This window comes from Nocardioides antri, from assembly GCF_008373765.1.
GTDB lineage: Bacteria > Actinomycetota > Actinomycetes > Propionibacteriales > Nocardioidaceae > Nocardioides > Nocardioides antri.
This window is the reverse complement of record NZ_VUJW01000003.1, coordinates 903,907-1,013,423: the sequence shown is the minus strand read 5'-3', so window position 1 is coordinate 1,013,423 and position 109,517 is coordinate 903,907. Positions and strand designations below refer to the sequence as shown.

Genomic DNA, 109,517 nt, shown 5'->3' with positions numbered 1-109,517 from the left:
CCGCGCAGCCCGTCGTGCCGCAGCGCCGGCGCGACCCGTCGGGTCTCGGCGGCGGTCAGCCGCCGCGGCTTCGGCAGCGTGTCGGCGCTGGTGCCCGCGGCCCGCCGCAGCAGGTCGCCGCCGAGCAGCCCCGCGCGGGTCAGGGCGCCCATCGGCCGGCTCACCCCGGGGGCGAGCGGGACGATCGTCGGGAGCGGGCGGGTGAGGTGCGGGGCGGTGGTCTCCATCAGGATGCCGCGCTCGACGGCGCTCTCGTGGGCGATGCCGACGTGGCCGCTGGCCAGGTAGCGCAGGCCGCCGTGCACGAGCTTGGAGGAGAACCGGGAGGTGCCCCAGGCGAGGTCGAAGGCGTCGACCGCGAGGACGCTGAGGCCACGGCTGGCGGCATCGAGGGCGACGCCGGCGCCGGTCACGCCAAGGCCGACCACGACGACGTCGACGGACTCGGGGACACCGGTGAGACCGGGGGTGATGCGGCGCTGGGTCATGGGAGGAGGGTCCTTTCGATGAGCACCCGCAGCTCGTCGTCGAGCTCTTCGGGAGTGACGTGGTCGTCGGCCATCGTGTGCGCCGAGAGGACGAAGCCGTGGGCCGCGAGCACCACGGCCCGGGCGAGCGCGACCGGGTTGCCGGCGCGGACGGAGCGGGCCGCCTGGCCGGCCTCGATCACCGCCGACAGCAGGCCGAGGATCAGCTCCTGCGAGCGGCCGCGGCGGGCGAGGAGGTAGGGCAGGATCAGCTCGGGGTCGAGCTCGACGATCCGCACGAAGAGCTCGTTGTCGCGCAGGACCGTCACCGCGCGGAGCACGCCGTCGGCGATCTGGTCGGGCGTGGGGCCGGTCTTCTCGTCGTACCCCATCGTCGGCTGGGTCGACGCCACCAGCTCGCCCCACTCGCGCGTCATCAGGTCGCCGAGCAGCTCCTGCATGTCCGACCAGGTGCGGTAGATCGTCATCCGCGAGACGCCGGCCCGGCGGGCCACCTCGGTCAGGGTCGTCCGCCGCCAGCCGACGTCGAGGATGCAGGCCCGCGCGGCGTCGAGGTACGCATCGCGCGGTTCGGGGTTGTGACGATGTGACGACATATGTCACACTGTAACACATGACCCAGCCCAGCCACGACCAGCTCCAGCCCGAGATGCCGCCGACGCGGTGGGGCGACCCGACGCACGCCGGGCCACTACCCGACGGCGTCCGCGACCTGGTGGGCCTGGTCCTCCCGCTGTCCGACACCCCGGCCGCGGCGGAGGTCGCCGTGCCGGCGCCGCACCTCCCGGCGGGGCTGATCGACGGCCTGCGCGCGGTCGTCGGTGAGGACGCGGTGGTGCTCGACGACGACCTCCGGCGCCGGCGGACCCGCGGCAAGTCGACGCCCGACCTGCTCCGCCAGCGCGCCGGCGACCTGAGCGACGCCCCCGACGTCGTCGTACGGCCCGGCAGCCACGAGGACGTGCAGGCGCTGCTCGCCTACGCGCAGGAGCACCGGATCGCGGTCGTCCCGTTCGGCGGGGGTACGGCGGTGACCGGTGGCCTGGCTCCCGACCGCGAGGGCTTCGCCGGCGTGGTCTCGCTGGACCTCGGCCGGATGCGCAGCCTGGTCGCGCTCGACCCGGTCTCCTCGACGGCCACGCTCGGCCCGGGCCTGCGCGGCCCCGAGGCCGAGGCGCTCCTGGCCGAGCACGGGCTGATGCTCGGCCACTACCCGCAGAGCTTCGAGTTCGCGTCCATCGGCGGCTTCGCGGCGACGCGGTCGAGCGGCCAGTCGAGCGCGGGCTACGGCCGCTTCGACGCCATGGTCGTCGGGCTGCGGGTCGCGACGCCGAGCGGCGAGGTCCGGCTCGGCGGCACCGCTCCGTCGAACGCGTGCGGCCCCGACCTGCGCGAGCTCTTCCTCGGCTCGGAGGGCGCGTTCGGCGTGATCACCGAGGTCACCGTCCGGGTGCGGCCGCTGCCGGAGGTCAAGGAGTACGAGGGCTGGCAGTGGCCGTCCTTCGCCGCCGGCGCCGACGCGATGCGGGCGCTCGCCCAAGGAGACCTGCTCCCGACCGTCCTCCGGCTCTCCGACGAGAACGAGACCGCCATCAACCTGGCGCGCCCTGACGCGATCGGCGGCGCGGCCGCGTCCGATCAGGGGGCGGGCGGATGCCTGATGATCGTGGGGTACGAGGGCACGCCCTCGGCAGTCGCGGCGAAGAAGGCCGCGGTCACCGATGCACTCACCCGACTCGGCGGCTCCCCCCTCGGCGCCGAGCCGGGTGAGGCGTGGGCGGCGGGCCGCTACAACGCGCCGTACCTCCGCGACTCGCTGCTCGACGTCGGCGTCCTCGTCGAGACCCTCGAGACGGTGACCTTCTGGTCGAACCGCGAGCGCCTCTACACCGCGGTGAAGGCCGCGCTCGAGGGGGCGCTGGGCGAGGGCACGATGGTGCTCTGTCACATCTCGCACGTCTACGCCACCGGGTGCTCGCTCTACTTCACGGTCGCGACGGCCGGCGGCGAGCAGCCGCTCGAGCGGTGGCTGAAGGCCAAGGCCGCCGCCAACGACGCGATCGTCGCCAGCGGTGCGTCGATCACCCACCACCACGCGGTCGGCACCGACCACCGTGGTTGGCTGACGCCGGAGATCGGGGACGTCGGCGTCGCCGTGCTCCGGGCCGTCAAGCGGGAGCTGGACCCGGTCGGGATCCTGAACCCCGGGGTGCTCATCCCATGAGCCGGTCGTTCACCTTCCTGGTCAACCCCAACTCCGGCGGGGGCGCGGCTCCCCGGGTCGTGGTCCCGCTGGCGCGGCGGCTCCGCGAGGCCGGAGCCGCGGTCGAGGTCAGCTACACGTCGTCGCCGGCCGTGGTGCCGGACCTCGTCAAGGCTGCGGTCGCGGACGGCCGGGTCGTGGTCTCCGTCGGGGGCGACGGGATGTTGTCGTCGGTCGCCGGTGCTGTCGTCGACGCCGGCGGCGAGCTCGCGGTGATCCCGGCCGGCCGGGGCAACGACTTCGCTCGCATGCTCGAGGTGCCGACGTCCGAGGCCGCCCAGGTCGAGCTGCTGCTCGGCGGCGCGCCGACGCCCGTCGACCTGCTGTCGGTCGTCCTGCCCGGCCGGCCGAGCGTGATGGTCGCCGGTTCGGTCTACGCGGGCGTGGACGCACGTGCGGGGGAGATCGTGGACCGGTCGCACTGGCTTCCGGGGAGGCTGCAGTACCCGGTCGCCGCGGTCCGCGCCCTCGCCACCTATCGTCCGGTCGCGCTGACGGTCGAGGTGGACGGTCGCCGGTCCGAGCACCGCGCCGCCAACGTCGTGGTCGCGAACTCGCGCTACTACGGCAAGGGCATGGCCATCGCGCCCGAGGCGTCCGTCGACGACGGCGAGCTCGACGTGATCGTCATCGAGGCCGCGGGCCGGCTCGACCTGATCCGCTCGCTCCCCAAGGTGTACGACGGCGCGCACGTCGCGCTCGACGAGGTCAAGGTCCTCCGCGGCTCGCGGGTGACCGTGTCGGGCAGCTACGCCAGGAGCCGGGCCGTCGTGCCGATCGGCGCCGACGGCGAGCGGCTGGGCGATCTCCCGGCGACCGGCGCCGACCCCCTGGTCGTCGAGGTCCGGCCCGGCGCGGTCAAGATCCTGCGCTGACGACGGGGCGCCCCGTCGGCAAGACTGACCGCGTGCGGGTCGAGGTCGAGAGCGTCGAACGGTTGCTCTTCGACGACGGGTCGCCGGTCCGGGCTGCGTCCGCGGTGGCGCCGCTGGGCGACGGGTTCCTGGTGGTGCAGGACGACGCCACCCACGCCGCGTGGCTCCGCGCCGGGTCCGCCACCGCCGTACGCCTTGTCCCGCCGGTCGACGGTCGCGAGCTGTTCGACGAGGCGTCGGGGACCAAGCACCTCAAGCCCGACCTCGAGGCGGCCTGCGAGATCGAGGTCGACGGGGCGTCGGCCGTCCTGGTGCTGGGCTCGGGGTCGTCGCCGGCGCGGATGCGAGGGGTCCTCGTTGAGCTGGTGGAAGGGCGGCCGCAGGTCGCGGTGGCCGACCTGGCGCCGCTCTACGCCGTGGTGGCGGAGGCGCTGGAGGTGTCACCGGACGTGCTCAACCTGGAGGGCGCCTGCCGGGTGGGGGACGTGCTGCGGTGGTACCACCGCGGCCTCCCGTCCGCCGGAGTGCCCTCCGGGAGCGTCGACCTGGACCCGGCAGCGGCCGCGGCCGTCGTGCTCGGGCGGGTCGCGCCGGGTGCGCTGACCGTGTCCAACCCCGTGAGCTACGACCTGGGGGAGGTGCACGGCGTCGGGCTCGCGGTCACCGACGCCGTCACCCTGCCCGACGGGTCGTCGATCCTGAGCGCCGCCGCCGAGGACACCCCGAACGTCCGGGACGACGGGCCGGTCGTCGCGTCCGCGCTGGTGCGGCTCGACGACCGGGTCGTCGCGGACGTCGGCCCGTTGCCGCTCGTCGACGGGCGGGTCAGCAAGGTCGAGGGCCTCATGCTGCTCGAGGCCGATCACGAGCACGCCCGCCTGCTGGCTGTCGTCGACGTCGACGACCCGGACGTGGCGTCAATCGCCCTGCGACTGCGCGTGGGGCTCTGACGCCGCGAACGACCAGACCAGCAGCTCGGTGGGCACTCCGGCAGTGACGTCGCGCGCGGGCTCGTCCACGAAGCAGAACGCATCGCCGGCGCTGAGCGGCTGGGCGAGCGAGGAGCGCAGCAGCGCGCCGGAGGCGACGTACGCGTGGACCCGGTAGGCGGCCGGCAGGGTCAGCGTCTCGTTGGCGGCCAGCCGGGCGACGGCGTACGACGCCCCGGCCACCCCGATCGGCAGGTCGGTTCCGTCGCCGGCGACCGGGACGAGACCGGCGCCGGGTCGGGCAGCGCCTGTCGACCCGCGTCGGTAGGACGGCGACATGCCGGGCTCGTCCGGCCGCAGCCACACCTGGACGAACCGCGTAGGACCGGTGCCTGCGGCGACCTCGCTGTGGCGGACACCCGCGCCCGCCGACAGCACCGCCAGCTCGCCCGCGCCCAGCTCGGCGGCGGTGCCGAGCGAGTCGGTGTGGACCAGCGCGCCCGACTGCACGAAGGTGACGATCTCGAGGTCGGCGTGGGGGTGCTCGTCGAAGCCGCGGCCGGAGCCGAGAAGGTGGTCGTCGTGACACACCATCGGACCGAACGAGAGCCAGTCGGGGTCGTAGTGCGCACCGAACGAGAGCCCGTGCTGGGTACGACGTCCCGGCTCACGCTCGACGAACCGGCTCGAACTCCTGCGGATGTCCACGCTCACACTGCACGATTGTGCCCGTGACGCCGCCGTCGCGGGATTCCCGCCTGCCCATGCTGCCGGCTGACTTCCGCTTCGGCACTGCGACGTCGGCGTACCAGATCGAGGGCGCGGTGACCGAGGACGGCCGCGGACGCAGCGTCTGGGACACGTTCTGCGCGGAGCCGGGGCGGATCGCCGACGGCAGCAGCGGTGCGGTCGCGGCCGACCACTACCACCGCGCCGACGAGGACCTGCGCCTGTTGAAGCGGCTGGGCGCGGGCGGCTACCGGTTCTCGGTCGCCTGGCCGCGCGTGCAGCCGAGCGGCAGCGGTCCGGTCAACCACCGGGGGCTCGACTTCTACGACCGCCTCGTCGACGACGTCCTCGGCGCAGGTGTGCAGCCGATGGTGACCCTCTTCCACTGGGACCTGCCGCAGGCGCTCGAGGACGACGGCGGCTGGCTCAACCGGGCGACGGTCGAGCGGTTCGCGGAGTACGCCGCCGTCGTCGGAGAGCGGCTCGCCGACCGCGTCGAGCACTGGATCCCGATCGCCTCGCCGAACGTCCTCACCATGCGCGGATACGGGAACGGCAGCTACGCGCCCGGCAAGGCATTGATGTTCGAGGCGCTCCCGGTGGCACACCACCTGCTGGTCGCGCACGGACGGGCGGCGATCGCACTGCGCGCGGCGGGCGCGACCAGCGTCGGTTGCGCCAACAACCACGCGCCGGTCTGGCCCGCGTCCGACGACGACGCCGACGTGGGCGCGTCCAAGCTGTTCGACGCCCTGTGGAACGGGATGTACCTCGAGCCGATGCTCCTCGGGCGCTACCCGATGGACCTCGCGCCGCTCCTCGAGTACATGGTCCAGGACGGCGACATGGCGACGATCCGGCAGCCGTTGGACTTCTACGGCGTCAACTACTACAGCCCTCTCCGCGTCGGGGCCGCTCCGGAGGACAGCGAGTCGCCGTTCGACCTCCGCGAGGTCATGGGCTACCCGACGACCGACCTGGACTGGCCGGTCGTGCCGGACGCGCTCCGTGAGTGGCTGATCATGTTCCGCGCGCGGCTGCGCGCCGCCGTACCTCCGATCTACATCACCGAGTCCGGCTGCGCCTACCGCGGGGAGCCCGACGAGAACGGCGTCGTCGACGACCAGGCGCAGATCGACTACCACGCTGCGCACCTGACGGCGGTCGCCGAGGCGGTGCGGCGGGGCGTCGACGTGCGCGGGTACTACGCGTGGTCGCTGCTCGACAACTTCGAGTGGGCCGCAGGCCTCAGTGCCCGGTTCGGCCTCGTGCACGTCGACTACGAGACGCAGGTGCGGACGCCGAAGCGGTCGTTCCAGTGGTACGCCGACCTGGCCGCTGCCATCCGGGCCGGGAACGACTGACTCCCGCTCAGGCCAGGGCTTTCGAGATCCGGCGCACGATCTCGGTCAGCCGCTCGGGGCTGGTCGCGATGTTGAGCCGCACGTGCCCGGGCAGCCCCGGGTGGTAGTCGTGGCCGGGGGAGAGCCGCACCCGGCCCCGCTCGAGCGCCACCGCGGCGGGGTCGTCGTGGCCGTAGCTGCGGAGGTCGAGCCAGGCGAGGTAGGTCGCCTCCAGCGGCCGCATCCGCGCCTCCGACAGGTGCTCGGCGAGGAGGTCGACGAGCAGGTCGCGCTGGGCGGACAGCCGGGCGCGGAGGGCGTCCAGCCAGTCGTCGCACTCGGTGTAGGCGGCCACGCTGGCGACGACGCCGAGCGGTGACCAGGAGTCGTTGCGCGCCATCGGCACCGCGCGGATCCGCTCGCGCGTTGCCGGGTCCGGCGCGACGATCTGCGCGCACTTCAGGCCCTGGGTGTTGAACGCCTTCGACGCCGCGACCACGGCGACCGCGTGGTCGGCGGTGCCGTCGAGCGACAGGTAGGACACATGGGGCGGAGAGCCCTCGAGGACCAGCGGCGCGTGGATCTCGTCGGAGACGACGCGCGCCCCGTGGCGACGTACGACGTCGCGGATGCCCTCCAGCTCGGCGCGGGTGAAGACCCGCCCCCAGGGGTTGTGCGGCTGGGTGAGCAGCAGGGTGCGGGCGCCGTCGGCGAACAGGCGGTCGAGCGCGTCGAGGTCGATCTCGGCCCGCTCCGCGTCGGGGTCGACGACGAGGTCGACCCGCTGCCGGCCGGTGATCTCGGCGATCGAGAGCTGCGGCGGGTAGCCGGGCAGCGGCATGACGACCGGCCCCGGCTCGGAGAGCACGTCGAGCGCGAGCCGGACGCCGGCGGTGACGTCGGCGGTGGGTACGACGTCGCCGGGGTCGACCTCGTGGCCGAACTGTCGGCGCGCGAACCCGGCGTACGCCTCGCCGAGCGGCCCGCCGACCTCGAAGTCGGGGTAGCCGGTCAGACCGCGCGCGACCGCGTCCGCGAGCGCGGCGGCGATCGGAGGCGCCCAGGCGTAGTCGCTCTCCGCCACCCACGCCGGGAGGACGTCGTCCTCGACCAGCCCCCACTTGCAGGGCAAGGCGTAGCGGAGCTCGTCGTCGGTGCGGTCAACGATCACACCCGCGAGCCTACGGGCGACGCGTGAGGGGAGACCGACGCGTCATCGGAGGGCGGCGTCGACGATGTGGTGGAGCTCGTCCATCGTGTCGCGGAGGGGCGCGATCGACTGCTCCGCCTGGCAGAGCGCCACGGCGCCCTCGATCGCCGCGACGAGGAACATCGCCAGCCGCGGCGCCCGAGCGGGGTCGATGCCGGAGTCGGTGAATACGCCGGCGAGCGAGGACTGCCAGGACTCGAGGACCTCGGTGGCGATGGCCCGCAGCTCGGGCTCGTCGCCGGTGGCGACGGCGAAGACGGGGCAGCCCGTGCGGAAGTCGCTGTCCTCGAGCATCGCCCGCCACTCGTCGCCGAACGCGTCGAGCGCCGCGACCGGGCCGCGCTCGCGGCCGACCTCGATCCGGCGGGTGACGGCGGCGCCGACCGTGCGGATCGCCTCCTCGATGAGCTGCTGCCGGCCGCCGGGGAAGTGGTGGTAGGTCGAGCCGATCGGGACCCCCGCCTCCTTGGCGAGGTCGCGCAGGCTCAGTCCGCCGACGCCGCGGGTGCCGACCATCAGCGCCGCGCCGTAGATCATCCGGCTCCGGGTGTCGCGTGCCACACCACACATCCTATTGCCTCGTCTATGACAACCGCCATAGACTCTCGCCATGAACTATGACACCCGTCATAACCCGAGGCAAGCGGTGACGGCCGACGACGGTCGCACCCTGCCGATCACTACCTTCGAGCCGGCCTCCGAGACCCGGGGAGTCGTGCTCGTCGTACCCGCCATGGCGACGCCGTCGTCCTACTACGCCCCGCTCGCCACCCACCTCGCCGCTCGCGGCTGGCGGACGGTGACCTTCGACTACCGGGGCATGGGGAGCCGGGCCGAGATGAAGGCCGAGCCGGCCGACGTCGACCGCTGGTTCGCCGACGTACGCACGATCCTCGACGCGGTCGCCGACGACGCCGACGGCCTTCCGGTCACCTGGATCGGGCACAGCCTCGGCGGCCAGATGGTCCCGTTCGTCGACCACACCCGGCTGGCGTCCGTGATCACGGTGTCCGCCGGCGACGGGTACTGGCGCCGCAACCAGCCCGGCGTGCGCTGGATCGCCCCGTTCCTCTGGCGCGTGGTCGCGCCGCTCGCGATCCGCGTCGCCGGCTACTACCCCGGCGACCGGCTGAACATGGTCGGCGACCTGCCGGCCGGTGCGATGCGGCAGTGGGGCCGGTGGTGCCTGCACCCGGAGTATCTCCAGGCCGACCACCCCGAGGCACCCGAGCTCTTCGCGGAGGTCAAGGCGCCGATGATGTCGCTGTCCTTCACCGACGACGAGCTGATGAGCGCCGACAGCATCCGCCACCTCCACGACTGGTACTCCAACGCCGCCCTCGTCCGCCAGCGCTTCAGCCCCGACCAGCTCGACGGCCGCCGACTCGGCCACCACGGCTTCTTCCGGTCCGCCAACGCCGACCTCTGGGAGGAGCTCCTCGAGCCCTGGCTGGCGTCCTGAGGCGTTGAATCCGGACCACGCGGGGCGATTCAACGAGGGGGTCAGAGGGCGGCGGCGACCTCGGTGCCCTGCTTGATCGCGCGCTTGGCGTCGAGCTCGGCGGCCACGTCGGCGCCGCCGATGACGGTCCGGCCGGGAGCGACGAGGTCCCGCACGGACTCCTGGCCGGCGCACAGCACCACGTGGTCGACCTCGACCACCTCGGGAACGCCGTCGACGGTGAGGTGGAGGCGGACCCGGTCGCCGGAGGCGGTCGGCTCGATCAGGTCGTACGACGCACCGCGGATCTGGCGCACCTCGGACTGCTTCAGCACGGCCCGGTGAGCCCAGCCCGAGGTCTTGCCGAGGCCGATGCCGATCGGGGTGGCCTTGCGCTGCACGAGGGTGACCTCGCGCTGAGGCGCGCGGGGCTTGGGCTCGGTGAGCCCGCCGCGGTGCAGGCTCGGGTCGCCCACGCCCCAGTGCGCCATCCACTCGTCCGGCGTCTCGCCGGGGTCGTGGGTCAGCCACACCGACATGTCGACCCCGATCCCGCCGGCGCCGATCACCGCCACCTGGCGGCCCGGGACGACAGCGCCGGACAGCACCTCGTCGTACCTCAGCACGCGCGGGTGGTCGACGCCCGGGATCGACGGGATCCGCGGGGTGACGCCGGTCGCCACGACGACGTCGTCGTACGACGAGAGCAGGGCCTCGGTCGCCTCGGTGCCCAACCGCACGTCGACGCCGAGCACCTCGAGCCGGCGCCGGTAATAGCGAAGCGTGTCGCGGAAGTCCTCCTTGCCGGGGACCTGCATCGCGAGCTTGAACTGCCCACCGATGTCGTCGGACTTCTCGAAGAGCGTGACGGCGAGCCCACGCTCCGCGGCCGAGACCGCGGCGGCCAGCCCGGCGGGCCCGGCCCCGACGACGGCGACCGACTTCTTCACCCGCGTCGGCCGGAGCACCAGCGTCGTCTCGTGGCAGGCACGCGGGTTCACCAGGCAGGAGGCGGATCGGTTCTTGAACACGTGGTCGAGGCACGCCTGGTTGCAGGCGATGCAGGTGTTGATCTCGTCGGCGCGACCCTCCGCGGCCTTGTTGACGAAGTGGGCGTCGGCCAGCAGTGGCCGGGCCATCGAGACCAGGTCGGCCTTGCCGGACGCGAGGATCTCCTCGGCGGCCTCGGGGGTGTTGATCCGGTTGGACGCGCAGACCGGCACGCTGACCTCGGCCTTGAGCCGGGCGGTGTGGTCGACCCACGCGTTCCGCGGGACCTGCGTGATGATCGTCGGCACCCGCGCCTCGTGCCAGCCGATGCCGGTGTTGAGCACGGTGACGCCGGCGTCCTCGAGCAGGTGCGCGAGCTCGACGACCTCCTCCCAGGTCTGGCCGTCCTCGACCAGGTCGAGGAGCGAGATCCGGTAGACGATCGGGAAGTCGCCCCCGACGAGCTCACGGGTACGCCGCACGATCTCGACCGGGAACCGCATCCGCTTCTCCGCCGTACCACCCCATGCGTCGGTGCGGTCGTTGGTGCGCGCGGCGAGGAACTGGTTGACGAGGTAGCCCTCGGACCCCATGATCTCGACCGCGTCGTAGCCCGCCTTCTCCGCGAGAGCGACCGCGCGGGCGAAGTCGGAGACCGTCTGGTCGACGCCCTTGGTGGAAAGCGCGCTCGGCCGGAATGGCGTGATCGGCGACTTCTTGCTCGACGCGCTCACGCTGAACGGGTGGTAGCCGTAGCGGCCGGCGTGCAGCACCTGCATCGCGATCGCGCCGCCCTCGGCGTGCACCGCACCGGTGACCTCGCGGTGCCGCATCGCCTGCAGCCGGCTGGTCATGTCGGACGCGAGCGGCTTGAGCCAGCCGCGCTTGTTGGGGGAGTAGCCGCCGGTGATGATCAGGCCGACGCCGCCGCGGGCGCGCTCGGCGAAGTAGGCACCCAGCTTGGGCAGGTTGAGCGCACTGTCCTCGAGCCCGGTGTGCATCGAGCCCATCACCACGCGGTTGCGCAGGGTCAGCCGGCCGAGCGAGAGCGGCTCGAGGAGGTGGGGGTACGGCGCGGTCGGGGTGCTCACTGGTGTGCCTCCAGGTATTCGGTGAGCCACGCGATCCACGTCTCCTCCATGAGGATGCCGCCGCGCAGCACGAGGTACTGGTCGAGCTCGAGCCCGGCCAGGCTGGTCGGTTCGGGGTAGTCCCGCTTCATCAGCTGCCGGTAGTGCTCGAGCCGGGCGTGGTGGTCCACGAGGCGCGCGCGTACGACGTCCAGCACCGCCGCCCGGTCCCCGAACGAAGCGCCGCGCAGCTTGACCGCGAGGTCGCTGCGCAGCGGGGAGTCGGGCGTCGGCTCGGCCAGCCAGTCCGCGAGCGCGGTCTCGCCCAGGGCGGTGACGTCGTACACCTTCTTGTCCGGTCGGCCCTGCTGGGCGACGGTCTCGACGCGGACCCACCCGTCGGCCTCCATCCGGCCCAGCACGCGGTAGATCTGTTGGTGCGTCGCGCTCCAGAAGAACCCGATCGAGCGGGAGAAGCGCTGGGCGAGCTCCAGGCCCGACGCAGGCTGCTCGCGCAGTGCGACGAGGAGGGCGTGCTCGAGGGCCATGACCGCAGTGTGCCGCACCTATGCAACGAGTTGCAAACTATCTCGTCCATCGGTCTGCCGCCCGCAGCCGCAGGCCCTACGATCGCGGCATGCGCCTGCTCCGTAGCCACCGCACGTTCGCTGCTCTCGCTGCCACCGGCCTCGTCCTGGCCGCTGTCGGGTGCGCGCCCGAGGAGGAGGCGGAGGACAAGACCGGAGAGGTCGCCGAGGCGGACGAGTGCGCGACCGAGGACCTCCCGGTGATGAAGGAGGGGGTGCTCACCATCGGCACCGACTCCCCGGCCTACGAGCCGTGGTTCTCCGACAACGACCCCAGCAACGGCAAGGGCTTCGAGTCTGCCGTCGCCTACGCGGTGGCCGAGGAGCTCGGTTTCTCCGAGGACCAGGTGACGTGGGTCAAGGTCGGCTTCAACAGCCTCTTCAAGCCGGGTGACAAGGAGTTCGACTTCGACATCAACCAGATCTCCATCACGCCGGAGCGCGACAAGGAGGTCGACTTCTCGGAGGGCTACTACTCCGCCGCGCAGGCCGTGATCGCGCTCGAAGGCAGCCCGGCCGCCGACGCCACCAGTCTCGACGACCTCAAGGGCCTGAAGCTCGGCGCGCAGACCGGCACCACCTCGCTCACCGCGATCCGAGAGGTCATCCAGCCCGACGAGGATCCTGCCGTGCTCGACGACACCAACGTCGCGAAGCAGCAGCTCCAGAACGGCCAGGTCGACGCGATCGTCGCCGACCTCCCGACCGCGTTCTACATCAGCGCCGTCGAGATCCCCGACTCCACGCTGGTCGGCCAGTTCCAGGTCGAGGGCGGCGAGACCGAGGAGTTCGGTCTGCTCTTCGAGCAGGGCAGCGAGCTGCTCCCGTGCGTCAACCGGGCGCTCGCGAACCTCGAGGAGGACGGCACCCTCGACGACCTCGAGCAGCAGTGGCTGTCCGACGTCGTGAGCGTGCCCGAGCTGCAGTGAGCGCCGACGAGGCGCCGGCCCGGGGCTGGACGCCCAGTCCCCGCGAGCTCGAGCGCCGGAGCGCCCGCGCCCGGCAGACCCGCCGCCGGGTCGCGGCGGCATCGGTCGCGACGGTGGCCGTGGTCGGCGGGCTGGCGGCCGTCGTACTCCTGTCGCCGGGCTGGCCCCGCGTCCGGGAGTCGTTCTTCGACGGCTTCCACGCCCGGGAGTCGCTGCCGGCGATCGTCGACGGCTTCTGGATCAACGTGAAGATGTTCCTGATCGCCGAGCCGCTGATCCTGGTGCTGGGCCTCGCGATCGCGCTGGTGCGGAGCTCGCGGTCGCCGTGGCTGGTGCCGTTGCGCGGCATCGGGGTCGTCTACACCGACGTGGTGCGCGGCGTGCCCACGCTGCTGCTGGTGTTCCTCTTCGCGTTCGGCATGCCGGCGCTGGACCTGCAGGGCATCCCCTCCAGCAGCTTCTTCTGGGCGACCGTCGCGCTCGTGGTCTCCTACTCGGCCTATGTCGCCGAGGTCTTCCGGGCTGGCATCGACTCGGTGCACCCCTCGCAGTGGCTCAGCTCCCAGGCGCTCGCGCTCTCCCGCGGCCAGACGCTGCGCCACGTCGTGGTGCCGCAGGCCGTGCGGCGCGTCGTACCCCCGCTCCTCAACGACTTCGTCTCGCTGCAGAAGGACACCGCCCTGGTCGCCTCCGTGTCGATCTTCGACGCGCTCTTCACCGCGCGCGACTACGCCAACTACAACTTCAACTACACGCCGTACGTGGTCGTCGCCTGCTTCTTCGTCGCGATGACGGTGCCGCTGGCGCGGCTGTGCGACTGGCTGGCGGCGCGGATCGCGCGGCGCGAGCGGGCAGGTGTGCTGTGACGGCGGCGGCGCCGGTCATCGAGGCGCGCAATGTGCGCAAGACGTACGGCGACCGGGTGGTGCTCGACGACGTCGCCCTGGCGGTCCACGCTGGTGACGTCGTCTGCCTGATCGGCGCCTCCGGGTCGGGGAAGTCCACCCTCCTGCGCTGTCTCGACCTGCTCGAGGACATCGACGACGGCGTGATCGAGCTGAACGGCCGCGAGGTGTCGGACCCGCTCGTCGACCCGCGGGAGGTCCGGCGGTCGATCGGGATGGTCTTCCAGGCCTACAACCTCTTCCCGCACCTGTCCGTCCTCGACAACTGCACACTGGCGCCCCGGAAGGTGCACGGCCGGTCCAGGGCCGAGGCGGAGGCCGGGGCGCGCGAGCTGCTGGTCCGGTTCGGCCTCGGCGACCGCGTCGACCAGCACCCCGACCGGCTGTCCGGCGGCCAGCAGCAGCGGGTGGCCCTGGTGCGGGCGCTGTGCACCGGTCCGCGGCTGCTGCTGCTCGACGAGATCACTGCCGCCCTCGATCCCGAGCTCGTCGGCGAGGTGCTCGACATCGTGCGCGACCTGGCCCGTGCCGGCACGACGATGGTGCTCGCGACCCACGAGATGGTCTTCGCGCGCGACGTCGCCACCCGGGTGTGCTTCCTCGACGGCGGGCGGATCCTGGAGTCTGGCCCTCCGGAGCAGGTGCTGGTCACCCCCGAGCAGCCGCGCACCCGTGAGTTCCTGCGGCGGGTGCTCCCGCGATGAGCACCGGCATCGAGGCAGCCCACGGGCAGGCGGCGTACGACGTCCGCCTCGACTGGGGTCCGAGCGGTGGCGCCGCGGTGGCCCGCGGGGCCGACGTCGCGGTGGTCGTCGACGTGCTGTCCTTCACCACGTCCCTGGGGATCGCCGTCGCGCGCGGGACCCGGGTCCACCCGTTCCGCTGGAAGGACGATCGCGCGGCCGCGTTCGCGGCGGAGCGCGACGCGGTGCTGGCCGTCGGCCGGTTCGAGGCGGCCGGCCTGGACGACCCGCCCCCCAGCCTGTCGCCGGCCCACCTGCTGGCGTCGGAACCGGTCGAGCGGCTGGTGCTCCCGTCACCCAACGGCTCGACGATCTGCGCCGCCCTCGACGGGGTGACGGTGGTCGGCGCGTCGCTGCGCAACCGCGGGGCCGTCGCGGCGTGGCTCGCGCCGAGACTGGCCGACGGTGCCGTGGTGGCGTTCGTCCCCGCCGGTGAGCGGTGGCCCGACGGCTCGCTCCGCCCCGGTCTCGAGGACCTGTGGGGCGCCGGCGCCGTCCTCCGGGCGCTCGACCTGTCGGCTCGCCGGATGAGCCCGGAGGCGCAGCACGCCGCGACGTCGTACGACGTCGTCGCCGGCCACCTGCCCGCAGCGCTCGCGGAGTGCGCCAGTGGTCGCGAGCTCGCGGCGGTCGGCTACGGCGCCGATGTCGAGGCGGCAGCCGCGGTCGATGCCGACGGGGCTGCCGGGGCTGGCGGGGTGGTGCCGGTGCTCACCGACGACGGGTTCGTCGCCGGCTGACGCTCACCGCTTGCCGAAGACCTGGGTCCAGTAGGGGGTGCCGTCCTCGGCGAGGGCGTAGCCGACGCCGATGTGCCGGAACGCGCAGTCGACGATGTTCGCCTTGTGGCTCGGGCTGTTCATCCACGCCACGACCGCCCCGCGCGGGGTGCCGACGTTGTTGAGGATGTTCTCGCCGTACTTGAGCCAGCGGTAGCCGGCGTTGTCCAGCCGGGTGGCAAGGGGGGCCTCCCCAGGCAGCTGATGGTCCAGCTGGCCGTCGTCGTCCCAGCTCGCCATCAACCGGGTGTGCTTCTGCGCGACGCGGTTGAGCACGCGGACCGAGCGGACCTTGCGGCAGCCGTGGGCCACGCGCCGCTTGTTCGTGAGGATCACGACCTTCTCCTTGCGCGTCGCTGCGGCGGCCCGCTCGGTCTGGTCGACCCCGACCGTCAGGCGGTCGGTCGGCACGGGGGCGGCGGTCGACGACGGGGCGAGGAGCAGGCCGAGGAGGAGTGCCGTCAGCAGCCCCATTGTCATGCGCATGACAAGAGAGTCTGGAGTAAAGGTAACGATTTGTCTGGCAGACGATCAGATGGGTTGAGCACCACCGACCCCGTACGCTCGGCTCCCGTGAGCATCCTCGACGACGCCCGCGAGGGCATGGACACCGACATCCGGCCGCAGGACGACCTCTTCGGCCACGTGAACGGTCGCTGGCTGGCGGAGACGGAGATCCCGTCGGACCGCTCGAGCTGGGGCCCGTTCGTGCAGCTGGCCGACGTCTGCGAGCAGCAGGTGCGCGACATCATCACCGACCTGGCGGCAACCAGCGGAAAGGCCGGCGCGAGCGAGGACGCCCGCAAGATCGCCGACCTGTTCAACTCGTTCATGGACACCGACCGGATCGCGACCCTCGGCCTCGGGCCGGTGCGGGCGCTCCTCGAGGCGGCCAGCGGGCTGCGCGACGTCCGCGACCTGGCGGCGTTCCTCGGCGAGTTCGAGCGGGTGGGCGGCTACGGCGTCTTCGGCTCCTACGTCGACACCGACGACCGCAACTCCGATCGCTACCTCTTCCACATCGTCCAGGGCGGGCTGGGGCTCCCCGACGAGAGCTACTACCGGGACGAGAAGTTCGCCGAGATCCGCGAGGCCTACGTCGCCTACCTCGCCCGGCTCCTCGCCCTCGGCGAGCACCCCGACCCCGAGGGCGCGGCCCAGCGGATCCTGGCACTCGACACCGAGCTGGCCAAGGGCCACTGGGAGCGGGCCGAGACCCGCGACGTCCAGAAGACCTACAACCTGCGGACCGCCGGCGAGCTCAAGGCGATGTGCCCCGCGTTCGACTGGGACGCCTACGTCACCAACCTCGGCGGGCACCTGACGGGTGAGAACGCGACGATCGCAGAGGTGTGCGTGCGGCAGCCGTCGTACCTCGAGCACCTCTCGACCGTCCTCGCCGCCACGCCGATCGAGAACTGGCGCGACTGGATGTACAGCCGGGTGCTGCGGTCCGCTGCGCCGTACCTCCCCGACGACTTCGTCGAGACCAACTTCGACTTCTACGGCCGCACCCTGTCCGGCACGCCGGAGCTGCGCGCCCGCTGGAAGCGCGGGGTCTCCTTCGTCGAGGGCGCCGTGGGCGAGGCCGTCGGCAAGGAGTACGTCGCCCGGCACTTCCCGCCGGAGTCGAAGGCGATGATGGACGACCTGGTCGCCAACCTGCTCGCCGCCTACCGGGTCTCGATCGAGGCGCTCGACTGGATGACGGAGGAGACCAAGAAGCGCGCCTACGAGAAGCTCGCGACGTTCCGCCCGAAGATCGGCTACCCGGACGAGTTCCGCGACTACTCCAAGCTGCGGGTCGTCCCGCACGACCTCGTCGGCAACGCGCAGGCCGCCGCGGCGTTCGAGACCGACCGGCACCTGGCGAAGATCGGCTCGCCGGTCGACCGCGACGAGTGGTTCATGCTGCCCCAGACGGTCAACGCCTACTACAACCCCGGCACCAACGAGATCTGCTTCCCGGCCGGGATCCTGCAGAAGCCGTTCTTCAGCCCGGACGCCCACCCGGCCGAGAACTACGGTGGCATTGGCGCCGTGATCGGGCACGAGATCGGCCACGGGTTCGACGACCAGGGCGCGCAGTACGACGGCGCCGGCAACCTCAACGACTGGTGGACGCCGGACGACAAGGCGGCGTTCGAGGTGAAGTCGAAGACCCTGATCGAGCAGTACGACGGGTACTCCCCGCGCAACCTGCCCGACGAGAAGGTCAACGGCGCGCTGACCGTCGGCGAGAACATCGGCGACCTCGGCGGGCTGACCATCGGGCACAAGGCGTTCGTGATCGCCGAGCAGGCCGCGGGCCGCGAGGCGTCGGTCGAGGACCGGCGGCGGCTCTTCATGAACTGGGCCTACGTGTGGCGCACCAAGCGCCGTACCGAGCAGGAGCGGCAGTACCTCACCATCGACCCGCACAGCCCGCCGGAGTTCCGCGCCAACATCGTCCGCAACCTCGACGAGTTCCACGAGGTCTTCGGGACGGAGCCGGGCGACGGGCTGTGGCTCGACCCGGGGGACCGGGTCCGGATCTGGTGATCCTGTCCCGGGCTGACCAGGATTTTCTCGCCCGGGGGAGTGCGCCGACCGGCCCGGCGGGTGTCTCATAGGGGCATGAGCCAGACGCCGGCGAGCTACGAGCCCTACACGCCCGGGCGGCCGGGTCCCGAGCACGAGGTGCAGCGGTCCGGATCGTGCCGGCCGTCGTACGGCGGTGCGCCCGACTGCCTGGTCGTCGCCTCCGTCATCTGCGTGGTGATCTGGGCGATGTCCGGCGGCGGCTACTTCTGGCCGATCTGGGTGCTCCTGCCCACGCTCATGCCGGTGGTGCTGGGGACGCTGGGGCGCCGGAAAAACTGAAGGCCGCCGCAGGCGTCTCGGGTCACCTGCGGCGGCGAGTTCGAAGTTAGTCGAGCCGGTCGTGCCACCGGAGCAGATTTCGCAAAATGGCTGAAATCTTTACCAAACGACCGGGCCGACAAGGGTCGGTGTGGTGCCCGCGCGCGTAGCGCGGGCACCAGCGAGCTCGGTGGTTGAGGTGCGAGGCGCGCCAGCGCCGAGCCTCGAAACCACCCCGGAGCTGTGGATGCGCTTGTCCGGCTCGATCAGATGTTCTATTATGAACTCAACGTCGATGGTTGTCTCGGGAGGTGCCGTGGTCGCGCAGCTGATGCCCCGGCCGCATCCGATCACGGCCTGCGCCGACCGGGTCTCCGCCGTGCTTGCGGAGGTCGCTGGGGTGCCGGCGGTGTACATGAGCCCCGTCGACAAGCGCGCCGCGCTGTTGGCGTTGACCGACGCTGAGCGGAGGTTGGCGGAGCTGAGGCTGCGGGTGATGGCCGCGTCGGCCGACGTCGCCGACGCCGACGGCGCCCGGGACGTGGAGGCGTGGCTGGCGTCGCGAACCCAGGCCGAGTCCGCCGTGGCCCGCGCCGAGCAAGAACTCGCGAACGCTCTGGACTGCCGGTGGTTGCGGGTGCGTTCCGGGATGGCCGCCGGGGTGGTATCGGCCGAGCAGGCGCGGGTGATCGTCGCCGGTCTGGAGGCGTTGCCCGCCCGGGTCGGTCCGGAGGTGGTGGCACGCGCGGAGGAGCAGCTGGTCGCTTATGCGCGGGAGTTCAGGCCCAGTGAGCTGCGCCGTTTGGCCCGGCACATCCTGGACGTGGTCGCTCCCGAGATCGCCGAGGCCGAGGAAGCCAAGCGGCTGGAGGACGAGGAACGCCACGCCCGGGAGAAGTGCCGGCTGTCCCTGCGGGCGCTCGGTGAGGGGTCCACCCGGCTCTCGGGGGTGATCCCGGACGCGGACGCGGCACGACTGCGGTCCTACCTGGAGGCGTTCACCTCACCCCGCAAGGCCGACGACGACGTGTCCGGGGAGGAGGACCGAATCCCCTACCCCCGCAGGCTCGGCCAAGCATTCTGCGCGCTCCTCGAGCACCTCGACCCGGACAAGCTTCCCGCCCACGGCGGAGACGCCACCAGCGTGATGGTCACCATCACCCTGGACTCACTGCGACAGGACCTGGCCACCGCCGGTCTGCTCGACGGCGACCTCTCCTGCGGTGACAACCTGTCGGCCACCCAAGCGCGGCGGATGGCGTGCAACGCGCAGATCATCCCGGTGGTCCTCGGCGGCCGGGGCGAGATCCTCGACCTGGGCCGCACCCGCCGCCTGTTCACCGCAGCCCAGCGCAAGGCGATGCGACTCCGCGACAAACGCTGTCGCGCCGAGGGCTGCTCGATCCCAGCGACCTGGTGCGAAGCCCACCACGAGACACCCTGGTCACGGGGCGGCCGGACCGACCTCGACGACGGCGTACTCCTCTGCTCCTGGCACCACCACCGCGCCCACGACCGAAGATTCGCCGCCGACAAGCTCCCCAACGGCGACATCCGCTTCCACCGCCGCACCTAGGCCGACCCGACTCGTCTGCCGCGGGCTCGCGACGTCCGGCCAGTCGGCGAGGTGCCCGACCCCGACGAGGACGTCGCGCTGCGTCGATGGGCCGAACACGGAGACCGGCTGGCCGATCGACATGCGGCGCCACCAGTGATCGACAGGCCATCGTGTGCCCCGACCGGTACGACACTCCTCGCCATGTGGTCGCCCGTCGAGCACTGATGCTGGACGCGGTCATCGACGGTGCTGCCGACGGGGTCGAGAACGCAGGCCCGGAGGTGCTGGTGCTGACGGGCACGTCGCTCGCACCAGTCGGCGCCGATTGTGGACAAGCCCGGCCAGACCTGTCATCGCGTCGGGGGGCGCTGGTAGACACGAGGGCATGACCGCGACCACCGAGCTGGAGAGCACGCGCGCCCGGGCCGAGGAGCATCTGCGGGCGTTGGTGGGCCCCAGAGATGGACAGAGCGACGCGGTGCTCTACGACGACCAGTGGGCGGCGATCGAGGCGCTGGTGGTCGACCGGCGGCGGGCGCTCGTCGTGCAGCGGACCGGCTGGGGCAAGTCGGCGGTCTACTTCGTGGCGACGCTGCTGCTGCGCGACCAGGGGAGCGGGCCGACGGTGATCATCTCTCCGCTGCTGGCCCTGATGCGCAACCAGATCGCGGCCGCCGAGCGCGCCGGCATCCGCGCGGTGACGATCAACTCCACCAACATGCAGCAGTGGGAGGAGACCCACGAGGCGATCAGCCGGGGCGAGGTCGACGTGCTCCTGGTCAGCCCCGAGCGGCTCAACAACCCGGGCTTCCGCGACGAGGTGCTCCCGCGGCTGGCGGCGACCTGCGGGTTGCTGGTGATCGACGAGGCCCACTGCATCTCCGACTGGGGCCACGACTTCCGTCCCGACTACCGCCGGATCCGCACCCTGCTCGCCGAGCTGCCCGACGGGATCCCGGTGCTCGCGACGACGGCCACCGCCAACCAGCGGGTGACCGACGACGTCGCGGAGCAGCTGGTCTCGACAGGCTCGACCGACGAGGGGCCGCTCGTGCTGCGCGGCAGCCTCGACCGGGAGACGCTGCAGCTCGGCGTGGTCCGGCTGCCCACGGCCGAGCAGCGGCTGGCCTGGCTCGCCGACCACCTCGCGGAGCAGCCCGGCAGCGGCATCGTCTACTGCCTGACCGTGGCGGCGACCCAGCAGGTCGCCGACTACCTGCGCTCGCGCGGCCACCAGGTGGCGGCCTACTCCGGCCAGACCGAGCAGACCGAGCGCCTCGCGCTGGAGCAGGCGCTGCTCGACGGGAAGGTCAAGGCCCTCGTCGCGACCAGCGCGCTCGGGATGGGCTTCGACGCGTCGCTCGGGTTCGTGGTCAACCTGGGCGCCCCGAGCTCGCCGGTGGCCTACTACCAGCAGGTGGGCCGGGCCGGGCGCGGCACGACGAGCGCGGCGTCCGTCGTGCTCCTCCCGGCGCTCGAGGACCGCGACATCTGGGCCTACTTCGCGTCGCTGGCGTTCCCGCGGGAGGCGCTGGTGCGCGAGACGTTGGCCGTCCTCGCCGAGGCCGGAGGGGCGATGAGCACGCCGGCGCTCGAGGCGCGGGTCGACCTCAGCCGCAACCGGCTGGAGACGATGCTCAAGGTGCTCGACGTGGATGGCGCCGTACGCCGGGTCAAGGGTGGCTGGGAGCTGGACCCGAAGGGCGGCCAGGAGTGGGCCTACGACGCCGAGCGCTACCGCCGGGTCGCCGAGGCCCGGGAGCGTGAGCAGCGGGCGATGCTCGACTACCTGACGACCGACCGCTGCCGGATGTGGTTCCTGCGGGACCAGCTCGACGACCCGGCCGCGGGTGAGGACTGGGTGTGCGGGCGGTGCGACAACTGCGGCGGGCTCGACCTGCCGGTCGACGTGTCGCCGAAGGCGGTGGCCGAGGCTGCCGACCGGCTCGCCCGTCCCGGCGTCCCCATCGAGCCGCGGAAGCTCTGGCCGACCGGCCTGTCCGCGCTCGGCGTCGACCGCAGCGGCCGGATCAAGCAGCCCGCCGAGGAGGGCCGGGCGATCGCCCGGCTGACCGACCTCGGCCACGGCACCGCGCTCCGCGAGCTCTTCCGGACCACCGGAGACGAGACACCGACGACGGTGCCCGTCCCCCTGGTCCGGGCTGTGGTCGCGATGCTCGCCGACTGGCAGCCCGCGCCGGACGCGATCGTCGTCGCCGAGTCGGCGACCCGACCAGGCCTGGTCGCCGACCTGGCCGCCGGCCTGTCCCGCTACCTCGAGCGGCCGATCGTGGGTCGCTGGGCGATCACCGACCCCGACGTGCTGCCCGGGCAGGGAGCGACGAACTCCGCCCAGCGGGTCGCGGCGGTCACCCGCCGCCACGCCCTCCTGCTCGACCACCCCGATGCCGTCCGGGACAGGCGGGTCCTGCTCGTTGACGACCTGGTCGTGACCGGGTGGTCGATCACCCTCGCATCGGACGGGCTGGCCGCTGCCGGTGCCGAGGCCGTCCTGCCGCTCACCCTCGCCGTGTCGGCCTGACCGCTCGGGTCCCGAGGTTCGGGGACCAGGCGCCGTACCGTCGACACATGACCGAGGACGCTCGCTCCACCGGATCCGGCGAACCCAAGGACACCCCCGTAGGGCCGCCGCCCACCGTCACCCCTGCCGACGCCGTCGGCGGCCCGCCGCCGACCGACGGGCCGACGCCCGCCCCACCCCCGCCACCCACCCAGACCGCGCCCGCCGGTGCGCCGCCGCCGCCGAGCGGGACGACGACCGCGGTCATGGACCCACCCCCGCCCCCGCCGCCCGCCGTCGTCGAGCGGCGGCGCGACCGACCGGGGATGAGCCTGCTGCCGATCTCCCTCGGGGTTGGGCTCCTGGCGGCCGCGATCGTGCTCTCGGCCGCCCGCACCCGCTCCGACGGCGACCTCGACTGGTCCAACTACACGGTCGGCCTCGGCGCCACCGCCGTGCTCGTCCTCGTCGCCCTGGTCTCGCTCCTGGGCGGAGTCGGCCGGACCCGCGAGGAGCTGGCGACCTGGCCGGGCGCGATCGGGGTGCTCGGCGTCGGCGCGATGCTCGGCGTCGGGCTCGAGGACGTCAGCGGTGCGGACGACTGGCTCCCCTACCTGGTGGGCGGTGTCGTCGTACTCCTCTCCGTGCTGGGGTACGTCGCGATCCGCCGCGGCGCCTTCGTCGTCACCGCGATCCTGGGCCTCGGCCTGGTCTACCTCCAGGCGTGCGACGACCTGCTGTCCGACATCGGCGACGACGACGGGGCAATCGTCGCGGCCGCCGCGGTCGCGGTCTTCGTGCTCGTCGTCACCGCGGTCGGCTGGATCCTGCCGACCCGCGCGCTCAGCGGTGTCGTCGCCGGCGTGGTCGGGGTGATCGGCTTCAACGGCGTGCTGCTCGTGCTGGTGATCTCGCAGGCGTTCGCACCTTTCTTCTCGCTCGACATGATCGGCGGCGAGGATGGCGCCGCGTCCGGCGCCGAGGGGCCGAAGGCGGACTTCGACACCGACGTCTACGTGATCCTGGCGCTCGCCGCGGTCCTCACCCTGGTGTGGGCGCTCGCGGCGGCCCTCAACGGGAACCCCGGCTTCACCGTGCTCGCGATCGCGATGCCGGCCTCCGTCGTACCGACCGCCACCTTCGTCCTCGTGGTCGACCACCCCACCTGGTGGGGCGCGGCCCTGGCGGTCGCCGGCACGCTGGTGCTCGCGCTGGTCGGCCTCCAGCAGCTCCTGGCGAGGAAGAGGAGGGCCTGACCGGGAACTCACCGTCGGCCCTGCCCGTTAGCCTCGCGCGGTGGTCGAGGAGGTCGCTCTGCGATCGTCTCGAGACCTAGGACCCGAACGCTGCAAGGAGGCCGCGTGAGCTTCGTGCCCGTCACCGGACCGGCCACCTTCCGGCCGGCCGACCCGCCCCGGGACGGCACGATCGAGTTCACCGACGAAGGACGGGCCGTCGCGCTGCCGATCCGGGCGGCGCTGCCGGTGCTCAGCCGAGCCCGCACCCAGTCCGACGTCCATCCGAGCGTCGCGCTGCTCGGCGGCGCGGCCCTCCTCGCGGGGCGGTTCGTCGCGGCCGGCAAGCTCGCGCGGAGCGCGGGATCCGCCCGACCGAGCTGGCAGATCGACGGGCTCGACGAGCGCGACCGCGACAGCGTCGCGCAGCTCGCCCGGGCCAGGGCGTACGACGACCTCGACCCCGACGCCGCGGCCGCGCTGGTGCAGCACGTGCTCGACGCGGTCGCCGACGCGCTGCCCCGGGCCGCGCCGGTGATGGCCGACGTCCCGGTTGCGTCGGACCGGCGGGCCACGTCCGACTTCGCCGACCGGGTGCGGCGCCGGGCGGCCGAGCGGGTCCGCGCGGAGCAGTCGCAGGCCGCGGCCGCGCTGCCCGAGCTGGTCCGGATCTCGCTGCGGGTCGAGGCCGACGAGGAGGAGCTGGTCGCGGGCTCTGTGCGCGTCGTGCTCCAGGTCCACGACGAGCGCGACCCGCTCCACGTCTGCGACGCCGCCCTGCTCTGGGCGGACGACGAGGACGCCCACGGCTTCGGGCCGCGGGCCCGCGTGCACGCCAGCATCGCACTGCGGGCAGCAGCCGAGGTGTGGCCGGTGCTCGACCGCCTGCTCGTCCTGTCGGTGCCCGACCAGCTCACCCTCGACGGCCCGGAGATCGGCAGCCTCCTCGAGCACGTCGGGGCGCTCCGTGAAGCCCGGGTCGACGTCCACTGGCCGCGGTCGCTCGGCCGCGACCTCACCACCCGTGCGGTCCTCGAGCGCCGGGCCGACCCGCGCGACCCGGAGCTGCCGCTCCAGGACAGCCCGTTCGCGGTCGACGGCCTGTTCGCGTTCTCCTGGCAGGTCGCCCTCCACGGCGACCCGCTCACCGACGAGGAGATGGAGCAGCTCGCGACGGCCGCCGCGCCGGTCCTCAAGCTCCGCGGCGCCTGGACCGTCGTCGACCCGTCGACGGCGCAGCGCGCTCGGAAGCGACTGATCCGCAAGGCCACCGGCGCGCAGGCCCTGGCCGCGGCCCTGAGCGGGGTCGCCGAGGTGCCCGACGACGCCGAGACGACCGGCGCGACCGAGCAGGTCATCGTCGGGGCCAGCCTGCTGAAGGTCCGCGAGCGGCTGCTCGCCGCACCCACCCGCGAGCCGCTGCCGACGCCGGCCGCGCTCCAGGCGGAGCTGCGCGACTACCAGCGCCACGGCCTGACCTGGCTCGCCGACCTCACCGGGCTCGGGCTCGGCGCCTGCCTGGCCGACGACATGGGGCTCGGCAAGACGATCACCCTGATCGCGCTCCACCTCCACCGCCTCGAGCAGGACCTCTCCGGTGGCGCGCCGACGCTGGTGGTCTGCCCGGCCAGCCTGCTCGGCAACTGGGAGGCCGAGATCCAGCGGTTCGCCCCCGGCCTGCCGGTGCGCCGTTTCCACGGGGTGGCCCGCGAGCTCGGGTCTCGAGACGGTCGCAGCGCAAGCTCCTCGACCAGCGGAGGGGGCGGGTTCGTGCTGACGACGTACGGCACCATGCGGCGCGACCACGCCACCCTCGCCGACGTGCCGTGGGACCTGGTCGTCGCCGACGAGGCGCAGCACATCAAGAACTCCCGCTCCTCCACCGCGCGCAACCTCCGGCTGATCCCGAGCCGCGCGCGGGTGGCCCTCACCGGCACGCCGGTCGAGAACGACCTCACCGAGCTGTGGTCGATCCTCGACTGGGCGATCCCCGGCCTGCTCGGCAGCCGACAGGCGTTTCGGCGGGTCTGGGGCGCGCCGATCGAGTCGGGCCTCGAGCCGACCAAGGCCCGGCAGTTCGCCGACCTGATCGGCCCGTTCCTGCTGCGCCGCCGCAAGTCCGACCCCGGCATCGCGCCGGAGCTCCCGCCGAAGACCGAGACCGACCACCTGCTCGGCCTCACCCGCGAGCAGGCCGTCCTCTACGAGGCGTTCGTGCGCGACACGATGGAGCGCATCGAGCGGCTGGCAGCCGACGATGCCCAGCGCCGCGGCCTGGTGCTGGCGCTGCTGACCGGGCTCAAGCAGATCTGCAACCACCCGGCCCAGTTCCTCAAGCAGTCGGGGGCGGTGCGGCTGGCCGGCCGCTCGGAGAAGCTGGAGCTCCTCGACGAGCTGGTCGGCACCGTGGTCGCGGAGGACGGCGCGGTCCTGGTCTTCACCCAGTACGTCGCCATGGCCCGCCTGATCGAGCAGCACCTCGACCGGACCGGCGTGCCCCACCAGCTCCTCCACGGCGGGACCCCGGTGCCCCAGCGGGAGGCGATGGTCGCGCGCTTCCAGTCCGGCGAGGTGCCGGTCTTCCTGCTCAGCCTCAAGGCAGGCGGCACCGGCCTCAACCTGACCCGCGCCGACCACGTCGTCCACGTCGACCGGTGGTGGAACCCTGCGGTCGAGGAGCAGGCCACCGACCGCGCCTACCGGATCGGGCAGACGAAGCCGGTACAGGTGCACCGGATGGTCACCCGAGGCACGATCGAGGAGCGGGTCGCGGCACTGCTCGACCGCAAGCGAGCGCTGGCGGACGCTGTGCTCGCTCGCGGCGAAGCCGCCCTCACCGAGCTCAGCAACGAAGACCTGCGCGACCTGGTGACCCTGCGCACGGAAGCCCGCCGCGAGGCGTACCTCGCCGAGCTCGAGCAGGACGAGTGAGCGCTGTGCAGCCGGGGCGCGTCACCCACGGCCGGATGGTCGCGCCCCGCACAGGCATCCGGTCCTGGTGGGGCAAGGCCTGGCACCGCGCGGTCGAGGAGGCGGCGTACGTCGACAGCGACCTTCGCGCCGGCCGCCACATCGCCCGGCGCGGCGAGGTCGGCGGCATCAGCATCGCTCCCGGGTCGCTGCTCGCAGCCGTGCGCGAGGGCGACGACGCCTGGACCGTCGAGGTGAAGGTGCCGGTGCTGACCGACGACGAACGGCGCACCCTGGTCGACGTCGTCGCCGCGGAGGCGGGCCGGGTGGCCGCGCTGCTCGCCGGCGAGCTCGCCCACGACCTGGTCGAGCACGCCGAGGAGACGGGGGTCGAGCTGCTGCCGTACGGCGGCGAGCTCGCTGCCTCCTGCACCTGCGACGCCTACCTCGACCCGTGCCGTCACGCGCTCGCCGTCCTGATCCAGACGGGGTGGCTGGTCGACGCCGACCCGCTGGTGCTGTTCGCGGTGCGCGGTCTCGACCGGGAGTCGCTGCTGGCGACCCTGCACGAGAGATCGGGTCTCGTCGACCAGCGAGCCGGTCACGTCACCGACCTGGCCGACGACGTGGAGGTCGCGGCCGACGCGGTGGTCCGCGCGCAACGCCTGGTCGAGCTGATGGAGGCAGGCGAGGAGCTGCCCGACGGCCTCCTGTGAGAGGTCAGACGACCGCGAGGTCGCGCAGCTCGGCCTGGTAGGCGGCGTACGCCGTACGCAGGTCGGCGCCCGGCCAGTCACTCGGCAGCAGGTCCGGCGGCAGCAGGGGGTCGGCGGTGAGGTGGCGGACGACATGGGCGGCGACGGCCAGCCGCAGCGCGGGGTCCCGGGTCCGCTCGAGGTGGCGCAGCAGGGTGCGGCCGTCGGTCGCCCATCCCCGCAGGTCCCACAGGTCTCTCGCCAGCCGTGCCGGGTCGTCGTCGGGGCGGGACCGGAAGGTGGTCAGCACCGGGTCGCCGGCGTACGACGGCGCGCGGCGCAGGTTCGCCGGTCGGGTCCACACTCCCTCGCGCAGCTCGGCGAGCCGGGCGGCGGTCAGCGTGTCCCGGAGCGCGGCGCGCTCGCTGCCGGGCCTTCCGGTCACGACGACGACCGCCATCTCCCAGGTCCCGTCCCAGGCGGTCTCGGCGTCCTCGACGCCCTCGTCCTGGCGTCGCTGGCGCGCGACGAGCCGCTCGCCCAGGACGTAGTCACCCCGGACGCGTCGCAGGTCGCCGGCCGCGACCGCCCGGGTCAGCGCGACCCGGAGAGTCGAGGCCGGGATGCCGAAGTGCTCGCCGGCGCGGGTCAGCTGCGCGGGGCTCATCCGGTCCGGGTGGGAGCCGAGCAGGAGGGACAGGACGACCGAGCGCGCGGGCAGCGGCTTCAGGTCGGCGACGGGCACGCAGTCATGCTACAGATCTAGACACAACTGTCGCTATATCTGTAACGTCGGGGCATGGCAGACGCAGCGCCGTGGAGGCGCCCGGCGCACGAGGGGCCCGACTCGCCGTACGCCGGCGTGCCGGCCGATGATCGAGCCGACTCGACGCCGGCCTTCCGGACCCTGACCTACGAGGTGGACGAGCGCGTCGCCCGGATCACCTTCAACCGGCCGGAGCACGGCAACGCGATCACCGTCGACACCCCGACCGAGCTCGCGGCGGCCGTCGAGCGCGCCGACCTCGACCCGCGGGTGCACGTGATCGTCGTGAGCGGACGGGGGAAGGGGTTCTGCGGCGGCTACGACCTGACGGCGTTCGCCGAGCAGGCGATCCCGAACCACGACCCGGGGAAGACCTGGGACCCGATGGTCGACTACGCGATGATGAGCCGCTTCACGAGGGGCTACGCGTCGTTGCTGCACGCCGACAAGCCCACGGTCGCGAAGGTCCACGGCTTCTGCGTCGCCGGCGGCACCGACATCGCCCTGCACTGCGACCAGATCGTGATCGCGGCGGACGCGAAGATCGGCTACCCACCCACCCGGGTCTGGGGAGTGCCGAGCGCGGGGCTGTGGGCGCACCGCCTCGGCGACCAGCGCGCGAAGCGGCTGCTGCTGACCGGCGACTGCCTGTCCGGGCGCGAGGCCGCCGAGTGGGGGCTGGCGATCGAGGCGCCCGAGCCCGCGGACCTCGACGACCGCACCGAGAACCTCGTCCAGCGGATCGCGGCGATGCCGCTCAACCAGCTGATGATGGTCAAGCTCGCGCTCAACTCCGCGCTGCTCGCCCAGGGGGTCGAGAACAGCCGGATGATCAGCACCGTCTTCGACGGGATCTCCCGCCACACCCGCGAGGGCTACGCGTTCGCGGCCCGCGCTGCCGAGGTGGGCTTCAAGCAGGCGGTGCAGGAGCGCGACGCGGCGCCGTACGACGACTTCGGACCTTCGACGAACAAGGGATGAGCTGACATGACCGGCACCCACACCACCCACGAGGTGTTCAACCAGGTCCCGCCGCTGGTGGGCCACAACACCGCCGCCGACCCCGCGCTGCGCGAGGGTCTCGAGCGTGAGGGCGCCGGCTGGGCGCTCGAGGAGATCGACGAGCTGGGCCGGCTGGCCGGCACCGCGGAGACGCAGGACTGGGGCCGGCTCGCCGAGCGGGTGCCGCCGCGGCTGCACACCCACGACCGCTACGGCCGCCGCGTCGACGAGGTCGAGTACGTCCCGGCGTACCACCAGCTCATGGAGACCGCCGTCAGCCACGGCCTGCACGCCGCGCCGTGGGCCGATGACCGCCCGGGCGCCCACGTCGCCCGCGCCGCGAAGTTCATGGTGTGGTCCGTCGATGCCGGGCACGGCTGCCCGATCTCGATGACCTACGCCGTCGTGCCCGCGCTGCGCGCCAACCCCGAGCTCGCCGCCCGGTTCGAGCCGCTGCTGACCAACCGTGAGTACGACTTCGGCCTGCGCGACCCCGCGACGAAGCGGGGACTCGTGGCCGGCATGTCGATGACCGAGAAGCAGGGCGGCTCCGACGTACGCGCCAACACGACGACCGCCACCCCGCAGAAGTCGGCAGTTTCCGACGGCACCTATGCTCTGGTGGGCCACAAGTGGTTCACGAGCGCGCCGATGTCCGACATGTTCCTGACGCTGGCCCAGGCGCCGGGCGGCCTCTCGTGCTTCCTGGTGCCGCGGGTGCTGCCGGGCGGCGAGCGCAACGCGATGCGGTTCCTGCGGCTCAAGGACAAGCTCGGCAACAGATCCAACGCGTCGTCCGAGATCGAGTACGACGGCGCCACCGGCTGGCTGGTGGGCGAGGAGGGCCGCGGCGTCCGGACCATCGTCGAGATGGTCAACATGACCCGGCTCGACTGCGTGATCGGCTCCTCGGCCGGCATGCGCACCGCGGTCGCCCTCGCCGCGCACCACGCGCGCCACCGCTCGGCGTTCGGCGAGCTTCTCGTCGACCAGCCCGCGATGCGCAACGTGCTCGCCGACCTGCAGGTCGAGTCCGAGGCCGCGACCACCGCGATGCTGCGGCTGGCGGGCGCCAACGACCGCGCGATCCGGGGCGACGAGGGAGAGGCAGCGCTCCGGCGGATCGCGCTCGCGGTGACGAAGTACTACGTCTGCAAGCGGGCGCCGATCGCGGTCGGCGAGGCGCTCGAGTGCCTGGGCGGCAACGGCTACATCGAGGACTTCGACCTCGCCCGGATCTACCGCGAGATGCCGCTCCTCTCGATCTGGGAGGGCTCCGGCAACGTCGCGGCGCTCGACGCGCTGCGCGCGATCGCCCGCGAGCCGCACACCCTTGACGCGTTCTTCGCCGAGGCCGACCTCGCCACCGGCGCCGACCCGCGGTACGACGACGCCGTCGACCGCCTCAAGAAGGAGTTCACGTCCGTCGACGACCTCCAGCTGCGCGCACGGCGGATCGTCGAGCAGATGGCGCTGGTGTTCCAGGGCTCCCAGCTGCTCCGGCACGCGCCGGCGGCGGTCGCGGACGCGTTCTGCGCGTCGCGGCTCGGCCGGGACTGGGGTGGCGCGTTCGGCACCCTCCCGACCGGCATCGACCTGGCACCGATCCTCGAGCGCACCGAGACCGGCTTCCCGGGATGAGCGTCGGCCCATGAGTGTGGAGGTTGTGCGCGAGGGCGCGATCACGGTCGTCACCATCAACCGGCCCGAGGTCCGCAACGCCGTCGACACCCAGCACGCCCAGGCGCTGTACGACGCGTTCCTGGCGTTCGACGCCGACCCCGACGCCAGCGTGGCCGTGCTCACCGGCGCCGGCGGCACGTTCTGCGCCGGGGCCGATCTCAAGGCGGTCAGCGCGGGGTCCATGAAGGTCGACCCACCCGACACCGACGGCCCGGCGCCGATGGGTCCCTCCCGCCTGCTGCTCTCGAAGCCGGTGATCGCGGCGGTCGAGGGCCACGCCGTCGCCGGCGGCCTGGAGCTCGCCGCGTGGTGCGACCTCCGCGTCGCCGACCCGGACGCCGTGTTCGGCGTCTTCTGCCGCCGCTGGGGAGTGCCGCTCATCGACGGCGGGACGGTCCGGCTGCCCCGCCTGATCGGGCACTCCCACGCCCTCGACCTGATCCTCACCGGCCGTCCGGTCGGCGCCGAGGAGGCGCTGCGGATGGGCCTCGTCAACCGGGTCAGCGCCCCGGGCCGGGCCTTGGAGGAGGCGGTGGTGCTGGCCGAGCAGATCGCCGCGTTCCCGCAGACCTGCCTGCAACAGGACCGGCTGTCGTCGTACGAGCAGCACGGCCTGCCGCTCGACCGCGCGCTCGACGTGGAGTGGGTCCACGGCGGCCGCTCGCTGCTCGAGGCGATGGCGGGCGCGGCGAGGTTCCGGGACGGGGCGGGGCGGGGTGGGGCGTTCTGAGCTGGAGGACAAATTCGTACTCCAAGAGACAGTTTCACCGGCCGGCCGGTGAAACTGTCTCCCGGCTCGACCCCAGCACCTACTCCAACGTTGCGAAGGAGTACGCCGGCCACGGCCCGTCACACGCGACCGACACGTCCGGGTGCGCAACCCCCAGCGCGGCCACCCGCTCGGCGAAGGCCCGGGCCCGGGCTGCGTCGACCAGGTAGGCGCCGTTGAGCAGCATCGCGCCGCCGCTGCGGCCCGACACCCGGCGGGCGGCGACGGCCACCTCGCGGAGCCCGGCGTCGAGGTCCTCGGCGGCGAGGGAGGACTGGTCCCGGGCGTCCTCGGTCCCGGCGGCCGGCGAGGGTCGGGGATGGGCGTAGACCTTCACGCTCCACTGCTCGCGGCCCGTGATCCGGCCGAGGGCGGCGGCCAGGTCGTCGTACCACTCCTCCAGGCTGCGCCGGACGCTCCCGTCGTCGGGGCAGACGGTCCCGAGCCGCATCGGCGCCGTCGGCGCCGACCGGGCGCAGGCCTGGACCACGGTGTCGTGCCCGCGGGCAGTGCGCTCGACCCACTCGGGCCGCTCGAGGTCGGCACGGAGGCCCTCCTCGCCGAGCCCGGGGAGGTCGACCGTGCTGACCGCGGCCTGGAGGTCGAGCACCCCGACCACCTCGACCGGACGACCGTCCAGCCCGGTCACGCCGTCGAGGGCAGCCTCGTCGAGGCCGCGGCAGACCGCGTAGAGATAGCGGGCACTCGGCATCGTGTTCCCTCCCCAGGTCACGGCTTCCCCTCCGGAGCGGCGGTAACCGGATCGTGTGACTCCAAACACGTCCGGACCCGCTAAGAGGGTCAGGTCGTGGCGCCCAGCGCGGCGACCGCCATGTTCGCGAGGAGGGTGCGGAGCTCGTCGTCGTCGATCGCGTGCCCGGCGCGGGGTGTGGAGTTGAGGAGGCCGAAGGCCGCCTGGGCCGCGGCGTGCGCGGTCGGCTTGGAGAGCTCGGGCCGCAGGGCGCGGAGCTGGGAGGCGAGCAGGTCGACGTACGACCGCTGCAGCCGGCGCACCTGCTCCCGGGCCTGCTCGGGGAGGGACTCCCAGTCGCGGTCCTGGACGACGATCAGCGGCCGGTGGCCGAGCGCGAACTCGACGTGCCAGTCCACGAGCGCGCGTACGGCGGCAGCCGGGCCGTCGGCGGTGACGACCCGCTCGCGGCCGACCGCGAGCAGCTGCTCGCTGATCGACACCAGCATCTCGGCCAGCATCGCCTGCTTGCCGGGGAAGTGCTTGTAGAGAGCCGGACCGGAGATGCCGCAGGCCGCTCCCAGCTCGGCGACTGAGACGCCGTGGAACCCACGCGCCGCGAACAGCTCCGCTGCGGTGGCGAGGATCTGCTCGCGCCGCGTGGGCTCGGCCTGCTCGGTGGTGGTCACCGCGTCAGGTTAATGCGCGTTCACCACCGAGCGTCGGCCTTGCTCGAAAGCGAGCTCGTCGCGGCGCTACTGCTCCTCGTCCTCGTGCGGGTCCTTGTCCGGGTCGGCGGCGCGGCTCATGGTCTCGCTCTCCGACCGGACGGCCTTCGCGACGGAGGGGTCGAGCAGCGGCCCGTCCTCGCTGGCCTGGTAGGTGTTCGGCAGGCCGGTGGCGGGGTTGATGCCGACGTCGGGCGCGTCGTCGAGCTCGTCGTGCCAGTCGTCGGTCGGGTCGGAACCGCGGCCGTGGTGGGCGCTCTCGCGCGAGGCGGCCTTGGGCTCGGTGGTGGACGGCTCCACCGACTGGGCGGGCTCCACCGGCTCCGCCGGCTCCACGTTGCGCTGCGGGCTCTCGTAGAGCGGCACCTCCGTGGCTGCGGCCGCGTCGTCGGTGGTGCTCGGTGCCTTCTGGTCGCCGCCGGTGACGGAGGCCGCCAGGTCCCGCGCGTGACCGGTGACGGCCGTGACGGTCTGCCGGGGATGGATGACCGCGTGGGCCGCCTTCCCGACTACCCCGGTGGCGAGCTTGGTGATGGTGCCGACGGTCGACATTGCCAGGTGTCTCCTTCTCGATCGCGTGTCTGGAGGTCCAGTACCCCTCCCTCGGCCGGACAGCCGATTGACCGACGAGGTTAACGATCGTTAACCTCGTGCCATGACGAGTCTCGAGGAGCTCACGGTCGAGCTGCGCGAGCGGCTGGCCCGGGTGCGGGAGGGCGGCAGCGAGGCCGCCCGGAAGAAGCACACCGACCGCGGCAAGCTCCTGCCCCGCGAGCGGGTGGACCGGCTGCTCGACCCCGGCAGCCCGTTCCTGGAGATCGCGCCGCTGGCGGCGTTCGGCATGTACGGCGCCCCGGACGACCCCCTCGACAACTACGCAGTGCCGGCGGCGGGCGTGGTGGCCGGGATCGGCCGCGTCGAGGGCCGGGAGTGCCTCGTGCTCGCCAACGACGCCACCGTGAAGGGCGGCACCTACTACCCGATCACGGTCAAGAAGCACCTGCGGGCGCAGGCCATCGCCGCCGAGAACGACCTGCCCTGCATCTACCTGGTGGACTCCGGCGGCGCGTTCCTCCCGATGCAGGACGAGGTGTTCCCCGACAGGGAGCACTTCGGCCGGATCTTCTTCAACCAGGCCAACATGTCCGCCCGCGGCATCCCGCAGCTGGCCGCGGTCATGGGGTCCTGCACGGCCGGCGGCGCCTACGTCCCTGCGATGTCCGACGAGACGGTCATCGTCCGCAACCAGGGCACGATCTTCCTCGGCGGCCCGCCGCTGGTGAAGGCGGCGACCGGCGAGGTCGTGACGGCCGAGGAGCTCGGCGGCGGCGACGTGCACGCGCGCACGTCCGGCGTGGTCGACCACCTCGCCGAGGACGACGCCCACGCGCTGCAGATCCTGCGGGGCATCGTCGCGACGCTGCCGGAGGTCTCGACAAGCTCGACCAGCGATGCCTCACTTGGTGGTCGAGCCTGTCGAGACCCCGAGGAGCCGCACGAGCCGCCGGAGTCGATCTACTCGGTGGTGCCGACCAGCACCCGGACGCCGTACGACGTCCGCGAGGTGATCCGGCGCCTCGTCGACGGCTCCCGGCTCCAGGAGTTCAAGCAGCTGTACGGCGAGACCCTGGTCTGCGGGTTCGCGCGGATCCACGGCCACCCGGTCGGGATCGTCGCCAACAACGGCATCCTGTTCAGCGAGTCGGCCCTGAAGGGCGCGCACTTCGTGGAGCTGTGCAACCAGCGCGGCATCCCGCTCCTCTTCCTCCAGAACATCAGTGGCTTCATGGTCGGCAAGGACTACGAGAACCGCGGCATCGCCCGGGACGGGGCCAAGCTCGTCACGGCGGTCGCGTGCAGCGTCGTGCCCAAGCTCACGGTGGTCATCGGCGGCTCGTTCGGCGCCGGCAACTACGGGATGTGCGGCCGCGCCTACGACCCGCGGTTCCTGTGGATGTGGCCCAACGCCCGGATCTCGGTGATGGGCGGCGACCAGGCGGCCAACGTGCTCGCCACCGTTGCCGGCCGCGAGGACGACTCCCCTGAGACCAACGAGTTCAAGGACCGGATCCGCGACCAGTACGAGACCCAGGGCTCGCCCTACTACGCCACCGCCCGCCTGTGGGACGACGGCGTGATCGACCCGGCCGACACCCGACGGGTGCTCGGGATGGCGCTGGCGGTGACGGCGCGGACGCCGGTGCCCGAGCCGTCGTACGGGATCTTCCGGATGTGATGGGGACACCGACATGAACATCCAGACCCTGCTCGTCGCCAACCGCGGCGAGATCGCGCTCCGTGTCTTCCGCACCTGCGAGGCCCACGGCATTCGCACCGCCGCCGTCTACACCGAGGCCGACGCCGGCGCGCCGCACGTGCGGGAGGCCGACGTCGCCGTCCTCGTGCCGTCCTACCTCGACGCCGCCGCCGTGATCGCAGCGGCCAAGGAGGTCGGCGCCGACGCGGTCCACCCCGGCTACGGCTTCCTCTCGGAGAACGCCGGCTTCGCCCGCGCCGTCGCCGACGCCGGCATCACCTGGGTGGGTCCGACGCCCGAGGTGATCGAGCGGATGGGCCGCAAGGACGCCGCCCGCGAGATCGCGGTGGAGGCGGGTGTGCCCGTCGTGCCGTCGCACCCGCTGGTCGAGGTGGGAGGTGCGCCCGCGCCGAGCCTCGAGACCAAGGACTTCCCGGTCCTGGTCAAGGCGGCCGCCGGCGGCGGTGGCAAGGGCATGCGCATCGTCCGCTCCGCCGCCGAGCTCGACAACGCGATCGCCGCGGCGAAGCGCGAGTCGGCGAGCGCGTTCGGCGACGACACCATGCTGCTGGAGAAGTACGTCGAGCGCGGCCGCCACATCGAGGTCCAGGTCCTCGGCGACACCCACGGCAACGTCATCCACCTGCTGACCCGCGAATGCTCGGTCCAGCGGCGGCACCAGAAGGTGGTCGAGGAGGCTCCCGCGCCGAACCTCGCCGACGACGTGCGCGAGCGGATCCACGAGGCGGCCGTCGAGCTCGCCCGCGCGGTCGGCTACACCAACGCCGGGACCGTCGAGTTCCTCCTCGACGCCGACACGGGCGAGTTCTACTTCCTCGAGATGAACACCCGGCTCCAGGTCGAGCACCCGGTCACCGAGGAGGTCACCGGCGTCGACCTGGTCGAGGCCCAGCTCCACGTCGCGGTCGGCGACCGGCTCCGCTACCAGCAGGACGACATCGTGCCGGCCGGCCACGCGATCGAGGCGCGCGTCTACGCCGAGGACGCGTACGCCGGGTTCCTCCCGCAGGCCGGCACGGCCACTGCTGTCCACTGGTCGTTCCGGGCGCGGGTCGACCACGCGCTGGAGCCGGGACAGGTGGTGAGCACCTCGTACGACCCGATGCTCGGCAAGGTGGTCGTCTTCGCGCCCGATCGCGAGCGCGCCCGGCGTACCCTCGTCCGCGCGCTCGACGACACCGCGATCCTGGGCCTCACCACCAACACCGGGTTCCTGCGCGGGCTGGTCGCGGGCGAGGCGTTCGGCAACGGGGAGATCGACACCGCCTGGCTCGACCGCAACGAGGTCCCGCGGCCCGACCCGGCACCGGCCCGCGAGCTCGCGGCCCACGCCTGGCAGCGCGCCCACGCGACCCGCAGCGGCCCGTTCGCGTCCGACGGCTTCCGGATCGGGGGCCCGCCGGCGCCGGTGCGGGTCGACTTCGAGGACGGCTCGGTCGTCCTCGGACCGCCCCCGGCAGCGTCGTCCGAGCACCCGGTCACGATCGTCACCGCGCACGGCGTCGAGCTCTCGCACCACGGCCAGCGCTACGTGTTCCTGCGTCCCGACGCGGCAGCCGACCACGGCGTCGACTCCGGCGACGGCACGGTGGTCGCGCCGATGCCCGGCACCGTGCTCGACGTCCGCGTCACCGAGGGGGACACCGTCGCTGCTGGCGACGTCCTCGGCGTCGTCGAGGCGATGAAGATGGAGCTCGCGCTGAAGGCGCCGTACGACGGCGTGGTCTCCGCCGTCACCGCCGCGACCGGCGACCAGGTCGCCCTCGGCGCGCCGCTGTTCACGGTGGAGGCGTCATGACCGGCCTCCCGATGGTCGTCCCCGAGGCGGGCCTTCCCGAGCGGGTGACGATCTACGAGGTCGGTCCGCGCGACGGGCTGCAGAACGAGCAGGCTCTGGTGCCGACCGAGGTCAAGGCGAGCTTCGTCCGGCAGCTGCTCGCCGCCGGGCTGCCGATCGTCGAGGCCACGAGCTTCGTCCACCCCAAGTGGGTGCCGCAGCTCGCCGATGCCGCCGAGCTGATGACCGGGCTCAGCGCCGACCTCGGGGACCGTGCCCGCGAGCTGCCGGTGCTGGTCCCCAACGACCGCGGTCTTGACCGGGCCCTCGACCTGGGCCTGCGCCACATCGCCGTCTTCGCCTCCGCCACCGAGACGTTCGCGGCCAAGAACCTCAACCGCACGCTGGACAGCCAGTTCGCGATGTTCGAGCCGACCGTCGCGCGGGCGCTCGCGGCCGGGCTCGACGTCCGCGGCTACGTCTCGATGTGCTTCGGCGACCCCTGGGAGGGCCCGGTGCCCGTCGAGCAGGTCGTCACCGTCGGCAAGCGGCTGCTCGACCTGGGCTGCCAGCAGCTCAGCCTCGGCGACACGATCGGGGTCGCGACGGCCGGCCACGTCAAGGCGCTGATCGCCGGGTTCGGCCGCGCCGGCGTCGGAGTCGACCGGCTCGCGCTGCACTTCCACGACACCTACGGGCAGGCGCTCACCAACGTGCACGCCGGGCTGCAGGCCGGCGTGACGACCTACGACGCCTCCGCCGGTGGGCTCGGCGGATGCCCCTATGCCCGCAGCGCGACGGGCAACCTGGCGACCGAGGACCTGGTGTGGTTCCTGACCGGCCTCGGCATCGAGCACGGGGTCGACCTGCAGGCCGTGGTCGACGCCAGCACCGGGATGGCGGCCCACCTGGGACGGCCCAGCCCGTCGGCCGTGGTGCGTGCGCTGGCACAATCTCCCGCATGACCAGGGTCGTCCACCTGCACATCGGTGCGCCGAAGACAGGGACGACCTACATCCAGACGCGGCTGGGCCGGAACGCCAAGACCCTGGCGGACCGCGGCGTCCACTTCCCGTCGACGTCGCGGCTGGCGCGCCCAGAGCTGTCGCAGTTCCGGGCCGCGCTCGACCTCACCGAGCAGGACTGGGGCGGCGCGCCCGGCCACGCCGACGGTGCGTGGGAGTCGCTGATGCGCCGCACGCGGAGGCTCGAGGGCAACGTCATCATCAGCCACGAGATCCTCGCGCCCGCGCCGCCGAAGGTGATCCAGCGCGCGATGAACGACCTCGCCGGCAGCGAGGTGCACATCGTCTACTCCGCCCGCGACCTCGCGCGGCAGCTGGCAGCCGCCTGGCAGGAGAGCGTCAAGCAGGGCCGGGCCTGGTCGTTCCGGAAGTTCCTCCGCCGCTCGCGGATGGGCAAGCCGTTCATGATGCAGGCCTTCGACATCCCGGACGTGCTGTCGACGTGGGGCATGGCGGTCCCGCCGGAGCGGATCCACCTGGTCGTCGTACCCTCCAAGCGCCGGAACGGCTCCGACCAGCAGGACACGCTCTGGACCCGGATGTGCCAGGCGTTCCAGATCGACCCCGCCTGGGCGCCGCTCGACAGCGAGGCGACCAACGAGTCGCTCGGTGTCGCTGAGACGCAGGTGCTCCGGCAGCTCAACCAGGCGCTCGGGCGGAAGGTCGCGCGCGAGGGGGACTACGACGAGCTCCTCCGCCGGATGGTCGCCGACGGCACGCTCTTCCCACACCGCTCGGCACCGGTCACGCTCAGGCCCGACAACTACGACTGGGTCGAGGAGCGGACCGAGCGGTCCCTGGAGTGGATCACCGCGAGCGGCATCGACGTGATCGGCGACCTCGACGAGCTGCGGCCCGTCCGTCCCGACCCGGATGCGCGGTGGCACAACCCCGACCGGGTGCGGAAGCAGGCCGCGATGCGCGCTGCGATCGGCGCCCTCAGCAGCATGACCGCCGAGGCCGCCCGCCGCCCCGACCCCCACGGTCTCGCCGCCCGTGCGACCCGTGAGCTGAAGCGCCGCCTCGAGCCCTAGCGCGACAGGTTGGCCCGGGGCAGGAACTCGCGGTCGGCGTACCGGCCGACCTTCCAGGTGCTGTAGCCGTCGACCCCCGCGCCGACGAGGCCGCCGACGACCGGCACCCGCTTGCCGACGGTGGTGGCCATCCGCCTGCCGATCACCCGGCCGACCAGGTCGGCAGCGACGGCGGAGGTGATCGTCATGTCGAGCGAGGGATCGTGCGACGGGGCGGTGGCGATCGCCATCGGCGGGGCGGGGAGCTGGAGCTTCTTCACCATCTTGCGGACCGAGTCCTCCCCGAGGATCGCCACCAGGACGGCGTTGTGCACGCGCGGGTCCTCGAGGTCGTAGCCGCGCAGGTGCGCGATTCCGGCGACCATCCGGCACTGGATGAGCGCCAGGCCGGCGATGTTGGCCGGCGCGATGATCGCTGCCGTCACCAGACCGCCGAGGTTCGTCACCAGGCCGCCGAGCCCGGCGTACCGGACGTGGTTCTCGATCACCTCGTGGATCGCCTTGTCCACGTCGCCGTGCTGCTCGCGCAGCTGCGCCTCGGCCGCCTGGGCGGCGGGCGGCAGCGGGCCGACGCCGGCGATCGCCCGGTGCAACGCCTCCCGGACGAAGGAGGTGGTGAGCCCCGGCGCGAGCTCGGTGATCTTGGGTACGACGACACGAGCCGCCTCGGCGGCGAGTCCGCGCTGCAACCTGCTGGCCATGTCACCAGCGTAGGTGTACGCCGTACCGTCACCTCCGATGGACCATCCGATCAACCAGCAGGGGCCGATCGAGCCGCCGCCGACGCCGTGGGAGCTGCCGTCGCGCGAGCAGCTCGCTGCGCTCGAGTCCGACGACGACCTGGTCGCGGTCGGCGCGGACCTCGCGCCCGGCACCCTGCTGGCGGCGTACCGGCGCGGGCTCTTCCCCATGCCCGAGCCCCCGCGGCTGCGCCTGCGGAGCCGCGTCGCGCCGTCGATCGGCTGGTGGTGCCCGGCCCGCCGCGGGGTGCTGCGTCTCGACGGCCTGCACGTGTCGCGGTCGCTCCGCCGGTCGGTGCGGGACTTCGAGATCCGGGTCGACACGTCGTTCGACGCGGTGGTGGCGGCCTGCGGCGACCCGCGCCGCCCCGGCGCGTGGATCGACCGCGGCATCCGGGACGCCTACGGCGAGCTGCACCGGCTCGGCTGGGCGCACTCGGTCGAGGCGTGGCAGGACGGCGACCTCGCCGGTGGTCTGTACGGCGTCGCGATCGGCGGGCTGTTCGCCGGTGAGTCGATGTTCCACCGCGTGCGGGACGCCTCGAAGGTGGCCCTCGTCGGGCTGGTCGACCTCCTCGCGGAGGACGGAGCCGAGGGCCGGCTGGTCGACGTGCAGTGGTCGACCCCCCACCTGGAGAGCCTGGGTGTGGAGGAGATCCCGCGCCGGGAGTACCTCGGGCTCCTGCCCGAGCTCCTCGCCACGCCCCTGCCTGCCGGGTTTCGCGGCCCGGCGCACCGGGGATAGCTCTTTCGCCCACCGGTGATCGTCAATAGTCTGCCGGTGGTTCTTCTTGACCCGGTGCGCGCGGTGCCGGTGTCATCCCGAAAGGAAGTCAGCATGATCCGGATCAAGCGCTCTGCCGCAGCTGTCGGCGCCGCCACGCTCCTCGCGTTCTCCCTGACCGCCTGCGGGGGTGCGCCGACGGACGCCTCCGAGGATGACTTCTGCGAGGTCGCGACCCAGGAGCCAGACGACGTCGACGCCATCCACGACTGGGCCGACGAGGCCGAGGAGGTGGGCACGCCCGAGGACATCCCCGACGACGCGCGCGCTGGGTTCGAAGCCATCGTCGAGCTCGCCAAGGACATCGAGGAGGAGGACCTCGAGGACGAGAACTTCCTGGACGACCTCTCCGAGGAGGAGCAGGACGAGTTCGAGGCCTACGCCACCTACGTCGGCGAGACCTGCGGGGGCCCGGAGGTCCCGGACCCCGAGGCCACCTGATCTAGTAGCACCGTCACGACGGCCGGTTCCGCTGGTGCGGGACCGGCCGTCGGCGTACGTGTGCAACCCAACGAAAGGTGATGGCATGAACCCGCTTGCTGGATGGAAGCGCGCTGCGAGCGTCGGCGTCGTACTCCTCGCCGTCGGCGTCCTCGGCGCGTGCGGCGACGACGAGGACTCCTCGGACGACGGCTCCGGAGGTGGCGGGGTCTCGGGTCCGCCCGCGGACGCGTCCGTCGAGGAGTTCTGCGAGATCGTGAACGACGCGTCCTGGGCCGAGGGCGTCGACACCTCGGACAACGAGGCCGTCGTGGCGGCGCTCCAGGGGTGGGGCGACGAGCTCGCCGAGGTCGGCACGCCCGAGGACATCCCGGACGACGCCCGCGAGGGCTACGAGATCTCGCTCGAGCAGATCGAGGCGCTGGAGGCCTCGGACCTCGACAAGGAGAACGCCTTCGAGGAGCTCGAGGGCAAGCTGTCCGAGGACGAGAACGAGAAGGTCGAGGCCTTCACCGAGTACGAGTCGGAGACCTGCGCCGACGCGGTGCCGGACGTCCCCGAGGTCGAGACCAGCTGATCCCCGCGCCAGGAACGGCCGGCCCCGCAGCTGCGGGACCGGCCGTCCTGCGTTGAACGGCGTGCGACGATGAAGGGGATGCGCCTCCTCCGCTCGCCCGCTCCGGGCGTCACGCCCGTGGTGCTGCTGGTCGTTCTCGCCGGGCTCGCCGGGCTGGTCGGCGCCTGCTCCACCGACGGCGACGACGCCGGCGACGACGCGGGCGCGACCGCCGGTGCCGAGGTCGCAGCGACGGACCCGACGGACGAGGCGGACCCGACGGACCCTTCCGACGACGCCTCGACGATGTCGGACTCGGTCGCCGCGGTCTGCGTCCCGTTCTCCCGGATGGTCACAGCCATCAAGGGCGCCGCCACGGAGCACTCCGATCCCGACCAGGTCGCCGCCGCGATCGCACCGGTGATGAAGGAGTTCGCGGCGCTGGTGCCCGACCTGGAGCGCCCGCAGGGCATGTCCGCATCGACCTGGCGCGGGATCCGCGCCCTCGCCGACCGGATCCTCGAGCTGCCGGAGCGGCCGACCAACGCCGAGGTCGCCGCGGTCGAGCGTCAGCTGACGCCGGAGCAGCGCGCTGCGATCGGAGTCGCGGCCGACTGGTTCAAGACCAGGTGCGACCTGTGACCGGCCTCAGGCGACGTACGGCGTCCCGCCCGACTCGCTGACCATGGCGCGGCCGGCCGCCTCCCAGTCAAGCATGCCGCCCGCCAGGTTGACCGCGTCGTGCCCCTGCTGGGCGAGGTAGGCGACGGCCTGCGCCGAGCGGCCGCCGACCTTGCAGACGACCAGCACCTGCCCCTCCGGCATCTCGCCGACCCGCGCCGGCAGGTCGGAGAGCGGGACGTGGAGGGCCCCGTCGATGTGGCCGGCCACGAACTCGTCGTCCTCACGGACGTCGAGGACGGTCAGGCCGTCCGGGAGCGGGTCCGGGACGTTGTCGATGTCGACGGTGGGGATGCGCATGGGTGTCGGGTGACCTTTCGGGGGTGCGGTGCTCGAACCTACTTCAGCAGCCGGCTCATCCGGCGGTCGGCGAGGGGCTTGCCGCCCGTCTGGCAGGTCGGGCAGTACTGCAGGCTGGAGTCGGCGAACGACACCTCGCGGACCGTGTCGCCGCACACCGGGCACGCCTGCCCCGTGCGACCGTGCACCGCGAGGTTGGACTTCTTCTCGGCCTTGAGCTCGCTCGCCGCGAGCCCGCGGGAGCGGGCGACCGCGTCGCCGAGGGTGTCCTTGACGGCGGCGAACAGGATGCTGAGCTCGTCGTCGGTGAGGCTGTTGGCCGGCTTGAACGGGCTCATCCGTGCGGCGTGCAGGATCTCGTCGGAGTAGGCGTTGCCGATGCCGGCGATCGTCCCCTGGTGGCGGAGCACGCCCTTGATCTGCTTGCGCCCCTCGGCCTCGAGGATCGCGGCCAGGGAATCGCGGGTGAAGGCGTCGTCGAGCGGGTCGGGGCCGAGCCGGGCGATGCCCTCGACGTCGGCGGGCGACCGGACCAGGTAGAGCGCGAGCGACTTCTTGGTGCCGGCCTCGGTCACGTCGAGGCCGGAGGTGAGGCCGTCGACCTCGTCGAGCACGACCCGGACGGCGAGGGTCGACTTCGGGCTCGGCCGCGGCGGGATCGTCGCCACCTCGTCGCGCCACCGCACCCAGCCGGCCCGCGCCAGGTGGAAGATCAGGTGGAGACCGCTGGCCTCGATGTCGAGGAACTTGCCGTGCCGTCGTACGTCGTCGACCAGGGCGCCCTCGACCGCCGCGAGCGGCGGGTCATAGGTCTTCAGGGCGCTGAACGCGGCGATGTGGACCTTCGTGATCGCACGACCCGCCAGCCGGCCCCGCAGGTCCAGGGCCAGCGCCTCGACCTCGGGCAGCTCAGGCACCTGATCAGGTTACGACGTTGGTGGAATCGCCGCCGCCCGCGACAGGCGGGGGTCTAGCCTTCGCGGACAACCATGGGGGTGCCCGATGAACCGATCGACGACCGCGCAGTGGTCGCTCGCCGTCCTGCTGCTCGCTGCCGCCCTCGCCGGGTGCGGCGGGGACTCCGGGCCCGACGAGTCAGACCAGTCAGGCGAGACCGGTGCTGACGGGCCGGGCGCCGCCGAGCCGCAGCCCAACGGGATCATGGACGTCACCGGCGCCCGCGCCGCGCGGCTGGCCGAGCAGGCGACGCGTGCGCTGGACGACGTGGTGTACGAGGGCCGGCACACGATCCTCCAGCCGGAGGGGGAGTTCGAGGGGCGCGGGCGGATCACGATCACCGACCAGCACACCTGCGAGTGGCGGCTGAGCCTCGACGACCTCGGCAGGGTGACCGCGAGGGTCGCCGAGGGGCGCACGTACCTCCGGGCCCGGCCGGAGGTCTGGCGCGAGCTCGTCGGGCTGCCCGACGACGTGGTGACGAGCATCAAGGGCAAGTGGCTCGCCCTGCCGGAAGAGGAGCGGCCGGTGTCCGACTGCTACGCCGAGATGTGGGGTACGTCGGCAAACGTCAGCACCTGCTTCGAGGGCGTCGAGACCGGCGAGGTCGACGGCGTCCCGGCGCGCATCGTCCAGTGCGCGGCCAGCGGGTCGGGCACCCACAAGCTCTACATCTCCGCCGTCGACGAGCCGGTCGTGCTGCGCCGGGTCGGGATCGACGACGACATGCCGTTCGACATGAGGCTGGTCGACAGCGAGACCGGTGTGACGATCGAGCCGCCGCCGGAGAAGGACATCGCGGAGGGCCCGAGCGTGCCGGCGTGACCGGCCGGCCCGCCTGCTTCCTAGTGACAGGTGAGGCCGGATCGGCGCATGATGGGCCGATGGTCGCCGTACGTCCTCTGCCTCGGACGGGCTCGGTCCTGTTCGACGCCCGCGGGGACGAGCGCGCGCTGCGGGTGAGCTGGCACGACGAGGCGGACGTGGTCGTGCTGTCGCTCTGGCGCGACAACGTGTGCACCGCGACCTTCCGGCTGGCCGGCGACCAGGTGGACGACCTGATCGAGACCCTGTTCCGGGTGCACCGCACCCGGGAGTCTCCGGCGATGCGACACGCTAGCGGGATCTAGGGATCCGGCTAGACGCGCCGATACGGTCCGATCGTGGACCCGATCCGGAACCCCTACGCGCCCGGCGCCGGCCAGCGGCCTCCCGAGCTCGCCGGCCGTGACGAGCAGCTCAGCGCGTTCGACGTGGTGCTCGAGCGGGTCGCCCGCGGGCGTCCGGAGCGCTCGCTCGTGCTGACCGGCCTCCGTGGCGTCGGCAAGACCGTCCTCCTCAACGCCCTGCGCTCGGCCGCCGTCCGCAAGGGCTGGGGCACCGGCAAGCTCGAGGCCCGCCCCGACCAGTCGCTGCGCCGGCCGTTGTCGAGCGCGCTCCACCAGGCGGTCCGCGAGCTCGGCCACCCCAGCCCGGAGGAGGTGGATCACGTCCTCGGCGTCATCCGCTCCTTCGCCGAGCGCCAGGCCGGGACGGACGCGAAGCTCAAGGACCGCTGGAGCCCCGGCATCGCCAGCCCGGCCGTGCGCGGACGGGCCGACTCCGGGGACATCGAGATCGACCTCGTCGAGCTGCTGTCCGACGTCGGCGGGCTCGCGGCCGACAAGGGACTCGGGGTGGCGGTGTTCATCGACGAGATGCAGGACCTCGGCCCCGACGACGTCTCCGCGCTGTGCGCGGCCTGCCACGAGCTCAGCCAGAGCGGCCTGCCCGTCATCGTCGTCGGCGCCGGGCTGCCGCACCTGCCGGCGGTGCTCTCGGCGTCGAAGTCCTACTCCGAGCGCCTGTTCTCCTACCAGCGGATCGACCGGCTGAGCCGCGAGGCCGCCGACCGGGCGCTGGCGGCCCCGGCGGCCGAGGAGGAGGCGGCGTACGACGACGCCGCGCTGGCCGCGATGTACGACGCCACCGGCGGCTACCCCTACTTCATCCAGGCCTACGGCAAGGCGGTCTGGGACCTCGCCCCCCGCTCACCCATCACGGCCGACGACGTCGCGGTCGCCGCCCCCGAGGCGGAGCGGGAGCTGGCCGTCGGCTTCTTCGGGTCCCGCTTCGAGCGGGCGACGCCGGGGGAGCGGGACTACCTGCGGGCGATGGCCGACGCCCCGTCCGGCGACGACCCGGTCGGGACGGTCGCCACCGCCGACGTCGCCGCCGTGCTCGGCAAGAAGCCGCAGTCGCTCTCCCCCGCGCGCGACAGCCTCCTCAAGAAGGGGCTGATCTACTCCGGGGAGCGGGGCCGGATCGCGTTCACCGTGCCCCACTTCGGGCGGTACCTCCGCACGCAGGGCTAGCCGTCCCCTTCGCCCGACTCGGGCAGCTCGGCGAGGACGTCCTGGGCCGCCTCGAAGATGCGGTCGGCCTGCTCGTCGCTGATGTCGCCCTCCACGCGGGCCTGTGCGGTGTCGGCGATGAGGGCCTCGACGGCGTTGCGGGCCTTCTCCAGCTCGCCCGCCTCGATCGCGGCGTCGACCTTCTCGAGCTGGGTCGCGAGCTCGGGCGCGGCCTCCCCCGGAGGCGTGTCCTCCGAGCATCCCGCCGCGAGCGCCAGCAGGAGGCAACCGGCCACCACACGCATGATCATTCGGCGTCCCCGTTCACGGCCTGGTGGAGCTCGACGAGCGGCTCGCGGAGGTCGGCCGGCGTGTTGTCGGGGATGTCCGGCTCGTCCTCCCCGCCGCCCACGACCGCCATCGTGATGAGCAGGACGACCAGGGCCGTCATCGCCGCGATCACACCGAGGGCGTCTCCCGAGAGGCCGCGTGCTCGTTCGGCCACGAGGCGAGTCTGGCGAGCGATGGCGTCCCCCGCGCGGTCGATCGCCGAGGTCTTCAGCGCCGTCGAGCCGGAGGGGCTCGGCACCGGCCCGCTCGGCGGCGTCTCACCCGGCATCGGGCGCGTGAAGCCCTCGGCGGAGACCACGTCGTACGCCGCGGTCGCGACGATCGGCGACGTGGCGACGTCGGGCTCCCGCACGACAGCCACCGGCGCCGGCTCGGGGAGGGTGGCGCGCAGCGTCGTCGCGACATCCGCAGCAGCCGGTCGGTCCTGCGGGTCGAGCGCGGTCATCGTGGTCAGCAGGGCGTGCCACGGGTCGGGGAGCTCGGGGATCTCCGGCGGCCGGCTGAGCCGGGCGAGCGCGGCCTCGGCGGGGGCGCCCTCGTACTCGCGCCTCCCCGTGATCGCCTCGAGGAGGACCAGGCCGAGGGCGTACACGTCGGCGGGGCCGGCCACGTCGCCTCCGCTGACCTGCTCGGGCGCGATGTAGGCAGCGGTGCCGACCGCGACGCCGCTGCCGGTGTGTCGGGCCGCCTGCTCGACCAGGCGGGCGATGCCGAAGTCGGCCAGCTTGACCCGGTCGTCCTTGCCGATGAGGACGTTGCCCGGCTTCACGTCCCGGTGGACCACGCCCCGCTCGTGGACGTAGTCGAGCGCATCGGCGATCTGGACCGCGATGTGGCCCAGGTCGTCGGGGGTCATCGGACCGGCGCCCATCAGCTGGGCCAGCGTGTGGCCCTCCACCAGCTCCATCACCAGGAACGGGCGGTCGGAGGCCGACGGGCCCACCGGTCCGTGGCCCGCGTCGCGGGTGCCGAAACCGGCGTCGAGGACCGTGACCAGCCCGCTGTGCGAGAGCATGGCCAGGGTCCTCGCCTCCGCGATGAACCGCTCGCGGTCGGTCTCGTCGCCGGCGCCGTCAAGCAGGAGCTTGACGGCGACCGGTCGACCGAGCTTGAGGTCCGCGGCGCGATACACCTCCGCCATCCCGCCGCGCCCGATCACCTCGGCCAGCCGGTAACGGCCGGCGAGCAGCTGGGGATCAGCGGACGGCGTCACGTGCGTCGCCGGACCAGGTGTGGTCACAGAGGTGGCCGGGCGTCGCGGCGCTCCTCGACGATCGTGCTACGGGTCCGCTGCTGGTTGACGACCAGCGAGATGATGATGGCCAGCGCACCCGCGACCAGGAGGATCCACCCCAGGGGTGCGGTGTCGATGACACTCGTGTCGACGTTCACGACGTCGAGGACGAGGATCAGTCCGATCACGATCAGGACAATTCCCAGGCCGATGGCCATGGCGTTCACTCCTTCGGTGTTCGGGCAGCCCGGTGACGGGAGCCGGGCGCTCCGAAGGACGCAGTACCCGAAGCGGGGCGTCGCATGCTCGCTCGCCGCCCCACGGGGCGGGGGTGTCTCAGCCGGGCTGGCCGGCGTAGAGCCCGTCGATCTCCGCGGCGTACTTCTCCGCGATCGGCCGCCGCTTGAGCTTCATCGTCGGCGTCAGCTCGTCACCGCCCGGCTCCCAGTCGACCGGCAGGAGCGTCCAGCTCTTGATCTGCTCGACGCGGGACAGGCGCTGGTTGGCCGCCTCGACGCCGGCGGCGACCGCCGCGACCACGCCCTCGTCCTTCGCCAGCGCGGCGGCGGACGGGTCCGGCAGGTCGTGCTCCTTCGCGTAGGCCGCGGCCGCGTCCGGGTCCAGCACGAGCAGCGCGACGTTGTAGGGCCGGCCGTCGCCGATGGTGACCGCCTGCCCGATCAGCGGGCTCGACGACTTGAGGGCCTGCTCGATGTTGGCCGGCGACATGTTCTTGCCGGCGGAGTTGATGATCAGCTCCTTCTTCCGGTCCACGATCGTGACGTAGCCGTCGTCGTCGATGGTCGCGATGTCGCCGGTGTGCAGCCAGCCGTCGGCGTCGATGGTGTCCGCCGTCTTCTGCGGCTCCTTGCGGTAGCCCTTCATGATCGTCGGCGCCTTGACCAGCAGCTCACCGTCGTCGGCCAGCCGCAGCTCGACGCCGGTCAGCGGCGTGCCGACCGTGCCGATCCGGATGTCGTCGATCGGGTTGATGGTGGCGCAGCAGGAGAGCTCGGACATGCCCCACAGCTCGCAGATCGGCAGGCCGAGCGCACCGAAGTACTCCAGCACGTCCGCCGGGATCGGCGCAGCGCCCGACACCGACCACCGCACCTGGTCGAGCCCGATGAACTGCAGCACGCCGGCCCGTTCCTCGGCGGACATCGACGCCGGGTCCTTCACGCCGGCGACCTCGAGCCCGGCCTTGAGCTTCTCCCAGACCCGGGGCACCGCGCCCCAGACCGTGGGCTTGACGTCGCCCAGGGCGCCGATGACGGCCTTCGGGTCGGGCACGGTCGTGATCTGGAGCCCGAGGGTCATCGCGCCGTAGTGGGTGCCCCACCGGTCGGCGATGTGCGCGGACGGCAGGAACGAGACGCAGCGGTCGTCCGGGCCGATCGGGAGCCGCTCGGTGGTCATCCGCAGCTGGGCGAGCAGGTTCGCGTGGGTCAGCTCCACGCCCTTCGGCGGGCCCGTCGTGCCGGAGGTGTAGATCAGCGTCGCGACGTCGTCGGACCCGACCGCCTGCCAGGCGGCGTCGAAGTCGAAGGAGTCGTCGCTCCGCTCCTCGAGGTCGGCGAGCGTGAGGGTGTCGCCGGTGCCGGCTTCCGCGTCGACCACGACGAGCTGGTCGAGGTCCGCGCCCGCGGCCCGGATCCGGTCGACGAACGCCTGCTCGGTGATGACGACGCGACAGCCCGCGTTGCCGAACAGGTAGGTGATCTGCTCCGGGGAGGACGTGTTGTAGATCGAGAACGGCGTCGCCCCGAGGTGGAGCGCCGCCGTGTCGCAGAGGTTGAACTCGGGCCGGTTGACCAGCATCAGCCCGACGGCGTCGCCGCGGCGCACCCCGAGCGACGAGAGCCCGGTGGCGATCCGGCGCACCCGGTCGGCGTACTGCCGCCAGGTGATCTCCTGCGCACCGCCCACGGTGCGGAGGGCGACCTGGTCGCCGCCGGCGGCGGCGGTCTTCTGGAACGCTGCGCACAGCGTCGGTACGGCGAGCGGGTCCTGTGCGTTCATGACGGCACTCTGGCAACGCAGCGGCGCTGTGGCAATGGTCACTTTCGCTCGGGATCGGCGGTCGGCCGGATCGCGATCCGCGTGACGCGCCGCCCGTCCATCGCCGCCACCTCGAGGCGTGCCTCCCCGACGTCGACGCCGTCGCCGATCTCGGGCAGCCGGCCGAGCTGGGCGATGACGTAGCCGGCCGCGGTCTCGTAGTCGCCGTCGGGCAGCTCGATCCCCGTCGCATCGGCGAAGTCCTCGATGCTGAGCCCGCCCTCGACAGCGGTTCCGGAGCCCACCAGCTCCGGTGGCGCCTCGGGGTGGACGTCGTACTCGTCGCGGATGTCGCCGACGATCTCCTCGACCAGGTCCTCGAGGGTGACGATGCCGTCGGTCCCGCCGTACTCGTCGACCACGACGGCCAGGTGCGTGCCCTCCTCCCGCATGATCGAGACCGTGGGGAGGACCCGGTTGGTGCCGGGGAGGTGCAGCACCTCGCGCTGGACGTCGGCCACCGTGCGCCCGTCCGACGGGCTCACGTCGAGCAGGTCGCGGATGTGGAGGAACCCGGTGACGTCGTCGAAGCTCTCGCCGGTCACGGGGTAGCGGGAGTACTGCTGGTCGGCGACCCAGGCGCGGGCCTCGGCCAGCGGGGTGCTGCCGCCGACGAACGCCACGTCGCCGCGGGGCCGCATGACCTCCTTGAGGGTGCTGCGGGTCGCGGAGAACACGTCGGAGAGGATCCGGCGCTCGTCCTCGCCGAGGCCCTCGTGCGTGCTGACGATGTCGCGCAGCTCGTCCTCGCTGACCTCGTCGTTCCGGGCGTCGGGGTCGCCGCCCACGAGCCGGACGACGGCGTCCGTCGAGACCGAGAGCAGCCAGATCACCGGCCGCATCAGGGTCGCGAACCGGTCGAGCACAGGCGCGGTGGCCAGGGACACGGGGACCGACCGCTGCAGCGCCAGCCGCTTCGGCACCAGCTCGCCCAGCACCAGGGAGAGGTAGGCGATGAGCAGCGTCATCGCCACCAGTGCCACGGTCTCGGCCGCGTCGTCGTCCAGCCCGAGGTCGGTGAGGAACGGCGCCACGTCGGGAGCGAGGGTCGAGCCGCCGTACGCCGCCGAGAAGAAGCCGGCCACGGTGACGCCGATCTGGACGGCGGAGAGGAACCGGTTCGGGTCGCGGGCGATGGCGGCGACGCGGGCGCCGCGGTGGCCGCGGTGCTCCAGCTGGTTGACCTGGCTCTCGCGCAGCGAGACGAGGGCGATCTCGGTCGCGGCGAAGACGCCGCCCACGAGGACGAAGACCAGGACCAGGCCGAGGTTGACGAAGGTCTGGGAGTCGATCATGCCCGTTCACCTCCCGACACCCCTGGAGATGAACGGAGCAGACTTCGGGACTCGTCCATGCCCCCGAGTCTAAAAGTCCCCGAGTCTAAGAGCGGCCGGTGACGGCGGTGGCTCCGCGCTCCTCGTCCTGGTGGACCGTCGCCACGAGCCCGGCTGCCTCGAAGGCGCGCGCCGCCGGCCCGGCCTGGTCCGCGCCGGTCTCGACGAGGACGGTGCCTCCGGGGGCCAGCCAGCCCGGGGCGAGCGCAGCGAGCCGGCGTACGACGTCGAGACCGTCGGCGCCGCCGTCGACCGTGCTGCGCGGCTCGTGGTCGCGCGACTCCGGCGGCATCAGCGTGACCGCGGCCGACGGCACGTAGGGCACGTTGGCGAGCAGGACGTCGACCCGGCCGCGCAGCCGGGGCGGCAGGGGCGCGTCGAGGTCGCCGGTGTGGACGGTGCCGCCGACCGGCGCGAGGTTGCGGCGTGCGCACGCGACGGCCACCGGGTCGACGTCGGCCGCGTGCAGCTCGATGCCGGAGTGCCGGTGGGCGAGTGCCAGGCCGAGCGCGCCCGAGCCGCAGCACAGGTCGACGACCACGCCCGCCGCCGGCGAGGCCGTCGTCGCGAGGTCGACGAGGAAGGCCGTCCGCTGGCGGGGGATGAAGACGCCCGGGTCGAGGGCGACCCGGACGCCGGCGAAGTCGACCCAGCCGACCACGTGCTCGAGCGGCTCGCCGGCCACCCGGCGGGCGGTGAGCTCCTCGAGCGTCGCGCCGTCGCTCGCCGCCGACCGCAGCACCCGCGCCTCGTCCTCCGCGAAGACGCAGCCGGCGGCCCGGAGGCGCGCCGCGAGCGCGTCGTACGCCGCCTCTGCCACCCGCCGGACCCTACCGCCGTCCTGCTGCTGCGGGCGGATCTGCTGGCAGCAGAGTCCCCTTGGGCGCGCGCTGTCGCTCCCGCACCGTGGAGGCATGACGAACCCACCCGAGCGGCCACTCCTGATGGTCGACGACCAGCTCACCTCGCGACTCCTGGAGCAACGCATCATCGTGCTCGGGCAGGAGGTCGACGACCGCATCGCGAACCGGCTCTGCGCGGCGCTCCTGCTGCTCTCGGCGGAGGACCCGCACCGCGACATCAGCCTCTACATCAACAGCCCCGGAGGCTCCGTGAGCGCGGGGCTCGCGATCTACGACACGATGCGGATGATCCCCAACGACGTCAGCACCCTGGCGATGGGCCTGGCGGCCAGCATGGGCCAGTTCCTGCTCTCGGCCGGCACGCCCGGCAAGAGGTACGTCCTGCCGCACGCGCGGGTGCTGCTGCACCAGGGCTCGGCCGGGATCGGCGGCACCGCGATCGACATCGAGATCCAGGCCGAGAACCTCGAGCACACCAAGCACGTCCTGATGAGCCTCATCGCCGAGCACACCGGGCAGTCGGTCGAGCGGGTCGAGAAGGACGCCCGTCGCGACCGCTGGTTCACGGCCGAGGAGGCGAAGGCCTACGGGTTCGTCGACGAGGTGCTCACCGACGTACGCGCGGTCGCGCCGACCCGGACCTCGGCTGCGTTCGGAGGCGTCCGATGAGCCAGTACACGATCCCCAGCGTGATCGAGAAGACCGTGCGCGGCGAGCGGGCGGTCGACGTCTACAGCCGGCTGCTCAGCGACCGGGTCGTCTACATCGGCACGGAGATCGACGACGGGGTCGCCAACGTGGTGATCGCCCAGCTGCTGCACCTCGAGGCGGACAGCCCGGACAGCCCGATCAGCGTGTACCTCAACTCGCCCGGCGGCTCGGTCACGGCGATGCTCGGGATCTACGACACGATGCAGTTCGTGCGGGCCCCGGTGGCAACGACCTGCATCGGCCAGGCGGCGTCCTCGGCTGCGGTGCTCCTGGCGGCCGGTGCGCCCGGTCGGCGGTCGGTCCTGCCGAACGCCCGGGTGATCCTCCACCAGCCGTCCGGGAGCGGGCAGGGGACGCTGCCCGACCTCGCCGTGCAGGCCAAGGAGATCGTGCGGCTGCGGACCACCATGGAGCAGGTCCTCGCCCGGCACACCGGGCAGTCGGTCGCACGGCTGCGCGAGGACACCGACCGCGACCTCATCCTGGACGCGGACGCGGCGGTCGCCTACGGGCTGGCCGACGCGGTGCTGGAGTCACGCAAGGCTGCCTGACGGGTCGGGCCCGCCGAGACTCAGTCGCCCTGCGGCATCAGGAGCCAGGCGGCGAGGTAGAGGATGATCGGCGATCCGAAGCCGAGGACGGTGGAGGCGACCAGGAAGATCCGGATCAGGTTGGCGTCGATGCCGGTGAAGTCGGAGAAGCCGCCGCAGACGCCGGCGACCATCTTGTCGTCGCGGCTGCGGACGAGAAGGGTGCGGGCGCGCGGCTGCGCGGTGGGCACGGGAAGCGGGTAGGGCTCGTAGCTGCTCATGAGCCCAGCGTGCTCCGCCGCGGCCCGCACGACATCGGGGACCGACCCTGACCGTCCCCTGACCCTGCCGGGGTTTCGAGGCTCGGCGCTAGCGCGCCTCGAAACCAAGGCGTCCTATGCCGCGAGGCAGACCGGCCCGTGCAGCCGCCGCGCGACCCTGAGGGTCAGGTCGGCCATCCGGAGCCCGAGCGCGCCGGCGACGGCTGCCAGCACCTCGGAGCTCGGCTCCTTGCGGCCGCGCTCGACCTCGGAGAGGTACTGCACCGAGATGCCGGCCTTCCCGGCGACGTCGGCCAGCGTCCGCTCGCTGCGCTGCCGCTCCTGCCGCAGCTCCTCGCCGGCCGCCTCGCGCCACAGCGGCTCGACCCGAGGCGGCGTCGTGGCCGGTGTCGTAGGAGCCGGGAACCTGATGACCTCGCCCATGGGATGACGTTAGGCCGGGTCGGCCGGCGCGCAACAGGATGTTCGCTGGCGGCGTACGGCCGCGACCTCGCTGTCGGTCACCCGGCTGGGGCATCATGCACATCATGCGACCTCAGGTCGTCGCCCATCGGGGCGCGAGTCACGAGATCGCCGAGCACACCCTGGGCGCCTACCTGGAAGCCCTGGACGCAGGGGCCGGCGGCCTGGAGTGCGACGTGCGGCTGACCGCCGACGGACACCTGGTGTGCGTGCACGACCGCGACCTCCGTCGTACGGCGAGCACCCGCGGGCTGGTCTCGACGATGGACCTCGCCGAGCTCAACGAGCTCGACTTCAGCGCCTGGAAGAACCCCTGGTCCGACCTCGACGACGAGGCCCCCGACCAGGACGAGGAGCTCGGCAAGGTGCTGACGCTGCGCAAGCTGCTGGAGACGGTCGCCGACTACGACCGGCGGGTGGAGGTGGCGATCGAGACCAAGCACCCGACCCGCTTCGGGGGGCTGGTCGAGAAGCGGCTGGTCGAGATGCTGCGGGACTTCGGGTGGGACGTGCCCGGCTCCCCGGCCCGGGTGATGAGCTTCTCCTTCACCGCGCTGCAGCGGGTGGAGCGGCTGGCGCCCGACGTGCAGCGGGTGCAGCTCATCGACAAGGTGGCGGCGTGGCCGATGCTGCGCCGGGTCCTCAGCAGCGACACGATCATGGGTCCCGGCATCAACCTGCTGCGCGAGCACCCCAAGGCCGTGCAGGACATGGGCCGGCGGGACCGCACGATCCACGTCTGGACCGTCAACACCGAGGCCGACCTCGACCTCTGCCTGCGGATGGGAGTGCGAGCCGTCATCACCGACCGGCCGGCGTACCTCCTCGACCTGCTGGATGCCCGCGGCGGGTCCTCCGGGGTGGCCGGATAGGTTTCCTGGCCATGGCCAAGAAGAACCGCGCGAAGTCCCGTGCCGTCGAGTCCACCGCGCCCGGCGAGGTCGGGCCCCGCCAGCCGTGCCCCTGCGGCTCGGGGAAGCGCTACAAGGCGTGCCACGGGGCTCCCGGCGGCGGCACCGTGTTCGTGAAGCGCCCGTTCGAGGGCCTCGCCTCGGAGTGCGACCTGGTGGCGCTGCGTGAGCTGGTGCCGGCGGCGACGGCGGTGCTGCCGCTGACCGGTGAGCACAGCGACCGGTCGGTGCGCGTCTGCACGCTGCTGCCGATGGCTGCCCCGGCCATGGTCCGCGACAGCGGCGAGGTCTGGCTCGGCCTCCAGGTCCAGCACAGCTTCGGCGACCCGTCCCGGGACCTCGCCGCGGTGCTGCTGGCCGCGCTCGACGCCGAGCCCGGCACGTCGATGATCGGCCTGACCGACCCGCCGGGCGAGGGTCCGCGGCTGCAGGACCTGGTCGCCGACGAACCGCTGCGGATCGAGGTGCACGAGGGCTTCGACTTCTGGGTGTCGGACATTGAAGACGTCGAGGACTCCCAGGAGCTCGCGGCCGCGCTCGAGCAGGCGCAGGGCGCCGCCTCGCCGACTGCCCGGCTGGCGTCGGTCCCGGCGGCGTACTGGACCCACCTGGGCGACAAGGAGTTCCTGCGCTGGGTGATGCCGGAGTCCGAGGACGCGCTGCTCGACGCGTTCGCGCGGCTGCACGTCGCCGGTGCGGACCGGGTCGTCGAGGACGCCCGGCTGATCGGCATGTTCCGCGCGCACGGCGTGGTCGCCCCCGTCTGGGAGCTCCCCCCGGGCACCGGCGTCGAGGGGGTCGAGGACGGCGCCGCCGAGCTGCGCACCCGCCTCGACGCGGCCCTCGCGAACGACGCCGACCTCACCACCGAGGAGCGATCCGCGCGGGCCGGGCTGGCGAACCGCCAGGTCACCATCCGCTGACCCTCACGGCCCGCTGGGTCGGACGTCAGCGGGGCTGGAGCGCCCAGGCCTTGAGGCGGGAGTAGCCCTTGACCGAGATCCGGCGCACCCGGCGGAAGCGGTACGGCGACTCGTCGGTGTCGCTCGGCTCGTGGTCGTCGTCGTCCTCGTCGGCGCCGGTGAGCGCGGCGTACATCCCGCTGTCGATGAGCACCGTGCAGGGCCGGGCGACATTGGTCAGCCGGGACGCGATGTTGACGGTCGGCCCGAACACGTCGCCGAGCCGGGTGACGACCTCGCCGTAGGCGACACCGGCGCGCACCCCGGGGAACTCGTCGTCCTCGTCGGCGCCGCGGCGGGTCAGCTCCGTCGCGATCGCCGCGGCGTCCTGCGCGGTGTCGGCGACGATGAGCAGCTCGTCGCCGATGTTCTTGATGATCCGGCCGTTGTGGTCGATCACGATGTCGAGGGCGGCGGTCTCGAACGCCTCGAGCCAGGCGACCAGCTCGCGCTCGGACAGGGTCCGCGATCGTGAGGTGTAGCCGACGATGTCGACGAAGCAGACGGCCCGGTCGCTCAGGCTCCCGCCGGAGCCCGCGACGGCCAGCATCCGCGAGGCGACGCTCAGCAGGTGTCGCCGCCAGATGTAGCTCTGCAGGCTCTCGACCCGCGGCATCACCTCGTCGGCGAGACCGATGAGCCCGTCGGTCGGGTCGATCCCGCTCTCCCGGGCCGTGTCGGCCAGCAGGTTGACCTGCCACTCGGCCAGCCGCGCGAAGCTGCGGCCGAGGGTGCGGACCAGGCCGTCCTGGCGGTCACCGTCGATGACGCCGAGGTCCATCAGGTCCTGGGTGAACCGGAGCGCCTGGACGTCCTGCTGCGTGAACGCGCGGTCGTCGGGCTCGGCATGGGCGAAGCCGAGCAGGTGCCAGAGCTCGCGGGCGAGCTCCAGCGACAGACCGGCCTGCTCGGCGACCTCGGCCTGGGTGAGGCTGGGGTCCTCGCCGAGCAGGCGCTCCTCGAGGGCGTCGAGCGCACCCGTGCCGGCCGACGGCGGTGTGGCCTCGTCGGCGGGGCTCTCGGGGGCAGGCGACAAGACGTTCAGTCGTTGACGCGTGACTGCGCGACCTCGAGCAGCGCCGCGTGGAACGTCGGCATCTCCTTGTCGAGCTGGACGAGCGTCTCGTCGGTGAGGTGGATGGTGTCGAGCGGGGTCAGCGCGACGACGGTCGCGTTGCGCAGCTTGTGGCCGACGATCGCGGCCTCGCCGACGATGTCACCTGCGCCGAGCTGCGCGATCTCCTTGCCGTCACGGCGCACCGAGACCTTGCCGTCGAGGATGATGTAGGCCTTGTCGGCAGGGGTGTCCTTCCAGATCGGGGACCAGCCCTCCGGAAGATGCACGCGGCGTCCGACGCCGCTGATCTTTGCGACCTCTTTGGGAGTGAAGTGCTCGAAGAACGTTGCCATGCTGACCCTTTCGGTGCGGTCTCCCCATGCGCGGCACCCGCGCTGATGTGACCTTATCCGTAACGCTCCGTCAGGGGAGCGGGTCACGCGCTATGGGACAGCTCATGCACCGCGGGCCGCCCCGTCCGGAGCCGAGCTCGGAGCCGGCGATCCGGATCACCTCGATGCCGGCGGCCTCGAGCCGGCTGTTCGTGCCGTCGTTGCGCTCGTAGGCGACCGCCAGTCGCGGCGCCAGCGCCAGGGTGTTGTTGCCGTCGTCCCACTGCTCGCGCTCGGCGGTCACCGGGTCGAGGCCGGTGTCGATCTGGTGCAGCGTGTCGAGCTGCATCGCCTTCGCCGCTGCGACCAGGAACGGCTCGGGCGCCGCGACGTCGAGCTCCAGGTGCGCAGGGTCGGCGTCCGGACGACGGGTGACGGCGTACGCCGTGAGGGTGTGCGCGACGTTGGGATACATCACGACCTTGTCGACGTCGACCATGGTGCAGACGGTGTCGAGGTGCATGGTGGCGCGCTCCTGCGCGATGGGTACGGCGAGCACGGTCTCGGCCAGGCCGGCCTCGAACACCTGGCGGGCGAACCGCTCGGCCCCGGCGGGCGTCGTGCGCTCGCCGACGCCGACGGCGATCACGCCGGACGAGAGCAGGAGCACGTCGCCGCCCTCGACGTGCTCGAAGTGGTGGCCGAGGATCCGCGGGCTGGCCGCGAACCGCGGGTGGTGGCGGTAGATCAGCTCGGTCAGCTGGGTCTCGCGCTTGCGGGCGGGCATGGCGAGCGACGTGATCGCGACCCGGTCGCGCACCCACACCGAGGAGTCGCGGGTGAAGAGCAGGTTGGGCAGCGGGTCGACGAGGAAGTCGTCGAACGCCAGCAGGCTGGTCACCAGCCCGAAGCCCCCGCGCACCTCGTCGTTGCGGATGCCGGCCGTCAGGTAGACGGAGAGCTCCTCCGGCGTCGCGTCGCCGAGGAACTCCCGCAGGTAGAGCCGCAGCGTCTCGCCGAGGTCCAGGTCGGTGAGGGCGGTCTCGATCGCGACGTGCCGCGCCTCGGCCTCGGCGAGGGTCTCGGTCAGCAGCTCGGTCAGGTAGACGACCTCGACCCCGCGGTCCCGCAGCGCCTCCGCGAACGCGTCGTGCTCGTCCTGGGCCCGCGACACCCACGGCACGCCGTCGAACAGCAGACGGTCGTTGTTGCGGGGCGTGAGGCGCTGCAGCTCGGGCCCGGGCCGGTGCAGCATCACCGTGCGCAGCCGTCCGACCTCGCTGTCGACGCCGGGGGTTCCCGGTCTCCCTGGGGACATGGTCATGGCGGGCACCTTAATGGATTGTCAGACAATCCTTGCTTTCGCGGCTGGGGTCAGTCTGGCGCGGCCGGGTCGCCGGCGTCGAGGCGGGACTCGAGGGCCGCGACCTGGCGCCGGAGGTCGTCGAGCGCAGCGAGCACCGCGGCGGTCGACTCGTCGACGGCCTGCTCCATCTCCTCCTCCTCGGCTTCGGCCGCGCTCGCGACGAGCCAGGAGGCGATGGTCGCGGTGATCGAGCCGAGGAGCGCGATGCCGACCAGCATCAGCACGACCGCGATCAGGCGGCCTCCGGTCGACACGGGATAGAAGTCGCCGTACCCGACCGTGGTGACGGTGGTGACCGCCCACCACAGGGCGTCCCCGAAGGTGGTGATGTTGGCGTGCGGGTCGGCCCGCTCCGCGTCGAGCACGGCCAGCGCGCCGAGGCCGATCGTCGCGACGGTCGCGCCGATGACGTAGACGGTCACCCGTCCCGCGCGGTTGTGGGCGAAGGTCCGGCCGAGGATGCGCGCCACGGCCAGGGCGCGGAGCAGCCGGAGCGGGCGCAGCATGGGGAGCACGACCAGCGCGACGTCGTACCAGTGCCGCAGGACGTAGCGCCCGCGCTGCTCCGCGAGCGAGACGCGCACCCCGAAGTCGACGAGGAACGCACCCCACACTGCCCAGGACAGCGCCTGCAGGCCGTTCTCCAGCGTCGGGTGGAGGCCCGGGTCGAGGACCGGCCACGCGTAGGCGGCGAGGAACGCCAGCGCCAGGAGCAGCAGCGGGACCTCGGTACGCCGCTCCCACTGCTCGACGCGCGTCACGTCAGCCCCGGAAGGGGTCGGCGGGATAGATCCCCAGCACCTTCACGTCGGTCGTGAAGAACGTCAGCTCCTCGAGCGCGCGCTTGAGGCCCGGATCGTCCGGGTGGCCGTCGACCTCGGCGAGGAACTGGGTCGCGGCGAACTCGCCGCCGACCATGTAGCTCTCGAGCTTCGTCATGTTGATGCCGTTGGTGGCGAAGCCGCCGAGTGCCTTGTAGAGCGCCGCCGGGAGGTTGCGCACGTTGAACACGAAGGTCGTGACGACCGGCCCCCGGTCGCGCGGCGCGGCGACGAAGTCGCGGGAGAGCACGACGAACCGGGTGGTGTTGTGGTCCTCGTCCTCGACGTCGGAGCGGAGGATCTCGAGACCGTAGATGTCCGCCGCGAGCGGCGGTGCGATCGCGGCCTGGGTCGGGTCGGCGGCCTCCGCCACCTCGCGGGCGGCGCCGGCCGTGTCACCGGAGATGAGCGGGGTCAGCCCCAGCTCGCGGATCACCTTGCGGCATTGGCCGAGGGCGTGCACGTGGCTGTGCACGGTGCGGATCGTCTCGACCGTCGCGCCCGGCACCGCCATCAGGGAGAACTCGATCCGCAGGAAGTGCTCGGCGACGATGTGGAGGTCGGACTCGGGCAGGAAGTGGTGGATGTCGGCCACCCGGCCGGCGATCGAGTTGTCGATCGGGATCATCGCCAGGTCGGCGTCGCCGCCCGTCACCGCCGCGAACACGTCCTCGAACGACGCGCACGGCACGGCCTCCCAGTCGGGGTAGTGCTGCCGGCACACGAGGTGGGAGTTCGCACCAGGTTCACCCTGGTAGGCGATGCGTCGCGGTGTGGTCACCTGCAGAGTCTAGATTCGTCGGCGTGGAGTTCCTGACCGGTTTCAGCGCGGTGGTCGCGGTCCTGGCGGTGGCGGTCGCAGCGTTCGCGCTGCTGGAGGTACGACAGCTCCGGGTCGGCTCCGGCGACGACCTCCCCGGCGACGTGGTCGGGCTCCGGGGCGAGGTCGCCGCGCTGCGCGCGGAGGCGGCCGGTGCCCTCCGGCACCTCGCGGTCGTGCGCTACGACGCGTTCGAGGAGATGGGCGGCCGGCTGTCCTGGTCGCTGGCGCTCCTCGACGACGGCGGTGACGGCGTCGTGCTCACCTCGATCCGGGGCCGCAACGAGGCCCGCACCTACGCCAAGAGCGTCACGTCGTGGCGGAGCGACCAGGAGCTCTCGCCCGAGGAGGACGAGGCGATCGCACACGCGAAGCCGTAGCCGTCACCGCGGGACGCGGACGAGCAGTCGCCCGTGGATGCACTCCATGTGCAGCTCGTGGCCGGGGCCGATGATGTCGCCGTCGAGCTGGCGCGGCACCTCGTGCGACGCGCGGACGACGACCGTCCGGCCCGTGAAGCGCGCGACCGACTCGCCGGCGCGCTTCTCGCGGCGGCTCAGCACCCGCACCACGAGCGGGATCCAGCTGAGGAAGCGCCGCGGGTAGAGCAGCACGACGTCGACGTGGCCGTCGTCGATCGCGGCGTCGGGGATGAGGTTCATGCCGCCCTGGAGGCTGCCGACGTTGCCGACGACGCAGGTCCGGGCGCGGTGCTTGCTGAACGGCCCGCCGTCGACGGAGACCTCGAGCCGCATGGTCGGGAACATGAGGGCCTTCAGCGCGGAGAGCACGTAGGCCAGCCAGCCGACCCTGCGCTTGATGTCCTCGTTGACGCCCTCCATGATCGCGGCGTCGAAGCCCATCCCGGCCATGACCATGAAGTGGGTGTCCTCGAGGCCGTCGCCCGTCACCTTCACCATGTCGATGGCGCGGTCCTGGCCGTTGATCGCGATGTCGATCGCGGCTCGGATGAAGAGCGGGATGCCGAGGTTGCGGGCGAGCAGGTTGCCGGTGCCGGCCGGGACGATGCCGACCGGGATGCCGGTGCCCGCGAGCTCGGCGCACACCTCGCGCACGGTGCCGTCACCCCCGCAGACGACGACCAGGTCGGCGCCGTCGACGGAGGCCTGTTCCGCCTGCCCGGTGCCGGAGTCCTCGATGGTGGTGAAGTACCACCGCGGCTCCTTCCACCCCGACTCCAGCGCGATCTGGTTGACGATCGCCTGGAACTGCGCGACGTCCTCCACCTTGATCGGGTTGAGCACGACGGCGAGGTCGTTGGTGGACGGGAGCGCCTGGGGCAGCGGCAGGGACTTGAGCGCGTGGCTGCGGGGGAGCGGGCTGTAGAGCGCGACCCCGAGCAGCACGAGCCCGGCGCCGAGCAGGCCGCCGCCGACGACGTCGGTCCAGTAGTGGCGCCCCAGCAGGACCCGGTCGAGGAAGACGACGAGCACGACGACGGTCAGGCCCAGCCCGATCAGCCGGCGGATGTTGGAGCGGCGGACCAGCATCACCGCGAGGACCAGGCACAGGCCGGCGATCGCGGTGGTCTGCGAGGCGTGGCCGGAGGGGAAGGCGCGGGTGTCGAGCAGCCCCAGGTCGTTCTGCCACATCGGCCGGTCCCGGTCGATGAGCAGCTTGAGGCCGTGGGTCAGGGCGATCGTGGCCGTCATCACGGCGACGATCAGGGTGGCGGCGCGGCGGTGGTGCTTGACGTACATCACAGCCGCGAGGACCAGCGTGTAGACCGCGATCGCGATCACGTCGAACGCGATCTCGACCGCGCGGAGCACGTCGTGGAAGCCGTTCCGGCTGTCCGCCCAGCGCCGCAGGTCCCTGCCGGAGTCGTCGATATCGGCGAGCCAGCCCCACCCGAGCGACACGCCGGCAGCGAGGCCGGCGAACAGCAGCAGACAGACGACCGCGGTGATCAGCGGGGTCTGACGAGGGCGGTCCAGCACGCGGGGCAGGCTAACCGCTCGGCCCACTAACGTCGTACTCGTGACCACGGATCCGCACCCGCTCGCCGCCGCAGCTCAACCGCCCCTCCGCCGTCTCGGTCGGTCCGGTCTCGTGGTGTCGGCCGTCGGCCTGGGCTGCAACAACCTGGGGCGGCCGGGGACGGCGACCGAGTCGCAGGAGGGCTCGGACCGGGTCGTCGGTGCCGCCCTCGACGCGGGGATCACGCTGTTCGACGTCGCCGACACGTACGGCGCCCGTCCGGGTCTCGCGGAGGAGCGGCTCGGGGCCGCGCTCGGCGGGCGTCGCGACCAGGTCGTGGTCGCGACCAAGTTCGGCATGGACATGGACGGCGGCAACGGGCCGGACTTCGGCGCCCGGGGCAGCCGGCGCTACATCGTGACCGCCGTCGAGGCCTCCCTGCGGCGGCTCGGCACCGACCGGATCGACCTCTACCAGTTCCACACCCCGGACCCCGCGACGCCGATCGACGAGACGCTGAGCGCGCTCGACGACCTGGTCCGGTCCGGGAAGGTCCGCTACGTCGGCCACTCCAACCGGTCGGGCTGGCAGATCTCCGATGCCGAGCACGTCGCCCGGGAGATCGGCGCCGAGCGCTTCGTGTCGAGCCAGAACCACTACAACCTGCTCGACCGCCGCGCCGAGCTCGAGGTCCTGCCGGCCTGCCGGGCGTACGGCCTCGGTGTGCTGCCCTACTTCCCGCTGGCGAACGGCCTGCTGACCGGCAAGTACGCCGCCGGGACCGCCCCCTCCGGCAGCCGGCTCTCGCGCACCCGCCAGCACCTCGTCCAGACCGCGACCTCCCCGCAGCTGCGCCGTTTCGCCGAGTTCGCGAGCTCCCGCGGGATCGGTGAGGCCACGGTCGCCATCGGGTGGCTGCTGGCGCAGCGCCCCGTGGCCAGCGTGATCGCCGGCGCGACGAGTCCCGAGCAGGTCGCCGCCAACGCCGCGGCGGGCGGCTGGGTGCCCGGTGACGAGGACCTCTCGGAGCTCGACCGGATCTTCCCGCCGCCGGACCCGATCGCCCTCTACTGAGCCGGGCCCTCTGCGGTTGGGTGCTGCCTCGGGGCTCCCGATAGATTCGGCGCATGATCGACCCGCGCATCCTCCGCGACGAGCCCGACCGCGTCCGTGCCGCCCAGGCCAAGCGCGGGCTGTCCGACGACGTGGTCGACCGGGCGCTCGCGGCCGACGCCGCCCGGCGTACGGCGATCGCGGTGTTCGAGGCGAAGCGGTCAGAGCAGAAGGCGCTCGGCGCGAAGATCCCCAAGGCCGCGCCGGAGGAGAAGCAGCAGCTCCTCGCGCAGACCAAGGCTCTCGCCGCCGAGGTCAAGAAGGCGGAGGCCGCTCGCAGCGCCGCCGAGGAGGAGTGGGCCGAGATCCTCAAGGCGATCCCGAACCTCGCCGCCGACGAGGCGCCGGCCGGCGGGGAGGACGACTACACCGTCCTCGAGCACGTCGGCACGCCCCGGGACTTCGCCGCCGAGGGCTTCGAGCCGCGGGACCACGTCGAGCTCGGCCAGCTCCTCGGCGCCATCGACATCGAGCGCGGCGCCAAGGTGAGCGGCAGCCGGTTCTACTTCCTGACCGGCGTCGGCGCGCAGCTGGAGTTCGCCCTCATCAACATGGCGCTCGACCAGGCGCGGGCCGCGGGCTTCACGCAGGTGGTCGCCCCGGCGCTGGTGCGGCCGCGGGCGATGGACGGCACCGGCTTCCTCGGCCAGGCGGCCGACGACGTCTACCGGATCGACGGCGAGGACCTCTACCTGGTCGGCACGTCGGAGGTCGCGATGGCGGCCTACCACTCCGACGAGATCCTCGACGCCGCCACCCTGCCCCGTCGCTACGCCGCGTTCAGCCCGTGCTTCCGCAAGGAGGCCGGCTCGCACGGCAAGGACACCCGCGGGATCATCCGCGTCCACTGGTTCGACAAGGTCGAGATGTTCGTCTACACGACCGTCGAGGAGTCCTACGCCGAGCACCAGCGCCTGCTCGCCTGGGAGAAGGAGTTCCTCGACAAGCTCGAGCTCGCCTACCGGGTGATCGACACCGCCGCCGGTGACCTCGGGCTCTCGGCGATCCGGAAGTTCGACTGCGAGGCGTGGATCCCGACCCAGGGCCGCTACCGCGAGCTGACGTCGACCTCGAACTGCACCGAGTTCCAGGCCCGCCGGCTCGACATCCGGGTCCGGGAGGAGGGCCAGAGCAAGCCGGTCGCCACCCTCAACGGCACCCTGACCGCGATCCCGCGGACGATCGTCGCGATCCTCGAGACGCACCAGCAGACCGACGGCTCGGTGCGGGTGCCGGAGGCGCTGCGCCCGTACCTCGGCGGACTTGACGTCCTGAAGCCGGTCTGAGGAGGTCGTCGATGTCGGAGATGCCGGACCGGGGCTGGCAGCCGAAGCTGGTCGCGCTCGACATCGACGGCACGCTGCTCAAGTGGGTCGACGGGGCGGGCTCGACGCACGAGGAGGTGCCGGCGGCGGTCCACGACGCGGTCCAGCGGGTGCTGACGGCCGGCTCGTACGTCGTCCTCGCCTCCGGTCGGGCACCGCACAGCATGACCGCGATCGCCGACCAGCTCGGCCTCCGCGACCCGCACGTCCCCGACGGGCGGCTGTGGATCGTCGCCTCGAACGGGTCGGTGATCGTCCGCTACCCGCCGATGGAGATCGTGCACGAGGAGACGTTCGACGCGGCACCGGCCGTGCACGCCGTACTCCAGCGCCATCCGGACGCGCTGGTCGCGATCGAGGAGCGAGGCGTCGGCTACCGCGTCTCCGCCCCCTTCCCGGAGGGCGAGCTCGGTGGCGAGTCGATCGTGACCCGGCTCGAGGACCTGGTGTCCGCGCCGGTCAGCCGGGTGATCATCCGCGACCCGCAGGCGACGGCCGAGGACTTCGTCGCGATGGCCGCCGAGCTCGGCCTGCACGGCACCGACTACGTCGTGGGCTGGACCGCGTGGATGGACCTGGCGCCGGTCGGCGTCTCCAAGGCGTCCGGCCTGCGGTACGTCGCCGAGCAGCTCGGGATCGGGGCGGAGGACGTGCTCGCGATCGGCGACGGCCGCAACGACATCGAGATGCTCACCTGGGCCGGTCGCGGCGTCGCGATGGGCCAGGCGGTGCAGGAGGTCCGGGACGCGGCGGACGACGTGACGGCGCAGGTCGACGAGGACGGTGCGGCGATCGAGCTAGACCGCTGGTTCGTCTGACCGACGAGGGCCCTGGCTAGGCTGGGGCGGTGATCGTGGTGCTCCGGACGACCTTGGCCCTGGTGCTCGCGGTCCTCGCTCTCGGGTGGGGCGCGACGCCTCCGGTGAGCGCTGCGACCCCTGCAGGAGGCGCGGCGACAGCCCCGGCGGCCCGCTGCGAGACGCTCGACCTCACCGACGCGGCCGCGGTCCGCGAGCACGCCGACGCCGTGACTGACGTGTTCGCCGGCGAGGTGCGCTCGGTGCGCCCGCGCACGACGATCGGCCCGGGCGAGGGCGGGCCCGACAACGGCTCGACGAACGACGCGCCCCGGCAGGACCCGGACAGCCGGACCACCCGCTGGGACCACACGGTCGTCGTGAAGCGGTCGTTCCGCAGCGACCTGGAGTACCGCGAGCAGGTCCGGGTCGTCACCCTCCCGGGCACCGAGGACAACGGCTTCGGCCCGCTCCGGGCCGGCCGGTGGTACGTCTTCTTCGTCTCCGCCGAGAAGGGCGCGCCCTACCTGGTCGCCACCTGCGACTCCGGCACCCAGGCGCTGCCGCGGGAAGGGCTGCCCGCCGGCCTGGCGGCGGACCTGCAGGGCGCGCTCGACGAGACGACGCAGGAGGCGCCCGAGGTCGCGCTGATGGCTCCGGAGGACGGTGCCGGCTCGGCTCCGTCGTACGGACGGCTGGCCGCTCCTGGCGCCGCACTGACGCTGATCGGCGTGCTCGGCCTCCTGCTTCTCGTCCGGGTCGGCTCGCGGCGCGCCTGAGCAGCACCTAGAGGTACATCCCGCTGCGGCCCTCGTCGCCGGTCGGGGGCTGCGGCGGCCCCTGCTGGCCCTGCTCGGGCATCCCGGGATGCATGCCCGGCGGGAGCGCCTTCCGGATCTGCTCGAACTGGGCGCGGGCGGCCATCTGCTGGGCGTAGATGGCCGTCTGGATGCCGTGGAACAAGCCCTCGAGCCAGCCGACGAGCTGGGCCTGGGCGATCCGGAGCTCCGCTGCCGAGGGCGTGGCGTCCTCGGTGAAGGGCAGCGAGAGCCGGTCGAGCTCCTCGACCAGCTCGGGCGCGAGGCCGGCCTCGAGCTCCTTGATCGACGACTGGTGGATGTCGCGCAGGCGCTGGCGGCTGGCGTCGTCGAGCGGCGCCGCCTTCACCTCCTCCAGCAGCTGGCGGATCATGCTGCCGATCCGCATCACCTTCGCCGGCTGCTCGACCAGGTCCGTCAGCGCCCGCTCGCCCTCCTCCTCGGAGTCGTCCTCCGAGGCGGGCACGGCGCCGGCCGGCATCGCGGCGACTGGTCGACCGTCGGGGCCGATCACGACGATCTGCTGCTCGGTGGGCTCGGGAGACTGCTCGTTCATAGGGCCAACCCTAGTCAGAGGGTGAGCAGGACCTTCCCGGTGTGGCTGCTGTCCTCGAGGATCCGGTGCGCGTCGGCGACCCGGTCCAGGGGGAGCGTCTCGTGCACGATCGGCCGGATCCGCCCGTCGGCGACCAGCGGCCAGACGTGCTCGACCACGGACGCGCAGATCGCGGCCTTGCCGTCGACCGGCCGCGACCGCAGCGTGGTCGCGATGATCGCGCCCCGCTTCGAGAGCAGCTGGGCGATGTCGAGCTCCGCCTTCGTGCCGCCCTGCATCCCGATGATCACGAGCCGGCCCTCCTTGGCGAGGACGGCGACGTTCCGCTGGAGGTACTTCGCTGCCATGTTGTCGAGCACCACGTCGGCACCGCGACCGTCGGTGTGCGCGCGCACCACCTCGACGAAGTCCTCGTCGCGGTAGCTGATCGCCACCTCCGCGCCCAGCGACCGGCAGAGCTCCAGCTTGTCGGGACTGCCGGCCGTGGCGAACACCCGGGCGCCGAGGGTCGACGCCAGCTGGATGGCCATCGTCCCGATGCCGCCCGCCCCGCCGTGGACGAGGAACACGTCGTCGGGCTGGAGCCCGGCGACCATGAACACGTTCGACCAGACGGTGCACGCCACCTCGGGCAGCGCCGCCGCGGTCACGACGTCGATGCCGCCGGGAACGGGCATCACCTGGCCGGCCGGTACGACGACGCGGCTGGCGTAGCCACCGCCGGCCAGCAGCGCGCAGACCGGTGTGCCGACGGCCCAGCCCGTGACGTCGTCACCCACGGCGGCGATCGTGCCGGTGCACTCCAGGCCGAGCACGTCGGAGGCGCCCGGAGGCGGTGGGTAGAACCCCTGCCGCTGCAGCAGGTCGGCCCGGTTGACCGCCGTCGCAGCCACCTCGATGAGCACCTCGCCCGGCCCCGGCTCCGGGTCGGGCAGCTCGCTGATGGTCAGGACCTCGGGTCCGCCGGGCTCGGTCACGGTGACGGCACGCATGTGCCCCATCTTGCCGACCCGGTTTCGTGCCGGTGCGCGCAGGGCGCGGGCGGCCGGTCAGACGAGGAGGTCCTCTTCCTCCTCGGCCTCGTCGACCTCTTCCACCTCGTCGATCTCGTCGAGGTGGCGCAGCTCCTCGTCGACCTCGCCGTCGGCCTCGACGTCGCTGGGGTCGTCGGTCACGCCGGCGGGCCGGTCCCACGCCTCGGCCAGGGCCTGAACCCGGGCCGCCATCCGCTCGACCGCCTCCGGTCCGGCGTCCCGTACGCCGGCCGCCACTCCGAGGAGGAAGGCGGTCACCGGTCCGGCCATCGGGTGCACATTGTCGTGCGCCACCTCGGCGAGGTCCCCCAGCAGGCTCTCGTCAGCCTCGCTCTCGACATCGAGGAGGTCGCACAGCTCGTCGATCCAGTCGTGGAGGTTCACCATCCCAGGGTGACTTTGGAGCGCCTCGCTGACAAGACCTTGGCGCGGATCAGGCCTCCTCTTCGTCCCCGAGGTCGCGCAGGTCCTTCCAGGAGTCGATGTCGCGGTGCTCGCGGCCGAGCGCGGGCACGGCGACGAGGTCCAGCTTGTCGAGGAGGGTGGACACGGGGTGGCCGTACCGCCCCTCCCGGTCGGGCTCCACCTCGGCGAGCCGCGCGCTGTCGACGATGAAGGCGAGCTGGCGCCGGAGGCCGGGGTCGACAAGCACAGCGCCGTCGTGCCCGACCGCCGCCTCGTGCATGCGGCGGATCGTCGCGGCGGAGACGAACGGCATGTCGACCGCGATGACGGCGAGCCAGGGGAACTCGCGGAGGAGGGAGTCGCGCCCGGTCAGCAGACCGGCCACCGGGCCGCCGTACTGCGGGTCCTCGACGACGAAGGTCACCGGTCGCTCGGTCGGCACCTGCTGGCCGACGACCACGACCTCGGCGGCGTCGATGACCGTGTCGAGCGCGTGCTCGAGCAGCGAGCGGCCGCGCACCTCGATGGTCGCCTTGTCGGCCCCGCCGAGCCGGGTGGCCTGGCCGCCGGCGAGGACGATCGCGGCGAAGCTGGTCAACCCGGGCTCGATCACCTGTCGAGTCTCGCAAACCCCCCGGCGCCCGGGAAGCCAGGTCCGGCGGGGACACTGGTGGCGTGAGCCATACCACCCATTCGACAGGCTCAGGGACCGCCGAGCCGACCCCGCAGGCGAAGGAGCGGCTGAGCCTGGCGCTGGTCCAGGCGGCGTCGGGGCTCGAGCCCGAGCCCAACCGGGCGATGCTCGACCGGCTCGCCCCGACGGACCGCGACCTGGTGGTCTTCCCCGAGGCCTTCGCCCGCGACTTCGGCGAGCCGGGGTCCGACCTCAGCGCCTACGCCGAGGACCTCGCCGGCCCGTTCGCGACCGAGGTCGAGCGCGTGGCCGCCGCCCGCGGCAGCACCGTCGTCGCCGGGATGTTCGAGCGGAGCACCGACCCGGAGCGCCCCTACAACACGCTCGTCGTGCGCGGCGGGACGCAGGCGTCGTACCGCAAGGTGCACCTCTACGACTCCTTCGGCCACCGCGAGTCCGACCGGCTGCTCGCCGGTCCGATCGCGCCGGTCGTCGTGGACGTCTGCGGCTGGCGGGTCGGGCTCATGACCTGCTACGACCTGCGGTTCCCCGAGCTGACCCGGCGCCTCGTCGACGCCGGCGCCGAGCTGGTCGTCGTGCCCGCAGCGTGGGTGGCCGGGCCGCGCAAGGCCCACCACTGGCGGACGCTGGTCACCGCCCGGGCCATCGAGAACACCGTGTACGTCGCCGCGGTCGGCCAGCCGGCGCCGCGCTACACCGGCCATTCGCTGGTCGTCGACCCGCTCGGCGAGATCGTCGTCGAGACCGGCCCCGGTGACGCCGCCGAGCCCGTCGTCCTCACCGCGGAGGTGGACCGTACGACGCTCGCCGCGGCGCGTCGTACCAACCCGTCCCTGGCGAACCGTCGTCTGTAGGCTCCTCGCCTGTGTCCCGCCATGCCACCCCCGCCGCCGTGCGGCCCGCTGCAGCAGGCCTGCAGCGACGGGTGGCCGGTCTCGCGGCCTCCCGGCTGCCGGTGGCGGTCTGGGCCGTGCTGGTCCTCGCTGCGACGGCCTGCCTGGTCTGCGCGATGGTGCCGGTCGGTCCCGAGTGGCTCGGCGTCACCGGCTCGGTGACGATCGCCGGGACGTACGCCTGGGCTCTGGCGGCACGGACCGGCGGCCGGCCGGTCATCTTCGGGACGCTCGCGGTCGCCCTCGGGCTGCTGGCCGTGTGGGCCGACCAGGCCGTCCTCGCGACCGGCGCCGCGGTGCTGACGACCGCCGTCGCGGCGGTGCTCGGCGTGATGGCGACGGTGCCGGCCCGGACCTTCGCGGGCGCCGTCCGCGAGTGCGTCATCGGGATGGGGCTGGCGGCGGTCGGCGCGATGGCCGCGGTCGGGTTCGAGCCGGCGATCGACGTGACCCGGTTCGAGTACCTCGGGCTCGGCATCGCCCTGATCAGCGCCGAGATCCTCGTCTTCCGCCTCGGCGCCGGCCTCCACGGCCTCGGCCGGCGCGGGGTGCTGATCGTGGCCATCGGCGCGGCACTGCTGCTGGCGACGCTCCTGTACGCCGAGCTGCTCCGGCGCTACGGCTCCACCGGCCTCGTCGACTGGCTGCTGGAGCAGGTCGACTGGAGCCGTGAGCACCTCGGGGCGTTCCCGCGGCCGATCGTCGCGGTGCTCGGCGTCCCCGCCCTGGCCTACGGCTGCCACATGCGGGCCCGGCGCCGGCAGGGCTGGTGGGTCTGCGCGTTCGGCGTGGCAGCGACGTCACCCGTCGCGACCTCGCTCGGCAACCCGGCGGTCGAGCTGTCGGAGGTGGCGCTGTCCGCGGGCTACGGCCTGGTGGTCGGACTTGTGCTCGCGTTCGTGGTCATCCGGCTCGACCTGGCGCTCACCGGCACCCGCGGCCGGCGGAGCCGGGTGGCGGAGCAGGCTGCCGCCGTACGGCCCGAACCGCGGCGCACGGCCGCCTTGCTCTAGGCGATGCCCTCGTACCTGGAAGTAACCGATAACGTCCCAGCATGCGCAGTCGAGCGTCGGAGATCAGGGCCGAGATGGTCGCCAACGTCCTCTCGGTCGACGTGGCTGTCGGCGACACGGTGGCCGCAGGCGACACCGTCCTGCTGCTGGAGTCGATGAAGATGGAGATCCCGGTCCTCGTGGAGACGGGCGGGGTCGTGCGCGCGGTCAAGGTCGACGTCGGCGACGTCGTCCAGGAGGGCGACCTGCTGGTCGAGCTCGGATGACCGTCGCCCCGGCGTAGACGATCGAAGACCCGGCCACGGTGCCGACCAGGACGGCCACCGGGATCGCGAACGACGGCCGCGGGAACGCACCTGCCGTCTGTTGGAGCCAGGCGAAGGTGATCGGGACCAGCGGAGCCCAGTACCAGGGTCCGATGAGTGCCGCCGCCACGCTGGCCAACGCCAGGGATGTCAGGACGTACGCCGCGACGACCCCGCCCTCCGGCGAGAACAGGCAGTAGCCGGCCACGACGACGGCGCCGGCGTACGCCAGCGCGAGCCGGGCAAGCGCGATCACGACCGGCGAGCGGGTGGCGTGCTCGGTGAGCTCGGGGGAGCGGTCGACGAGTGGCTCCGCCAGGGTGAGGGCGACCAACGCCGGCACCAGTGCCCAGCCGTTGATGCGGTCCTCGATGGTCGGAAGGGTGAACTGATCGGTGGCCGTGGTCTCGATGACGACCACGGCGACGCCGACCACCAGCACGACCCGACTGACGCCCCATGCCCGCAAGGCCGCGATCACGAGGCTGACGTCGGCAGGCGCAGGGCGTGCAGCCGGCAGTCGCGGAGCGCGTCGTAGGTCGCGCGGACCCACGGCCACTGGCGCGCCCGTGGTAGGGCCCACCAATCGGCCAGCGCGCCGTCGGACGGGGCAGTCTCGTGGCCCTCCTGGACGAGGAGCCAGCGGACCAGGACGTCGTCGACGGTGAACCACACCTCCGGGAGCACGCGGGGGTCATCGCTGGAGTAGGCCGAGCAGCCCGCTGGCTGTGCCAACGACTCTGCCGCAGTGAGGTAGTCGACCGTGGCCGCCAGGACGGCGTCGCCCCGCATCCGCAGGAAGCCGTGGTGAGGATCGGGCTCCCCAGGGACCCGCTGCCGGAACTGCTCGGGCAGCTGGGCGCCCGCGGCCTCGAGGTGGTCGGAAAGGCTGCGCATCTTGGCGGAGAGGTCGTCGAGAGGCCGGGTCGTCTCGAGCAGCATGCAGACGGTCGGCTCCCCTTCGCGGCACTCGTACTGCACCGTCGCGGCGAACACGTATCGCTCGTCGCTGTCCCCGCGGAGCTGGAACATGGCGACGACCGCGCCCACCAGGGCAAGCCCGGTCGCCCCGCGGCTGACCGGGCCGGAGACCCGGAACAGCTCCCACCGGGACAGCGCCATCGCCCCGCCGGCCAGTCCGACGCCGGCCAACGCCTGCCAGGCGAACGTGGGGGCGTGGAAGGTCTGGCCGGCGAGCGTGCCCGTGACCCCACCGGTGCGGAACACACCGGGCAGCACGCCCACGCTCGAGAGGATGTAGACCATGAACACGATCACCGCCGCCCACGGCGTGGCCCAGTGATGCTGGACCTGGCTCCCGATGAGCGCCCCGATCGCGACCTCGGCAGCCAGGACGGCGAGCGCGGGCGGGACCACCCAGAACAGATCGGGGTAGGCGTGCGCTCCGATCGCCCAGGTGACGGTTGTCGTGAAAGCGCAGATCAACACGACGGCGAGCGACGCGAGCCCCCAGACCCCGATCCCTGGTGCCAGCCATCCGAGCCAGGGTCGTCGTGCCTGGGCGAGCAGCTCAGGTACTTCCGACCGGCGGATCCGGACATAGACCGAACAGGCGATCCCTGCCGCCACCGGGCCGAGGGTGGTGATGCTGAAGGTGCCCTGGTCGAGCGCCACCTTCCAGGAGCCGAGCCATGGCATGTCCCGATCCAGGACCGGCACCAGCCCTGCGCCGACCAGTGCGGCCAGCAGCGCCGCGCGGACCCGAGGCGGGCCGAGCCACTCGGTGCGAAGGCCGATCATGAGCCCGCGATCGTGGAGAGGAAGGCGTGCTCGGCGGACCGTCCTGGACCGCCGCGCTCCTCCACGAACGCCGGGGTGTCGCCGTGGTAGATGACGGAGCCTTCGTGCAGGACGACGATCCTCGCGGTCACGCTGGCGACGTCCTCCATGACGTGGCTGCTCATCACGGTGAGGCACTCCTGGTCCAGGTTGCTGATGATCGCTCGTACGCCGGCCCGCTGCTCGGGGTCGAGACCCGTCGTCGGCTCGTCGAGCAGCAGCAGGCGTGGCTCGCTGACGAGCGCGGCCGCGAGCGCCAGCCGCCGGCGCATCCCGCCCGAGAGCTGACCGGTCAGCTGGCCCGCGCGATCGGTGAGGCCGACGGCCTCGATCGCGCCGGCAGTCCTCGCCTTCGCGGTCCGCGATGGGATGCCGCGCAGCCAGCACACGTAGGCGAGGACCTGGGTGACGCGGAGCTCTGCGGGGAACTGGATCTCCTGCGGCATGTAGCCGATCTGCTGGACCACGGTGCGTCGATGGCGGTGGTAGAGCTCCTCGCCACCGAGGGTGACCGAGCCGGCCTGCGGCCGTCGCGCGCCGGCGAGGGTGCGGAGCAGGGTCGACTTGCCGGCGCCGTTGACGCCCACGAGACCAACGGGTCCCGCCGTCAGCTCGAGCGACTCGATCGAGACCGCCGGACGGTCACCGATCCTGTAGGTGCACTGGATGCCCGAGAGGACGACGCTCACAGGTTGAAGGTGACCCAGGGATTGGGGCTGCAGGCGTCGGGACTCCAGTCCTGGTCCTCGCAGACCTTGTAGTAGACCCGACCCTTCTCGGCGGTGGAGTGGTTGGCGTAGTACCAGGCGTCGTACTGGTCGACCCAGTCGCCGCTGTCGTCGCGGGCGCTCTGGTCCTTGCAGCACCTGCCTCGCCAGTGGCTGTCGCCGGAGGATTCTTGGACGTAGAGGTTGTAGTCCGTCTCCGTGTAGACGGCGTCGCCCCCCGCACGCGGGTCGCGGTAGTAGGTGTGGTTCTTGAGGCTGCCCTCCTTCGTGTAGGCCGTGCCGTAGGCCAACGCCTGCCGATCACCGTCCTCCCACGCGACGAGCGGGTCGGACCTGGAGTTCCAGTTCTCCGACGCGGCCATGGCCGGGCTCGTCGCGACGAACACCGCCGCGCCGATCGTGGCGAGGACGACCGAGGAGTGCTGTCTGATCAATCGTGGTGCGAACATGAGATGCCTTTCCGTTGACGGCGAGCAGGAAACTCCTGCCCGGTTTCATCGCTGCGCGGGTTTCCCCGTGCCCTCGCCCTCCGAGACCTCCACCATCCGCGCCACCAGGCGGGCTACCGGCACATCGAGGGCAATCGCCAGCTTCACGAGCTCGGCGACGGTCAGGTCGCTGTGGCCCTGGAGCTTGCTGTGCAGCGTCGAGCGGGGGATCCCCGCCGCGGCACTCAATGCGGAAAGCGTGAGCTGTTTCCGCGCGACGGCCGCTCTCAGCTCGCAGGCAGCAGCTTGCCGGGCACGCTCACCGCGATGTTCAGAGTGGGACACGCCTGCGACGGTAGTTCAGAATGGAACTCCACGCAAGCATCGGCGCGCCAACCTGTTCAAAATGGGATACTGTCGAGGGATGGGACAGAAGGAGCACGCCTCCTCGCCGATCAACCTGGAGACGCTCCGGTTGATCCGCGACGGGTTCGCTGACTCGGGAATGACGCAGGAAGAGCTGGCACGGGCGACCGCGATACCGCGGAGCTCCCTCGCCAACATCCTGTCGCCCACCGCCAGCCCCCGGTTGATCCACGTCAGCCAGCTCATCACGATCGCGCTCGCGCTCGGGGTCGATCCGCGGGACTGGGCCGGCGAGCTCGAGGCCTTCGAGCGCCGGCGACGCGGCCGGCCGGCGGACGACCTCGCCCGGCGCCGCGCCGGGGAGCGCTCGGTGCCCGAGGTCCAGAAACGAGCGGCGCGCGGCAGGTCGCGCAAGGCGGCCCCGGCCGGGGACTAAGTGCCGGTCGTCGCGTCTAACGTGAGGGCGTGATCGACCCCTGGCGCCGGCTCCGGACCCTCCGTGGGTGGGAGCTGCACTGGCACCGCCCCGAAGACGACCCGGACCAGGGCTTCACCCTGTTCGAGGAGAAGGTCATCAGCCTCCGCACCAACCTGTCCTGGGAGGAGCGTCGGTGCACGGCGCTCCACGAGTGCCTTCACGCGGAGCGGGGCCCCACGCTCGTCGGCGTCCTCGCCGAGCGGGAGGAGCTGCGGGTCCGGCGTGAGGTGGCGCGGTTGCTCCTGCCGACGATCGAGGACGTGGGTGAGGCGCTGGCCTGGGCGTCGTCGCTGGACGAGGCGGCGGTCGAGCTCCTCGTCGACGTCGACGTCCTGTGCGACCGGCTGCGGTGGCTGGACCCGGCGGAGCGCGACTACCTCAGCCGGCGTGCTGCCCGCGCCGCCTGATCAGCGCGGCATCCCCCGCAGCAGGACGCCGCGGGCATGCGGCCAGAGGTCCGACTCCCGCGGGTCCGCGACCGCGGCGACGGCGACGATCCCGCGCATGGTGGCCACGCTGGTGCGCACCCTGGCGGGGAAGTCCGGATGGGTGCCGAGCGTGGGCAGGAGCGTGTGCCCGGCCGTGATCGCGGCGCGCTCGGCCTCGGCGTGCAGCCGGCCGATCGACTCGGCCGTCTCCGGGTCGGTGCGTGCCATGGTGAGCAGCTCCTGGACGGCGAGGTTGACCGGCAGGCAGTGGATCTCCCAGAGCCGGTCGAGGAGGAACCCGACCCGCTCCTCCTCGGCGGCGGGCACGTCCCACGTCGTCGCGGCGGCGTTCTGCTCCGCCAGGATCGCCTCGAGCGCGGCCTCGACCAGCGCGCGCTTGGTGGGGAAGTAGTGCTGCTGCGCGCCCTGGCTGACGCCCGCTCGCTGGGCGACCGCCCGGGTGCTCGTGCCGGACCAGCCCTCCTCGACGAGGCTCTCGATCGTGGCGGCGACGAGCTTGGCCCGAGTCTCCTGTCGTCGTTCGGCGTGGGTACGACGGGCGGGGGGAGCGACCGACCCGTCACGGTTGGTCATGGCGCGAGCCTAGTCAGCGCAAGACCGCCCGGGTGCCGGTGCCGGTGGGAGCCCACAGCGTCTGCGTCTCTAGACTTGTCCGTTCGGGGACCTCGTCCCCGAGGAGGGGTGCCGGAGTGGCCGATCGGAACCGCCTTGAAAGCGGTCGTAGGGAGACCTACCGCGGGTTCGAATCCCGCCCCCTCTGCGTGAGCAGCTCCCCCTCGTCCGCGTCCGTCGACTACCGCCTCGCCCCGTTGGTGGTGGCGCGGTTCGTCGGTGCCTACCTGATCGTCTTCGCTGTGGTGATCCTCGTCGGCACCCTGGTCGTCGCGGCGCTGGGGATCGGGCCGGACGTCCTCGTCGTGCTCCTCGGCGCCGGCCTGCTGGGCCTGATCGGCGTCGCGTGGTGGCTGCGGAGCCGGGTGGCCGTCGTACGTCTCACCGCGACCGGCTACCAGGTCCGGATGGTCCGCGGCGCCGGCGTGAAGGAGGCCCGGTGGAGCGAGGTCGAGGACGCGGTGGCGACCCAGCCCCAGGACGTGCCGTGCGTCGTCCTCCGGCTGAAGGACGGCCGCGCGACGACGATTCCTGTGCAGCTCCTGGCCGCCGACAAGGACGACTTCGCCCGCGACATCCGCGACCACCTGAGCCGCGCGGCCCGCTGACGGGCCGATTCGGCCAGGCCCCGCGCGGCCTTGTAGCCTGTGTCCGCTGACCGGCGCGCCGGTCAGCAGGGAGGCGTCGCCTAGTCTGGTCTATGGCGCCCGCCTGCTAAGCGGGTTTGGGGCTACAACCCCATCGAGGGTTCAAATCCCTCCGCCTCCGCGTCAGCCCCCGGTGAGCTCGCTCGCCGGGGGTTCTCGTTTCCGGTGGTGGCCGACAAAGTACGTCGCGTGCAGAGGCTCCTGGGCAAGAGGAAATTCTGGGGATTGCGGAATCGTCGCTCCGGATGTTGGGTAGGGACGGATCGTCTTTGTGTCTGGGGCTCGTGCGGACCCCGCACCAATCGGGAGGGCTGAGGGATGAGGGAGTTCGGACGAAGGGCCGCGTTGGTGGTCGTGGCCACGGTGGCGATGGTGGGACTGTCAGCGGTCGTCACGCCGTCCGCCCAGGCGCTGGACAGCGCGTGGGGCTGCGGCGGTGCATGCCGGGTCGCTCCAGGACACGGCAACTGACCTGAGCAGGACCTCGACGACCGCCGGGCGCTGCCCGGCGGTCGTTGCTACTTCTCGTCCCGCTCCTCCGGCGTGCCCTGTCCCTCGGCTGCCTCGGCGGCCTCGTTGCCCGTGATGCCTCCGCTTCCCATCCGGTAGCCGAGCTGGAACCGGGTGTCGGCGTCGTACTCGGCCTTGAGATCGGCGACGTAGCCGGCATACGTGCGCGGGCTGACGCCGAGCCGCTTGGCGCTCATCGCGTCGGAGTGCCCGGCGATCAGCATCCGGATCGTCATCGCCCGCTGCTCGTCGGCGATCTCACGGACCGTGGTCTCCTCGGCGTTGACGAACGGCCGGCCGCGGGCCCAGGCGCGCTCGAACACGTCGATCAGGTAGGCGACGACGGCCGGCTCGCGTACGACGACCGCCGTGGCCAGCGTGTCCGCTGCCGGGATCACGGCCACCCGCCGGTCGACGACGATCATGCGGTTGAAGAACTCGTCGAGCGTGCGCACCTCCGCGCCGCGCACCGTCACCGCGGCGACGTACTTCTGCGTGATCGCGCTGCGGCGCGCGCTGTGCTGGTAGAGCGTGCGCATCGAGATCCCGCGCTCGAGCGCCTGGATGTCGCGGAGCGCGGCGGTCGCGATCGAGGGCGCGTCGCGTCCGGTCTGCGGCTGCGCGGTGAGCAGGTCCTCCTCCGCGTCGCCGATGAGGGCGGTGAGGTAGGGGTTGATCGCCTCGTTGTGGAGGTACGTGAACGGGCCCGAGCTCTGCGCCACCGGTGACCGCCGCCAGGAGTGGTTGAGCGTCTGGAACGCCTTGGCCCAGCGCGCCGACTCCTCGAGCAGCCGGGCACCCTCGCTGCTCAGCGGCGTGACCACCCGCGACTGCACGTTCGCCGGCTCGAGCGCCCGCCACACGCCGGCAACCTGGTCCAGCTGCACGAGGTTGAGCTCGGCCAGCAGGTCGAGCGCGGCCTTCGTGTCGGTGCCGTCGGCGATGCGAGCGTCGTCGGGCGGGATCCCGCCCTCCCGGACGACCATGTCGTAGAGCTCGGTCGCCGCGCGCTCGAACAGCTCACGGTCCTCGGGCTCGTAGCCGGACAACGCGACCTCCCGCTCACGTGTGCGCCCGGGCAGCCCCCACCGGGCAGGTGTCGGCGCTCATGATCCCACACCGGGGCGATTCGGCATCCGGTCTTGGCCTCGGCTATTCTCGTCCGGTCGCTCGCGAGGCGGCATGCGCCCGTAGCTCAACGGATAGAGCATCTGACTACGGATCAGAAGGTTTGGGGTTCGAATCCCTACGGGCGCGCAGATCGGATTCACGTCCTGACCAGCGCAAACAGACGAACAGCCCCCGAGACTTACCGGCTCGGGGGCTGTTCTCTCTCACGGTTCTCTCACAGGTTGCACCAGTGAGCGCCCGCGACGGCTTACCGGACCGCCGCGAGCACCTCACCGAACCTGCCCGCCGCCGACCGCGCTCCGCGCTCGGTGCCCGGCACGTACACCGCAAGATGCGTCGCCACCGTATGCCCGAGCAGCGCCGCGACGTCGGCCGGAGCCTCACCCGCCCGGTGAAGCATGAGCGCTAACGTGTGCCGCACAGCGTGAAGCCGGATCACCGGCACGCCCGCCTGGCGGCACAGCGCGCGGAACCTCGCCGAGTACGCATCCGGCGCGATCTCCTGGCCGAGCGCGTCGACCAGCATCAGCCCGCTATCGGCGTACGCCCCGCCCGCCGCCAGCCGATCCGCAGCCTGCCGGGCCGACAGTGCCCGCAGAAGCCCGACCGTTCCGGGGTGCATGGACTCGACCGGCACCGCGCGATGAGAGGCCGCGCTCTTGGTGTCGTCGACGGCCGTGCGCCCTTCTGTGAGCGCGACCCGGGAAGCCTCGACCTGGACGGATCCCGCCTCGACGTCGACCGACCGCCACGACATGCCGAGCACCTCCGAGCGCCGCAGTCCGCAGAGCGTCAGCCGCCACGCCGCCGCCCAGGGATCCACGTCCGCGACCTGTCGGAACGTGAGGAGCTGCTCGACGTCCCACACCTCGACGTCGTTGCGGTTGCCCTTCGTCCGCCGACGAGCCTTCACGTCGGCCGCGGGATTGGTCGCCAGCACGCCGAGCGAGACGCCGTACGCGAACACTTGCCGCAAGGTGCCGAGCGTGTAGACCAGCGAGCGCTGAGACAGGCCCTTACCCCGGGCGCCGCCGGATTCCTCACACCACATCATCAGCGCCTCGACGTCGCGCCGCGTGAACGTCTGGGCCGGCCGCTCACCGACCCGCTCGAGCACCGGCGCGAGCACGCCGCGGTACCCGTTCACCGTGACCTCGCGGACGTCGACACGGGATCGGAGCCAATCCTCTGCAAGCTGCCGCACCGTGACCCGGCTCGGAGCCGTGTAGTTGCCCTGGCGGACCCGCGTCCGGGTCTCCTCGACGAACGCCCGCGCCTCCCGAAGCGTCGCGTACGTGCGGGTCACCTGACGCCGCGAAGCGCCCTTCGGTGACACGTCCAGCACGACCCGGTATCGGGGGCCACCCTTGCTCTCGACGAACCGGATCGGCTCGCCCGGCTTCGGCTTGGTGATCCTCACTTGCCTTCCTTCCTCTTGGCGGCCGGAGTCGACGACGCCGGGTCTAGGTACTGAAGGTCTCGCGCCCTCTTGATCCACTTGCGGACCCGGACGCGCTTCGCCTCGGTGTCTCGCGACGGGTGCAGCTCCGGCAGCTCGGCCCAGCGCGGGTCCGACTCGAGGCGTGCACGGACGTACTCCGCAGGTGCGGTCTCCCTGTGCCTTTCGGCCTGGCGGTAGAGCTCGGCCACTCGGCCGTACAGCGCCTCTCGTGAGCTCTTGCGCCGCTGGGGCGTGTCCATTGAGCCCGCGAGCTCCCCCCACTCGGTTGCAGTCTCCGGGAACGTCTCCGCGACCTGCTCAGAACGTCCGGCGAGCGTGACCCAGGCGCGCCGCTTGTGCTCCCGCAGGATCGTCCCAATCGGGATGCTCTCGACCGCTCGTCGAGTGATCTCCCCGGGGGTGTCCCAAGGCGCGAACTCGCCCGACTGGACAGGCAGAGCGCCCGGCTCGCTCGTAGTGAACGACCGCACGTCCAGCCCGGCTGCGATGACCTGCCCGCCGACAGCGAACCAGTGCGACGTCACGTGCCAGCCGCGCGCCTCGACCTCCCGCTCAACGTCTGACACCACGGGGTCAGAGGTGCTCTCGGTTGCGACACACTCGCCGGGGTCGCGCTGTGCGTTGTTGCGTTCCATGGCTAAGAGGGTACAGGAACACACGCATCCCGTACCACCATTGGATCCATGACGGCAGTAATCAACACCAGCGGGCACGCGCTCGGCGATCTCCGGGATCTGCCGACAACGCTGCCCGTGTGGCACGCATCCAAGGTCTCGGCCGCCTCCCTGCTCGGGGTCGGCCGGAGTGTCGCGTACGAGGCCGCCGAGCGCGGAGACCTCCCGAGCCTCCGTATCGGTCACCGCATCGTCGTCCCCACCGCCGCGTTGCTGCGGATGCTCGGCGCCCAGGCGCTCGCCGACCTTGACGATGCCCCGGCTACCGGGAGTCGGTCGTGAGCACCTGGCCGCCGACGCGCTCGCAGGACGTGCTCGAGGAGCGCGAGCACGCCGCCGAGCTACGTGCCGAGCAGCAGGCGCTCGACAACCTGCACGGGCGCTACTGCGTCGCCGGGTGGCTCGCTGATGACGAGCGCGGCCGCCCGACCCCGTGTCCTCGTTGCAGGCCCCACCTCTCCGCTTCACCTGCCCTTGCCCTGCTCGACCGCCACGACCGCCAGCCCGCGACCGCTTCCGGCCGTGGCGGTGGCGGTGATTGACCGGACCAACCTGCCCGGCTGGGCCGTCGACCTGATCCGCGATGGTGTGCCGCCCCGAGAGCTCCGCGCGCGCGGAGATCGGGCCGTGTGGGACGAGCTCGGGCGCACCGCGCTCTCGGCGATCGCTCACGGATGGAGCCGTCCCGAGTGGGAGTACCTCGTGCTCGAGCCCGGATCGGATCTCGGGCGGCAGGCCCGCCTGACCAGCAGCGGGAAGGTGCGGACTCCCCGGAGCCTCGCCCGGACCCTCACAACCGCGTGGGAGCGCGCGGAGAAGCGCGCAGAGGAGTCTCCCGCGTGGACGACGGAAACCGCCCGCGACGAAGCCGTGCGGCGTGCCCAGCGCGTCCGCGACCTGGCCGCGGACCCTGACGTCCTGCTGCCGGACGCGCAGCGAACTCTGCTCTGCCACGCCGCCGACCGAGCCGAGTCGACCGGCCGCACGCTCGCGAACCTGCCACTGCAACCGACAGCCGAGGCGACCGGACTCACTGTGAAGGCCGTCCGCTACCACCTCGGCCGGCTCGACGCCGCCGGGCTGCTCGTGCTCGTCGAGCGCGGCCGGTGGGTTGGCGACCCAAGGAAGGCCGGAGCCAAGCGGAACACGACCCCGCGCCGGACGCCCCGCGCGAGCGTCTACCAGCTCCCGGACGTCGAGGCCCTCGCCACCTACCTAAGCCGGGAGACCCGGCAGGTGTGCCCCAAGCGCCAGACAGGTGTGCCCCAACCCGACTCGGGCTCTGTGCCCCAGCACCAGACAGGTGTGCCCCAACCAGCCATGACCGAGGAGGCCGCCGTGCCAGCCCTGCCGATACCCGGTCCCAATGTGACCGACGAGGAATGGACCGTGATGTTGCAGGCCCTCGTCGAACACCGCGCCAGCGCCGATCGCACTGCCGCGGGGGAGCGACACCTGTACGTCGTCCGAGAGGAGACCCGATGAAGTGCCAGCAGCGACCCCGCCGCCTCAACCGCCCCGCCAGCGCCCGAGGCGCGATCCCGTCCCGCTACGCCGACGGCACGACCGCCGCCCGGGATGACGCTGCCACGAAGCGCGCCGCGAGAAAGCGGGGCCGGCGATGAACGCCCTCAACCACGGCGACCCGTACCGAATCGCCGCCCAGCTCGTCGACGTCGCCCGCCAGGCCGCCAGCACGGGCGCGGTCTCCGATGCGCTGCTCTGCGCCGTCACCGACGCCCCGAACGTCGACCAGAGCGGCGTAGAGCTTGCCTTCGACGTCGCCGAGGTGCTCGCCCGGGCGCTCGCGGCCCGGACGCTCGACGACCAGACCTCCCAGGAGACGTGATGCCGCGCCGAAACCGCCGCCAGCGCCAGGCCTCGCGCCGTCCGGGCGCGCACGTGGAGCGCGCCGAGACTCCCGAGGAGGCGGCTCTCCGGCTCGTCTGCGCAGGGAAGTGCTCACCCGCGATCCTCGGGCGCCGCCGCCTGCCCCTCCGGCTCCCCGGTGGCCGGCTCCCCAGCCGGACCGGCACCGCGACAGGTGCCCGCGATGCCTGAGCCACGCCACCGCCGCCCTGTGAACGGGACGCTCGCCGACCGATCCGGCACCCCCGGCGACTCCGAGGCCCGGCGCCGCCCCTGCGTCCGCTGCGGGATTCCGGTCAGGGCAAACACCCGCACGGGCGCGTGCCGCGACTGCGTCCCGTACGTCCAGAACCGAGAGACGACCCGATGACCGAGCCGACGACCTACGTGGAGCCCGGGGAGCAGCTGCCCGACGAGACCGGCAAGGCGTACGCCGCGTTCCGCGCCTACCTCGAGGCCGGGCCGGGCCGGAGTGTCGTGAAGGTCGCCGCCGAGTGCAACAAGTCCGCGAGTCTCCTGCACCGATGGAGCAGCCGTCACCGCTGGCAGGCCCGTGTTGAGGCATGGGACGCCGCGATGCGCCGCACCTACGACGAGGAGCTCAGAGAGGCCCGCCGAGAGTCCGCCCGCCGACACCTCCGCGTCGCCCGCGAGGCGCTCCGCAAGGTGGAGGAGCGGCTCAACGGACTCGACGCCGCCGACCTGTCGCCGAGCGACCTCACCCGCCTATGGGACGTCGCCGCGAAGATCGAACGTGACGTGCTCGGGGAGCCCCACCGCGTCACGATCAGCGGACCCGAGGGGGGCCCGATCCCGGTCACCGACGTCGCCACGCTGGACGATGAGGCCCGCCGCGACCGGCTCGCCGCGCTCCGCCGCGAGATCGACACCCGGCTCGAGGAGGCCCGCGCGGCCGCTGAGCCGCTGAGCCCGCCGACCACGACCGGCGCCGCCCACACCCACAGAGAGGACACCTGGCCATGCCGTTGACCGGACTCCCTGCGAGGCGACTCCGCGAGCTGAGCGCCCGCGAACCCGCCGACCTGACCAGCGCCGAACGGCGCCTACTCGACCACCTGAAAGCCCAGGACACGACGACCGAGCTCGACGAGCTGCGGCGCCGTCTCCGCCTGCCCACCGACGCCGACCAGTGAGGACCACGACCATGACGAACCCGCTACCGCTGCCCACCGAGGAGGAGCAGGCCCGACGCCGCTCCCGCTACGGCCGGCACTTGCGCGCCCACCCCGTGCGACAGACCCAAGTGCCGTCCGCGTTCGCCGACCTCCCCGACTTCCGGCGCCTCGCCGAGGAGCGGGAGCACCTGATCCAAGCCGAGGCCCGGATCCGCAACGAGGCCGAGGCCCGCAGGCGCCGCATGGACGCCGCGAACGCCGAGCGCGCTGAGGCTGTCCGAGCCGCGATGCTCGATCCGAGTAAGCCGGTGCCGCCGCCTGTGGACGAGGAGCCGTGGCCGTGGCCCGCCTACCCGCAGCACGTGTTCGACGACCTCCACTCGCTCCTGGAGGCCACCGAGCTCGGGATGCTCGAGGAACAGCACGACGCCCTGGCCGCACACCTGGAGGCCGAGGCTGAGCCGATCCGCCGGAAGGTCGACAAGCTCCGCGAGCAGCTTGCCGACGAGGAGGCACGGCTCATTCCGTACGAGCGCGCCGGCGAGGATCTCGCCCTGCTCCGCACCAACGCCGCGCGCCGCGGCGGCGCCACAACGACCGGAGGCGGGCGGACCGTCAACGCCTCTCCTGTGCGCGCTCGGGGGTTGGAGAGGTACACCGCCGAGTACGAGGCCCTCCGGGCCCAGACGCCACGCCGCCGCTCGCGCCGCTGAGCGCGCGGGATGCACCGTGATCGGGGATCCGCGAAGCGCGCCCGGAACCGCCTGAGCGCTCGTGAAGCCCGTCACAATCTTCGGCGAGGATGCTGGACAGGCTGGCGAAATCGGCTACCGTAAACGGCAGACGCCGCCGCCCCGAGCCTCGCGGAGCAGTTTCCTTAAGCAAGAACAACTCCGGCTCGCGGGCGGCGGCGCCAGTCTATTTACGCCAGGCGGCTAGCCCCGCAGGCGTTCAGCCAGTGCGAGCACGAAGTCCCGCTGGGTCTCGTCCATCACCTGCAGGTCATCCGCGGTCAGTCGGACGCTCAAGGTGAAGGAGACGATTGCCTCGGTGTCGACGACGCCGGCCGGGCGGCCGCGGCTCTCGTCGGCAGTAGTGAGCTGCGGGGGCGTCATCTCCTCGGCCACGTCGTCGGCGTCGGAGTTCGACTCCCCATCACTGACGACAACGCTCTCCGCCGAGTCCTCGCCCGGCTCTGCCGGCGCGTCGCGATCGGCGCGGAGCCGCAGGTAGTCGTCCTCGATAACGATGAGGCCGACCCACTCCAGCCACTGGAGGATCATGGTGAGCTGCGGGACGTGGTTGGTCGCGCCAGCGGCCTTTGCGAGCTCGAGGAGCGCCAGCGAGTCCCGGATGGAATGACCGCTCGCGAGCATCGGCTCGAGCACCTCCCAGAACCAGCTCTTCGCCACCTCGGCACGCATCTTGGCCGCGGCGTCGTACTGCGCCGTGGAGTCGACCGTGATGTGCTGGTTCCACGCGATGGTGCCCGGGCTGGCGGTGTACTCGCCGCGGGCGTCGGCGAGCTCGAACCAGCCGGCGGACCGGAAGAACCTTGCGATTAGGCCGCCGGTGTCCCCCTTGAGCCCGATCGCGGCTGACATGGCGTTGGAGTTCGAGCCCCGTCGGGTGTTGCCGCTCGTGATCGCGACGTTCTTGAGGACGGCGAGCTGGTTCTCGAAGCTGAGTCGGTCGGTCGGGATCGGCTTCGTGGCGCGCGCCTTCTTGGGGGCGCGGACGTTCCTAGTAGGTCCGTTTCCGTTGTCACCACCGGCCGCGTCGGACGTGGCAGGGTAGCCATGGTCGGCGATGTCGTCGCCGGCCTCGAACCGAGCGTGGCTGTCCTGCACGGAGTGCAGTTGGGTCGTGCTAGTCATGCCGATCTCCTGATCGAGTCGCAACTCCCTCGACCTCGGATGATCGAGAGCAGTTTTCCTTAAGCGAGGCTCAGCCTAACACCAGTCGCAGGCCGGGAGTCGCAGGCGCCGACGGGATCTGTGGATCTCGACGTCAAGAAATGTTGCCCTGAGGTCATCGAACTGCTGTGCAAGAGGCCAGTTCAGAAGGGGTTTACCAAGGTTTCTTGGGGCAATTCGGCCAGATCTGGGCTAGGTCCGCACATTTCCCGGCCATCAGGTGAGCACGAGTTTCGCCCTCGGCGAACACGGATGCCCCGGCGTGTCGGGAACGGCGTGCGGCATCTGCTAGCCGACCTGCAGCCTGTCGGCGACGAGCTCAAGCGCGGCCATCGCGCGCTCCGTGCGCACGTGCTGCTGGCCGCGCGTCGTCAGGATCGAGCTGTGGCCCATGATCGCAACGATCACCGTCCCGGGGTCGATACCGCGGGACGCGGAGGACCCCACGACGACCGTGAACGGTAAGACGGTCAACGCCTCGCCTGTGCGTGCCCGCGGGCTGGAGCGGGACGACGCGGAGTACGTCGCGCGCTCCGGGCTGAGCCGCCACGTCGGCGCGTACGGCGCTGAGGCGCCCGTGTCCTGATCGCTGAAAAGCGTTCGGAGGTCGGCGTGCGGTGAGCGGCATGGATCTGATGGTGACCGTGAGCCTCGACATGGACGATCCAGAGTCGGGGCTAGATGTCTTTGCTGCCGCTCTCCCGGCTGCTTCCGGGGCCGCCTACGCGCTCGGCGACCGTTGGATGGACGTCACTCTCACCGCTATGTCGATCGATGCGGGACGGGCGCTGTGCGCCAGAGCCGCGAGCGCGGCCGGACTGCCCTGGACCGTTCGTAAGGTTATCGCCGAGCCGCACGTAGCTCACCGCGGCTGAGGAAGGTCTTCGCTGAGGGGCGGACGGGACGCGGTTCGTGGCCGGTCCGGCGGCGCGCTTTGGCATTTCAGTCGGAGGGTGCCGTTACCTTCGGTCTGTGCTGAGGACGACGGATGCGGCAACTAGCCCAAGCGGTGAGTCATTCCGGCCGATCCAGTATCTCGGGAGCAAGTGGCGTCTCTTGGATGCGATCGAAGCGCAGGTTAACCCGCTGCGAACCACTGGGCGCCCGACGGCGTGCGACTTGTTCGCGGGCACCGGCGTGGTAGCTGACCGGTTGGCGAGGAGTGGGCCCGTCCTCGCGGCGGACATTCAGGAGTACAGCCGAGTTCTGACGTCAGCGCAGTTACGACCACACGCACTCACGGCGGGCCGGATGTCGCACATCTGCGAGGCGGTTGACGATGCACTCCAAGGTCTGCGCAGCGACGCGTTCGACGCCCTGGTTGCTGAGGAGGAGCGCCTGCTGGCGGGTCACGACGACGTCGCGCTGTGCGACTTGGTCGAAGGTGGCTCGATCGCGAGCTGGACTTGGTCCGGAGGGCATCAGAGCCCAACCGACAGCCTTGGCTTCCTGCTGACGGACGCTGCCAAGGCCCTGCGCAACAGCCGGTACGCCGCTATCACCGAGCATTACGGCGGTGTGTACTTCTCCTATCAGCAGGCCGCCACCCTTGACGCCCTGTGCGTGGTTGCTCATGGCGCGGCGTCAGATGAGAAAGACACAATCCTGGCGGCCATCCTCAGCACGGCGAGTGAGCTAGTTGCGAGCGTGGGGGGTCATTTCGCACAGCCGGTCCGGGTTCGAACCGCCGCCGGTGCTGTTAAGACAAACTCCGTAGCAGCAGTTCGCAGGAGCCGAAGCCAGCAAGCACTACCGGTGTTCATGCGTTGGCTCTCGAAGTGGAGCTTTCGGCAGCCGGCAGCTCATCCCGCCGTGGCGGTGCGGGCCGACTTCCGGGACGTCCTCGGGAATCTGCCGCTTGACGTGGGTGTGGTTTACGCCGATCCCCCCTACACACGTGACCACTACAGCCGCTTCTACCACGTCCTCGAGACCATTGCTATTGGGGATCAGCCAGGTCTTACCACCGTCCGGCTCGGTGGGCGCGAAGTTCCAAGCCGAGGGCTCTACAGGCAGGAACGGCATCAATCTCCTTTCAGTATCGTCCGGTCGGCGCCGCTGGCCCTCGCTCAGCTCTGCGGCGAACTGAAGCAACGGGACCTTCCACTTGTTCTGAGTTATTCACCCATCCCCGAGACCGAGAAACCTCGTCAGAGAGTGATGACCATGGGCGTGCTACTGCGCGTTCTGGAAGAAACTTTCGACCATGTCGAGGTCTTGCCCATCGCTGGCATCTCACACTCCAAGTTCAATGCACGCCATGTAAACGCCTCCCCGGCCGAGCAGGCAGAGGTACTTGTCGTGTGTCGTCCGTAAGGCTTACGCATCTGGCTCTGGCGCCGACAAGAGCGGGCACTCGGGCCAAGCCGCGGCAAGTTGATCGCGTGTGACCTCAACTCGACGTCCCTGATTCCCGCGCGGCGTCCAGAGTGAATTCAACAACTCGTCGAGTTGCGCATAGCCGCTCTCTCCAGGCAGCCGATAGAGGTAGAGGTATGCACCGCTCTGAAGGTGAAGGAAGACGCCCACCGGCGGCCGGGTACCAGAGTGCGGAACCCCGGCGGCGGCACCCAACTCGAAGTAATAGTTCCGGCTAGCCGGCTTGAACTTGCCTTGCCGACTTTCAAGTTCGCCCAGACTTCCGTCTTCCGCGACGTGGTATAGAAGGACCTCGTTCTCGCCGCCACCCATTTGGAAGAAGCTCTCGAAGATCGCTTGGCTGAAGTTCGCTTGGCTGAATAGCGAGTTGCCCAGTCGATCCTTTCGATTCTTGGGGATCTCTGCGACCAGGCAGTCGGTTCCGGAAGCTGCCTTCGATTCGTCGGGATCGGGTTTAGTCGGAGCCGCCTTCTTCAAGGCCCCCTCGTAACCAACGTTGCCTGCAACTGCTTCGGCCACTCTCGGATCCGAGAGGTCAAGGATGTATTCCTTGTGCTGCTCAATCCATGTCGAGATCTGTGTCTCTAGTTCGTCAGCGGCTGTTCCCACGACGACAAGAGTCGTGAAGACCTCCCAGTTAGCCTGCAGCCCGCCGCGGGTTAGGTTCGCTGATCCGACGATCAGACGCAGTTCTTCGCCGGCACGGAACCACGCCATTTTCGGGTGGAACAAAGACGCTTGACCGTGCACAAACGCCTTGACGGTAAGTAACGGCCAGTCAGTCTGTTGCTCCTCCAGCGTTGCGATCGCTTTCGGATCGGTGATCGTGTCGGTGCCGACCAGCAACTCAAATGGGCTGTTCTTGAGGAAGGGCTCGAAACCGGGGTTGTCCAGCAAAGCCCTTGCCCCGTGCACGTTGGACCACGCAAAGATGGCGCCTCCGCTGGACGCTTCGGCTGCCGCCCCCAGCAATGCCGTCAACAACGACGTCTCATCGCCGCCCGGCTCTTGGAAGTGAAGAACGGAGGACATGCGGGTATCTCCTAGCCTCGGGCGACAGCGCGGCGTTGCCTGGCAGGCAGCGTCGCATGTCCCCTGTATCTTCAGCGTCATGCTTGCCGACGTGTCGCCCGAAGTTGCCAGCGGCCAAGGCTCGCCCAGAGCATCGATCCCGACCCTCCGGACGTCTCGAGCGCGGGTGAAGGCTGCAGATGTCCGCCTTCCTGAGCTGACGTGGCCCGGCAAGTCGAGTGGAGATCTGGCTCACCCCGGAGGCGCTCAGGCGGCAACACTGGTCGCGAGGGGTGACGGGGCGGACCTCGACGGGAACCTGCTGGTCCATGGTGACAACCTGACTGTGCTCGCGGCTATCGTCGAAGGCGGCCCGACCTGGCAGGCGACGCAGGGCGAGGTGAAACTGGCCTACCTTGACCCGCCGTTCAACACCGGGGCTCGGTTCGGGCACTACGACGATGCAGTCCACACAGCCGACTGGCTTGAGGCGTTGCAGGCGCGCCTGATCCTGATCAAGAAGCTGTTGCACAGAAACGGGAGCGTCTGGCTGCACCTTGACGACAGCGAGCAGCACCACGGGCGCTGTTTAATGGATGAGGTCTTTGGGGCGGACTCCTTCGTCGCGACGGTCATATGGCAGCGCAGGACGTCCCGTGACAACCGAAAGGCTTTCAGCGCTTCGCACGATTACGTGCATGTGTATGCGCCCAGCGGTCACAAGCACTGGAAGAGCGTCCGGAACGGGCTCGCGAACACCGGCGGCTTTTCGAACCCGGACAATGATCCGCGAGGACCTTGGAGGTCGGTGCCTCTTAGCGCCCAAGCTGGTCACGGGACCGCGAGTCAGTTTTATGCGATTACAACTCCGACTGGGGTCGTGCATGACCCGCCCGCGGGGAGGTGCTGGACCTATACCGCTCCTCGATTCGAGGAGTTGGTTCGCGCGGGGCGCGTCTACTGGCCCAAAGGCGGCGACGGCCGTCCGCGACTGAAGCGGTATGAGGACGAGGTTGAAGATCTCGCCCCGTCGACCTTGTGGTTGGCCAGCGAGGTCGGTGACACCGCCGCAGCGAAGAAGGAACTGCTCAGGACGGTTGGGGGCAAGACGCCGTTCGACACACCTAAGCCGGAAAGCCTGATGGAGCGCATCATCGAAGTGGCGACTGACCCCGGCGACTTGGTGCTCGACCCATACGCCGGCTCGGGAACAACCGCTGTGGTGGCTAGCAGGCTAAATCGGCGGTGGATAGCGATCGAGGCGCAGGAAGCCACATTGAGTGGGTGTGCGATCCCGCGGCTGCGGGCACAGCAAGGGTCTTTTGCGAGCGACGGTCCGAGTTTTTCAGTTCTGTCGGTGCCGCCCGTCGGAGACTCCGCCGACGCTGTGTGAGCCTTCAGGGGCTTGATCGAACTCTGTCGGCGACGAGGGAAGGCGCCGGCGCCCACAAACCGGCACCGTCCAGGCGCCCGCCAAAACAACCGGATAGACCTTCGCCAAGCGAGGTCGCGTGTGGCGGCGCACGCATGTCGACAGCGAGCAGGGACCTGGCGAAGTGAAGCTCGCAAGTCCGCCCACCACCTCCAGCAGAGGACCGTTCCGCGTGCCCGCCGGCGCATCCCGATCCGAGAGGACGCTAGATGAGCGGGACCCATTCCTCGATGTACGCCTTGAGAGTGGGCGCCCCGTCGACCCAGTCCGCCCGGAGGACGTCGTCCTCGGACAGGCCGCGGTCGGCGACGGCCGAACGCAACCACGGAGGGTCGCCGAAGTTCTCTCCGAGGACGACCGCTTTGAGGCTGTTGCCGTAGGGGAGATCGAGGGGCTCTAGCGCGATGGCGCTTGTCGGGTCCCAAAGAAGGACGAGGATGCGGACTTCGTCCTCGGACTGCCAATCGGTGTTCTTGGAGAAGTACAGGTCCGCGATCCGGTTCCCGTCGGAGGTCAGATCGTCCAGTGCCGACTGGATTGCGGCGACGTCCGTGAACGCGCCGGTCAGCGGCAACCGCAGCGGCTTGTCGGCGTAGCGCACAGAGTTGATCGAGAAGACGTCTCCGTCCCCGATCTTTCGGGCGCTGTCCACAGCCCGAACCAGCTCGGCCATGTCGAACACAAGGCAGGCGCCGCTGTGCTCGGCGGCGTACTGGTGCCACATCCGAGCCCGGGCCCAGCCGCGGTGGAACAGTGCATCTGGGTCAGCCCCGGGAAGCGGCTCTCGCTCCTTGGTGAAGCACGCAATGCGGGCGCCTAGACGCAGCAGGCGGTTCGGCTCATCAGCGACGGCGCCCTGCTCCGCGAGCATCGACCAATCGAGGTCGCCTTCGGGAACGACGAGGTCCCGCGCGACCCAGTCCTTGCGCTCGCGCGGGTCGTTCATCCGGTCCAGCGTGTTCAACCGGATGTTGCCGCTCGCCAAGATCGCCTCAAGAGAGGCCGCGCTCGCGTAGTGAAACAGAAGACCGTCGGCCCCAGCGCCGGCACCGGCCCGAACGTTGGGGTCCGCGAGGTAGTGGTTAATGGAGTACTCATCCAGCACGGCGCCGACCTTAGATCGCCTGGGGCCGCGTGTCCTCACATCGGCAATTGTTCGCAATCGGCAGTGAGGCTACAGCGCCGGGGTGTGCTACCTGGGGCCGACTGCAACGCCGCAAGACGCGGTTGAGCAATGCACGGCCGGTGCCCGAACAGCTCTCACGCCAATCTCACAGACAGCTCGACATCGGACAGCACGAGGAGTACTCGTTCCTCACCCAAACACGAGGCGACCGGGACGAAACAGCACGCTCTGACACTAGGCAGATGCTCATCCTCTGCCTACGGATCAGAAGGTTTGGGGTTCGAATCCCTACGGGCGCGCAGCGAGGTCAGCTCCAGAAGCCGGCGCCGGAACGGCGCCAGCTTCTTGCGCGTCAGGGATGCGCCGGCTTCTGGAGGTGCGCCGAGCAAGCGCCCGACCGCGAGCGAAGCGAGCGGGTCCGGGCGCGCAGATCCGATTCACCGCATGACCTGCGCAAACGGGTTCACGAGGGTCGCTTGCCAACTGGGCAGCGGCCCTCTTCCGTCCCAAAACCGGCCCAAGAACTCTCCGCTCCTTCGGTGTCGCGACGGGTCGTTTCAGGTCGCGTCCCCCCGAACTCGGGGCAGCGTCCTCCATGTCTCCCTCTGCGGAGATCACCCGGGGCGCGGGTTAAGAGCCTGGTCGCTCACCGTGGCCGGCGGCGTCACGTTCGGGGACGGCCGGACTATCACGACCAAGCAGGCCGCTCCTATCCCGTTTGGGCACTTCGACGTGTGCGCGCCCTGAGAGCCGCGCGGAGAGCCGTGCCAATCTAGGGGTCGTGAGGTTGGCGGGCCTTCGTGTTGCCATCGTGGGCTCTACACCGCGGGTCAAGAGCGCCCAGCTCGTGATACGCGGGATGGCAGGTACATTCCCGAACGGTCACCCCTGGCTGCTCTGATTGATTGAATCGGAGCCAGCATCGCTTCAGTTCCAAGGATCGCGTTCCTCCCGTCGGCTGCACTTTCGGATCCGTTGGGACCGGTGGAGGTCGAGCCTGATGCGGCGGGTGTCCTTCTCGCCGAGCGCTGGGCATGACCATCTACCGCTTCTTCCACGTGTTCAATCGAGTCGAGCGTCGACGGTCGCCTGTGTCGACGTGAAGTCGGCCACCGGCGATGTCGTGGTGGTTCTCTGCGGGCTGAGTTGGCGGTGCCCCTCAGCGGGCGTAGCTGATATCGAGCTCGCCGGCCGCGTACTGCTGACGCAGGGTCTTCTTGTCGAACTTGCCCACGCTTGTCTTGGGGACCTCGGTGACGAAGGTCCAGCGCTCGGGTAGCTGCCACTTGGCCCAACGGAGCGCGAGGTGGGCGCGCAGAGCCTCGATGTCGCCTTGCGCGCCGTCGCGGAGGACGACGGCGACGCACGGGCGTTCGTCCCACTTGTCGTCGGGGACTCCGAAGACAGCGGCCTCGGCGACGTCGGGGTGGGCCATGACGTCGTTCTCCACCTCGACCGAGGAGATCCACTCGCCGCCGGACTTGATGACGTCCTTGGCGCGGTCGACGATGGTGAGGTAGCCGTCGGGCGTGATCTTGCCGATGTCGCCGGTGCGCAACCAACCGTCGTCGAAGTGGTCGAGGTCAGCCGGCCCGCCGGTCGGGGAGTAGTACGAGCCGGTGATCCACGGGCCGCGCACCTGGACCTCGCCGAGAGCCTCGCCATCGTGGGGTACGACCTGGCCAGCGTCATCCACCAGTCGGTGCTGCACCAGGGGCGGGAACTGCCCCTGCGTCACGCGGTAGCGCCAGGCGTCCTCGCCCGACGCCCAGGCCGGAGGGTGCGCCACCGAGCCGAGCGCCGAGGTCTCGGTCATGCCCCAGCCGTGCAGGATCTTGACGCCGTGCTTCTCCTCGAACGCCCGCATCATCGCCGGAGGCACGGCGGAGCCACCGACGACTGCCTCGCGCAGGTGGCTGATGTCCTGCGGGTGCTCCTCGAGGCGAGCGAGGAGCCCGGCCCAGATCGTCGGGACGGCCGCGGCGCAGGTGGGCCGCCCGGCCGCCATGAGCTCCAGCAGGGGCTCGGGCTGCAGGAACTGGTCCGGCATCAGGAGGGATGCGCCCGACACGAGCGCGGCGAACGGCAGGCTCCAGGCGTTGACGTGGAACATCGGCACGATGGCCAGGCAGGTGTCTCGGGGGGACAGGCTCATCGCTGCAGGCGTCGTCACGTGCATGGCGTGCAGGAAGAGCGAGCGGTGGGAGTACACCACTCCCTTGGGGTCGCCGGTGGTGCCGGAGGTGTAGCACATCGCGGCCGCGGAGCGCTCGTCGATCACCGGGAAGTCGAACGAGGTCGGCTGCGCCGCGAGCAGCTCCTCGTAGGCGTGCACCTCGACGCCGGGAGGTACCGCGAGCGCGTCGGTGTCGCCGCTCACGACGACCACGTGGCGGACCGTGCGCATCCCGGGGAGCAGCGGCGCCAGGACCGGGACGAGGGACCCGTCCACGAAGAGCACGCGGTCCTCGGCGTGGTTGGCGATGAACGTCACCTGCTCGGGGAACAGGCGGATGTTGAGGGCGTGGAGCACGGCACCCATCGCCGGCACCGCGCTGTAGATCTCCAAGTGCTCGTTGTTGTTCCACATGAACGTGGCGACCCGGTCGAACGGACCGACCCCGAGGTCCCGGAGCGCGCCGGCGACCTGGGCGGCCCGCTCGCCGAGCTCGGCGTACGTGCGGGTCCGGGTCCCGGAGCCGGTCCAGGTGGTGACGGTCGAGGGCGCGTGCATCTGCGCTGCGTGCTGCAGCAGGCGGCTCAGCGAGAGTGGCTCGTCTTGCATCGTGCTCAACATCGCGGTGCTTCCTTCTCATTGACGGTCGGCGGGCTCCAGCCGTACCGTGATCATATGATCAAGTCGCATGACTGTATAGATCACCACGACATCGTGATCGTGGGAGCCGGACTGTCGGGGATCGCGGCCGCGGTCGAGCTGCGGCGAGAGCACCCCGAGCGCACCTTCGTGATGCTCGACCAGCGCGACGACCTCGGCGGCACCTGGGACCTGTTCCGCTACCCCGGCATCCGGTCCGACAGCGACATGTTCACGCTGGGCTACGCGTTCAAGCCGTGGACGCAGGAGAAGGCCATCGCCTCGGGGGAGGCGATCCTCGACTACCTCCGCGAGACCGTCGCGGACCACGACCTCCAGCCCCACCTGCGGCTGGGGCGGCGGGTGCGCCGCGTCGAGTGGTCCAGCGAGTCGAGCACCTGGACGGTGCACGTCGACGGCCCGGACGGGGTCGAGACCTACGACTGCTCCTTCCTCTACCTGGCCGCCGGCTACTACGACAACGACGGGCACCTGCCGGACTTCCCGGGCGTCGAGAGCTTCGAGGGGCTCCTGGTCCACCCGCAGGAGTGGCCTGCGGACCTCGACTGCGCCGGTCGTCGCGTGGCGGTGATCGGGTCCGGCGCGACCGCCATCACGCTGGTGCCCGCGCTGGCCGAGACCGCCGAGAAGGTCTTCATGGTGCAGCGGTCCCCGTCGTACGTCGCCATCGACTCCGACGTCGACGAGGAGGCCGAGCGGCTGCGCCACGAGCTCGGCGACCGGGCGGCCTTCGAGCTGGTCCGGGAGAGGAACCTCCGCAACCAGCAGGAGCGCTACCACGCCGCGCGCACGCACCCCGAGGACTTCAAGAAGCCGCTGTTCGACGCGATCGAGGAGATCGTCGGCCGGGAGGTCCGTGAGCGCCACTTCACGCCGAGCTACCAGCCGTGGGACCAGCGCCTGTGCCTGGTGCCGAACGGCGACCTCTTTCACGCCATCGCCGACGGCCGGGCCGAGGTGGTCACCGGGCACATCGCCACCTTCACGGCCCACGGCCTGCGGATGGAGTCCGGCGAGGAGATCGAGGCCGACGTGGTCGTCGCCGCGACCGGCCTCAAGCTGGTCACCTTCGGGAAGATCGACGTGCACGTCGACGGCGAGCGGATCGACCTCGCGCACTGCTTCACCTACAAGGGAGTGGCGTTCAGCGGTGTGCCGAACCTCGTCACCGCGTTCGGCTACCTCAACTCCTCCTGGACGCTGCGCCTGGAGCTCGTCAACAGGTTCTGGAGCGCCCTGCTGCGCCGGATGGACGAGGTCGGCACGACGCAGGTCGTGCCGGCCCTCTCGGACGAGGAGGCGTCGATGGAGCGCCGCCCGTGGCTGACCGACGTGACCTCGGGCTACCTCGTGCGCCACATGGCCGAGATGCCTGCGCAGGGCGACCACGCTCCATGGATCAACCCGCAGGTCCACGAGCAGACCAAGGCGCTGCTGAGCGACCTCGACGACGGCACCCTGCAGTTCCGGTGAACGAACGAAGGACGCCCGGGCCCGCGTGAGCGGGTCCGGGCGTCCTTCGTCGTGGTGCGCCTGTCGGTCTCAGTACTTGATGACCGACCGGATGCCGACCCCCTGCTTCATCTCCTCGTACCCGTCGTTGATCTCGTCCAGGCTGATCACCCGGGTCACCAGCGAGTCGAGGTCGATGCGGTCGTCCATGTAGTGGTCGACCAGCTGCGGGAAGTCGATCGCTGGCCGGCTCGAGCCGTAGTTCGAGCCGATGAGCTTGAGCTCGGAGTCCGACATCACGAACGGGTCGATCGTGATCGTCAGGCCGTCGGCCACCTGGCCGGCGACGACGGCACGGCCGCCGCGGGCAAGGGAGGCGTAGGCGGCCTCGATGGTCTTCGGCAGGCCGATCGCCTCGATGGCGACCTCGACCCCGCGCCCGTCCGTGAGCTGCGCGACGCGCTCGGAGAGGTCCTCCGTGGACGTGTTGACGACCTCGGTGGCACCGAAGTGACGAGCCTGCTCGAGCCGCGCGTCGGCGATGTCGACGGCGATGATCCGACGCGCGCCGACCAGGCGGGCGCCCTGGATCGCGTTGAGGCCCACGCCGCCGCAGCCGAGCACCAGCACGGTCTCGTCCGGACGGACGTTCGCGGTGTTGATCGCCGCTCCGACACCGGTGGTGACGGCGCAGCCGACCAGGGAGGCCTGTTCGAACGGCGCGTCCTGACGGACCGGGACGGCGCCCGACTCGGGCACCATCGCGTACTCCCCGAAGGTGCCGGCACCGGCGAAGCTGTAGACCTCCTCGCCGTCCAGGGTGCTGATGCGGGTCTTCCCGTCGAACGACAGGTGGTTGGCGGAGTGCTCGGCGACCTTGTCGCAGAGGACGGGTCGACCGCTCACGCAGTAGCGGCACCGGCGACACGGGGGCGTCCAGGTCAGGATGACGTGGTCGCCCACGGAGACGCCGGTGACGCCCTCGCCGATCGCCTCGACGACACCAGCACCCTCGTGGCCGAGGATCATCGGGGTGGGCACCTCCCACTCGCCGACGATCACGTGCAGGTCGCTGTGGCAGAGCCCGCTTGCCCTCATGCGGACGAGCACGTCACCCGGTGGGGGAGTCGACGGGATCGAGACGGTCTCGATGGTCATCGGCTCGTTGGGGGCCCGGAAGACGGCGGCCTTGAATTCGATGGTCATGTCAGTTGTCCTTCACTTGGTGACGCGGATCAGCTTCTTGTTGGCGAACTCGTCGATCCCGTATCGCCCGAGCTCACGGCCGAAGCCGGAGCGCTTGATGCCGCCGAAGGGCAGCTCGACGCCGTCGAGGCCGACGCCGTTGACGAAGACCATGCCTGCCTCGATCTTGTCCGCGACGCGCATCGCCTGCTCGGAGTCGGTCGTGAAGACGTACGAGCCCAGCCCGAAGGAGGTGTCGTTCGCCAGTGCGACGGCCTCGTCCTCCGACGATGCCCGGTAGACCGTCGCCACCGGGCCGAAGAGCTCCTCGCGGGCCGACGGAGATTTCGGCGACAGGCCGGAGAGGACACCGGGCGGGAAGTAGGCGCCCTCGCGGCGGCCCTCGGTCGCCAGCGTCGCTCCGTCGGCGACCGCGCGCTGGACCTGCGCCTCGAGACGCTCGGCAGCCGCCACCGACGACAGCGGGGCGAGGCCCTCGGCGCGGGCGAGGACGCCCTTCGTGAAGCCCTCGAGGAACGGCTCGTAGAGGTCGTCGGCGACGATGAACCGCTTGCCGGCGTTGCAGGCCTGGCCGGTGTTCTCGAGCCGTGCGTCGAGGGCGGCCTCGATCGTCGCGTCGAGATCGTCCGTCGACAGCACGACGAACGGGTCCGACCCACCGAGCTCGAGGACGACCTTCTTCAGGTTCCGGCCCGCGATCTCGGCGATCACCGCTCCCGCGCGCTCGGAGCCGGTGAACGAGACCGCCTGCACGCGCGGGTCGGCGATCATGTCGGCGACCTGCTCGTTGCTGGCGTAGACGTTGGCGTAGGCGCCCTCGGGGAAGCCGGCGTCGGAGAAAACCTGCGCCAGGGCAGCGGCCGACTCCGGGCACTGCGGAGCGTGCTTGAGGGCGATCGTGTTGCCCAGCACGAGGTTCGGGGCCGCGAAACGCGCCACCTGGTAGTAGGGGTAGTTCCACGGCATGACGCCCAGGAGCGCGCCGATCGCCTGGCGGCGGACCAGGGCGTGACCCTCGCCGTCGAGCAGCTCGATCGGCTCGTCGGCGAGGAACCTCTCGGCGTTGTCGGCGTAGTACGCATAGATCGCGGCGCAGAACTCGACCTCGCCGGCGGCCTGGTCGACCGGCTTGCCCATCTCGCGGTTGATGATCGCCGCGAGCTCGTCGACCCGCTCGTTGTGCAGGTCGGCGACCTTGTGCAGGAGCGCGGCCCGCTCCGCGACGGTGGTGTTGCGGGACCACTCGCGGTAGGCCCGGGCGACCGAGTCGAGTGCTGCGTCGATGGCCTCGTCGGTCGCGGTGGGGTACTCCGCGGCGACCTCGCCGGTCGCCGGGTCGACCACGGTGTAGAGGTTGGTCGTCATGTCGTTGGCTCCTGTCCTGCTCACGAGACGGATACGGCGGCTGCTGCTGCGGCGGCGGCGCGACGGGCGCGACGCTTGTGACCGTTGAACTTGTCGCCCATGCGGTCCAGGGCCCAGATCGTGCGGAGTCCGGCCTTGCCCATCATCAGGAACGGCGGGAACTTCGGCTTGTCGAGCCAGATGCACTCGAGGTCCTCGTGCATGGTGCCGTCGACGATGTTGTCGGCGATCAGGGACCCGATGTACGGCGCCTGGGCGAGGCCATGGCCGTTGCAGCAGCACGAGTACCAGACGTTGTCCGCGAGCTTGCCGGCGAGGGAGATCCAGGACGACGTGATCGCGATCCATCCGCCCCACGCCTGGGCCACCTTGACGTCGGCCAGCGACGGGAAGCGGGTGTGGAACGCGTCCGCGAGCTCCTGGACCAGGCCGGGGTCCGGCGCCTTGTCCTTGGGCAGCGGGTAGCTGGTGCCACGCTCGAGTCGGCGCACGCCGAAGACCATGGTGTTCCGCTCCGTGACGCGGAAGTGCTCCATGATCTGGTGTTGGCTGAGCACGCCGGTGCGGCTGGTCCAGCCGAGGGCCGCGATCCGCTCGGGTGCGATCGGCTCGGTCTCCACCTCGATGATCCACGCCGGGATCGACAGACGCTTGGGAGTGATGTCCCACTCGCCGGCGTAGGCGTTGGTGGAGAGCACGACCTTGTTTGCGATCACCGTGCCGCCCGGCGTCGTGATGACGACCTTGTCGCCTTCCCGACGAACGTCGGTCACCTTGCTCTGCTCGTAGACCCTCGCCGAACTGGCGAGCAAGGCTCCCCGCAGGCCGCGGCAGAGCTGGCCCGGATTCAGCATTCCGCCGACGCCCTCGCGCATGCCCCCGACGAACGCACGCGGGATGCCGAGCTCCTCCGCCGTCCCCACCTGGCCGCGCCCCCCGGCGTCCTTCAGGATCTTGGCGCAGGACTTCACGCGCATCATCTGGATCGGCGAGATGGCCCCGAAGGACAGCCCGTTGGGGACGTAGTCACAGTCGATCTCGAGGTCGCGGATCTTGCCTTCGAGGTACTCCGCGGCGTGGTCAGCCAGCAGGACCATGCCCTTCATCTGCTTGGGGTAGAAGAGCTTCAGCATCCGCAGGTCGCCACCAGGGGCTCCGGAGATGTGGCCGCCGTTGCGCGAGCTGGAGCCGTAGCCGCAGAACTCCGCCTCGATCACGGCCACGTCCTGGCCGCGCTCAGCGAGGCGCAGGGCCGTCCCCATGCCGCCCACGCCGCCGCCGATCACCGCGATGTCGCACGTGACCTCGCCGCTGACCGCGGGCTGCAGGTCGGTCGGCGGGTCGATCCAGCCGCTGAAGGTGTGCAGCTTGATCTTCGTCATGTCCTGCTTCATGCGAGAGCCTTCTTCCGATCGTGGGTGTCGGTTACCAGGAGGAGCCGGGCGACCTCGCTGGAGACGCGGCGACCGGAGAGGACGGCACCGTTCATGCTGCCCGTCCACTCGCCGGCGGTCTCCGTGCCGGCCCAGTGGACCCGGCCATGGGGCTCGGTCATGACGCTCCCGTAGCGCACCGACGCGTAAGGGGCGACGGCTGGGTTCGGCCCGCCGGGCGCGAACGAGTCGGTGCCCCAGCAGTGGTCGATGTAGTCGATCGGGCGGGCGGCTTGCGGGCCGAAGAGATCGATGAGCTGTTTGACGACCTGGGCCTTGCGGACCTCCGAAGCGTGGGTGTCGAACACGCGCGGGTCGCAGAACGCCATCAGGATGCCGGGACCGTCGGGGCTCGGCGACACATCGAAGGTGATGAACACTGTCCCGGTGTCGGTCACGGCCTCGCCCGACAGCCCGTCGGCTCGCCAGAAAGGCTTGTCATAGGCGACGAAGGCCTTGCTCAGGGCGCCGAGGCGCCACGAGTTGGTGAGTCCCTGAGCCGGCTCGGACAGGGCAGGCTCGAACTCGATGCCGCCGCGGTGCTCGGTGGCCGTCGTGACGATCGCGTACCTGGCGTTGACCTGCAGTGAGTCGGTCTCGACCGTGACGCCGTCGCCGTCCTCGGTGATGCGGCGGACGGGGGCGTTGGTGTGCACCCGGTCGCCGAGCAGGGCGGCGTACCGGACGGCGATAGCCTGCGTGGTCTCGACGTACCGCGACTCCTGCATCCCGCCTTCCGCGTCGAGCATGAAGTCGAAGCCGCCGAAGGCACGGATGGTGCGCAGCACGTGCAACAGCGAGACGTCGCTGGGCTGGCACCCCCACTCCACCTTGGTGATGATGGTCATCATCGCGCGCGTGGTCCACCGGGCCCGCTTCCGATCGAGCCACTCCTCCAGGGAGATCGCATCGAGCTCCTGGGCGCGAGGGGAGTTCCACGGGGCGTCGACATCGATCGTCTTCGCCATCTTGTCCAGGGCGAGCTGGATGCGGCCCATGTTCACCAGGGCCGCCGGCGAGAGCTTGGGAATGGTGCCCTTGTACGTGCTCCGCTTGCCAGCGAGCCACAACGTGCTGCGGCCCTCGGTGAACTGCGGGACGGTGGTGCCCCCGACCTGCTCGGCGACCTCGCGGATAGCGGTGTGGCGGTGCGACACCCAGGTGCCGCCGAGGTCGACCTTGACCCCGGCGACCTCGCCGGTGAACACGCGCCCACCCACGCGGTCGCGGCCCTCGAGGACGACCACCGAGTAGCCCTTGTCGACGAGATCGTGCGCGGCGCTCAGCCCGGCGAAGCCGGCGCCGACGACCACGACGTCCACGTTGTGCGTTGCCTCGTTGAGTGCAGTCATCGCGCAACACCCACTGCCCGGTTCGACTCGGTGCCGGTCGCGACGTTGTGGTCATGCAGCGCGCGGTAGCCGTAGAAGTAGATGACCGACTGCGCGCCCCACGTGGTGAGTGCCAGCGTGTAGAAGATCGTGCGGGCGTCGTCGTCGAAGGAGAACGGGAAGAAGTCGTAGGTGATCGCGACGTACGACGCCAGCGCGGTCACGGCAGCAGTCAGCACGGCGAGCCTGGTGGCACCGATCTTCGCCAGGCGCCAGGCGAAGTACATGAGGAAGACAGCGGTGAGCAGGTTCGCCACGACGTAGAACGTCGCGAGTGCCACGGCCTGGCCGTCGTCGTGGTTGAGGGTGTCGCTGTGGATGGGGCCGAACAGCACGGCGCCGGCGACGGCCAGGGCGGTGGCGCCGACCTCGACCCAGACCGGCGGCTTGTAGCCGTGGGTGACCCGGAGCAGGCCGATCACGAGGATGAGCGTGATGCCGAACGACCGCGAGAACGCGTCGAGGGCGTAGGCGAGGTTGTACATCGGGCTGCTCTCATCACCGCCGAGCAGCGCCCAGAGCAGGAAGTTCGTCGACGACACGGCGACGACCAGCCACTCCAGGGTCAGCAGGTGGTTGCGGTACGTCCGGAACATCTTGATTCCGAAGTACCAGCAGGTGGCCATCAGCCAGAGGTCTGAGAGCAGGAACAGTAATTCCTTCATCGCCGGGCGCCTTTCGCGATTTGTTCATGCGACTTGATCACACGATCGTGTGCTGCGCCACTCCCGATGTCAATGGCTCCGATCCGCCCCGTCTCGCCCCTGGCCGAAGTGGGTGCACGGTGCACCTCCGACAGGAAAAGCGGGTGCGCGCTGCCGTTGTGACCGGCGGTCCTCCGTCGTGACAGTGGGTGGTATCGGACGTAGGGAGCAGCGGGGAGTGGCGGACATGGCAACCAAGGTGTCGAAGGCAGTCGACGAGCCGGTCGACAAGGCAGTCGAAGAGGTCGACGTCGTCATCATCGGCGCGGGGATCTCCGGGATCGGCGCTGCCTCCTACTTCACGAAGGAGCTGCCCGGTCGCTCCCTCCTGGTCCTCGAGGGCCGCGACAGCATCGGGGGCACCTGGGACCTGTTCCGCTACCCCGGCATCCGGTCCGACTCCGACCTGCACACCTTCGGCTACGAGTTCAAGCCGTGGCTGCATGAGAACGCGATCGCGGACGCGCACCTGATCAAGGACTACCTCCAGGAGACGGTCGAGGAGAACGGCCTCTCGGGCCTGATCAGGTTCCGTCACCGGGTGGTCCAGGCCGAGTGGTCGACCGAGGACTCCCGGTGGACGCTGACCGTGGAGGTCACCGACGCCGAGGGCAAGGCGACGACGAAGACGGTGCGCACGAACTGGGTGTTCGCGGCGACGGGCTACTACCGCTACGACGAGGGCTACTCGCCGGAGTTCGCCGGACGCGAGGACTTCGGCGGCGTCGTGGTGCACCCGCAGCACTGGCCCGAGGACCTCGACTACTCGGGCAAGAAGGTCGTCATCATCGGCAGTGGGGCCACCGCGGTCACCATGGTGCCGGCGATGCTCGCCGGTGAGGGTGCCGCGTCGCACGTGACGATGCTGCAGCGGACGCCGACGTACATCATGTCGATGCCGCGCGTCGACGGGCTCGCGCTCACGCTCACCAAGCTGCTCGGTGAGAAGCGCGGCTACGCCGTCACCCGCTTCAAGAACATCTGGCTCGAGCGAGCGGTCGTCAAGTGGCTGCGGGCCTTCCCCAAGGCGGGGCGGCGCTTCATCCGGCGGGAGAACCTCAAGCGGCTGCCCGAGGGCTTCGACGTCGACAAGCACTTCAACCCGCCGTACAACCCGTGGGACCAGCGCCTCTGCCTGGCGCCCGACGGTGACTTCTTCGACGCCATCAAGCGCGGCGATGCCGACGTCGCCACCGACAAGATCGTGCGGTTCACGGAGCGCGGGATCCTCCTGGAGTCGGGCCAGGAGCTGGAGGCGGACATCATCGTGACCGCGACCGGCCTGAACATGCAGCTCTTCAGCGGGATGCCGATCGTGGTCGACGGCAAGCCGGTCGACATCACCGAGTCGTACGCCTACCGCGGGATGCTGCTGAGCGGCATCCCCAACTGGGCGATGGCCATCGGCTACACCACCTCGTCGTGGACGCTGAAGGTCAGCCTCATGTGCCGCTACTTCATCGACCTGATCAAGCACATGGACGCCAACGGCTACGACCGCGCTGTCCCAGTCGCGGAGGCCGGCATGGAGTGCCGTCCCGTCATGGACCTCCAGTCCGGCTACGCCAAGCGCGGCGCGAAGCACCTGCCGAAGCAGGGAGTGTCGGCGCCGTGGCGGATGGCGATGTCCTACCAGGAGGACGCGAAGGCGCTACGCGGGCCTGTCTTCGACCAGCACCTGAAGTTCAGTGGCAGCCAGCGGGCGTCCCGGGAGCGGAGCACGGCCGATGTCTGAGGCCGCGGTGGACCAGTTTGCGCAGCTCGCGTCGGGGATGCGGATCTGCTATCGCGACCACGGCTCGAAGTCCGACCCGGCGATCCTGCTGGTGGCCGGCCTGGGCGAGGACCAGACCTTCTGGGGTGAGTCCTTCGTCGGGGCGCTGGTCAACCGGGGCTACCGGGTGATCACGATGGACAACCGCGATGTCGGCCAGTCCACGTTCGTGGCGACCCCGCCGCCGGCCATCTGGCGCCAGCTCCTCGCCAAGCCGCGGACGGGCGCCTATTCCCTGGCCGACATGGCCGAGGACTGCATCGGTGTCCTCGACGGGCTGGGGCTCGACCGGGTGCACCTGGTCGGCCGTTCGATGGGCGGCATGATCGCCCAGACGATCGCGGCCCGTGCGCCCCGGCGGGTCCTCTCGCTGACCTCCATCTACTCGACCACGGGCTCCTCCCAGGTCGGCCAGCCCGCGAAGTCGACGATCGGGATCCTCGTGCTCACCCCCGAGGCCAAGACCCGCACGGACGCAGTGCGCGCCCACCTGCGGATCACCCGGCACATCGCGGGGGCGGCCTACCCCATCGACGACGCGGAGGAGGCCGCCATCGCTGCCCGCGCCTGGGATCGCAGCGCGGGCGACCCGGCCGCGGGCCAGGCGCGCCAGATCGAGGCGATCCAGCGCTCCGGCGACCGCACCGCCCAGCTGCGCGCGATCACGGCCCCCACCCTCGTCATCCACGGTGACCGGGACCTCATGGTGGCCCCGAGCGGCGGCGTCGCCACCGCGAACGCGATCCGCTCGGCGCAGCACGTCGTGATCACCGGGATGGGACATCACATCCCCGAGGACCTGGTCGAACCGATCACCCGCTACATCTCGGGGCACGCGGACCGTGTGAACGCGGGCGGGAGCCAGGTCGAGATCTCCTGAGGACAGGGGTTCGCTCCGTCCTCCTCGCCGTCCTCTCCTGATCAGGCAGACTGCCGCTCATGGAGGAACTGTGGCCCTCGCCCACCGCTGATGCCGCAGAAGTGATCCGGTCGGTGTGCCAGCGGCTCATGGCCGAAGCGGACAGCCTGACCGACGCGGTCACCGCGCCCGCGCTCACGGCCCAGAAGGACCCTGCACTGCTCTCGGATCCGTCACTGGCGAATGAGGACCGCCAGGTCAACCACTCCGACCTCGTCCAGTGGCTCACGTCGAACATCCAGCAGCCCGGTCGCCGGGTGGACCCCTACTTCGGCTCCCGGTCGTCCGGCTACTTCCGCGACCTGGCGTCCCGTGGGATCGCACCGGACTTCGTCGGCGGGTGGCGGGCGGGGCTCGCTGTCGCCTGGCGCCGATGGCTCGAGGAATGCCTCGCAGTGTGATGACCCGGTCCTCCTCGCCGAGGTTCTCGCCATCATTCCGCAGTCCATGGCGCAGTACGCCCTCGACTGGTTCGCGGCACTGCACGAGGCCATCCTCGGCGACCCCCTCAGCGATGCCGATGCCGACGCGATCGCGATGATCCAATCGATCGCAGGTGGAGCGCCCGTCCCCCAGGACTTCGCGGAGGGACGCCTGAACTACAGGCTGGCCCGCTACCACCAGGCACTCGTCCTGTGGACCGATGACCCTCAGCACGGTGATGCACTCGACCGACTGGTGGCGGCTGTGCGCTCTCCGATCTCGGGGAGGAACTCCCTCGTGGCACGTGCAAGCACCAACTCGCGCTGGATCTGGCTGTCCGGCGCCACCGCGCCGGACCTGCACCACGTGGAGAAGATCGCGTCGACGGCTGACCATGTTCAGACGGCCCTCGGCAGGCCCGGACAGGGTCTCGAGGGGTTCAGGTCGAGCCACCACGACGCCCTCGCGGCCCAGGCGATGGTCATCCGGCTCGGATCCGACCGGCGTTTCACGGCGTACGCCGACGTCGAGCTCATCGACACCCTCACGAAGGACCGCGCCAGTGCGCGACGGTTCGTCACCAGGACTCTCGGTTCGTTGGCAGAGGCGGACGAAGAGCTGCGACAGACGCTCCTCACGTACGTGCAGTGCGGGTTCAACACCACGCGGGCCGCAGCCACGCTCTACGCCCACCGGAACACCGTCGAGCGCCGGGTCTCGCGCGCCAACGAGCTCTCCGTGGTGAAGGTGGAGGACAACCCAACGCACGTGGCCGCGGCACTGCTGGTGCTCGAGGTCGCGCCCGACATCGCGGTGATCCCACCGCGCTAGGAGGCCGGCCAGCCTCGAAAGACCCGATTGACAGCGGAAGTGACCCGGGCCATACTCGATCAAACGATCCAGTCGTTTGATCACTAGGTGGGTTGCTGTGGATGGTTCGGCGGACATGATTGCGACCGAGGCGGATCCGACGCCGCTCGTGCTCTCGCTCGCACGGACGCTTCGTGCCAGCGTCCGGGTCCCCGAGCTGCGCGACCTGGTCGCGCAGACGAACGGGTCGGTGTCGCTGAAGTCCGTGACGGACGCCCAGTCGGCCACGTTGACCTTCGACGGGTCGGGCGTGCTCGTCAGCCATGGGCTCGCGTTCGGCGCGGAGCCGGTGGACCTCGCGTTCGACCCCGAGTACACCGTCGGCGAGACCGCCGACCCGGTGGCGCGGGCCGCAGCCAAGCTGCTGTCGCCGCCGCTGCCGGACTGGCGTGTGGCGGGCGCCCACTTCTGGGAGGTCAGCCAGGGCACGCCCGGGTTCCCCGGCCGCCTGGTCCTGGTCTGCCTCGAGGAGGAGGCCGAGCTCGTCTTCGGCGAGGGCGACGACGTCTACGAGGTCCACGGCTACGGGCCTGCGCTCGCCGCGGTCCTCAGCGGGCAGATCGACCACTTCCTCTACGCCGTGGGCTTCGGGGTGGTCTCGGTCGTCGGTTCCGGCGCCCATCTGTCAGCGATGTGCGGTGCTCACTGGAAGGTGCGGTTCGGTGGTTGAGATGCAGGCAGCGGATGTCAGGCAGTGGCTCGCCGACAACGGCATCACCTCGGTCCAGGTCCAGGCCACGAACCTGGACGGGACCTTCATCGGCAAGACGCTGTCGTGCGACAAGTTCCTCGGGGCGCTCGACCAGGGTGTCGCCTTCGCCGACGTCGTGTTCGGCAACGACCTGGGCAACTTCCCGATCCTCGGGGTCGCCTTCCCGTCCTGGCGCGGCGAGCTCGAGGACATCTTCCTTCGTCCCGACCTCGGCACCCTGTGCGTGTGGCGGCCGGGCGTGGCCGCGGCGATCGGCGACTTCTGGACGTCGGAAGGCGACCCGGTCGGAGTGTGTCCGCGGAACCTGCTGCGCAAGGTGACGGCGCAGGCGGCGGAGCTGGGGTACGGCGTCACGGCCGCGGTCGAGATCGAGGCCACCATCTTCGAGGAGCCCGTCCAGGAGGCCCGCGCCAAGGGCTACCAGGGCCTCACCCCGCTCGGAGGGACCGCGGGCTCGGCGTACGTCCTGGGCAAGTCCGCCGACTGGCGTGAGTACCTCGAGGCGGTCGAGGAGCGGCTGCGCTCGGTCGGCATCGCCTGGGAGGCGTGGAACGACGAGGCCGCCGTCGGCCAGGTCGAGGTCAACGTGCCGGTCGGCGACATCGTCGACGTCGCGGACCGCTGGGCGCGCACGCGCCAGGTGATGCGTGAGGTCGCCTACGAGTTGGGCCACTCGGTGACGTTCATGGCGAAGTGGTCGGACGCGTGGGGGCAGGCCTCCCACCTCAACGTCTCGCTCGCCGACACCGAGGGCAACGCCTTCTACAGCCCCGAGGGCGCCTCAGAGGTCATGCGGCACTTCATCGGCGGAGTCATGGCGGCGATGGCCGGGACGACGTCCCTGGCCCTGCCGTTCATCACCTCCTACCGCCGGCTCGTCCCGCTGGAGGGTCCGCCGACGACCATCACCTGGGGACACCACAACAAGTCGACCGCCGTGCGCGCCGTCACCGGCCACCCGGCGTACTCCCGGATCGAGTACCGGCTGCCGGGCTCGGACGCCAACGTCTACCTCGTCGCGGCCGCGGTCGCGGGCGCCGGCCTGTACGGCGTGATCAACCGGGTCGAGCCGCCCGCCCCCTTCGCCGGGATGGCGTGGGGCCTGCCGGAGGGCAGCGTCGAGCAGGTCCCGGCGACGATCTCCCAGGCCGCCGCTGCGCTCGAGGCCGACAAGATCCTCCCGGAGGTGCTCGGAGAGGAGTTCGTGACCTACTGGCTGGGGACGCGCCGGTGGGAGTGGATCGCCTTCCACACGATGGGTGGTGGCGACCTCGACGCCGGGCTCACCGCTTGGGAGTCCGCTCGCTACTTCGAGCTGGTATGAGCCGGCGCGTCGCGGCCGCGGTCCTCAACCGGGCGCCGGGGGAGCTCGAGGTCGAGGAGCTGGTGATCGACGACCCCGGACCGGACGAGGTCCTGGTCCGGGTGGAGTACGCCGGTCTCTGCCACTCTGACCTCCACGAGATCGACGGCACCTTCGAGACGATGGTGCCGATCGTGCTCGGGCACGAGGTCGTCGGCGAGGTCGTCGAGGTCGGCGAAGCGGTCGTCGGGTTCGAGCCCGGCGACCGCGTGGTCACCTGCCTTTCGATGTTCTGCGGCACCTGCGCGTACTGCCTGGACGGTCGCCAGACCCTCTGCGCCAACCGCGCCCGGCTCCAGCAGGAGCGCCCGCGACCGCGGCTCACCAACACCCGCGGCCAGGCCGTGCGACCTACGGCCGGCATCGGCGGCTTCGCCGAGATGACCCTGGTCCACCAGAACGGGCTGGTCGTCGTCCCTGCCGACCTGCGGCCGGCCACCGCCAGCGTGCTCGGCTGCGCCGTGACCACCGGGATGGGCGCGGTGCTGCACAAAGCCCGCGTCCGTCCCGGTCAACGCGTCGCCGTCGTCGGGCTCGGCGGCGTCGGCTTCGCGGCACTCCAGGCGGCCCGCCTGGCCGGCGCTTCGCAGGTGATCGGCATCGACGTCGTACCGGAGAAGCTGCGGCAGGCCCTTCAGTTCGGCGCCACCGACGTCGTCGATGCGCGCGACGGTGACGCCGTTGCCGCCGTCCGAGGCCTCTCGGACGGCGGCGTCCACCACGCCTTCGAAGCGGTCGGCTCCGGCACGACAGTCAGTCAGGCGTTCGCCATGCTGCGACCGGGCGGTACGGCGACCGTCATGGGCATGATCCCGGACGGTCACCGGATCGACCTCCGGGGCGCCGAGCTCTTCCTGGAGGAGAAGCGCCTCCAGGGCTCGTTCATGGGGTCCAACCACTTCAAGGTCGACATCCCGATGTACGCCGAGCTCAACCGGATGGGCGTGCTCCAGCTCGACGACCTGGTCACCGCGGAGTTCGACCTCTCGACCATCAACGAGGGCTTCAAGGCTCTCGCCTCGGGCGAGGAGATCCGCGTCGTAGCCCGTATCGGAGGAAGGTAGGACCATGAGACCCCTCATCGGCATCACCGGCCGGCAGCTGACCTGCGGAATGCTTGCGAACACCTCGCCCCGCTTCCGCGACCAGCGGATCGACACCTACTTCAGCGACTTCGCCGAGTGCGTCGCTCGGGCCGGAGGGACGCCGGTCGACCTGCCCTTCGTGTCGAGCGCGACCGGGGTCGTCGACCGGCTCGACGGCCTCGTCGTCACCGGCGGTCAGGACGTGCACCCCTCGCGCTGGGGTGGTGCAGCCGTGGTGGACCCCGACGCGGATCCCCGGTGGGACCATGACGTGCACGACGCCGAGCGTGACGCCTACGAAGCGGCACTGATCGAGGCCGCCCTGGCCGCGGACATCCCGGTGCTGGGGGTGTGCCGGGGACACCAGCTCCTCAACGTCGTGCTCGGTGGGACGCTCGTCGAGCACCTCGAGCCCGGGTCGATCACCCATTTCACCGGGCACTCCGCCCCGTCCGCCGGCGACCCGGAGCACGTCGTCGAGTTCGTCGAGGGCTCGTGGGCGCACGCGGTCTACGGCCCGCGTTGTGTCGTCAACTCGTGGCACCACCAGGCGGTCGACCGGCTGGGGAAGGGACTCGTGGTGACCGGGCGGACCCCCGACGGCGTCGTGGAGTGCATCGCGCTCGGCGACCGCCCCGTCGTCGGCGTCCAGTGGCATCCCGAGTGGGCGACCGCGCCCGACCCCGTCTTCGACTGGCTCGTCGACCGCTCGGCGGCAGCGGCCGACCTGCGCAGCAGCGCGCAGCGAGTGGGGGTCACCGCATGACGGCCCCGAGGGTCAGTGCGCTGACCACGCGCCAGGAGTGGCTCGACCTCCGTGACCGGATCACGATCCCGAGCGCGATGTGGGTCGACGGCCGGTGGGACGAGGCCGACGGCGGCGTGACCTCCGTGATCAGTCCGCGCGACGGCCTGGCCGTCGCCGACGTGACGAGCGCAGGGGCGGAGGACGTCGACCGCGCCGTACGCGGCGCGCGGCGCGCGTTCGAGTCGGGGCTCTGGTCGCGGCTGGAGCCTCGCGAGCGCGGAGAGGCCCTCATCCGGTGGGCGGACCTCCTGGACCAGCACCGGGACGAGCTGGCACTCCTGGTCGCCCTCGAGATGGGCAAGCCGGTCATCGTCGCGTGGAACGTCGAGCTGCGCACGGCGATCAACACGATCCGCTGGTACGGCGAGCTCGCCGACAAGCTGATGGACGAGTCGCCCCGCGGCCGGAACGGCGCCGTCGCGCTGGTGACCCGCGAGCCGCTCGGGGTGGTCGGCGCGATCACGCCGTGGAACTTCCCGATGACT

At 71.4% G+C, this 109,517-nt stretch carries 119 protein-coding genes, 3 tRNA genes and 1 pseudogene (2 of these 123 only partly in view); 72 read left to right on the top strand and 51 right to left on the bottom strand.

What is annotated here, in order from left to right:
• A protein-coding gene (locus F0U47_RS11085; protein WP_149750436.1) for a glycerol-3-phosphate dehydrogenase/oxidase crosses the window boundary here: on the bottom strand, positions 1-488 show its 5' portion. The gene continues 1,084 nt to the left of window position 1, outside the view; 488 of the gene's 1,572 nt are visible here — the first part of the coding sequence; its start codon is at positions 486-488; its stop codon lies off the left edge, out of view.
• Complete coding sequence (locus F0U47_RS11080) at positions 485-1,084, bottom strand: TetR/AcrR family transcriptional regulator (RefSeq protein WP_149750435.1); 600 nt, start codon at positions 1,082-1,084, stop codon at positions 485-487. Before F0U47_RS11080 ends, F0U47_RS11085 begins: the two co-directional genes overlap by 4 nt.
• 17 nt (positions 1,085-1,101) lie before the next feature.
• On the opposite strand from F0U47_RS11080, the gene F0U47_RS11075 reads away from it, so the two are divergent.
• Genes F0U47_RS11075 through F0U47_RS11065 form a run of 3 tightly spaced genes read left to right on the top strand, consistent with a single transcriptional unit; the run spans position 1,102 to position 4,576 of the window.
• Positions 1,102-2,712 carry an FAD-binding oxidoreductase gene (locus F0U47_RS11075; RefSeq protein WP_246159563.1) on the top strand — a complete coding sequence of 537 codons (1,611 nt, stop codon included), beginning with the start codon at positions 1,102-1,104 and terminating at the stop codon, positions 2,710-2,712.
• The gene (locus F0U47_RS11070; RefSeq protein ID WP_149750434.1) at positions 2,709-3,626 is read left to right on the top strand and encodes a diacylglycerol/lipid kinase family protein; all 918 of its coding nucleotides are present in this window, start codon (positions 2,709-2,711) and stop codon (positions 3,624-3,626) included. Before F0U47_RS11075 ends, F0U47_RS11070 begins: the two co-directional genes overlap by 4 nt.
• 32 nt (positions 3,627-3,658) lie before the next feature.
• Entirely contained in the window at positions 3,659-4,576 is a 918-nt protein-coding gene (locus F0U47_RS11065) for a DUF6910 family protein (RefSeq protein ID WP_149750433.1), read from the top strand.
• Here F0U47_RS11065 and F0U47_RS11060 read toward each other — a convergent pair.
• The gene (locus F0U47_RS11060; protein WP_188111280.1) at positions 4,544-5,263 is read right to left on the bottom strand and encodes a pirin family protein; all 720 of its coding nucleotides are present in this window, start codon (positions 5,261-5,263) and stop codon (positions 4,544-4,546) included. The two genes, F0U47_RS11065 and F0U47_RS11060, sit on opposite strands and share 33 nt — an antisense overlap.
• Before the next feature lie 23 nt (positions 5,264-5,286).
• Here F0U47_RS11060 and F0U47_RS11055 point away from each other — a divergent pair, with 23 nt between their 5' ends.
• Positions 5,287-6,648 (top strand): GH1 family beta-glucosidase, encoded by a 1,362-nt coding sequence (locus tag F0U47_RS11055; protein ID WP_246159562.1) that lies wholly within the window; start codon positions 5,287-5,289, stop codon positions 6,646-6,648.
• A gap of 7 nt (positions 6,649-6,655) precedes the next feature.
• On the opposite strand, the gene F0U47_RS11050 is transcribed toward F0U47_RS11055, so the two are convergent.
• Both F0U47_RS11050 and F0U47_RS11045 read right to left on the bottom strand, forming a co-directional pair.
• Positions 6,656-7,798 carry a MalY/PatB family protein gene (locus F0U47_RS11050; protein WP_149750431.1) on the bottom strand — a complete coding sequence of 381 codons (1,143 nt, stop codon included), beginning with the start codon at positions 7,796-7,798 and terminating at the stop codon, positions 6,656-6,658.
• A 42-nt stretch (positions 7,799-7,840) separates the two neighbouring features.
• A complete protein-coding gene (locus tag F0U47_RS11045) occupies positions 7,841-8,398 on the bottom strand; it encodes a TetR/AcrR family transcriptional regulator (protein ID WP_188111279.1) in 558 nt (185 codons plus the stop codon).
• A 49-nt stretch (positions 8,399-8,447) separates the two neighbouring features.
• On the opposite strand from F0U47_RS11045, the gene F0U47_RS11040 reads away from it, so the two are divergent.
• Entirely contained in the window at positions 8,448-9,299 is an 852-nt protein-coding gene (locus F0U47_RS11040; RefSeq protein WP_149750429.1) for an alpha/beta hydrolase family protein, read from the top strand.
• Positions 9,300-9,340: 41 nt separating this feature from the next.
• Here F0U47_RS11040 and F0U47_RS11035 read toward each other — a convergent pair whose 3' ends face one another.
• Together F0U47_RS11035 and F0U47_RS11030 are read right to left on the bottom strand one after the other, a co-directional pair.
• Positions 9,341-11,359, bottom strand: a complete 2,019-nt coding sequence (locus F0U47_RS11035) for an NADPH-dependent 2,4-dienoyl-CoA reductase (protein ID WP_246159561.1) — start codon at positions 11,357-11,359, stop codon at positions 9,341-9,343.
• Entirely contained in the window at positions 11,356-11,886 is a 531-nt protein-coding gene (locus F0U47_RS11030; protein ID WP_149750428.1) for a PadR family transcriptional regulator, read from the bottom strand. The genes F0U47_RS11035 and F0U47_RS11030 overlap by 4 nt, the downstream gene beginning before the upstream one ends.
• Before the next feature lie 89 nt (positions 11,887-11,975).
• Here F0U47_RS11030 and F0U47_RS11025 point away from each other — a divergent pair, with 89 nt between their 5' ends.
• Genes F0U47_RS11025 through F0U47_RS11010 form a run of 4 tightly spaced genes read left to right on the top strand, consistent with a single transcriptional unit; the run spans position 11,976 to position 15,242 of the window.
• Positions 11,976-12,854: an ABC transporter substrate-binding protein gene (locus tag F0U47_RS11025; RefSeq protein ID WP_149750427.1), complete on the top strand. Its 879-nt coding sequence runs from the start codon at positions 11,976-11,978 to the stop codon at positions 12,852-12,854.
• Entirely contained in the window at positions 12,851-13,720 is an 870-nt protein-coding gene (locus F0U47_RS11020; protein WP_149750426.1) for an amino acid ABC transporter permease, read from the top strand. The genes F0U47_RS11025 and F0U47_RS11020 overlap by 4 nt, the downstream gene beginning before the upstream one ends.
• Entirely contained in the window at positions 13,717-14,463 is a 747-nt protein-coding gene (locus F0U47_RS11015; RefSeq protein ID WP_149750425.1) for an amino acid ABC transporter ATP-binding protein, read from the top strand. The genes F0U47_RS11020 and F0U47_RS11015 overlap by 4 nt, the downstream gene beginning before the upstream one ends.
• Positions 14,460-15,242, top strand: coding sequence for a 2-phosphosulfolactate phosphatase (locus F0U47_RS11010; protein WP_149750424.1), 783 nt, complete (start codon positions 14,460-14,462; stop codon positions 15,240-15,242). The genes F0U47_RS11015 and F0U47_RS11010 overlap by 4 nt, the downstream gene beginning before the upstream one ends.
• Positions 15,243-15,245: 3 nt before the next feature.
• Here F0U47_RS11010 and F0U47_RS11005 read toward each other — a convergent pair whose 3' ends face one another.
• Positions 15,246-15,767, bottom strand: coding sequence for a CAP domain-containing protein (locus F0U47_RS11005; RefSeq protein ID WP_149750423.1), 522 nt, complete (start codon positions 15,765-15,767; stop codon positions 15,246-15,248).
• Between the two features lie 87 nt (positions 15,768-15,854).
• Between F0U47_RS11005 and F0U47_RS11000 the strand changes: the two genes are divergently transcribed.
• The 7 genes from F0U47_RS11000 (at position 15,855) to F0U47_RS10970 (ending at position 27,062) form a co-directional block, all read left to right on the top strand.
• Positions 15,855-17,822, top strand: coding sequence for a M13 family metallopeptidase (locus tag F0U47_RS11000; protein ID WP_149750422.1), 1,968 nt, complete (start codon positions 15,855-15,857; stop codon positions 17,820-17,822).
• 75 nt (positions 17,823-17,897) lie between these two features.
• A complete protein-coding gene (locus F0U47_RS10995) occupies positions 17,898-18,143 on the top strand; it encodes a 2TM domain-containing protein (RefSeq protein ID WP_149750421.1) in 246 nt (81 codons plus the stop codon).
• Positions 18,144-18,417: 274 nt separating this feature from the next.
• The gene (locus tag F0U47_RS10990; RefSeq protein ID WP_188111278.1) at positions 18,418-19,698 is read left to right on the top strand and encodes an HNH endonuclease signature motif containing protein; all 1,281 of its coding nucleotides are present in this window, start codon (positions 18,418-18,420) and stop codon (positions 19,696-19,698) included.
• 367 nt (positions 19,699-20,065) lie between these two features.
• Positions 20,066-22,222 carry a DEAD/DEAH box helicase gene (locus F0U47_RS10985; RefSeq protein WP_149750419.1) on the top strand — a complete coding sequence of 719 codons (2,157 nt, stop codon included), beginning with the start codon at positions 20,066-20,068 and terminating at the stop codon, positions 22,220-22,222.
• Positions 22,223-22,269: 47 nt separating this feature from the next.
• Positions 22,270-23,457 carry a hypothetical protein gene (locus tag F0U47_RS10980; protein WP_149750418.1) on the top strand — a complete coding sequence of 396 codons (1,188 nt, stop codon included), beginning with the start codon at positions 22,270-22,272 and terminating at the stop codon, positions 23,455-23,457.
• Positions 23,458-23,562: 105 nt separating this feature from the next.
• Positions 23,563-26,367: a DEAD/DEAH box helicase gene (locus F0U47_RS10975; RefSeq protein WP_149750417.1), complete on the top strand. Its 2,805-nt coding sequence runs from the start codon at positions 23,563-23,565 to the stop codon at positions 26,365-26,367.
• Positions 26,364-27,062, top strand: coding sequence for an SWIM zinc finger family protein (locus F0U47_RS10970; protein ID WP_246159560.1), 699 nt, complete (start codon positions 26,364-26,366; stop codon positions 27,060-27,062). Before F0U47_RS10975 ends, F0U47_RS10970 begins: the two co-directional genes overlap by 4 nt.
• 4 nt (positions 27,063-27,066) lie before the next feature.
• On the opposite strand, the gene F0U47_RS10965 is transcribed toward F0U47_RS10970, so the two are convergent.
• Positions 27,067-27,786, bottom strand: a complete 720-nt coding sequence (locus tag F0U47_RS10965; RefSeq protein WP_149750416.1) for a PaaX family transcriptional regulator C-terminal domain-containing protein — start codon at positions 27,784-27,786, stop codon at positions 27,067-27,069.
• Positions 27,787-27,840: 54 nt separating this feature from the next.
• Here F0U47_RS10965 and F0U47_RS10960 point away from each other — a divergent pair, with 54 nt between their 5' ends.
• Genes F0U47_RS10960 through F0U47_RS10950 form a run of 3 tightly spaced genes read left to right on the top strand, consistent with a single transcriptional unit; the run spans position 27,841 to position 31,222 of the window.
• Complete coding sequence (locus tag F0U47_RS10960) at positions 27,841-28,788, top strand: crotonase/enoyl-CoA hydratase family protein (protein ID WP_149750415.1); 948 nt, start codon at positions 27,841-27,843, stop codon at positions 28,786-28,788.
• Positions 28,789-28,794: 6 nt separating this feature from the next.
• The gene (locus F0U47_RS10955) at positions 28,795-30,450 is read left to right on the top strand and encodes an acyl-CoA dehydrogenase family protein (RefSeq protein ID WP_149750414.1); all 1,656 of its coding nucleotides are present in this window, start codon (positions 28,795-28,797) and stop codon (positions 30,448-30,450) included.
• A 10-nt stretch (positions 30,451-30,460) separates the two neighbouring features.
• Positions 30,461-31,222 (top strand): crotonase/enoyl-CoA hydratase family protein, encoded by a 762-nt coding sequence (locus tag F0U47_RS10950; protein ID WP_149750413.1) that lies wholly within the window; start codon positions 30,461-30,463, stop codon positions 31,220-31,222.
• A 79-nt stretch (positions 31,223-31,301) separates the two neighbouring features.
• Here F0U47_RS10950 and F0U47_RS10945 read toward each other — a convergent pair whose 3' ends face one another.
• The 3 genes from F0U47_RS10945 to F0U47_RS10935 form a co-directional block, all read right to left on the bottom strand.
• Entirely contained in the window at positions 31,302-31,994 is a 693-nt protein-coding gene (locus F0U47_RS10945; protein WP_149750412.1) for a GvpL/GvpF family gas vesicle protein, read from the bottom strand.
• Between the two features lie 68 nt (positions 31,995-32,062).
• A complete protein-coding gene (locus F0U47_RS10940; RefSeq protein ID WP_149750411.1) occupies positions 32,063-32,641 on the bottom strand; it encodes an SACE_7040 family transcriptional regulator in 579 nt (192 codons plus the stop codon).
• A 66-nt stretch (positions 32,642-32,707) separates the two neighbouring features.
• Positions 32,708-33,232: a hypothetical protein gene (locus F0U47_RS10935; protein WP_149750410.1), complete on the bottom strand. Its 525-nt coding sequence runs from the start codon at positions 33,230-33,232 to the stop codon at positions 32,708-32,710.
• A 103-nt stretch (positions 33,233-33,335) separates the two neighbouring features.
• Between F0U47_RS10935 and F0U47_RS10930 the strand changes: the two genes are divergently transcribed.
• Genes F0U47_RS10930 through F0U47_RS10915 form a run of 4 tightly spaced genes read left to right on the top strand, consistent with a single transcriptional unit; the run spans position 33,336 to position 38,794 of the window.
• On the top strand, positions 33,336-34,916 hold the full coding sequence (locus tag F0U47_RS10930; RefSeq protein ID WP_149750409.1) for a carboxyl transferase domain-containing protein: 1,581 nt from the start codon (positions 33,336-33,338) through the stop codon (positions 34,914-34,916).
• Positions 34,917-34,929: 13 nt separating this feature from the next.
• Complete coding sequence (locus F0U47_RS10925; protein ID WP_149750408.1) at positions 34,930-36,756, top strand: acetyl/propionyl/methylcrotonyl-CoA carboxylase subunit alpha; 1,827 nt, start codon at positions 34,930-34,932, stop codon at positions 36,754-36,756.
• Positions 36,753-37,700 carry a hydroxymethylglutaryl-CoA lyase gene (locus F0U47_RS10920; RefSeq protein ID WP_149750407.1) on the top strand — a complete coding sequence of 316 codons (948 nt, stop codon included), beginning with the start codon at positions 36,753-36,755 and terminating at the stop codon, positions 37,698-37,700. Before F0U47_RS10925 ends, F0U47_RS10920 begins: the two co-directional genes overlap by 4 nt.
• Complete coding sequence (locus tag F0U47_RS10915; RefSeq protein WP_149750406.1) at positions 37,697-38,794, top strand: hypothetical protein; 1,098 nt, start codon at positions 37,697-37,699, stop codon at positions 38,792-38,794. Before F0U47_RS10920 ends, F0U47_RS10915 begins: the two co-directional genes overlap by 4 nt.
• Here the strand turns inward: F0U47_RS10915 and F0U47_RS10910 are convergent.
• A complete protein-coding gene (locus F0U47_RS10910; protein ID WP_149750405.1) occupies positions 38,791-39,495 on the bottom strand; it encodes an EcsC family protein in 705 nt (234 codons plus the stop codon). The genes F0U47_RS10915 and F0U47_RS10910 overlap by 4 nt on opposite strands.
• Positions 39,496-39,532: 37 nt before the next feature.
• Here F0U47_RS10910 and aat point away from each other — a divergent pair, with 37 nt between their 5' ends.
• The 4 genes from aat to F0U47_RS10890 all read left to right on the top strand — a co-directional run bounded on the left by aat (position 39,533) and on the right by F0U47_RS10890 (position 41,957).
• Positions 39,533-40,279 (top strand): leucyl/phenylalanyl-tRNA--protein transferase, encoded by a 747-nt coding sequence (gene aat, locus F0U47_RS10905; RefSeq protein ID WP_149750404.1) that lies wholly within the window; start codon positions 39,533-39,535, stop codon positions 40,277-40,279.
• A 93-nt stretch (positions 40,280-40,372) separates the two neighbouring features.
• A complete protein-coding gene (locus tag F0U47_RS10900) occupies positions 40,373-40,759 on the top strand; it encodes a hypothetical protein (RefSeq protein ID WP_149750403.1) in 387 nt (128 codons plus the stop codon).
• A gap of 85 nt (positions 40,760-40,844) precedes the next feature.
• Positions 40,845-41,336: a hypothetical protein gene (locus F0U47_RS10895; RefSeq protein ID WP_149750402.1), complete on the top strand. Its 492-nt coding sequence runs from the start codon at positions 40,845-40,847 to the stop codon at positions 41,334-41,336.
• A 78-nt stretch (positions 41,337-41,414) separates the two neighbouring features.
• Positions 41,415-41,957 carry a hypothetical protein gene (locus tag F0U47_RS10890; RefSeq protein ID WP_149750401.1) on the top strand — a complete coding sequence of 181 codons (543 nt, stop codon included), beginning with the start codon at positions 41,415-41,417 and terminating at the stop codon, positions 41,955-41,957.
• A gap of 6 nt (positions 41,958-41,963) precedes the next feature.
• On the opposite strand, the gene F0U47_RS10885 is transcribed toward F0U47_RS10890, so the two are convergent.
• Together F0U47_RS10885 and F0U47_RS10880 are read right to left on the bottom strand one after the other, a co-directional pair.
• Positions 41,964-42,296, bottom strand: coding sequence for a rhodanese-like domain-containing protein (locus F0U47_RS10885; RefSeq protein ID WP_149750400.1), 333 nt, complete (start codon positions 42,294-42,296; stop codon positions 41,964-41,966).
• 38 nt (positions 42,297-42,334) lie between these two features.
• On the bottom strand, positions 42,335-43,213 hold the full coding sequence (locus F0U47_RS10880) for an Fpg/Nei family DNA glycosylase (protein WP_149750399.1): 879 nt from the start codon (positions 43,211-43,213) through the stop codon (positions 42,335-42,337).
• 85 nt (positions 43,214-43,298) lie between these two features.
• On the opposite strand from F0U47_RS10880, the gene F0U47_RS10875 reads away from it, so the two are divergent.
• The 3 genes from F0U47_RS10875 to F0U47_RS10865 are packed head-to-tail and all read left to right on the top strand — an operon-like array spanning position 43,299 to position 45,607.
• A complete protein-coding gene (locus F0U47_RS10875; RefSeq protein ID WP_149750398.1) occupies positions 43,299-44,078 on the top strand; it encodes a hypothetical protein in 780 nt (259 codons plus the stop codon).
• 59 nt (positions 44,079-44,137) lie between these two features.
• Positions 44,138-44,383 (top strand): hypothetical protein, encoded by a 246-nt coding sequence (locus tag F0U47_RS10870; protein WP_149750397.1) that lies wholly within the window; start codon positions 44,138-44,140, stop codon positions 44,381-44,383.
• 33 nt (positions 44,384-44,416) lie between these two features.
• Positions 44,417-45,607 (top strand): ATP-binding protein, encoded by a 1,191-nt coding sequence (locus F0U47_RS10865; protein ID WP_149750396.1) that lies wholly within the window; start codon positions 44,417-44,419, stop codon positions 45,605-45,607.
• Here F0U47_RS10865 and F0U47_RS10860 read toward each other — a convergent pair.
• The 6 genes from F0U47_RS10860 to F0U47_RS10835 all read right to left on the bottom strand — a co-directional run bounded on the left by F0U47_RS10860 (position 45,604) and on the right by F0U47_RS10835 (position 51,386).
• A complete protein-coding gene (locus F0U47_RS10860; RefSeq protein ID WP_149750395.1) occupies positions 45,604-45,897 on the bottom strand; it encodes a hypothetical protein in 294 nt (97 codons plus the stop codon). The two genes, F0U47_RS10865 and F0U47_RS10860, sit on opposite strands and share 4 nt — an antisense overlap.
• Positions 45,894-47,150, bottom strand: coding sequence for a serine/threonine-protein kinase (locus F0U47_RS10855; RefSeq protein ID WP_223162720.1), 1,257 nt, complete (start codon positions 47,148-47,150; stop codon positions 45,894-45,896). The genes F0U47_RS10860 and F0U47_RS10855 overlap by 4 nt, the downstream gene beginning before the upstream one ends.
• 23 nt (positions 47,151-47,173) lie before the next feature.
• A complete protein-coding gene (locus tag F0U47_RS10850) occupies positions 47,174-47,389 on the bottom strand; it encodes a DUF6458 family protein (RefSeq protein ID WP_149750394.1) in 216 nt (71 codons plus the stop codon).
• 118 nt (positions 47,390-47,507) lie between these two features.
• On the bottom strand, positions 47,508-49,193 hold the full coding sequence (locus F0U47_RS10845) for an AMP-binding protein (protein ID WP_149750393.1): 1,686 nt from the start codon (positions 49,191-49,193) through the stop codon (positions 47,508-47,510).
• A 38-nt stretch (positions 49,194-49,231) separates the two neighbouring features.
• A complete protein-coding gene (locus F0U47_RS10840; protein ID WP_223162719.1) occupies positions 49,232-50,527 on the bottom strand; it encodes a hemolysin family protein in 1,296 nt (431 codons plus the stop codon).
• An 85-nt stretch (positions 50,528-50,612) separates the two neighbouring features.
• Positions 50,613-51,386, bottom strand: coding sequence for a putative protein N(5)-glutamine methyltransferase (locus F0U47_RS10835; protein ID WP_246159559.1), 774 nt, complete (start codon positions 51,384-51,386; stop codon positions 50,613-50,615).
• Between the two features lie 94 nt (positions 51,387-51,480).
• On the opposite strand from F0U47_RS10835, the gene F0U47_RS10830 reads away from it, so the two are divergent.
• Positions 51,481-52,098 (top strand): ClpP family protease, encoded by a 618-nt coding sequence (locus F0U47_RS10830; protein WP_149750391.1) that lies wholly within the window; start codon positions 51,481-51,483, stop codon positions 52,096-52,098.
• Positions 52,095-52,691 (top strand): ClpP family protease, encoded by a 597-nt coding sequence (locus F0U47_RS10825; protein ID WP_149750390.1) that lies wholly within the window; start codon positions 52,095-52,097, stop codon positions 52,689-52,691. Before F0U47_RS10830 ends, F0U47_RS10825 begins: the two co-directional genes overlap by 4 nt.
• A 20-nt stretch (positions 52,692-52,711) precedes the next feature.
• Here the strand turns inward: F0U47_RS10825 and F0U47_RS10820 are convergent, their stop codons facing one another.
• Together F0U47_RS10820 and F0U47_RS10815 are read right to left on the bottom strand one after the other, a co-directional pair.
• The gene (locus tag F0U47_RS10820; RefSeq protein ID WP_149750389.1) at positions 52,712-52,951 is read right to left on the bottom strand and encodes a PspC domain-containing protein; all 240 of its coding nucleotides are present in this window, start codon (positions 52,949-52,951) and stop codon (positions 52,712-52,714) included.
• Positions 52,952-53,065: 114 nt separating this feature from the next.
• Entirely contained in the window at positions 53,066-53,374 is a 309-nt protein-coding gene (locus tag F0U47_RS10815; RefSeq protein WP_149750388.1) for a helix-turn-helix domain-containing protein, read from the bottom strand.
• A 104-nt stretch (positions 53,375-53,478) separates the two neighbouring features.
• On the opposite strand from F0U47_RS10815, the gene F0U47_RS10810 reads away from it, so the two are divergent.
• Together F0U47_RS10810 and F0U47_RS10805 are read left to right on the top strand one after the other, a co-directional pair.
• Positions 53,479-54,285 carry a glycerophosphodiester phosphodiesterase gene (locus F0U47_RS10810; RefSeq protein WP_149750387.1) on the top strand — a complete coding sequence of 269 codons (807 nt, stop codon included), beginning with the start codon at positions 53,479-53,481 and terminating at the stop codon, positions 54,283-54,285.
• Between the two features lie 11 nt (positions 54,286-54,296).
• Positions 54,297-55,247 carry a DUF5926 family protein gene (locus F0U47_RS10805; protein WP_149750386.1) on the top strand — a complete coding sequence of 317 codons (951 nt, stop codon included), beginning with the start codon at positions 54,297-54,299 and terminating at the stop codon, positions 55,245-55,247.
• A gap of 25 nt (positions 55,248-55,272) precedes the next feature.
• Here F0U47_RS10805 and F0U47_RS10800 read toward each other — a convergent pair whose 3' ends face one another.
• The 5 genes from F0U47_RS10800 to F0U47_RS10780 all read right to left on the bottom strand — a co-directional run bounded on the left by F0U47_RS10800 (position 55,273) and on the right by F0U47_RS10780 (position 59,643).
• Positions 55,273-56,322, bottom strand: a complete 1,050-nt coding sequence (locus tag F0U47_RS10800) for an adenylate/guanylate cyclase domain-containing protein (RefSeq protein WP_149750385.1) — start codon at positions 56,320-56,322, stop codon at positions 55,273-55,275.
• Between the two features lie 5 nt (positions 56,323-56,327).
• On the bottom strand, positions 56,328-56,696 hold the full coding sequence (locus tag F0U47_RS10795) for a Crp/Fnr family transcriptional regulator (RefSeq protein ID WP_149750384.1): 369 nt from the start codon (positions 56,694-56,696) through the stop codon (positions 56,328-56,330).
• Positions 56,697-56,766: 70 nt separating this feature from the next.
• On the bottom strand, positions 56,767-57,999 hold the full coding sequence (locus F0U47_RS10790) for an arginine deiminase (RefSeq protein WP_246159558.1): 1,233 nt from the start codon (positions 57,997-57,999) through the stop codon (positions 56,767-56,769).
• A 50-nt stretch (positions 58,000-58,049) separates the two neighbouring features.
• The gene (locus F0U47_RS10785) at positions 58,050-58,802 is read right to left on the bottom strand and encodes a potassium channel family protein (RefSeq protein WP_223162718.1); all 753 of its coding nucleotides are present in this window, start codon (positions 58,800-58,802) and stop codon (positions 58,050-58,052) included.
• A gap of 1 nt (position 58,803) precedes the next feature.
• Complete coding sequence (locus F0U47_RS10780) at positions 58,804-59,643, bottom strand: prephenate dehydratase (protein ID WP_149750382.1); 840 nt, start codon at positions 59,641-59,643, stop codon at positions 58,804-58,806.
• Between the two features lie 23 nt (positions 59,644-59,666).
• On the opposite strand from F0U47_RS10780, the gene F0U47_RS10775 reads away from it, so the two are divergent.
• The gene (locus F0U47_RS10775; RefSeq protein ID WP_149750381.1) at positions 59,667-60,062 is read left to right on the top strand and encodes a DUF4446 family protein; all 396 of its coding nucleotides are present in this window, start codon (positions 59,667-59,669) and stop codon (positions 60,060-60,062) included.
• Positions 60,063-60,065: 3 nt separating this feature from the next.
• Here the strand turns inward: F0U47_RS10775 and F0U47_RS10770 are convergent, their stop codons facing one another.
• On the bottom strand, positions 60,066-61,643 hold the full coding sequence (locus tag F0U47_RS10770) for a bifunctional phosphatase PAP2/diacylglycerol kinase family protein (RefSeq protein ID WP_246159557.1): 1,578 nt from the start codon (positions 61,641-61,643) through the stop codon (positions 60,066-60,068).
• Between the two features lie 40 nt (positions 61,644-61,683).
• On the opposite strand from F0U47_RS10770, the gene F0U47_RS10765 reads away from it, so the two are divergent.
• Genes F0U47_RS10765 through F0U47_RS10750 form a run of 4 tightly spaced genes read left to right on the top strand, consistent with a single transcriptional unit; the run spans position 61,684 to position 65,637 of the window.
• Complete coding sequence (locus F0U47_RS10765; RefSeq protein WP_149750380.1) at positions 61,684-62,697, top strand: aldo/keto reductase; 1,014 nt, start codon at positions 61,684-61,686, stop codon at positions 62,695-62,697.
• Positions 62,698-62,750: 53 nt separating this feature from the next.
• Entirely contained in the window at positions 62,751-64,022 is a 1,272-nt protein-coding gene (gene serS, locus F0U47_RS10760) for a serine--tRNA ligase (RefSeq protein ID WP_149750379.1), read from the top strand.
• 47 nt (positions 64,023-64,069) lie between these two features.
• Positions 64,070-64,879 (top strand): HAD family hydrolase, encoded by an 810-nt coding sequence (locus F0U47_RS10755; protein ID WP_223162743.1) that lies wholly within the window; start codon positions 64,070-64,072, stop codon positions 64,877-64,879.
• A 29-nt stretch (positions 64,880-64,908) separates the two neighbouring features.
• On the top strand, positions 64,909-65,637 hold the full coding sequence (locus F0U47_RS10750; protein ID WP_149750378.1) for a hypothetical protein: 729 nt from the start codon (positions 64,909-64,911) through the stop codon (positions 65,635-65,637).
• A gap of 7 nt (positions 65,638-65,644) precedes the next feature.
• Here F0U47_RS10750 and F0U47_RS10745 read toward each other — a convergent pair whose 3' ends face one another.
• The 4 genes from F0U47_RS10745 to mobA are packed head-to-tail and all read right to left on the bottom strand — an operon-like array spanning position 65,645 to position 68,284.
• Positions 65,645-66,232: a bacterial proteasome activator family protein gene (locus tag F0U47_RS10745; RefSeq protein WP_149750377.1), complete on the bottom strand. Its 588-nt coding sequence runs from the start codon at positions 66,230-66,232 to the stop codon at positions 65,645-65,647.
• A gap of 14 nt (positions 66,233-66,246) precedes the next feature.
• Positions 66,247-67,224, bottom strand: coding sequence for an NAD(P)H-quinone oxidoreductase (locus F0U47_RS10740; RefSeq protein WP_149750376.1), 978 nt, complete (start codon positions 67,222-67,224; stop codon positions 66,247-66,249).
• 57 nt (positions 67,225-67,281) lie between these two features.
• Positions 67,282-67,650: a DUF6457 domain-containing protein gene (locus tag F0U47_RS10735; RefSeq protein WP_149750375.1), complete on the bottom strand. Its 369-nt coding sequence runs from the start codon at positions 67,648-67,650 to the stop codon at positions 67,282-67,284.
• 49 nt (positions 67,651-67,699) lie between these two features.
• Entirely contained in the window at positions 67,700-68,284 is a 585-nt protein-coding gene (gene mobA / locus F0U47_RS10730) for a molybdenum cofactor guanylyltransferase (protein ID WP_246159556.1), read from the bottom strand.
• Between the two features lie 62 nt (positions 68,285-68,346).
• Between mobA and F0U47_RS10725 the strand changes: the two genes are divergently transcribed.
• The 3 genes from F0U47_RS10725 to F0U47_RS10715 are packed head-to-tail and all read left to right on the top strand — an operon-like array spanning position 68,347 to position 70,498.
• Positions 68,347-69,180: a carbon-nitrogen hydrolase family protein gene (locus tag F0U47_RS10725; RefSeq protein ID WP_246159555.1), complete on the top strand. Its 834-nt coding sequence runs from the start codon at positions 68,347-68,349 to the stop codon at positions 69,178-69,180.
• 11 nt (positions 69,181-69,191) lie between these two features.
• Positions 69,192-70,232: a hypothetical protein gene (locus tag F0U47_RS10720; protein ID WP_149750374.1), complete on the top strand. Its 1,041-nt coding sequence runs from the start codon at positions 69,192-69,194 to the stop codon at positions 70,230-70,232.
• A gap of 41 nt (positions 70,233-70,273) precedes the next feature.
• On the top strand, positions 70,274-70,498 hold the full coding sequence (locus F0U47_RS10715) for a biotin/lipoyl-binding carrier protein (RefSeq protein WP_149750373.1): 225 nt from the start codon (positions 70,274-70,276) through the stop codon (positions 70,496-70,498).
• On the opposite strand, the gene F0U47_RS10710 is transcribed toward F0U47_RS10715, so the two are convergent.
• The 5 genes from F0U47_RS10710 to F0U47_RS10695 are packed head-to-tail and all read right to left on the bottom strand — an operon-like array spanning position 70,440 to position 73,838.
• Positions 70,440-71,018, bottom strand: coding sequence for a hypothetical protein (locus F0U47_RS10710; protein WP_149750372.1), 579 nt, complete (start codon positions 71,016-71,018; stop codon positions 70,440-70,442). The two genes, F0U47_RS10715 and F0U47_RS10710, sit on opposite strands and share 59 nt — an antisense overlap.
• Positions 71,015-72,298: a hypothetical protein gene (locus F0U47_RS10705; protein ID WP_149750371.1), complete on the bottom strand. Its 1,284-nt coding sequence runs from the start codon at positions 72,296-72,298 to the stop codon at positions 71,015-71,017. The genes F0U47_RS10710 and F0U47_RS10705 overlap by 4 nt, the downstream gene beginning before the upstream one ends.
• Positions 72,295-73,026, bottom strand: a complete 732-nt coding sequence (locus tag F0U47_RS10700; RefSeq protein ID WP_188111277.1) for an ABC transporter ATP-binding protein — start codon at positions 73,024-73,026, stop codon at positions 72,295-72,297. The genes F0U47_RS10705 and F0U47_RS10700 overlap by 4 nt, the downstream gene beginning before the upstream one ends.
• Entirely contained in the window at positions 73,023-73,499 is a 477-nt protein-coding gene (locus tag F0U47_RS21140) for a hypothetical protein (RefSeq protein ID WP_188111276.1), read from the bottom strand. The genes F0U47_RS10700 and F0U47_RS21140 overlap by 4 nt, the downstream gene beginning before the upstream one ends.
• A gap of 60 nt (positions 73,500-73,559) precedes the next feature.
• The gene (locus F0U47_RS10695; RefSeq protein ID WP_149750369.1) at positions 73,560-73,838 is read right to left on the bottom strand and encodes a helix-turn-helix domain-containing protein; all 279 of its coding nucleotides are present in this window, start codon (positions 73,836-73,838) and stop codon (positions 73,560-73,562) included.
• A 79-nt stretch (positions 73,839-73,917) separates the two neighbouring features.
• Between F0U47_RS10695 and F0U47_RS10690 the strand changes: the two genes are divergently transcribed.
• Both F0U47_RS10690 and F0U47_RS10685 read left to right on the top strand, forming a co-directional pair.
• A complete protein-coding gene (locus F0U47_RS10690; protein ID WP_149750368.1) occupies positions 73,918-74,295 on the top strand; it encodes a helix-turn-helix domain-containing protein in 378 nt (125 codons plus the stop codon).
• Between the two features lie 29 nt (positions 74,296-74,324).
• Positions 74,325-74,744 carry an ImmA/IrrE family metallo-endopeptidase gene (locus F0U47_RS10685; RefSeq protein WP_149750367.1) on the top strand — a complete coding sequence of 140 codons (420 nt, stop codon included), beginning with the start codon at positions 74,325-74,327 and terminating at the stop codon, positions 74,742-74,744.
• Here F0U47_RS10685 and F0U47_RS10680 read toward each other — a convergent pair whose 3' ends face one another.
• Complete coding sequence (locus F0U47_RS10680) at positions 74,745-75,359, bottom strand: TetR/AcrR family transcriptional regulator (RefSeq protein ID WP_149750366.1); 615 nt, start codon at positions 75,357-75,359, stop codon at positions 74,745-74,747.
• 102 nt (positions 75,360-75,461) lie between these two features.
• Between F0U47_RS10680 and F0U47_RS10675 the strand changes: the two genes are divergently transcribed.
• The 4 genes from F0U47_RS10675 (at position 75,462) to F0U47_RS21135 (ending at position 76,516) form a co-directional block, all read left to right on the top strand.
• Positions 75,462-75,546, top strand: a tRNA-Ser gene (locus F0U47_RS10675).
• 1 nt (position 75,547) lies between these two features.
• The gene (locus F0U47_RS10670; RefSeq protein ID WP_149750365.1) at positions 75,548-76,006 is read left to right on the top strand and encodes a hypothetical protein; all 459 of its coding nucleotides are present in this window, start codon (positions 75,548-75,550) and stop codon (positions 76,004-76,006) included.
• A gap of 69 nt (positions 76,007-76,075) precedes the next feature.
• Positions 76,076-76,166 (top strand) — tRNA-Ser (locus F0U47_RS10665).
• 197 nt (positions 76,167-76,363) lie between these two features.
• Entirely contained in the window at positions 76,364-76,516 is a 153-nt protein-coding gene (locus tag F0U47_RS21135) for a hypothetical protein (RefSeq protein ID WP_188111275.1), read from the top strand.
• 47 nt (positions 76,517-76,563) lie between these two features.
• Here the strand turns inward: F0U47_RS21135 and F0U47_RS10660 are convergent, their stop codons facing one another.
• Positions 76,564-77,604, bottom strand: coding sequence for a phospholipase D-like domain-containing protein (locus tag F0U47_RS10660; protein ID WP_149750364.1), 1,041 nt, complete (start codon positions 77,602-77,604; stop codon positions 76,564-76,566).
• A 135-nt stretch (positions 77,605-77,739) separates the two neighbouring features.
• Between F0U47_RS10660 and F0U47_RS10655 the strand changes: the two genes are divergently transcribed.
• Positions 77,740-77,812, top strand: a tRNA-Arg gene (locus F0U47_RS10655).
• Positions 77,813-77,933: 121 nt separating this feature from the next.
• On the opposite strand, the gene F0U47_RS10650 is transcribed toward F0U47_RS10655, so the two are convergent.
• Positions 77,934-79,106: a site-specific integrase gene (locus tag F0U47_RS10650; protein ID WP_149750363.1), complete on the bottom strand. Its 1,173-nt coding sequence runs from the start codon at positions 79,104-79,106 to the stop codon at positions 77,934-77,936.
• A complete protein-coding gene (locus F0U47_RS10645; RefSeq protein ID WP_149750362.1) occupies positions 79,103-79,783 on the bottom strand; it encodes a hypothetical protein in 681 nt (226 codons plus the stop codon). Before F0U47_RS10645 ends, F0U47_RS10650 begins: the two co-directional genes overlap by 4 nt.
• 48 nt (positions 79,784-79,831) lie before the next feature.
• Here F0U47_RS10645 and F0U47_RS10640 point away from each other — a divergent pair, with 48 nt between their 5' ends.
• The 8 genes from F0U47_RS10640 (at position 79,832) to F0U47_RS10610 (ending at position 83,540) form a co-directional block, all read left to right on the top strand.
• Positions 79,832-80,104: a helix-turn-helix domain-containing protein gene (locus F0U47_RS10640; protein WP_149750361.1), complete on the top strand. Its 273-nt coding sequence runs from the start codon at positions 79,832-79,834 to the stop codon at positions 80,102-80,104.
• Complete coding sequence (locus F0U47_RS10635) at positions 80,101-80,364, top strand: hypothetical protein (RefSeq protein ID WP_149750360.1); 264 nt, start codon at positions 80,101-80,103, stop codon at positions 80,362-80,364. The genes F0U47_RS10640 and F0U47_RS10635 overlap by 4 nt, the downstream gene beginning before the upstream one ends.
• On the top strand, positions 80,357-81,307 hold the full coding sequence (locus F0U47_RS10630) for a helix-turn-helix domain-containing protein (RefSeq protein ID WP_149750359.1): 951 nt from the start codon (positions 80,357-80,359) through the stop codon (positions 81,305-81,307). The genes F0U47_RS10635 and F0U47_RS10630 overlap by 8 nt, the downstream gene beginning before the upstream one ends.
• Positions 81,308-81,443: 136 nt before the next feature.
• The gene (locus F0U47_RS10625; RefSeq protein ID WP_149750357.1) at positions 81,444-81,671 is read left to right on the top strand and encodes a hypothetical protein; all 228 of its coding nucleotides are present in this window, start codon (positions 81,444-81,446) and stop codon (positions 81,669-81,671) included.
• Complete coding sequence (locus F0U47_RS10620) at positions 81,671-81,883, top strand: hypothetical protein (RefSeq protein ID WP_149750355.1); 213 nt, start codon at positions 81,671-81,673, stop codon at positions 81,881-81,883. The genes F0U47_RS10625 and F0U47_RS10620 overlap by 1 nt, the downstream gene beginning before the upstream one ends.
• A gap of 174 nt (positions 81,884-82,057) precedes the next feature.
• On the top strand, positions 82,058-82,681 hold the full coding sequence (locus F0U47_RS10615) for a hypothetical protein (protein ID WP_149750353.1): 624 nt from the start codon (positions 82,058-82,060) through the stop codon (positions 82,679-82,681).
• Complete coding sequence (locus F0U47_RS21130; RefSeq protein WP_188111274.1) at positions 82,672-82,845, top strand: hypothetical protein; 174 nt, start codon at positions 82,672-82,674, stop codon at positions 82,843-82,845. The genes F0U47_RS10615 and F0U47_RS21130 overlap by 10 nt, the downstream gene beginning before the upstream one ends.
• 11 nt (positions 82,846-82,856) lie before the next feature.
• The gene (locus tag F0U47_RS10610) at positions 82,857-83,540 is read left to right on the top strand and encodes a hypothetical protein (protein ID WP_149750351.1); all 684 of its coding nucleotides are present in this window, start codon (positions 82,857-82,859) and stop codon (positions 83,538-83,540) included.
• A 222-nt stretch (positions 83,541-83,762) separates the two neighbouring features.
• Here the strand turns inward: F0U47_RS10610 and F0U47_RS10605 are convergent, their stop codons facing one another.
• A complete protein-coding gene (locus tag F0U47_RS10605) occupies positions 83,763-84,704 on the bottom strand; it encodes a hypothetical protein (protein WP_149750350.1) in 942 nt (313 codons plus the stop codon).
• 430 nt (positions 84,705-85,134) lie between these two features.
• Here F0U47_RS10605 and F0U47_RS10600 point away from each other — a divergent pair, with 430 nt between their 5' ends.
• The 4 genes and pseudogenes from F0U47_RS10600 (at position 85,135) to F0U47_RS10590 (ending at position 87,059) form a co-directional block, all read left to right on the top strand.
• Positions 85,135-85,329 (top strand): hypothetical protein, encoded by a 195-nt coding sequence (locus tag F0U47_RS10600; RefSeq protein WP_149750348.1) that lies wholly within the window; start codon positions 85,135-85,137, stop codon positions 85,327-85,329.
• Between the two features lie 40 nt (positions 85,330-85,369).
• Positions 85,370-85,618, top strand: a complete 249-nt coding sequence (locus F0U47_RS10595) for a hypothetical protein (protein WP_149750347.1) — start codon at positions 85,370-85,372, stop codon at positions 85,616-85,618.
• A gap of 37 nt (positions 85,619-85,655) precedes the next feature.
• Positions 85,656-85,961, top strand: a pseudogene (locus tag F0U47_RS22110) (DNA adenine methylase); the annotation flags it as partial.
• A gap of 33 nt (positions 85,962-85,994) precedes the next feature.
• Complete coding sequence (locus F0U47_RS10590) at positions 85,995-87,059, top strand: DNA adenine methylase (protein ID WP_246159554.1); 1,065 nt, start codon at positions 85,995-85,997, stop codon at positions 87,057-87,059.
• Positions 87,060-87,062: 3 nt separating this feature from the next.
• Here F0U47_RS10590 and F0U47_RS10585 read toward each other — a convergent pair whose 3' ends face one another.
• Entirely contained in the window at positions 87,063-88,154 is a 1,092-nt protein-coding gene (locus F0U47_RS10585; RefSeq protein ID WP_188111272.1) for a phospholipase D family protein, read from the bottom strand.
• A 79-nt stretch (positions 88,155-88,233) separates the two neighbouring features.
• Between F0U47_RS10585 and F0U47_RS10580 the strand changes: the two genes are divergently transcribed.
• A complete protein-coding gene (locus F0U47_RS10580; protein ID WP_188111271.1) occupies positions 88,234-89,526 on the top strand; it encodes a site-specific DNA-methyltransferase in 1,293 nt (430 codons plus the stop codon).
• A 244-nt stretch (positions 89,527-89,770) separates the two neighbouring features.
• On the opposite strand, the gene F0U47_RS10575 is transcribed toward F0U47_RS10580, so the two are convergent.
• Complete coding sequence (locus F0U47_RS10575; RefSeq protein WP_149750339.1) at positions 89,771-90,670, bottom strand: DUF2971 domain-containing protein; 900 nt, start codon at positions 90,668-90,670, stop codon at positions 89,771-89,773.
• Positions 90,671-91,850: 1,180 nt separating this feature from the next.
• Positions 91,851-93,476 carry a long-chain fatty acid--CoA ligase gene (locus F0U47_RS10570; protein WP_246159553.1) on the bottom strand — a complete coding sequence of 542 codons (1,626 nt, stop codon included), beginning with the start codon at positions 93,474-93,476 and terminating at the stop codon, positions 91,851-91,853.
• 66 nt (positions 93,477-93,542) lie between these two features.
• Between F0U47_RS10570 and F0U47_RS10565 the strand changes: the two genes are divergently transcribed.
• Positions 93,543-95,000, top strand: coding sequence for a flavin-containing monooxygenase (locus tag F0U47_RS10565; RefSeq protein WP_149750335.1), 1,458 nt, complete (start codon positions 93,543-93,545; stop codon positions 94,998-95,000).
• Between the two features lie 69 nt (positions 95,001-95,069).
• Here F0U47_RS10565 and F0U47_RS10560 read toward each other — a convergent pair whose 3' ends face one another.
• From F0U47_RS10560 to F0U47_RS10540, 5 genes are read right to left on the bottom strand one after another with little or no spacing between them, the layout of a single operon-like run.
• Positions 95,070-96,185: a Zn-dependent alcohol dehydrogenase gene (locus F0U47_RS10560; RefSeq protein WP_149750333.1), complete on the bottom strand. Its 1,116-nt coding sequence runs from the start codon at positions 96,183-96,185 to the stop codon at positions 95,070-95,072.
• 12 nt (positions 96,186-96,197) lie between these two features.
• The gene (locus F0U47_RS10555; protein WP_149750330.1) at positions 96,198-97,550 is read right to left on the bottom strand and encodes an NAD-dependent succinate-semialdehyde dehydrogenase; all 1,353 of its coding nucleotides are present in this window, start codon (positions 97,548-97,550) and stop codon (positions 96,198-96,200) included.
• Positions 97,551-97,570: 20 nt separating this feature from the next.
• Positions 97,571-98,944 carry an NAD(P)/FAD-dependent oxidoreductase gene (locus F0U47_RS10550; protein ID WP_149750328.1) on the bottom strand — a complete coding sequence of 458 codons (1,374 nt, stop codon included), beginning with the start codon at positions 98,942-98,944 and terminating at the stop codon, positions 97,571-97,573.
• Complete coding sequence (locus F0U47_RS10545) at positions 98,941-100,335, bottom strand: flavin monoamine oxidase family protein (RefSeq protein WP_149750326.1); 1,395 nt, start codon at positions 100,333-100,335, stop codon at positions 98,941-98,943. The genes F0U47_RS10550 and F0U47_RS10545 overlap by 4 nt, the downstream gene beginning before the upstream one ends.
• Complete coding sequence (locus tag F0U47_RS10540; protein ID WP_149750324.1) at positions 100,332-101,039, bottom strand: transporter; 708 nt, start codon at positions 101,037-101,039, stop codon at positions 100,332-100,334. The genes F0U47_RS10545 and F0U47_RS10540 overlap by 4 nt, the downstream gene beginning before the upstream one ends.
• A 226-nt stretch (positions 101,040-101,265) precedes the next feature.
• Here F0U47_RS10540 and F0U47_RS10535 point away from each other — a divergent pair, with 226 nt between their 5' ends.
• From F0U47_RS10535 to F0U47_RS10500, 9 genes are all read left to right on the top strand, one after another.
• Positions 101,266-102,813: a flavin-containing monooxygenase gene (locus tag F0U47_RS10535; RefSeq protein WP_149750322.1), complete on the top strand. Its 1,548-nt coding sequence runs from the start codon at positions 101,266-101,268 to the stop codon at positions 102,811-102,813.
• Complete coding sequence (locus F0U47_RS10530; RefSeq protein ID WP_149750320.1) at positions 102,806-103,732, top strand: alpha/beta fold hydrolase; 927 nt, start codon at positions 102,806-102,808, stop codon at positions 103,730-103,732. Before F0U47_RS10535 ends, F0U47_RS10530 begins: the two co-directional genes overlap by 8 nt.
• A 59-nt stretch (positions 103,733-103,791) precedes the next feature.
• Positions 103,792-104,172, top strand: coding sequence for a hypothetical protein (locus F0U47_RS21595; RefSeq protein ID WP_223162717.1), 381 nt, complete (start codon positions 103,792-103,794; stop codon positions 104,170-104,172).
• 46 nt (positions 104,173-104,218) lie between these two features.
• Positions 104,219-105,025, top strand: a complete 807-nt coding sequence (locus F0U47_RS10525) for a PucR family transcriptional regulator (protein WP_223162716.1) — start codon at positions 104,219-104,221, stop codon at positions 105,023-105,025.
• Positions 105,026-105,140: 115 nt separating this feature from the next.
• The gene (locus tag F0U47_RS10520) at positions 105,141-105,734 is read left to right on the top strand and encodes a hypothetical protein (RefSeq protein ID WP_149750319.1); all 594 of its coding nucleotides are present in this window, start codon (positions 105,141-105,143) and stop codon (positions 105,732-105,734) included.
• 1 nt (position 105,735) lies between these two features.
• Positions 105,736-107,100, top strand: a complete 1,365-nt coding sequence (locus F0U47_RS10515) for a glutamine synthetase family protein (protein WP_149750588.1) — start codon at positions 105,736-105,738, stop codon at positions 107,098-107,100.
• Positions 107,097-108,203 carry a zinc-binding dehydrogenase gene (locus F0U47_RS10510; RefSeq protein WP_149750317.1) on the top strand — a complete coding sequence of 369 codons (1,107 nt, stop codon included), beginning with the start codon at positions 107,097-107,099 and terminating at the stop codon, positions 108,201-108,203. The genes F0U47_RS10515 and F0U47_RS10510 overlap by 4 nt, the downstream gene beginning before the upstream one ends.
• A 4-nt stretch (positions 108,204-108,207) precedes the next feature.
• A complete protein-coding gene (locus tag F0U47_RS10505) occupies positions 108,208-108,990 on the top strand; it encodes a gamma-glutamyl-gamma-aminobutyrate hydrolase family protein (RefSeq protein WP_149750315.1) in 783 nt (260 codons plus the stop codon).
• A protein-coding gene (locus tag F0U47_RS10500; protein ID WP_149750314.1) for an aldehyde dehydrogenase family protein crosses the window boundary here: on the top strand, positions 108,987-109,517 show its 5' portion. The gene runs 975 nt beyond the window's last position; the window shows 531 of its 1,506 coding nt (coding positions 1-531); the start codon lies at positions 108,987-108,989; the stop codon falls past the right edge of the window. The genes F0U47_RS10505 and F0U47_RS10500 overlap by 4 nt, the downstream gene beginning before the upstream one ends.

Excerpts from the sequence above, each read along its gene's own strand:
- F0U47_RS11080 (WP_149750435.1), bottom strand. The coding sequence starts at position 1,084 with ATGTCGTCACATCGTCACAACCCCGAACCGCGCGATGCGTACCTCGAC.
- F0U47_RS11075 (WP_246159563.1), top strand. The coding sequence starts at position 1,102 with ATGACCCAGCCCAGCCACGACCAGCTCCAGCCCGAGATGCCGCCGACG.
- F0U47_RS11070 (WP_149750434.1), top strand. The coding sequence starts at position 2,709 with ATGAGCCGGTCGTTCACCTTCCTGGTCAACCCCAACTCCGGCGGGGGC.
- F0U47_RS11040 (WP_149750429.1), top strand. The coding sequence starts at position 8,448 with ATGAACTATGACACCCGTCATAACCCGAGGCAAGCGGTGACGGCCGAC.
- F0U47_RS11030 (WP_149750428.1), bottom strand. The coding sequence starts at position 11,886 with ATGGCCCTCGAGCACGCCCTCCTCGTCGCACTGCGCGAGCAGCCTGCG.
- F0U47_RS11025 (WP_149750427.1), top strand. The coding sequence starts at position 11,976 with ATGCGCCTGCTCCGTAGCCACCGCACGTTCGCTGCTCTCGCTGCCACC.
- F0U47_RS11010 (WP_149750424.1), top strand. The coding sequence starts at position 14,460 with ATGAGCACCGGCATCGAGGCAGCCCACGGGCAGGCGGCGTACGACGTC.
- F0U47_RS11005 (WP_149750423.1), bottom strand. The coding sequence starts at position 15,767 with ATGCGCATGACAATGGGGCTGCTGACGGCACTCCTCCTCGGCCTGCTC.
- F0U47_RS10995 (WP_149750421.1), top strand. The coding sequence starts at position 17,898 with ATGAGCCAGACGCCGGCGAGCTACGAGCCCTACACGCCCGGGCGGCCG.
- F0U47_RS10990 (WP_188111278.1), top strand. The coding sequence starts at position 18,418 with ATGGTTGTCTCGGGAGGTGCCGTGGTCGCGCAGCTGATGCCCCGGCCG.
- F0U47_RS10985 (WP_149750419.1), top strand. The coding sequence starts at position 20,066 with ATGACCGCGACCACCGAGCTGGAGAGCACGCGCGCCCGGGCCGAGGAG.
- F0U47_RS10980 (WP_149750418.1), top strand. The coding sequence starts at position 22,270 with ATGACCGAGGACGCTCGCTCCACCGGATCCGGCGAACCCAAGGACACC.
- F0U47_RS10960 (WP_149750415.1), top strand. The coding sequence starts at position 27,841 with ATGGCAGACGCAGCGCCGTGGAGGCGCCCGGCGCACGAGGGGCCCGAC.
- F0U47_RS10955 (WP_149750414.1), top strand. The coding sequence starts at position 28,795 with ATGACCGGCACCCACACCACCCACGAGGTGTTCAACCAGGTCCCGCCG.
- F0U47_RS10950 (WP_149750413.1), top strand. The coding sequence starts at position 30,461 with ATGAGTGTGGAGGTTGTGCGCGAGGGCGCGATCACGGTCGTCACCATC.
- F0U47_RS10935 (WP_149750410.1), bottom strand. The coding sequence starts at position 33,232 with ATGTCGACCGTCGGCACCATCACCAAGCTCGCCACCGGGGTAGTCGGG.
- F0U47_RS10930 (WP_149750409.1), top strand. The coding sequence starts at position 33,336 with ATGACGAGTCTCGAGGAGCTCACGGTCGAGCTGCGCGAGCGGCTGGCC.
- F0U47_RS10925 (WP_149750408.1), top strand. The coding sequence starts at position 34,930 with ATGAACATCCAGACCCTGCTCGTCGCCAACCGCGGCGAGATCGCGCTC.
- F0U47_RS10920 (WP_149750407.1), top strand. The coding sequence starts at position 36,753 with ATGACCGGCCTCCCGATGGTCGTCCCCGAGGCGGGCCTTCCCGAGCGG.
- F0U47_RS10915 (WP_149750406.1), top strand. The coding sequence starts at position 37,697 with ATGACCAGGGTCGTCCACCTGCACATCGGTGCGCCGAAGACAGGGACG.
- F0U47_RS10910 (WP_149750405.1), bottom strand. The coding sequence starts at position 39,495 with ATGGCCAGCAGGTTGCAGCGCGGACTCGCCGCCGAGGCGGCTCGTGTC.
- aat (WP_149750404.1), top strand. The coding sequence starts at position 39,533 with ATGGACCATCCGATCAACCAGCAGGGGCCGATCGAGCCGCCGCCGACG.
- F0U47_RS10900 (WP_149750403.1), top strand. The coding sequence starts at position 40,373 with ATGATCCGGATCAAGCGCTCTGCCGCAGCTGTCGGCGCCGCCACGCTC.
- F0U47_RS10895 (WP_149750402.1), top strand. The coding sequence starts at position 40,845 with ATGAACCCGCTTGCTGGATGGAAGCGCGCTGCGAGCGTCGGCGTCGTA.
- F0U47_RS10890 (WP_149750401.1), top strand. The coding sequence starts at position 41,415 with ATGCGCCTCCTCCGCTCGCCCGCTCCGGGCGTCACGCCCGTGGTGCTG.
- F0U47_RS10885 (WP_149750400.1), bottom strand. The coding sequence starts at position 42,296 with ATGCGCATCCCCACCGTCGACATCGACAACGTCCCGGACCCGCTCCCG.
- F0U47_RS10875 (WP_149750398.1), top strand. The coding sequence starts at position 43,299 with ATGAACCGATCGACGACCGCGCAGTGGTCGCTCGCCGTCCTGCTGCTC.
- F0U47_RS10870 (WP_149750397.1), top strand. The coding sequence starts at position 44,138 with ATGGTCGCCGTACGTCCTCTGCCTCGGACGGGCTCGGTCCTGTTCGAC.
- F0U47_RS10860 (WP_149750395.1), bottom strand. The coding sequence starts at position 45,897 with ATGATCATGCGTGTGGTGGCCGGTTGCCTCCTGCTGGCGCTCGCGGCG.
- F0U47_RS10850 (WP_149750394.1), bottom strand. The coding sequence starts at position 47,389 with ATGGCCATCGGCCTGGGAATTGTCCTGATCGTGATCGGACTGATCCTC.
- F0U47_RS10845 (WP_149750393.1), bottom strand. The coding sequence starts at position 49,193 with ATGAACGCACAGGACCCGCTCGCCGTACCGACGCTGTGCGCAGCGTTC.
- F0U47_RS10840 (WP_223162719.1), bottom strand. The coding sequence starts at position 50,527 with ATGATCGACTCCCAGACCTTCGTCAACCTCGGCCTGGTCCTGGTCTTC.
- F0U47_RS10830 (WP_149750391.1), top strand. The coding sequence starts at position 51,481 with ATGACGAACCCACCCGAGCGGCCACTCCTGATGGTCGACGACCAGCTC.
- F0U47_RS10825 (WP_149750390.1), top strand. The coding sequence starts at position 52,095 with ATGAGCCAGTACACGATCCCCAGCGTGATCGAGAAGACCGTGCGCGGC.
- F0U47_RS10820 (WP_149750389.1), bottom strand. The coding sequence starts at position 52,951 with ATGAGCAGCTACGAGCCCTACCCGCTTCCCGTGCCCACCGCGCAGCCG.
- F0U47_RS10815 (WP_149750388.1), bottom strand. The coding sequence starts at position 53,374 with ATGGGCGAGGTCATCAGGTTCCCGGCTCCTACGACACCGGCCACGACG.
- F0U47_RS10810 (WP_149750387.1), top strand. The coding sequence starts at position 53,479 with ATGCGACCTCAGGTCGTCGCCCATCGGGGCGCGAGTCACGAGATCGCC.
- F0U47_RS10805 (WP_149750386.1), top strand. The coding sequence starts at position 54,297 with ATGGCCAAGAAGAACCGCGCGAAGTCCCGTGCCGTCGAGTCCACCGCG.
- F0U47_RS10795 (WP_149750384.1), bottom strand. The coding sequence starts at position 56,696 with ATGGCAACGTTCTTCGAGCACTTCACTCCCAAAGAGGTCGCAAAGATC.
- F0U47_RS10790 (WP_246159558.1), bottom strand. The coding sequence starts at position 57,999 with ATGACCATGTCCCCAGGGAGACCGGGAACCCCCGGCGTCGACAGCGAG.
- serS (WP_149750379.1), top strand. The coding sequence starts at position 62,751 with ATGATCGACCCGCGCATCCTCCGCGACGAGCCCGACCGCGTCCGTGCC.
- F0U47_RS10745 (WP_149750377.1), bottom strand. The coding sequence starts at position 66,232 with ATGAACGAGCAGTCTCCCGAGCCCACCGAGCAGCAGATCGTCGTGATC.
- F0U47_RS10740 (WP_149750376.1), bottom strand. The coding sequence starts at position 67,224 with ATGCGTGCCGTCACCGTGACCGAGCCCGGCGGACCCGAGGTCCTGACC.
- F0U47_RS10715 (WP_149750373.1), top strand. The coding sequence starts at position 70,274 with ATGCGCAGTCGAGCGTCGGAGATCAGGGCCGAGATGGTCGCCAACGTC.
- F0U47_RS10705 (WP_149750371.1), bottom strand. The coding sequence starts at position 72,298 with ATGATCGGCCTTCGCACCGAGTGGCTCGGCCCGCCTCGGGTCCGCGCG.
- F0U47_RS10690 (WP_149750368.1), top strand. The coding sequence starts at position 73,918 with ATGGGACAGAAGGAGCACGCCTCCTCGCCGATCAACCTGGAGACGCTC.
- F0U47_RS10680 (WP_149750366.1), bottom strand. The coding sequence starts at position 75,359 with ATGACCAACCGTGACGGGTCGGTCGCTCCCCCCGCCCGTCGTACCCAC.
- F0U47_RS21135 (WP_188111275.1), top strand. The coding sequence starts at position 76,364 with ATGAGGGAGTTCGGACGAAGGGCCGCGTTGGTGGTCGTGGCCACGGTG.
- F0U47_RS10645 (WP_149750362.1), bottom strand. The coding sequence starts at position 79,783 with ATGGAACGCAACAACGCACAGCGCGACCCCGGCGAGTGTGTCGCAACC.
- F0U47_RS10640 (WP_149750361.1), top strand. The coding sequence starts at position 79,832 with ATGACGGCAGTAATCAACACCAGCGGGCACGCGCTCGGCGATCTCCGG.
- F0U47_RS10625 (WP_149750357.1), top strand. The coding sequence starts at position 81,444 with ATGAACGCCCTCAACCACGGCGACCCGTACCGAATCGCCGCCCAGCTC.
- F0U47_RS10620 (WP_149750355.1), top strand. The coding sequence starts at position 81,671 with ATGCCGCGCCGAAACCGCCGCCAGCGCCAGGCCTCGCGCCGTCCGGGC.
- F0U47_RS10615 (WP_149750353.1), top strand. The coding sequence starts at position 82,058 with ATGACCGAGCCGACGACCTACGTGGAGCCCGGGGAGCAGCTGCCCGAC.
- F0U47_RS21130 (WP_188111274.1), top strand. The coding sequence starts at position 82,672 with ATGCCGTTGACCGGACTCCCTGCGAGGCGACTCCGCGAGCTGAGCGCC.
- F0U47_RS10610 (WP_149750351.1), top strand. The coding sequence starts at position 82,857 with ATGACGAACCCGCTACCGCTGCCCACCGAGGAGGAGCAGGCCCGACGC.
- F0U47_RS10605 (WP_149750350.1), bottom strand. The coding sequence starts at position 84,704 with ATGACTAGCACGACCCAACTGCACTCCGTGCAGGACAGCCACGCTCGG.
- F0U47_RS10600 (WP_149750348.1), top strand. The coding sequence starts at position 85,135 with ATGATCGCAACGATCACCGTCCCGGGGTCGATACCGCGGGACGCGGAG.
- F0U47_RS10595 (WP_149750347.1), top strand. The coding sequence starts at position 85,370 with ATGGATCTGATGGTGACCGTGAGCCTCGACATGGACGATCCAGAGTCG.
- F0U47_RS10590 (WP_246159554.1), top strand. The coding sequence starts at position 85,995 with ATGTCGCACATCTGCGAGGCGGTTGACGATGCACTCCAAGGTCTGCGC.
- F0U47_RS10585 (WP_188111272.1), bottom strand. The coding sequence starts at position 88,154 with ATGTCCTCCGTTCTTCACTTCCAAGAGCCGGGCGGCGATGAGACGTCG.
- F0U47_RS10580 (WP_188111271.1), top strand. The coding sequence starts at position 88,234 with ATGCTTGCCGACGTGTCGCCCGAAGTTGCCAGCGGCCAAGGCTCGCCC.
- F0U47_RS10570 (WP_246159553.1), bottom strand. The coding sequence starts at position 93,476 with ATGCAAGACGAGCCACTCTCGCTGAGCCGCCTGCTGCAGCACGCAGCG.
- F0U47_RS10565 (WP_149750335.1), top strand. The coding sequence starts at position 93,543 with ATGATCAAGTCGCATGACTGTATAGATCACCACGACATCGTGATCGTG.
- F0U47_RS10560 (WP_149750333.1), bottom strand. The coding sequence starts at position 96,185 with ATGACCATCGAATTCAAGGCCGCCGTCTTCCGGGCCCCCAACGAGCCG.
- F0U47_RS10555 (WP_149750330.1), bottom strand. The coding sequence starts at position 97,550 with ATGACGACCAACCTCTACACCGTGGTCGACCCGGCGACCGGCGAGGTC.
- F0U47_RS10550 (WP_149750328.1), bottom strand. The coding sequence starts at position 98,944 with ATGAAGCAGGACATGACGAAGATCAAGCTGCACACCTTCAGCGGCTGG.
- F0U47_RS10545 (WP_149750326.1), bottom strand. The coding sequence starts at position 100,335 with ATGACTGCACTCAACGAGGCAACGCACAACGTGGACGTCGTGGTCGTC.
- F0U47_RS10540 (WP_149750324.1), bottom strand. The coding sequence starts at position 101,039 with ATGAAGGAATTACTGTTCCTGCTCTCAGACCTCTGGCTGATGGCCACC.
- F0U47_RS10535 (WP_149750322.1), top strand. The coding sequence starts at position 101,266 with ATGGCAACCAAGGTGTCGAAGGCAGTCGACGAGCCGGTCGACAAGGCA.
- F0U47_RS10530 (WP_149750320.1), top strand. The coding sequence starts at position 102,806 with ATGTCTGAGGCCGCGGTGGACCAGTTTGCGCAGCTCGCGTCGGGGATG.
- F0U47_RS21595 (WP_223162717.1), top strand. The coding sequence starts at position 103,792 with ATGGAGGAACTGTGGCCCTCGCCCACCGCTGATGCCGCAGAAGTGATC.
- F0U47_RS10525 (WP_223162716.1), top strand. The coding sequence starts at position 104,219 with ATGGCGCAGTACGCCCTCGACTGGTTCGCGGCACTGCACGAGGCCATC.
- F0U47_RS10520 (WP_149750319.1), top strand. The coding sequence starts at position 105,141 with ATGATTGCGACCGAGGCGGATCCGACGCCGCTCGTGCTCTCGCTCGCA.
- F0U47_RS10515 (WP_149750588.1), top strand. The coding sequence starts at position 105,736 with ATGCAGGCAGCGGATGTCAGGCAGTGGCTCGCCGACAACGGCATCACC.
- F0U47_RS10510 (WP_149750317.1), top strand. The coding sequence starts at position 107,097 with ATGAGCCGGCGCGTCGCGGCCGCGGTCCTCAACCGGGCGCCGGGGGAG.
- F0U47_RS10505 (WP_149750315.1), top strand. The coding sequence starts at position 108,208 with ATGAGACCCCTCATCGGCATCACCGGCCGGCAGCTGACCTGCGGAATG.